At 71.0% G+C, this 93,840-nt stretch carries 92 protein-coding genes; 52 read left to right on the top strand and 40 right to left on the bottom strand.

The window, feature by feature from the left end; genetic code table 11:
• Positions 1-382 precede the first annotated feature (382 nt).
• From AW271_RS38935 to AW271_RS25310, 8 genes are all read left to right on the top strand, one after another.
• Positions 383-577, top strand: coding sequence for a helix-turn-helix transcriptional regulator (locus AW271_RS38935; RefSeq protein ID WP_083977186.1), 195 nt, complete (start codon positions 383-385; stop codon positions 575-577).
• A gap of 16 nt (positions 578-593) precedes the next feature.
• Positions 594-2,060, top strand: a complete 1,467-nt coding sequence (locus AW271_RS25280) for a tyrosine-type recombinase/integrase (protein WP_062340076.1) — start codon at positions 594-596, stop codon at positions 2,058-2,060.
• 71 nt (positions 2,061-2,131) lie between these two features.
• Positions 2,132-2,509 carry a DUF6703 family protein gene (locus tag AW271_RS25285; protein ID WP_062340077.1) on the top strand — a complete coding sequence of 126 codons (378 nt, stop codon included), beginning with the start codon at positions 2,132-2,134 and terminating at the stop codon, positions 2,507-2,509.
• Between the two features lie 204 nt (positions 2,510-2,713).
• On the top strand, positions 2,714-3,535 hold the full coding sequence (locus tag AW271_RS25290) for a metal ABC transporter substrate-binding protein (RefSeq protein WP_245653190.1): 822 nt from the start codon (positions 2,714-2,716) through the stop codon (positions 3,533-3,535).
• A gap of 14 nt (positions 3,536-3,549) precedes the next feature.
• Positions 3,550-4,332 carry a metal ABC transporter ATP-binding protein gene (locus AW271_RS25295; protein WP_062340079.1) on the top strand — a complete coding sequence of 261 codons (783 nt, stop codon included), beginning with the start codon at positions 3,550-3,552 and terminating at the stop codon, positions 4,330-4,332.
• The gene (locus AW271_RS25300) at positions 4,329-5,159 is read left to right on the top strand and encodes a metal ABC transporter permease (protein WP_061294557.1); all 831 of its coding nucleotides are present in this window, start codon (positions 4,329-4,331) and stop codon (positions 5,157-5,159) included. Before AW271_RS25295 ends, AW271_RS25300 begins: the two co-directional genes overlap by 4 nt.
• A complete protein-coding gene (locus tag AW271_RS25305) occupies positions 5,156-5,533 on the top strand; it encodes a Fur family transcriptional regulator (RefSeq protein ID WP_062340080.1) in 378 nt (125 codons plus the stop codon). The genes AW271_RS25300 and AW271_RS25305 overlap by 4 nt, the downstream gene beginning before the upstream one ends.
• A gap of 48 nt (positions 5,534-5,581) precedes the next feature.
• Positions 5,582-6,088 (top strand): CGNR zinc finger domain-containing protein, encoded by a 507-nt coding sequence (locus AW271_RS25310; protein WP_245653191.1) that lies wholly within the window; start codon positions 5,582-5,584, stop codon positions 6,086-6,088.
• Here the strand turns inward: AW271_RS25310 and AW271_RS25315 are convergent.
• The 3 genes from AW271_RS25315 to recO are packed head-to-tail and all read right to left on the bottom strand — an operon-like array spanning position 6,085 to position 9,235.
• Complete coding sequence (locus tag AW271_RS25315) at positions 6,085-6,855, bottom strand: isoprenyl transferase (RefSeq protein WP_062340082.1); 771 nt, start codon at positions 6,853-6,855, stop codon at positions 6,085-6,087. The genes AW271_RS25310 and AW271_RS25315 overlap by 4 nt on opposite strands.
• 42 nt (positions 6,856-6,897) lie before the next feature.
• Entirely contained in the window at positions 6,898-8,475 is a 1,578-nt protein-coding gene (locus AW271_RS25320) for a hypothetical protein (RefSeq protein ID WP_062340083.1), read from the bottom strand.
• A gap of 19 nt (positions 8,476-8,494) precedes the next feature.
• The gene (recO, locus tag AW271_RS25325; protein WP_062340084.1) at positions 8,495-9,235 is read right to left on the bottom strand and encodes a DNA repair protein RecO; all 741 of its coding nucleotides are present in this window, start codon (positions 9,233-9,235) and stop codon (positions 8,495-8,497) included.
• A 169-nt stretch (positions 9,236-9,404) separates the two neighbouring features.
• Here recO and AW271_RS42935 point away from each other — a divergent pair, with 169 nt between their 5' ends.
• The gene (locus tag AW271_RS42935) at positions 9,405-10,940 is read left to right on the top strand and encodes a CDP-alcohol phosphatidyltransferase family protein (protein ID WP_062340085.1); all 1,536 of its coding nucleotides are present in this window, start codon (positions 9,405-9,407) and stop codon (positions 10,938-10,940) included.
• Positions 10,937-11,653, top strand: a complete 717-nt coding sequence (locus AW271_RS42940; protein WP_062340086.1) for a DUF5941 domain-containing protein — start codon at positions 10,937-10,939, stop codon at positions 11,651-11,653. Before AW271_RS42935 ends, AW271_RS42940 begins: the two co-directional genes overlap by 4 nt.
• Here the strand turns inward: AW271_RS42940 and AW271_RS25340 are convergent.
• Positions 11,650-12,306, bottom strand: a complete 657-nt coding sequence (locus tag AW271_RS25340; RefSeq protein WP_062340087.1) for a hemerythrin domain-containing protein — start codon at positions 12,304-12,306, stop codon at positions 11,650-11,652. The genes AW271_RS42940 and AW271_RS25340 overlap by 4 nt on opposite strands.
• Before the next feature lie 38 nt (positions 12,307-12,344).
• Positions 12,345-13,004, bottom strand: a complete 660-nt coding sequence (locus AW271_RS25345) for a hemerythrin domain-containing protein (protein WP_062340088.1) — start codon at positions 13,002-13,004, stop codon at positions 12,345-12,347.
• A gap of 93 nt (positions 13,005-13,097) precedes the next feature.
• On the opposite strand from AW271_RS25345, the gene AW271_RS25350 reads away from it, so the two are divergent.
• The 4 genes from AW271_RS25350 (at position 13,098) to AW271_RS25365 (ending at position 19,973) form a co-directional block, all read left to right on the top strand.
• Positions 13,098-16,466 carry an ATP-binding protein gene (locus AW271_RS25350; protein WP_062340089.1) on the top strand — a complete coding sequence of 1,123 codons (3,369 nt, stop codon included), beginning with the start codon at positions 13,098-13,100 and terminating at the stop codon, positions 16,464-16,466.
• Positions 16,467-16,554: 88 nt separating this feature from the next.
• Positions 16,555-18,657: an MMPL family transporter gene (locus tag AW271_RS25355; protein ID WP_062340090.1), complete on the top strand. Its 2,103-nt coding sequence runs from the start codon at positions 16,555-16,557 to the stop codon at positions 18,655-18,657.
• A gap of 137 nt (positions 18,658-18,794) precedes the next feature.
• Positions 18,795-19,685, top strand: a complete 891-nt coding sequence (locus AW271_RS25360; protein ID WP_245653192.1) for a Sco1979 family transcriptional regulator — start codon at positions 18,795-18,797, stop codon at positions 19,683-19,685.
• Between the two features lie 60 nt (positions 19,686-19,745).
• Positions 19,746-19,973, top strand: coding sequence for a DUF397 domain-containing protein (locus AW271_RS25365; protein ID WP_062340091.1), 228 nt, complete (start codon positions 19,746-19,748; stop codon positions 19,971-19,973).
• Here the strand turns inward: AW271_RS25365 and AW271_RS25370 are convergent.
• Both AW271_RS25370 and AW271_RS25375 read right to left on the bottom strand, forming a co-directional pair.
• Entirely contained in the window at positions 19,970-20,689 is a 720-nt protein-coding gene (locus AW271_RS25370) for an ABC transporter permease (protein ID WP_062340092.1), read from the bottom strand. The two genes, AW271_RS25365 and AW271_RS25370, sit on opposite strands and share 4 nt — an antisense overlap.
• Before the next feature lie 136 nt (positions 20,690-20,825).
• A complete protein-coding gene (locus AW271_RS25375) occupies positions 20,826-21,554 on the bottom strand; it encodes an ABC transporter ATP-binding protein (RefSeq protein ID WP_083977191.1) in 729 nt (242 codons plus the stop codon).
• 55 nt (positions 21,555-21,609) lie between these two features.
• On the opposite strand from AW271_RS25375, the gene AW271_RS25380 reads away from it, so the two are divergent.
• The 4 genes from AW271_RS25380 (at position 21,610) to rocD (ending at position 25,117) form a co-directional block, all read left to right on the top strand.
• Positions 21,610-22,254 (top strand): TetR/AcrR family transcriptional regulator, encoded by a 645-nt coding sequence (locus tag AW271_RS25380; RefSeq protein WP_062340094.1) that lies wholly within the window; start codon positions 21,610-21,612, stop codon positions 22,252-22,254.
• Positions 22,255-22,497: 243 nt separating this feature from the next.
• Complete coding sequence (locus AW271_RS25385) at positions 22,498-22,929, top strand: Lrp/AsnC family transcriptional regulator (RefSeq protein WP_062340174.1); 432 nt, start codon at positions 22,498-22,500, stop codon at positions 22,927-22,929.
• A gap of 200 nt (positions 22,930-23,129) precedes the next feature.
• Entirely contained in the window at positions 23,130-23,903 is a 774-nt protein-coding gene (gene ddaH, locus AW271_RS25390; protein WP_062340095.1) for a dimethylargininase, read from the top strand.
• An 11-nt stretch (positions 23,904-23,914) separates the two neighbouring features.
• Positions 23,915-25,117, top strand: a complete 1,203-nt coding sequence (gene rocD / locus AW271_RS25395; protein WP_062340096.1) for an ornithine--oxo-acid transaminase — start codon at positions 23,915-23,917, stop codon at positions 25,115-25,117.
• 19 nt (positions 25,118-25,136) lie between these two features.
• Here rocD and AW271_RS25400 read toward each other — a convergent pair whose 3' ends face one another.
• The 3 genes from AW271_RS25400 to AW271_RS25410 are packed head-to-tail and all read right to left on the bottom strand — an operon-like array spanning position 25,137 to position 28,038.
• Complete coding sequence (locus AW271_RS25400; protein WP_062340097.1) at positions 25,137-26,705, bottom strand: alkaline phosphatase D family protein; 1,569 nt, start codon at positions 26,703-26,705, stop codon at positions 25,137-25,139.
• Between the two features lie 17 nt (positions 26,706-26,722).
• Positions 26,723-27,619, bottom strand: coding sequence for an NAD-dependent epimerase/dehydratase family protein (locus AW271_RS25405; RefSeq protein WP_062340098.1), 897 nt, complete (start codon positions 27,617-27,619; stop codon positions 26,723-26,725).
• Complete coding sequence (locus tag AW271_RS25410; protein WP_062340099.1) at positions 27,616-28,038, bottom strand: SRPBCC domain-containing protein; 423 nt, start codon at positions 28,036-28,038, stop codon at positions 27,616-27,618. Before AW271_RS25410 ends, AW271_RS25405 begins: the two co-directional genes overlap by 4 nt.
• Before the next feature lie 82 nt (positions 28,039-28,120).
• Between AW271_RS25410 and AW271_RS25415 the strand changes: the two genes are divergently transcribed.
• Complete coding sequence (locus AW271_RS25415; protein ID WP_062340100.1) at positions 28,121-28,792, top strand: TetR/AcrR family transcriptional regulator; 672 nt, start codon at positions 28,121-28,123, stop codon at positions 28,790-28,792.
• Between the two features lie 169 nt (positions 28,793-28,961).
• Entirely contained in the window at positions 28,962-29,933 is a 972-nt protein-coding gene (locus AW271_RS25420) for a Glu/Leu/Phe/Val family dehydrogenase (RefSeq protein WP_062340101.1), read from the top strand.
• 10 nt (positions 29,934-29,943) lie between these two features.
• Here the strand turns inward: AW271_RS25420 and AW271_RS25425 are convergent, their stop codons facing one another.
• Positions 29,944-30,837, bottom strand: coding sequence for a Gfo/Idh/MocA family protein (locus AW271_RS25425; protein WP_062340102.1), 894 nt, complete (start codon positions 30,835-30,837; stop codon positions 29,944-29,946).
• Between the two features lie 70 nt (positions 30,838-30,907).
• Here AW271_RS25425 and AW271_RS25430 point away from each other — a divergent pair, with 70 nt between their 5' ends.
• Complete coding sequence (locus AW271_RS25430) at positions 30,908-32,005, top strand: NAD(P)/FAD-dependent oxidoreductase (protein ID WP_062340103.1); 1,098 nt, start codon at positions 30,908-30,910, stop codon at positions 32,003-32,005.
• 186 nt (positions 32,006-32,191) lie between these two features.
• On the opposite strand, the gene leuA is transcribed toward AW271_RS25430, so the two are convergent.
• Positions 32,192-33,907 carry a 2-isopropylmalate synthase gene (gene leuA / locus AW271_RS25435; protein WP_062340104.1) on the bottom strand — a complete coding sequence of 572 codons (1,716 nt, stop codon included), beginning with the start codon at positions 33,905-33,907 and terminating at the stop codon, positions 32,192-32,194.
• Positions 33,908-34,098: 191 nt separating this feature from the next.
• Here leuA and AW271_RS25440 point away from each other — a divergent pair, with 191 nt between their 5' ends.
• From AW271_RS25440 to AW271_RS25450, 3 genes are read left to right on the top strand one after another with little or no spacing between them, the layout of a single operon-like run.
• Complete coding sequence (locus AW271_RS25440; protein WP_062340175.1) at positions 34,099-34,341, top strand: DUF2630 family protein; 243 nt, start codon at positions 34,099-34,101, stop codon at positions 34,339-34,341.
• Positions 34,342-34,383: 42 nt separating this feature from the next.
• On the top strand, positions 34,384-35,337 hold the full coding sequence (locus AW271_RS25445; RefSeq protein WP_062340105.1) for a GNAT family N-acetyltransferase: 954 nt from the start codon (positions 34,384-34,386) through the stop codon (positions 35,335-35,337).
• Positions 35,334-36,275, top strand: coding sequence for a GNAT family N-acetyltransferase (locus tag AW271_RS25450; RefSeq protein ID WP_062340106.1), 942 nt, complete (start codon positions 35,334-35,336; stop codon positions 36,273-36,275). The genes AW271_RS25445 and AW271_RS25450 overlap by 4 nt, the downstream gene beginning before the upstream one ends.
• Here the strand turns inward: AW271_RS25450 and AW271_RS25455 are convergent.
• The gene (locus tag AW271_RS25455) at positions 36,214-37,539 is read right to left on the bottom strand and encodes an aminotransferase-like domain-containing protein (protein ID WP_062340176.1); all 1,326 of its coding nucleotides are present in this window, start codon (positions 37,537-37,539) and stop codon (positions 36,214-36,216) included. The genes AW271_RS25450 and AW271_RS25455 overlap by 62 nt on opposite strands.
• A 27-nt stretch (positions 37,540-37,566) precedes the next feature.
• On the opposite strand from AW271_RS25455, the gene AW271_RS25460 reads away from it, so the two are divergent.
• Complete coding sequence (locus AW271_RS25460; protein ID WP_157554623.1) at positions 37,567-38,040, top strand: PaaI family thioesterase; 474 nt, start codon at positions 37,567-37,569, stop codon at positions 38,038-38,040.
• A gap of 134 nt (positions 38,041-38,174) precedes the next feature.
• On the opposite strand, the gene urtE is transcribed toward AW271_RS25460, so the two are convergent.
• From urtE to urtA, 5 genes are read right to left on the bottom strand one after another with little or no spacing between them, the layout of a single operon-like run.
• On the bottom strand, positions 38,175-38,864 hold the full coding sequence (gene urtE / locus AW271_RS25465; protein ID WP_062340107.1) for an urea ABC transporter ATP-binding subunit UrtE: 690 nt from the start codon (positions 38,862-38,864) through the stop codon (positions 38,175-38,177).
• Positions 38,851-39,612 carry an urea ABC transporter ATP-binding protein UrtD gene (gene urtD, locus AW271_RS25470; RefSeq protein ID WP_062340108.1) on the bottom strand — a complete coding sequence of 254 codons (762 nt, stop codon included), beginning with the start codon at positions 39,610-39,612 and terminating at the stop codon, positions 38,851-38,853. The genes urtE and urtD overlap by 14 nt, the downstream gene beginning before the upstream one ends.
• Positions 39,609-40,679: an urea ABC transporter permease subunit UrtC gene (gene urtC / locus AW271_RS25475; RefSeq protein ID WP_083977201.1), complete on the bottom strand. Its 1,071-nt coding sequence runs from the start codon at positions 40,677-40,679 to the stop codon at positions 39,609-39,611. The genes urtD and urtC overlap by 4 nt, the downstream gene beginning before the upstream one ends.
• Entirely contained in the window at positions 40,676-41,542 is an 867-nt protein-coding gene (gene urtB, locus AW271_RS25480) for an urea ABC transporter permease subunit UrtB (RefSeq protein ID WP_062340109.1), read from the bottom strand. The genes urtC and urtB overlap by 4 nt, the downstream gene beginning before the upstream one ends.
• Before the next feature lie 60 nt (positions 41,543-41,602).
• Positions 41,603-42,832, bottom strand: coding sequence for an urea ABC transporter substrate-binding protein (gene urtA, locus AW271_RS25485; RefSeq protein ID WP_157554625.1), 1,230 nt, complete (start codon positions 42,830-42,832; stop codon positions 41,603-41,605).
• 231 nt (positions 42,833-43,063) lie between these two features.
• Here urtA and AW271_RS25490 point away from each other — a divergent pair, with 231 nt between their 5' ends.
• The 7 genes from AW271_RS25490 to AW271_RS25520 all read left to right on the top strand — a co-directional run bounded on the left by AW271_RS25490 (position 43,064) and on the right by AW271_RS25520 (position 48,035).
• Positions 43,064-43,366 (top strand): urease subunit gamma, encoded by a 303-nt coding sequence (locus AW271_RS25490; RefSeq protein WP_062340111.1) that lies wholly within the window; start codon positions 43,064-43,066, stop codon positions 43,364-43,366.
• Positions 43,363-43,689, top strand: a complete 327-nt coding sequence (locus AW271_RS25495; RefSeq protein WP_062340112.1) for an urease subunit beta — start codon at positions 43,363-43,365, stop codon at positions 43,687-43,689. Before AW271_RS25490 ends, AW271_RS25495 begins: the two co-directional genes overlap by 4 nt.
• The gene (locus AW271_RS25500; protein WP_062340113.1) at positions 43,682-45,394 is read left to right on the top strand and encodes an urease subunit alpha; all 1,713 of its coding nucleotides are present in this window, start codon (positions 43,682-43,684) and stop codon (positions 45,392-45,394) included. The genes AW271_RS25495 and AW271_RS25500 overlap by 8 nt, the downstream gene beginning before the upstream one ends.
• 10 nt (positions 45,395-45,404) lie before the next feature.
• On the top strand, positions 45,405-46,133 hold the full coding sequence (locus AW271_RS25505) for an urease accessory protein UreF (protein ID WP_245653193.1): 729 nt from the start codon (positions 45,405-45,407) through the stop codon (positions 46,131-46,133).
• Entirely contained in the window at positions 46,123-46,800 is a 678-nt protein-coding gene (gene ureG, locus AW271_RS25510; protein ID WP_062340115.1) for an urease accessory protein UreG, read from the top strand. The genes AW271_RS25505 and ureG overlap by 11 nt, the downstream gene beginning before the upstream one ends.
• Positions 46,797-47,516: an urease accessory protein UreD gene (locus AW271_RS25515; RefSeq protein WP_062340116.1), complete on the top strand. Its 720-nt coding sequence runs from the start codon at positions 46,797-46,799 to the stop codon at positions 47,514-47,516. The genes ureG and AW271_RS25515 overlap by 4 nt, the downstream gene beginning before the upstream one ends.
• A gap of 87 nt (positions 47,517-47,603) precedes the next feature.
• Positions 47,604-48,035, top strand: a complete 432-nt coding sequence (locus AW271_RS25520; protein WP_062340117.1) for a hypothetical protein — start codon at positions 47,604-47,606, stop codon at positions 48,033-48,035.
• Here the strand turns inward: AW271_RS25520 and era are convergent.
• The 3 genes from era to AW271_RS25535 are packed head-to-tail and all read right to left on the bottom strand — an operon-like array spanning position 48,026 to position 49,915.
• Complete coding sequence (era, locus tag AW271_RS25525) at positions 48,026-48,940, bottom strand: GTPase Era (RefSeq protein WP_062340118.1); 915 nt, start codon at positions 48,938-48,940, stop codon at positions 48,026-48,028. The two genes, AW271_RS25520 and era, sit on opposite strands and share 10 nt — an antisense overlap.
• Complete coding sequence (locus AW271_RS25530; protein WP_062340119.1) at positions 48,933-49,262, bottom strand: cytidine deaminase-like protein; 330 nt, start codon at positions 49,260-49,262, stop codon at positions 48,933-48,935. Before AW271_RS25530 ends, era begins: the two co-directional genes overlap by 8 nt.
• Positions 49,259-49,915 (bottom strand): hypothetical protein, encoded by a 657-nt coding sequence (locus AW271_RS25535; RefSeq protein WP_062340120.1) that lies wholly within the window; start codon positions 49,913-49,915, stop codon positions 49,259-49,261. The genes AW271_RS25530 and AW271_RS25535 overlap by 4 nt, the downstream gene beginning before the upstream one ends.
• A 303-nt stretch (positions 49,916-50,218) precedes the next feature.
• Between AW271_RS25535 and AW271_RS25540 the strand changes: the two genes are divergently transcribed.
• The 4 genes from AW271_RS25540 (at position 50,219) to AW271_RS25555 (ending at position 53,133) form a co-directional block, all read left to right on the top strand.
• Positions 50,219-50,617, top strand: a complete 399-nt coding sequence (locus AW271_RS25540) for a pyridoxamine 5'-phosphate oxidase family protein (RefSeq protein WP_062340121.1) — start codon at positions 50,219-50,221, stop codon at positions 50,615-50,617.
• A gap of 75 nt (positions 50,618-50,692) precedes the next feature.
• Positions 50,693-51,355, top strand: a complete 663-nt coding sequence (cseB, locus tag AW271_RS25545; RefSeq protein WP_062340122.1) for a two-component system response regulator CseB — start codon at positions 50,693-50,695, stop codon at positions 51,353-51,355.
• A 1-nt stretch (position 51,356) separates the two neighbouring features.
• On the top strand, positions 51,357-52,517 hold the full coding sequence (locus AW271_RS42945; RefSeq protein ID WP_062340123.1) for a sensor histidine kinase: 1,161 nt from the start codon (positions 51,357-51,359) through the stop codon (positions 52,515-52,517).
• A 106-nt stretch (positions 52,518-52,623) separates the two neighbouring features.
• Positions 52,624-53,133, top strand: a complete 510-nt coding sequence (locus tag AW271_RS25555; protein WP_062340124.1) for a M15 family metallopeptidase — start codon at positions 52,624-52,626, stop codon at positions 53,131-53,133.
• A 1-nt stretch (position 53,134) separates the two neighbouring features.
• Here the strand turns inward: AW271_RS25555 and AW271_RS25560 are convergent, their stop codons facing one another.
• From AW271_RS25560 to AW271_RS25575, 4 genes are read right to left on the bottom strand one after another with little or no spacing between them, the layout of a single operon-like run.
• Positions 53,135-54,406, bottom strand: a complete 1,272-nt coding sequence (locus AW271_RS25560) for a hemolysin family protein (protein ID WP_062340125.1) — start codon at positions 54,404-54,406, stop codon at positions 53,135-53,137.
• Between the two features lie 5 nt (positions 54,407-54,411).
• Positions 54,412-54,876, bottom strand: coding sequence for an rRNA maturation RNase YbeY (gene ybeY / locus AW271_RS25565; protein WP_062340126.1), 465 nt, complete (start codon positions 54,874-54,876; stop codon positions 54,412-54,414).
• Positions 54,873-55,895, bottom strand: coding sequence for a PhoH family protein (locus AW271_RS25570; protein ID WP_062340127.1), 1,023 nt, complete (start codon positions 55,893-55,895; stop codon positions 54,873-54,875). Before AW271_RS25570 ends, ybeY begins: the two co-directional genes overlap by 4 nt.
• A 59-nt stretch (positions 55,896-55,954) precedes the next feature.
• A complete protein-coding gene (locus tag AW271_RS25575) occupies positions 55,955-56,296 on the bottom strand; it encodes a histidine triad nucleotide-binding protein (RefSeq protein WP_062340128.1) in 342 nt (113 codons plus the stop codon).
• A gap of 255 nt (positions 56,297-56,551) precedes the next feature.
• Here AW271_RS25575 and AW271_RS25580 point away from each other — a divergent pair, with 255 nt between their 5' ends.
• Positions 56,552-57,031, top strand: coding sequence for a SigE family RNA polymerase sigma factor (locus AW271_RS25580; protein ID WP_051759275.1), 480 nt, complete (start codon positions 56,552-56,554; stop codon positions 57,029-57,031).
• Positions 57,028-57,738, top strand: a complete 711-nt coding sequence (locus tag AW271_RS25585; RefSeq protein WP_062340129.1) for a hypothetical protein — start codon at positions 57,028-57,030, stop codon at positions 57,736-57,738. Before AW271_RS25580 ends, AW271_RS25585 begins: the two co-directional genes overlap by 4 nt.
• A gap of 61 nt (positions 57,739-57,799) precedes the next feature.
• On the opposite strand, the gene AW271_RS25590 is transcribed toward AW271_RS25585, so the two are convergent.
• The 3 genes from AW271_RS25590 to hrcA are packed head-to-tail and all read right to left on the bottom strand — an operon-like array spanning position 57,800 to position 60,666.
• Positions 57,800-58,525 (bottom strand): 16S rRNA (uracil(1498)-N(3))-methyltransferase, encoded by a 726-nt coding sequence (locus tag AW271_RS25590; protein WP_062340130.1) that lies wholly within the window; start codon positions 58,523-58,525, stop codon positions 57,800-57,802.
• Positions 58,522-59,652 carry a molecular chaperone DnaJ gene (gene dnaJ / locus AW271_RS25595; RefSeq protein ID WP_062340131.1) on the bottom strand — a complete coding sequence of 377 codons (1,131 nt, stop codon included), beginning with the start codon at positions 59,650-59,652 and terminating at the stop codon, positions 58,522-58,524. Before dnaJ ends, AW271_RS25590 begins: the two co-directional genes overlap by 4 nt.
• On the bottom strand, positions 59,653-60,666 hold the full coding sequence (hrcA, locus tag AW271_RS25600; RefSeq protein WP_062340132.1) for a heat-inducible transcriptional repressor HrcA: 1,014 nt from the start codon (positions 60,664-60,666) through the stop codon (positions 59,653-59,655).
• Positions 60,667-60,806: 140 nt separating this feature from the next.
• On the opposite strand from hrcA, the gene AW271_RS25605 reads away from it, so the two are divergent.
• Both AW271_RS25605 and AW271_RS25610 read left to right on the top strand, forming a co-directional pair.
• On the top strand, positions 60,807-61,469 hold the full coding sequence (locus tag AW271_RS25605) for a hypothetical protein (protein ID WP_062340133.1): 663 nt from the start codon (positions 60,807-60,809) through the stop codon (positions 61,467-61,469).
• 10 nt (positions 61,470-61,479) lie between these two features.
• Positions 61,480-62,286 (top strand): DUF3097 domain-containing protein, encoded by an 807-nt coding sequence (locus AW271_RS25610; RefSeq protein WP_083977203.1) that lies wholly within the window; start codon positions 61,480-61,482, stop codon positions 62,284-62,286.
• Here the strand turns inward: AW271_RS25610 and hemW are convergent.
• Positions 62,270-63,487, bottom strand: coding sequence for a radical SAM family heme chaperone HemW (gene hemW, locus AW271_RS25615; RefSeq protein ID WP_062340134.1), 1,218 nt, complete (start codon positions 63,485-63,487; stop codon positions 62,270-62,272). The two genes, AW271_RS25610 and hemW, sit on opposite strands and share 17 nt — an antisense overlap.
• A gap of 120 nt (positions 63,488-63,607) precedes the next feature.
• Between hemW and AW271_RS25620 the strand changes: the two genes are divergently transcribed.
• Positions 63,608-64,873 carry a glycoside hydrolase family 18 protein gene (locus AW271_RS25620; RefSeq protein ID WP_062340135.1) on the top strand — a complete coding sequence of 422 codons (1,266 nt, stop codon included), beginning with the start codon at positions 63,608-63,610 and terminating at the stop codon, positions 64,871-64,873.
• Positions 64,874-64,946: 73 nt separating this feature from the next.
• On the opposite strand, the gene AW271_RS25625 is transcribed toward AW271_RS25620, so the two are convergent.
• The 3 genes from AW271_RS25625 to lepA all read right to left on the bottom strand — a co-directional run bounded on the left by AW271_RS25625 (position 64,947) and on the right by lepA (position 67,487).
• Positions 64,947-65,366 carry a type II toxin-antitoxin system VapC family toxin gene (locus tag AW271_RS25625; protein WP_062340136.1) on the bottom strand — a complete coding sequence of 140 codons (420 nt, stop codon included), beginning with the start codon at positions 65,364-65,366 and terminating at the stop codon, positions 64,947-64,949.
• Positions 65,363-65,569, bottom strand: a complete 207-nt coding sequence (locus tag AW271_RS25630) for a hypothetical protein (protein WP_062340137.1) — start codon at positions 65,567-65,569, stop codon at positions 65,363-65,365. The genes AW271_RS25625 and AW271_RS25630 overlap by 4 nt, the downstream gene beginning before the upstream one ends.
• 88 nt (positions 65,570-65,657) lie before the next feature.
• Complete coding sequence (gene lepA / locus AW271_RS25635; RefSeq protein WP_062340138.1) at positions 65,658-67,487, bottom strand: translation elongation factor 4; 1,830 nt, start codon at positions 67,485-67,487, stop codon at positions 65,658-65,660.
• 74 nt (positions 67,488-67,561) lie between these two features.
• Between lepA and AW271_RS25640 the strand changes: the two genes are divergently transcribed.
• From AW271_RS25640 to AW271_RS25665, 6 genes are all read left to right on the top strand, one after another.
• Positions 67,562-68,566 carry a glycoside hydrolase family 18 protein gene (locus AW271_RS25640; RefSeq protein WP_062340139.1) on the top strand — a complete coding sequence of 335 codons (1,005 nt, stop codon included), beginning with the start codon at positions 67,562-67,564 and terminating at the stop codon, positions 68,564-68,566.
• A 78-nt stretch (positions 68,567-68,644) separates the two neighbouring features.
• The gene (rpsT, locus tag AW271_RS25645) at positions 68,645-68,914 is read left to right on the top strand and encodes a 30S ribosomal protein S20 (protein ID WP_062340140.1); all 270 of its coding nucleotides are present in this window, start codon (positions 68,645-68,647) and stop codon (positions 68,912-68,914) included.
• A 218-nt stretch (positions 68,915-69,132) separates the two neighbouring features.
• On the top strand, positions 69,133-72,357 hold the full coding sequence (locus tag AW271_RS25650) for an FtsX-like permease family protein (protein WP_062340141.1): 3,225 nt from the start codon (positions 69,133-69,135) through the stop codon (positions 72,355-72,357).
• The gene (locus tag AW271_RS25655) at positions 72,358-75,027 is read left to right on the top strand and encodes an ABC transporter permease family protein (protein WP_062340142.1); all 2,670 of its coding nucleotides are present in this window, start codon (positions 72,358-72,360) and stop codon (positions 75,025-75,027) included.
• The gene (locus AW271_RS25660) at positions 75,024-75,947 is read left to right on the top strand and encodes an ABC transporter ATP-binding protein (RefSeq protein ID WP_062340143.1); all 924 of its coding nucleotides are present in this window, start codon (positions 75,024-75,026) and stop codon (positions 75,945-75,947) included. Before AW271_RS25655 ends, AW271_RS25660 begins: the two co-directional genes overlap by 4 nt.
• Positions 75,944-76,630 carry an ABC transporter ATP-binding protein gene (locus AW271_RS25665; RefSeq protein WP_062340144.1) on the top strand — a complete coding sequence of 229 codons (687 nt, stop codon included), beginning with the start codon at positions 75,944-75,946 and terminating at the stop codon, positions 76,628-76,630. The genes AW271_RS25660 and AW271_RS25665 overlap by 4 nt, the downstream gene beginning before the upstream one ends.
• An 85-nt stretch (positions 76,631-76,715) precedes the next feature.
• On the opposite strand, the gene AW271_RS25670 is transcribed toward AW271_RS25665, so the two are convergent.
• The 4 genes from AW271_RS25670 to AW271_RS25685 all read right to left on the bottom strand — a co-directional run bounded on the left by AW271_RS25670 (position 76,716) and on the right by AW271_RS25685 (position 81,589).
• The gene (locus tag AW271_RS25670; protein ID WP_062340145.1) at positions 76,716-77,204 is read right to left on the bottom strand and encodes an HAD domain-containing protein; all 489 of its coding nucleotides are present in this window, start codon (positions 77,202-77,204) and stop codon (positions 76,716-76,718) included.
• Positions 77,205-77,302: 98 nt separating this feature from the next.
• Positions 77,303-78,268, bottom strand: coding sequence for a DNA polymerase III subunit delta (gene holA, locus AW271_RS25675; RefSeq protein WP_083977205.1), 966 nt, complete (start codon positions 78,266-78,268; stop codon positions 77,303-77,305).
• Positions 78,269-78,285: 17 nt separating this feature from the next.
• Positions 78,286-80,466 (bottom strand): DNA internalization-related competence protein ComEC/Rec2, encoded by a 2,181-nt coding sequence (locus AW271_RS25680; RefSeq protein WP_062340147.1) that lies wholly within the window; start codon positions 80,464-80,466, stop codon positions 78,286-78,288.
• 439 nt (positions 80,467-80,905) lie between these two features.
• Positions 80,906-81,589, bottom strand: coding sequence for a ComEA family DNA-binding protein (locus tag AW271_RS25685; protein WP_083977207.1), 684 nt, complete (start codon positions 81,587-81,589; stop codon positions 80,906-80,908).
• Between the two features lie 1,000 nt (positions 81,590-82,589).
• On the opposite strand from AW271_RS25685, the gene AW271_RS25690 reads away from it, so the two are divergent.
• A complete protein-coding gene (locus AW271_RS25690) occupies positions 82,590-83,156 on the top strand; it encodes a cysteine hydrolase family protein (RefSeq protein ID WP_062340148.1) in 567 nt (188 codons plus the stop codon).
• Positions 83,157-83,764: 608 nt separating this feature from the next.
• Here the strand turns inward: AW271_RS25690 and AW271_RS25695 are convergent.
• The 3 genes from AW271_RS25695 to hflX all read right to left on the bottom strand — a co-directional run bounded on the left by AW271_RS25695 (position 83,765) and on the right by hflX (position 87,624).
• Positions 83,765-84,592 (bottom strand): DegV family protein, encoded by an 828-nt coding sequence (locus AW271_RS25695; RefSeq protein WP_062340149.1) that lies wholly within the window; start codon positions 84,590-84,592, stop codon positions 83,765-83,767.
• Entirely contained in the window at positions 84,593-85,801 is a 1,209-nt protein-coding gene (gene hutI, locus AW271_RS25700) for an imidazolonepropionase (RefSeq protein ID WP_030450768.1), read from the bottom strand.
• A 416-nt stretch (positions 85,802-86,217) separates the two neighbouring features.
• On the bottom strand, positions 86,218-87,624 hold the full coding sequence (hflX, locus tag AW271_RS25705) for a GTPase HflX (RefSeq protein WP_062340150.1): 1,407 nt from the start codon (positions 87,622-87,624) through the stop codon (positions 86,218-86,220).
• A gap of 254 nt (positions 87,625-87,878) precedes the next feature.
• On the opposite strand from hflX, the gene AW271_RS25710 reads away from it, so the two are divergent.
• Positions 87,879-89,225 carry an FAD-binding oxidoreductase gene (locus AW271_RS25710; protein ID WP_062340151.1) on the top strand — a complete coding sequence of 449 codons (1,347 nt, stop codon included), beginning with the start codon at positions 87,879-87,881 and terminating at the stop codon, positions 89,223-89,225.
• Here AW271_RS25710 and AW271_RS25715 read toward each other — a convergent pair.
• Positions 89,222-89,908, bottom strand: a complete 687-nt coding sequence (locus AW271_RS25715) for a DUF4097 family beta strand repeat-containing protein (protein WP_245653194.1) — start codon at positions 89,906-89,908, stop codon at positions 89,222-89,224. The genes AW271_RS25710 and AW271_RS25715 overlap by 4 nt on opposite strands.
• A 138-nt stretch (positions 89,909-90,046) precedes the next feature.
• On the opposite strand from AW271_RS25715, the gene aceB reads away from it, so the two are divergent.
• From aceB to AW271_RS25730, 3 genes are all read left to right on the top strand, one after another.
• Positions 90,047-91,636: a malate synthase A gene (aceB, locus tag AW271_RS25720; RefSeq protein ID WP_218008176.1), complete on the top strand. Its 1,590-nt coding sequence runs from the start codon at positions 90,047-90,049 to the stop codon at positions 91,634-91,636.
• Positions 91,633-93,051 (top strand): FAD-linked oxidase C-terminal domain-containing protein, encoded by a 1,419-nt coding sequence (locus AW271_RS25725; protein ID WP_062340154.1) that lies wholly within the window; start codon positions 91,633-91,635, stop codon positions 93,049-93,051. Before aceB ends, AW271_RS25725 begins: the two co-directional genes overlap by 4 nt.
• A partial coding sequence (locus AW271_RS25730; RefSeq protein WP_062340155.1) for an FAD-binding oxidoreductase occupies positions 93,051-93,840 on the top strand: 790 nt, incomplete at its 3' end. The genes AW271_RS25725 and AW271_RS25730, both read left to right, overlap by 1 nt.

Raw genomic sequence — 93,840 nt, forward strand, 5'->3', positions numbered from 1 at the left:
GCGCGGGTGCGCTCGGATCGGTGCGCGGGCTCGACGGCGGCAGGGGCGGGTGGGCGGGCGCGGCGACGGCGAACAGGGTTCCGCCACTCTTGTTGATCTTGCTGGGGGACGTGCGGTCTCGTCGGCGGGGACGTGGCCGGCGACTGGCGTCGGCGAGAAGGACGCAGATGCCCGAAATGCATTACAGAAAGTATTCAGCCAAATCCCGTTCGTAATTCTCTACAAAAAGGCCATGGAATGGCCCAGGCTTCTTCAGAGGCTCGACACGTGGCCTGTCAGGGAAATGCGTGATGCGTGTTCGGTAAGCGGCTCTTCCTGTTTATGTTCGGTCGATTTCAGGCCGTCTCCCACGTCCCCCTCTCTACGTATAGAGGGGGTGTGAATGGCCAACGATCATGCCGGTGATGACTTTCTAACCGTAGCCGACTGCCGCCGCATCCTGCGGGTTCCTCGAAGCACCTTCTACCGGTGGCTAGCTGCTGGAAAGGGTCCGAAATCGTATCGCCTCCCCAATGGAGAAAGGCGTATAAATCGCCACGACTGGGTAAAATGGCTAGAGGGACAAAAACTCGACTAGGCGGAGGTGCCTGCAAATGGAAACGTCACTCGACATTCAGTTCTGGGCCATTCGTAAGCGTGAGGGACGCAAAAAGCCGTACGAACTACGCTGGCGGGTCGGCAAGCAAGAACACTCCCGGTCATTCCTCACGAAGGTTCTGGCGCAGACCCATCAGGCCAAGCTCATCGCTGCGGCCGGCGTCGTCGGTGAGGAGTGGGACGTCGGCACGGGCGAACCGGTCTCGTGGGGGCGTAAGCAAGCGACCTGGTTCGACCACGCGACGGCGCTGGCGGCTCGCGAGTGGGACGGCGCTGCGGGCAACACGCGCAGGAACATCGCCATCTCACTCGCCCCGATCACGCTCCTCATGACCGACCCTTCGGCCAAGGCGCGGCGGACCAGACCCTCAGACAAGGCGCTGCGCGTGGCCTTGCAGGATTGGGCCTTCCGGCCCGCTGAGCGGGACGCTGACAGACCCGCTGAGATCACTGAGGCTCTGACCTGGCTGGCCGCGAACAGTCGGCCTGTCGCCCTCCTGGCGGACAATGAGCACCTGCGGGCGCTGCTGGCCGCGCTGGCACGCAAGAACAACGGCGGAACCTTCGCCGCCGGAACCCTCCGCATGCGGCGGGGCATCCTGCACCGGGCCCTGGACTTCGCCGTGGAACGCAAGCTCATCAGCGTCAACCCGCTGCTCGGCATCCGGACCCGCCGGAGCTTCTCCGACGACAGCGTCTCGCCGGTCATGGTCCCCACGCTGGAACAGGCTCGGCGTCTGCTGCGTGCCGTGCATGACCTGCCCTCGACCACAGCGGGACAGCGGGGACGGCGCCTGTACGCCTTCTTCGCCGTGATGTTCTTCGCCGGGCTGCGTCCGGCTGAGGGGCTGAACCTCCGCGTGACCAACTGCGAGCTCCCCCAGACCGGATGGGGCCGGCTCACCCTGACGGGGTCGTCTCCTCAGGTGGGAACGCTCTGGACCGACGACGGGGCATTACACGAAGAACGGAGCCTCAAGCATCGGTCGGCGAAAGCCGTACGCATCGTTCCCATACCGCCGGAGCTCGTGACGATCCTCCGGGGGCACCTGGAGGAGTTCCCCCCTGCTCCTGACGGCAGGCTGTTCCATGACGGGCCTGGGCACGGGCGCGTCACGTTCTCCATGTACTCCAAGACCTGGATCCGTGCTCGCAAGGCCGCTCTGACGGCTCCTGAGTTCGCCTCCAAGCTCGCACAGCGCCCCTATGACCTGCGGCACGCCTACGCGAGTACGCTGCTCCAGGCGCACGTACCGGTGGCTGAGATCGCCCGGAGGCTCGGGCACTCCATCCGGGTGCTGCTGTCCACCTACGCTCACTGGGTCGACCACAGCGAAGATGCCGTGAATGCCCAGATCGAAGCGGCCCTGTCCGGGGAAACGATCACCAGCAAGGCTGTGATCAGCGAAAACGCGATCGACGGGCCAGCCACGGGCCAAGCGTCCGAACGACAGGCCGCGTAGCAGAATAACCGCAGGTCAGACCCCCTAACCAGGGCTACCGTCAATTCACCACCTGCGAGTAACCTCGACGGGTGGCCAACCGTCGACCCCGCCATCCGCTCGCCCAGCCGCAGAGGAAGAAGAAGGCCCCGCGGCCGCTGCCGCCCGGCGAGCAGTTCTTCACGCCCGGCGCGACCGGGCTGCGCAAGACCGTCGAGACCCGCAGCGCGCCGCTGCTGGTCTTCCTCTACCAGATGCCGAAGTGGCTGCTGCCCGTGGTGCTGGTGGCCTTCTTCATCGGCGGCTTCGCCCTGCCCGACTGGCGCGGCGGCCTGTGCATGTTGCCGGTGATCGCCTTCACGGGCTGGCTCGCCTACCTGTCGTGGCCCTCGCTACGGGTGGGCGCGCGGGTGCTGCGGCTGGCCCTGCTCGCGTTCCTGCTGGCAGTGGCCGCGACACAAACCTTCTAGGCGGATTCTGAGCGCGTGTCACGGTCGGCCTCCGGCCGCCCGCGACACGTTTCGGTGGCCTCTGAACCGTTTTGACAATCATTTTCATTTTCTGGCACACTCGGTCGGGTGATGCCCGGAAATGTTGTGCGTTTCATCGCCGGATCCACCCTTGTCCTCACCGCCGCCTGTGGAGGCACCACGGCGGCCGAAACGGGCAAACCGGTGGTCGACGCTGCTTTCTTCCCCCTCCAGTGGCTCGCCGAGAAGGTCGGCGGCGCCGACGTCACGGTCGAGGGCCTGACCAAGCCCGGGGTCGAACCCCATGACCTCGAACTGACCCCCCAGCAGGTGGCCGGGGTCGCGAAAGCCTCTCTGGTCGTGTACGTCAAGGGCGTGCAGCCCGCCGTCGACGAGGCGGTGGCCCAGCACGCCGCCGACCGCGGGTTCGACGCGGCGACCGCGGTCCCGAAGATCGACGCGCCCCACGACGAGCATGCCGGGGAAGAGGAGGAGCACGGCCACGAGGAGCTCGTCTACGACCCGCACATCTGGCTCGACCCCTCTCGGATGGCCACCCTCGCGACCGCGCTGGGAGGACGTCTCGCCGAGGTCGACCCGGCGCATGAGGCGGCGTACAAGGAACGGGCCAAGAAGACCGCCGCCGAACTGGGCGACCTCGACTTCAAGATGGCCACCGGCCTGATGCGCTGCGCGAACCGGACCATCGTCACCGCGCACACCGCATTCGGGTATCTCGCGAACCGGTACAAGCTCGACCAGGTCGGCATCGGCGGCATCGACCCCGACGCCGAACCGTCTCCTGCCCGTTTGGCCGAGGCCGCCCGGATCGCGAAGGAGGAGAAGGTGACTACCATTTTCACCGAGGAGCTCGTCAGCCCGAAGGTCGCCGAGGTCCTCGCGAGCGAGGTCGGGGCCAAGACGGCGGTTCTCAATCCGCTGGAGAGCCCTCCCCAGGGTGGTGACTACATCTCCGGCATGACCGCCAACCTCACCGCACTTCGCACCGCACTCGGCTGCCAGTGACCGGAAGGCGACCCATGAGCACGGCTTTCGACATGACCGCGGGTCAGGTGACGATCGACGGCAGGAAGATCCTGCGCGGCATCGACCTGACCGTCGACGACGGCGAGGTCGTGGCCGTGCTCGGCGCCAACGGTTCGGGCAAGTCGACGCTGGTCCGCTCCCTGCTCGGGGTCCAGCCGCTCTCCGGCGGCAGCACGCTCCTGTACGGCCGCCCGCCCGCCCGGTTTCGGGAATGGTGGCGCATCGGCTACGTGCCCCAGCGGTTGTCGGTCGGCGGCGGGGTGCCGGCGACGGTCCGCGAGGTGGTCGCCTCGGGCCGGATCGCCCGGCAGCGGCGCGGCCGGTTCACCAGCTCGGCCGACCGGCAGGCGGTCGTGGCGGCCCTGAACGAGGTCGGCCTGTCCGACCGGGCGGGCGACCCCGTGTCGTCGCTCTCGGGCGGCCAGCAGCAGCGGGTGCTGATCGCCCGCGCGCTGGCCGGGGAGCCCGACGCGTTCGTGCTCGACGAGCCGACGGCCGGGGTCGACGCCGGCAGCCAGAAGATGCTCGCCGAGACCCTGTCGGGCCTGGTCGGCCGGGGCAAGACGGTGGTCCTGGTGGCCCACGAGCTCGGCCCGCTTGAGCCGTTGATCAGCAGGGCGGTCGTGCTCAACCAGGGCTGCAAGGTCCACGACGGCGCCCCGCCAACGGCGGTCGGCGCCCACGCGCTCCCGGGCCACGACCACGTCCATCCCCACGAGCCCGAGCCGGCGGAGAGCGGCCTGCCCAGCTGGGTTCTCGCCCAGGAGAAGGCATGACCATCTTCGACCTCGACTTCATGCGCTACGCCCTCGTGGCCGCCGTCATGGTGGGGCTGACCGCCCCCGCCGTCGGCACGTTCATCGTGCAGCGGCGGCTGGCGCTGCTCGGCGACGGCATCGGCCACGTGGCGCTGACCGGCGTGGCCCTCGGCTTCCTCACCGGCACGGCCCCGGTCGCGACCGCCGTCGTGGTGGCCGCGCTGGGGGCGGTGGCGATCGAGATGGTCCGGGCCCGGGGCAAGACCAGCGGCGACGTCGCGCTGGCCCTGCTGTTCTACGGCGGCCTGGCCGGCGGCGTCATGATCATCTACCTGACGCCGGGCGAGAGCACCGCGTCGCTCAACTCCTACCTGTTCGGCGCGATCACCAGCGTCGACGCCACCGACCTGTGGGTCATCGCGGGCCTCGCGGTGGCCGTCCTGGCGTTGCTGGCGGTCTTCGGGCGGGAGTTGTTCGTGCTCTGCCAGGACGAGGAGGTGGCCCGGGCCAGCGGCCTGCCGGTCAGGTTCCTCGGCCTGCTCATCGCGGTGATCGCGTCGGTGACGGTGGTCGTCGCCATGCGGGCCGTCGGCCTGCTGCTCGTCAGCGCGCTTATGGTTGTGCCGGTGGCCACCTCACAGCAGCTCACCCGGAGCTTCCGGACCACCATGGCGCTGTCGATGGTCTTCGGTGTGCTCGCCACCGTGGGCGGTCTGACGTCGTCGTTCTACCTCGACGTCCCTTCGGGGGCGACGATCGTGCTGCTCGCCCTCGCCGGGTTCGCGGTCGCGCTCGGGATCGGTAGATTCGTGAGGCGGAGCCGTACAGGGGAGTCGACAGCATGAGCAGAAGCCGCGACGCGGTGCACGAGATCCTTCGCCAGAGCGCCGCGTTCCGCAGCGCGCAGGACATCTTCACCGAGATGCGCGCCGACGGCTCGAAGATCGGCCTGACCACCATCTACCGCGCCCTCCAGGCGCTCAACGACGACGGCCGGGTCGACGTCCTCCGCACCGACGACGGCGAGGCCGTCTACCGGGCCTGCGCCACCTCCGCCCACCACCACCACCTGGTCTGCCGCGGCTGCGGCCTGACGGTCGAGGTCGACGGCCCCGACGTCGAGGTGTGGGCCGAACGGGTCGGCGCCGAACACGGCTTCACCGCCATCACCCACACCGTCGAGGTGTTCGGCACCTGCGCGGCGTGCGCGAAGGGTTAGAGTTCCTGGACACGCGACACAGGAGCTGCGATGCCGTTCAGTCACGACATGGTGCACTCTCTGGCCACTGTGGTCGATCTGGTCAACTCCCCGCCCGGTGACCTCGAAGAACTGGAAGCGCTGGTGCTCCGGCGCCAGGTGAGCGGCGTCGAGTTCGTCAACGCCACCGACCTGGCCGAGGTCCAGGCGCTGTCGGCCGCCTTCCACGAGGTCTTCACCGCCCCCGACGAAGACGCGGCGGTCACCCGCCTGAACACCCTCCTCGGCCGCACCCGCATCACCCCGAGCCTGACGCGGCACGACGGCTTCGCCCTCCACGTCCACTACTTCGCGCCGGGCGCGTCGCTGGCCGAACACCTGGCCGCCGACTGCGGCGTGGCCCTCGCCCACGTGCTGGTCGAGGGCGAACAGGAACGCCTGCGCACCTGCTCGGCCCCCGACTGCGCGAACGTGTTCGTCGACGAGTCGCGCAACCGCTCACGGGTCTACTGCGACTCCCGCACCTGCGGCAACCGCATGCACGTGGCGGCCTACCGGGCCCGGCGGCGCGCCTAGACCGGGTTGGGAATCGCCCCGCCGTAACGGCGGTCGCGGCTGGCGAAGATCTCGCACGCCTGCCACAGGTCACGCCGGTCGAAGTCGGGCCACAGACGGTTCAGGAAGACCATCTCGGCGTACGCCGACTGCCAGAGCAGGAAGTTGCTGGTGCGCTGCTCCCCCGACGACCGGATGAACAGGTCGACGTCGGGGATCTCGGGCTGGTGGAGGTAACGGGCGAAGGTCTTCTCGTTGACCTTCCCCGGCTTGATCCGGCCGGCCTCGATGTCGGCCGCCAGCTTGAGCGCGGCGTCGACGATCTCGGCCCGCCCGCCGTAGTTGACGCAGAACTGCAGCGTCAGCGTGGAGTTCCCCCGCGTCATGACCTCGGCGTCGGACAGCTCCTGGATGACCGACTTCCACAACCGCCCCGGCCGCCCCGACCACCGCACCCGGACGCCCATGGCGTTGAGCTCGTCGCGACGCCGGCGGATGACGTCGCGGTTGAACCCCATCAGGAACCGGACCTCGTCGGGCGACCGCTTCCAGTTCTCGGTCGAGAAGGCGTAGGCGGACAGGTAGGGGACGCCCATCTCGATGGCGCCCTCGATGACGTCGAACAGCGACGCCTCCCCCATCTCGTGACCCTTGGTGCGCGGCAGCCCGCGCTGCTTGGCCCAGCGGCCGTTGCCGTCCATGACGATCGCGACGTGACGGGGGACCAGGTCCGCGGGCAGGGCGGGCGGGGTGGCCCCGGAAGGGTGGGGCGACGGGGGACGAACCATGGTCCCTGAGCGTATTCGGTCCCGGACGGTCCTCGTTCCGCCTCAGTTCCGGTTGAACAGCCGCATCAGGCCCGCGATCAGCGCGGTGCCGAGCCCCCAGCCGAACAGGACGAGCGCCCACGCGAACCAGCGGGTGCCGCCGACGGGCTGCCAGAAGGGCTCCTGCTTCAGGTCGGCGATGGGCAGGAGCAGGTCGAGGGTATAGATCACCGGCTCGAAGTGGCGGAGCGTCTTCGGGTCGACCGCGGTGGGCGGCCAGACGGAGAAGATCACCGCACCCGTCGCCAGCAGCGCGGCCAGCCAGATTCCCGCCAGCCAGGTCCGGTAGCCGAACCCGACGTTCACCTCGGAGAACCAGCTGACCGCCTTGCCGCCGACGGTCAGCGTCCTCCGGCGGCGGCGGTGGCGTTCGAGCGCGACCCTGCGGGCGGCGGCCTCGTCGCCCCGGGCCCGGTACATGGCGCTCAGCTGTTCGTAGGGCTGCGGGGAAAAGCCGCCCTCGTCGCGGTCGAGCCATTTCAGCCGGTCTGGCACACCGGCCTTGCCGTCGTCCTTGATCGCGCCGTAGACGCAGCCCTCCAGGCGCACGTGCCGGGGCCAGGTGTCGCGGTGGTCTTCGATGACGCCGAACGTCGCGCCTTCGAGATTCAGGGAATCGGGCGGTTCGGCGAATGCGAACCTGACGGTTCTCGCCTCGGCGAACGACACGTCGACGCGGGCGTCGGCCGCGAAGGCCGTCTTGTCAAGGTCGATGTTTCCGCCGACGTGCGATCCCCGCAGGTTGAAGTCGCCGTTCAGTCCGGCGCCGGGGAAATGTACGTTGCGCCCGATCACGGCGCGGGTGAGATTGACACATGTACCGGTCGTCCCGGCGATCCGGCTGTGCTGGGCCCCGATTCCTCCGGCGATTTCCGCGGCGCGCAGATAGACCCGGCCCGCCGCACGGAACCCCCGGTCGATGAACACGCTCTCGCCGACCTTCAGCCGTTCGGCCTGGATCGCCGACACCTCTTCCGGCCGGATATCCGATCCCTGCGCGGTGAACAATCCGCCGACGTGTGCACTGATCAAGCGGAGCTGGCCGCAAATGAGCGAATCGCGGACAAAAAGGCCGCCTTCGATCCGCGCCCGGCTGAGATGGACCGCCGTCTTCTCTCCTGGGTGCAAATGGACTTTGGACAATCGCAGGTCTCCGCCGATCCGGGCGCCCCGTAGGTCGATCGCGCCCATCACCACCGAGCCGTCGGTGAGCTCGAATTCTCCCTGGGTGCGCAGGTCAGAGGCGTGCAGGAAAGCGAGTCTGCAGTCGTGAAGGCGGATGGTGACGGCGGTGGCATCGGCCATGTTCACCCCGGATTCGAAATCGCATCCGGTCATCGAGACGGGGGCGGCGATCGTTCCGGCTTCGAGCATGAGTTCTTCGGCGACCCGGGCTCCGGTGAGGCGTAACGCGGGTCGCGCGCCGCGCGGAAGGTCGCACGCGCCGAAAAGCACCGCGGCGATGACCTCGGCGCGCACCCGGCGATCGGGAGACCGGGTGAGATCGACCGGCTTCCCGACGGGAAAGGCCGCGACGACCTTTTCCTCGGCGGAATTCAGATCGGCCGGAAGACGGTCCACCGCCCGAAATGTAGCGAACTCAGGACGGCGCGAGGCCCCGTTCGACGTGTTTGAGGGACCGGATCCCGTGTTCCAGGTGCCACTGCAGGTACGCCGCCACCAGGCCGCTGCACTCCACCCGGTTCCTCGCCTCCGACGCGTCGGCAGTCTCCCAGTCGCCCCGCAGCAGGGCGATCATCAACGCGATCGTCTCCGCCGCCGGGACGGCCGCGCCCGACGGCCGGCAGTTGCCGCACACCACTCCGCCGGCCACGATCGCGAAGGCCCGCACCGCCTCCGCGCCGCACCGGGCGCATTCGGAAAGCGCGGGGGCATACCCCGCCACGGCCAGGGAGCGCAGGAAGAAGGCGTCCAGGACCAGGCGGGGTTCGTGGGAGCCGTCGACCAGGGTGCGCAGGCCGCCGACCAGCAGGAGGAACTGGCGGAGGGCCGGCTCCTTCTCGCCCAGGGTCAGTCTGTCGGCGGTCTCCAGCATGGCCGTGCCGGCCGTGTAGCGGGGGTAGTCGGAGACCAGGGGCTCGCCGTAGGGGCGGATGGTCTCGCACTGGGTGACCATGTCGAGGGTGCGGCCGGTGTGGAACTGGACGTCGACGTGGGTGAAGGGTTCGAGGCGGGCGCCGAAGCGGGATTTGGTCTTGCGGACGCCCTTGGCGACCGCTCTGACCTTGCCGGTGCGTCTGGTCAGGATCGTGATGATGCGGTCGGCCTCGCCCAGTTTGTGGGTGCGCAGGACGACGCCCTCGTCACGGTAGAGACTCACGGCGTCAGCCTACTCGGGGTCACGTTTGGTGAAATTTCGGTAAGTAACCTCGTGGCGCTGTCTATACGTCCGGTAAACCTGAGGTGCGACGGGTTAACCGAAAGGTCACTAAGCTTTGGCCTCTGCGTGGGTTTCCTCCGCCCGCCGCATGAACCAGAGAAAGGGTGCCATGACCCGCGTGGTGCTGCTGGGCTCCGAAAACGGAGCGCCCCCGCTGCCGCTCGCCGGCCTGCCGGGCTCCCCCATGGCCTTCCAGCGGCTGATCGACCAGGCCCTGCCTTACGACCCCGAGCCGGTCGTGATCATCAGGCCAGGTCAAGCCGCATTTTACCCGGGCGCCCGGACGGTGGAAAGCGCCGACCGGGCCGGGGATCTGCGGGCGATCGCCGAAGTGGCCGCGGGGCTGGACGAGGACCTGCTGGTCCTCCCGGCCGATTCGCTGATCCACGACGAGCTGATCTACCAGCTCGTGAAGTCCAAGCGGGGCGCCGTCGCGCTGGTCGTCCGCGAAGAGCGCGACCCCGACGCCCCCGAGCCGCCGCCCATCGAGGAGGCGGTGCCCGAGATCGGGATGAACGTCCTGGAAGGGCGTCCCCAGCGGGCCCGCATCAGCAAGAGCCGGGTGATCTCGCAGGGCAGCGCCTACCACCAGGTGACCCGGCCCAACGCGGCGCTGCTCGGGCCGCTGCACCTCAAGGCGAGCCAGGTGGCCAACCTGGCCGAGGCGGCCGGCGACCTGGCCGAGTTCGCCTCGCTCACCGGGCCCGAGGACGGGGTGACCGAGCTGCTGGTGCTGGGGCTGGTCCGCCGCGGCGTCTCGGTCGGCATCCGGGGACGTCGTGACCTGTTCTTCCGGCAGGTGAACGCCGGGAACGCGCACGAGGCCGTGCAGGAGTTCCTGACCTACGACGAGGACCGGGCGCGGCTCGACAACGCCGTGAAGGGCGCCGACGGGTTCTTCACGACCTACTTCGTCAGCACCTACTCGCGCTTCATCGCGCGGTGGGCGGCGCGGCGGGGGCTGACCCCCAACCAGGTCACGCTGATCTCGATCGCGCTGGGGCTGCTGGCCGCGGGCGCGTTCGCGACCGGCGGGCGGCCCGGCTACGTCGCCGGCGGCGTGCTGATCTACTTCGCGTTCGTGTTCGACTGCGTCGACGGGCAGGTCGCCCGGTACGCCCGCAAGTTCGGGGTGCTCGGGGCCTGGCTCGACGCGACGTTCGACCGGTTCAAGGAGTACGCCGTCTTCGTCGGCCTCGCCGTGGGCGCCACGGTCTCGGGGCAGTTCGGCGACGGCGAGGAGATCTGGACGCTGGCCCTGGTCGCGCTGGCGCTCCAGTCGGTCAAGCACCTGCTCGACTTCTCCTTCGGCGCGGCCAACCGCCGCAAGCCGCCGAACCCGCTGCCCACGCTCGACCTGGCCGTGGCCGACGACCGGCCGCTGCGCGACGCCCTCGAGGTGCGCAAGGCGAGCAGCGGCGGCGCGGTGAAGAACCTGCTGCGGTTGTGGACGAAGGCCGGGAAGTTCCGGACCGTCCACTGGGCCCGCAAGATGATCGTCTTCCCGATCGGCGAGCGGTTCGCCGCGATCGCCATCGTCACCGCGTTCTTCGACCCCAGGGTCACGTTCCTGGTGCTGATCACCTGGGGCGGCATCGCGGCCACGTACACCCTGACCGGACGTCTCCTGAGGTCGATGGCATGATCACGCACCCCCAGCCCGAGCCCGAGGTCCTCGACCCCCACCTGGAGCGGCAGCGGGTGCAGACCGCGCGCCTGGTGGCCTACCGCGACGACGGCCCGCTGGTCACGCTGCTGAAGCCCCGGCTGGGCCGCGGGCTGCCGCCGGTGCCGATGGCGCTGGCGGCGCTGCTGGCGATCGTCGCGCTGGCGGTGACCGGGTCGCTGACCGAGGGCCCGATGTTGCTGGTTCCCGCGATCGTGCTGACCGTGCTGGTGCTGCCGACGGCCTCCCACGACCACCTGGGGCGGTTCGACTGGCTGACGCCGCCGCTGCTGCGGGCGGCCGAGTTCCTGACGATCATCCTGGTCGGGCTGGCCGCCGACACCCCCAAGTGGCTGCTGTTCGTGCTGCTCTACATCGTCGGCTACCACACCTATGACACCGTCTACCGGACCCGGCAGAGCATCTGGCCCCCGGCGTGGATCTTCCAGGCGGGCCTGGGCTGGGAGGTGCGGCTGCTGCTGCTCGGCGTGGGCGCGGCCACCGGCACGCTGACGTGGGTGGCGGGCGCGCTGACCCTCTACCTGGTGGTGCTGTTCTCGGTCGAGAGCGTCAACAGCTGGGTGCGGCTCGACAAGCAGTCGGCCCTCGCGGCGGCCGACGCCGAGCAGGACCTCGAGGCCAGCCCCGAAGACGCGGTCGAGGCCGCGACGGGCGAGGCGGAGCCCACCTAACCGCGCACCAGCGCCCTGCGCTTGGCGTAGAAGCGCCTCCCCGCCAGGTTCCAGACGATCTTGGCGGGGACGGGCAGGTTGCCCATGAAGTGGGCGCGTTCCTCGGGGGTGGCGTCCTCCAGGATCGCGCCCAGCACGATGAGCTGCTGCTTCAGCGAGCCGCCCGACGCCTCCTTGACGCCGCGCTCCCCCATCTCGTTCCACTCGGCCACCGTGATGTGCTCGGTCACCAGCGGCAGGATGTGGGTCTCCTCCTCGCGCAGGTGCTCGTCGAGGGCCTGGTGGTGGTCGGTGAGCAGGTCGGCCAGGCGGTCGCGGACGACCGGGTCGGCGGTGCGCTCGAACTCGGGCAGCAGGTCGCCGATGCGGCGGATGGTGTCGGCGATGTACTCGTGCTGGTGCTCCATCCGGTTGACCAGGTCGGCCTCCAGGGTGACCCGGGCGAGCAGCTTCGGCCAGAGGAGGTCGTCCTCGCCGGTGTGGTGGGTGTGCAGGCCGTCGGCGTAGCCGCGGTAGTGCTCGGCCATGAGGGCGGCGCGGGCGACGTCGCCGGGTCTGACCCGGCGGAACAGTTCGGGCATCATCTTCGACTCGCGCCGGAAGACCCGGTGGATCATGACCATCTCTTGGACGTAAGGGCGTTCGTTCGTCATGCGCTCCAGGGTGGGACGGGGTACTTGGAGATGATTGGTCAGCCTCTTGAAGGGCCGCGTACGGTCGCCACGCGCCGCGTGTAGCGGCGGCGGCCCACCAGGAACCAGGCCAGCCGCGCGGGCAGCGGCAGGTTGCCGAGCAGGTGGGCGCGTTCGGCCGGGGTGGCCTCCTCCAGCATCGCGCCGAGGAACAGCAGCAGCTTGTCCTTCGGGGTCTCGGTGGCGAACCGGGCCCCGGCGGCGGCGTACTCGGCGACCGTGAGGTGCTCCTCGATCAGGGTCAGGACGTGTTTCTCCTCGTCGTCGAGGTGGTCGAGGAGGGCGGCCCGGTGGTCGGCGTACAGGCCGGCGAGGTGGTCGCGCAGGGCGGGGTCGGCGGTGCGCTCCCAGTCGGGCAGCGCAGCGGCGATGCGGTCGAGGCCGGCCTGCACACGTTCGTGCTGGTGTTCCATGCGGATCACCAGGTCGGCCTCCAGGTCGACCCGGGCCAGCAGTTTGGGCCAGATGAGGTCGTCCTCGCCGGTGTGGTGGTGGTGCAGGCCCAGCGCGTAGTCGCGGTGGTGGGCGGCCAGGATCCCGGCGCGGGCGACGTCGCCCGCGGCGACGGTGGGCACGAGCTCCGCGAGCACCCGCGACTCGCGCCGGAACACCCGGTGGACCACGAGCATGTCGTGGGTGTCGGGCCGATCGGCAGACATGATCGTCTTACCTTTCTGTCGAGGTCAGGCATTGAATGTCCGCCATGTGGCTTGAAGGTCTCTTGGGATGTTCTGGGGGTATAACCTGGCCGCGTGACCGTTCGCGTACGGGTGCTTGGTCCCCTCCAAGCGGACGTCGACGGGCGTTCCGTGCTCCTCGGCGGGCCGAGGCAGCGCGCCGTGCTCGCCCTGCTGGTCGCCTCGCGCGGTGACGTCGTCTCGGTCGACCGCATGATCGAGGACCTGTGGCGCGGGGAGCCCCCGGCCAAGGCGATCGCGTCGCTCCAGTCGTACGTGGCCAACCTGCGCCGCCTCCTCGAACCCGGCCGCCCGCCGCGCGCCCCCGCATCAGTCCTGGTGAGCGCCGCCCCCGGGTACGCCGTCCGCCTCGACGCCGACGCCGTCGACGCCTGGCGTTTCGAACGTTCCGCCGCCGAGGCCCGCGACCTGAGCGCCCGCGACCCCGCCGCCGCGCGCACGCTGCTCAGCGACGCCCTGGGCATCTGGCAGGGCGCGGCGTTCGCCGAGTTCGCCGACGAGGAGTGGGCCGTCGCCGAGGCCGCCCGGCTGACCGAGGTGCGCCTGGTCGCCCAGGAGCTGCTGGTCGAGACCACCCTGCGGTCGGCGCCGCCGGCCGACGCCGTCCCGGCCGCCGAGATGCTGACGCGGCGCGAACCGCTGCGCGAGGAGGGCTGGCGGCTGCTGGCGCTGGCCCTGTGGGGCAGCGGGCGGCAGGCCGACGCCCTCGCGGCACTGCGCCGGGCCCGCACCACCCTCGCCGACGAACTGGGGCTCGACCCCGGCCCGGCGCTGGCCGACCTCGAGGAGGCCGTGCTGGCGCAGCGGCTCGACCTGCTGCACGCCGCCACCCGGGCCCCCGGACCGGCCGAGGGCACGCCGGTCACCATCGCCGCACCCCGCGCGGCCGAGATCTGGACCGATCCCGCCGGGCCGCTGTTCGTCGGCCGCGACCTCGAACTGGCCGAGATCGCCGGCGTCGCCGCCCGCGCCGCCGCCGGTGACGCGGGCGTGGTGCTGATCAGCGGCGAGCCGGGCGCCGGCAAGTCGACCCTGATGGCCCGCATCGCCGACGACCTCGACCCGGCGACCTGGCTGGTCGCGACCGGGCGCTGCCCCGAGACCGAGGGCGCGCCGCCCGCCTGGGCGTGGATCGAGGCACTGTCGCCGCTGACCCGGGTCGCCCCGCTGAACGAGCACGCCGGGGCGCTGGCCCCGCTGCTCGGCGACGCGCGCCCGCCCTCCGACGACGGCGCGGCCGGCCGGTTCCGCATGCACCGCGCCGCCTGCGCCTGGTTGCGCTCGCTCACCACGACGTCGGGCCGGGCGCTGGCGATCGTGCTCGACGACCTGCACCGGGCCGACGCCGAGACCCTCGGCCTGCTGGTCGCGGTGGCCGGGGAGCTGACAGCCGCGAAGGTGCTGCTGGTGGCCGCCTACCGGCCCTCCGACGTGACCGACGCCCAGGAGGACGCGCTGGCCGCGCTGGCCGGGCGCTCCCCCACCCGCCTCCACCTCGACGGACTGTCCGAGGGCGACGTCGAGCGGCTGGTGACCTCGGTCTGCGGGCGCGAGGTCGAGGCCGGCACCGTCGCCTGGATCGCCGAGCGCACCGGCGGCAACCCCTTCTACGTACGGGAGAGCGCCCGCCTGCTGGCCTCCGAGGGCAGCCTGGCGGGGGTGGCCCGCAGCGTGCCAGAAGGGGTGCGCGACGTGCTGCGCCGGCGGCTGGCCCGGCTGCCCGCGCCCGCCGTCACCGTGCTCCGGCTGGCCGCCGCCGTCGGCCGGGAGGCCGAGGTCGAGGTGCTGGTCGGAGCCGCCGACGCCGACGAGGACGGCGTGCTCGACGCCCTGGAGGCGGGCGTGCTGACCGGCCTGCTCACCGAGCCGTCGCCGGGCCGGGTGCGGTTCACCCACGCGCTGGTCCGCGACACCCTCTACCACGACCTCTCGCAGGTGCGGCTCACCCGCATGCACGCCCGCGTCGCCGACGCCCTGGCCGCGCTGCACCCCGACGACCACACCGCGCTGGCCCACCACTACGCCCGCGCGGGCACCTCGGCGACCGCCGAGCGGGCCGTCGCCCACTCGGTCAAGGCCGCCGAACTGGCCACCCGCCGCTACGCCTACGACACCGCCACCGAACTCTACGAACAGGCGCTCGACGCGTTCGAACGGCTGCCCGCCCAGGCCATGGCCGACCGCGAGGCGGCCAAGGTCGGGCTGCTGGCCGCGCTGGTCCGCGCCCAGGTGCAGGACGGCGCGGTGGCGTACGCCCGGCAGACCAGGCAGAAGGCGGTGGAGATCGCCCAGGCGGCGGGCCGCGACGACCTGCTGATCGCCGCGTTCTCGTGCTGGACCGAGGCCACGCCGTGGCTGATCCGCCCCTACTCCTACGTCGACGAGCGCACCGTCGGCCTGATCACCCGGCTGCTGCGGCGCGGCGACCTCGACCCGGTCGTCCGGTGCCGCCTGCTGGAGATGATCGTCTCCGAACTGGAGAACGAGGGCGACCCGCGCAGCGCCACGGCCGCCGCCGAGCTGGAGGAGCTGGCCGCCACGCTCGGCGACCCGGCGATGACGGCGCTGGCCCTCACGGTCCGGATCAAGGAGACCCCGTTCGAGCTGAACCCCCGGCAGGTGCTCGACCTGGCCCTGCGGCTGATCGACCTGGCCGAACGCCACGACCACCTGCTGGCCTACCGCTGGTACGGCATGTTCGTCGCCGCCCGCGCCTGCTGGATGCTCGGTGATCTGCCCGGCATGCACCGGCACCTGAAGGCGGCCAACGGGGTGTCGACGGCGTACCAGATGATCGAGGCGCGTGAGGTGGTCAACGTCGCCTACGCCACGCTTCGCCACGTGGCCGGCGACCTCGACGGCGCGCAGGCGGCCTACGCCGCCTCCTTCGGCCTGCTCCAGCGCAAGGGCTCGCTCAACGCCGCGGGGGCCCACGCGCTGGCGGTCTTCTCGATCCGGCTCACCCAGGACCGGCACGGCGAGTACGCCGACATCGCCTGGGCGCTGAAGGAGGAGCACGGCGCGATCGTCAACGACCTGCTGGCGGTGGCGCTCGGCCGCGAGGGCCGCCTGCGGGAGGCCGCCGAGATCCGCACCGAGTCGCCGCCGATCCGCAAGGACTTCTACTACTCCGTCTACCTGGCGCTGCGCGCCATGGCGGCGGCCCAGGTGGGGTCGCCGGAGGAGGCCAGGGAGATCCGCGAGCAGCTGCTGCCGCTGCGCGACGGCATCCCGGGCGCGGCCTCGTTGTCGATCGCGATGCGGCCGGTCGCCCACCTGCTGGGCGACCTCGCGGTCCGCCTGGGCGACCTCGACGAGGCGGCGGCGCACTACCGGCACGCGATCGAGGTGGCCCGGCGCCGGGGCGCTCCCCTGTGGGCCGCCGACGCCGAGAAGGCCCTGGCCGCGCTCGCGGAGGCGTGACCTTCCGGTCTCCAAGCGGGCCCCAAGAGGCGACCAAGCGGCCGGGCCGACCGTGGGGGTGTCACCCGACCACGAGAGGACACCCCCGATGTCACGCTTGCTCGGCCGCCTTGGTGGCGCGGCCGCCGCACATCCGTGGCGCACGCTCGCCGTCTGGCTGGTCGCGCTCGTCGCGGCGACCGGCCTGTCGATGGCCGCGGGCGGCACCACCCACGACGACTACGACGTGCCCGGCATCCCGTCCCAGGACGGGAAGGCGTTCCTGGCGGAGCACTTCCCGGCGATGGCCGGGGCCGGGTCGCGGGTCGTCGTCCACGGCGACGAACCGGTGCCGGCCGGCCTGCTGGCCACGCTGACCGACCGGCTCGCCGCGATGCCCGACGTCTCCCGCGTCGCCCCGCCGCGTCTGTCGCCCGACGGCGACACGGCCCTGGTCGAGATCGGCTACACGATCCCCGTGACCGACTTCCAGGGCTCCGAGGCGCTGGACGCCCTCACCGCCGCCACCGCCCCCGCCGCGGAGGCCGGGTTCACGGTCGCGTTCGGCGGCGAGGTGCCCGAGAACGTGTCGGCGCCGAGCGGCACCGCCGAGGTGGTCGGCGTCGTCGCCGCCCTGGTGATCCTGGTCGCCGGGCTCGGCTCGCTGGTCGCGGCCGGGCTGCCGATCCTCGTCGCGCTGATGGGCCTGGGCGTCGGCACCGCGCTGGTCACCCTGCTGGCCGCGCTGACCGAGATCTCCACCATCGCCCCGACGATCGCCACCATGGTCGGCCTCGGGGTCGGCATCGACTACGCGTTGTTCCTGGTCAGCCGGCACGTCGAGGCGCTGCGGGCCGGGCTGCCGCCCAAGGAGGCGGCGGCCCACGCGACCGCGACCGCCGGGACGTCGGTGCTGATGGCGGGCCTGACCGTGCTGGTGTCGCTGTTCGGGCTGAACCTGTCGACGCTGCCGGTCTACGCGTCGTTCGCGTACGCCACCTTCGCCACCGTCGGGGCCGTCATGGTCGCCTCGGTCACGCTGGTGCCGGCGATGCTCGGCCTGGCGGGCCGCCGGGTGCTGCCCAGGAAGGAGCGGCTCGGCCTGGTGACGCCCGTGGTCCGGGCCCCGCGCACGGCCCGGTGGGCCGCGTGGGTGGGCGAGCGCCCGGTCAGGTCGGCGCTCGTCGCGGTCGTGGTGCTGCTGGCGCTGGCCGCGCCGGTGCTGGGCATGCGCACCTGGCCGCAGGACGCCGGCACCCAGCCCGAGAGCAAGACCACCCGGGTCGCCTACGACCTCGTCGCCGCCGAGTTCGGCCCCGGCGCGAACGGCCCGATCGTGCTGGCCATGGACGCCTCGCTCGCCCCCGCCGTGACCGCCGAGCTGGCGGGACTCCAGAACGTCGAGGCGGTGGCGCCCCCGATCACGCAGGGCACGGCCGCCGTGATCACCGTCGAGCCCGCGACCGGGCCGCAGGACGAACGCACCACCGAACTGGTCCGGCAGCTGCGCGCGACCCTGCCCGACGGGGTCATGGTCACCGGCGTGGTGGCGGTGTTCGGCGACATCTCCGACCGGCTGGCCGAGCGGCTCTGGGTGGTGGTCGCGTTCGTGGTGGTGTTGTCGCTGCTGCTGCTGACCGTGTTGTTCCGGGCGCCGGTCGTGGCCCTGAAGGCGGCGGTGATGAACCTGCTGTCGGTCGCGGCGGCGTACGGGGTGATCACGGCGGTGTTCCAGACCGACGCCGGGGCCGCCCTGGTGGGGCTGCCGCACGGCGGCGCGGTGTCGAGCTGGGTGCCGATCCTGATGTTCACCGTGCTGTTCGGGTTGTCGATGGACTACGAGGTGTTCCTGCTGTCCCGGATCAGGGAGGACTACCTCGCCACCGGCGACGCCCGGGGGAGTGTGATCCGCGGGCTCGCCTCGACCGGCCGGGTGATCTCCAGCGCCGCCGCGATCATGGTGGCGGTGTTCGTCGGCTTCGCGCTCGACCCCGACGTGACCGTCAAGACGACCGGGGTGGGCATGGCGGCGGCCGTGCTGATCGACGCGACACTCGTGCGGCTGGTGCTGGTGCCGGCCACGATGGCGCTGCTCGGGCGGGCCAACTGGTGGTTGCCGCGCTGGCTCGACCGGCTGCTGCCGGAGGTGCGCCACCACGACGGGGCCCCCATTGTCAGCCGGTCTAACGAATCAGTACTAATCAACAAATAATCGCATATGCACGTGCAGGTGGCGGCTCTTGGCATTTTCCCATGAATGCTGCACTGTTTGCCAAGGGCCGCTGATGCGACAATGATGCACTGGTTAAGGAAATGCCCGACCTGTGACGTACCCGTGTGGAGACTGTCGTGACCGCTGAACCGGCCCACCCCGGCGTGCTCTCGTACTCCCGTGGTGGCCCCACGGTGCTGCGCATCCTCCTCGGCGCCCAGCTCCGGCGGCTCCGCCGGGCCAAGGGCATCTCCCCCGAGGACGCCGGTCACGTCATCCGGGCCTCCCACGCGAAGATCAGCCGTCTGGAGCTCGGCCGGGTCAGCTTCAAGGAACGCGACGTCGCCGACCTGCTCACCCTCTACGGCGTGACCAACGCCGCCGACCGCGACGCGATGATCACCCTGGCCCGGCAGGCCAACTCGCCCGGCTGGTGGCACAAGTACAGCGACCTGCTCCCCTCGTGGTTCGAGATGTACGTCGGCCTGGAGGAGGCCGCCTCGGTGATCCGGGCCTACGAGGTCCAGTTCGTCCACGGGCTCCTGCAGACCCCCGACTACGCCCGCGCCGTCATCCTGCTCGCCAACGCCGGCGCCCCCGAGCAGGAGATCGAGCGCCGCGTCGCCCTCCGGATGACCCGCCAGGCCCGCCTGGAGGGCCCCGACGCGGTCAAGCTCTGGACGGTCATCGACGAGGCCGCCCTGCGCCGCCCCCTCGGCGGCCGCGACGTGATGCGCGCCCAGATCGACCACCTGCTGGAGATGAGCGAGCACCCGAACATCACACTCCAGATCGTGCCGTTCGAGCGCGGCGGCCACGCGGCGGCCGGCGGCCCCTTCACGATCCTGCGCTTCGACGAGCGCGAACTGCCCGACGTGGTCTACCTCGAACAGCTCACCAGCGCCCTCTACCTGGAGAAACTGGACGAGGTGGACCGTTACATGCAGGTCATGAACAGCCTGTGCGTGGAGGCCCACCAGGCCCGGCAGACACACGATCTCCTGACGGAGATTCGCACCTCTCTGTAATCTCCGATGCACGTGCAGATGACCTACTAGGGTGGCCCTCTCAACCAATGAGAGGGCGCGATGGGATACGTTCCGAATTCCGGTCAGCTGCGGCACGTCGTCTGGAAGAAGAGCAGTCACAGCAACCCGAACGGCAGCTGCGTGGAGTTCGCCCGCCTCCCCGACGGCACCACGGCCCTGCGCAACTCGCGCGACCCCGAGGGCCCGGCGCTGGTCTTCGGCGCCGAGGCGCTGACCGCGATGCTCACCGAGATCAAGTCGGGCCGCTTCGACCACCTGCTCGGTTAGGCGTTCTCCCGGCCGAACACGTGCGTCGCCAGGGGGAGCGCGACGGCGAGGAACAACACCACCCCGATCACCGCAGGCCCGAGCCCGTCGGCCGACCCGGCGAACAGTGCCCGCAGGGCGTCGACGACGTGCCGGAACGGGGTGGCCTGGGAGGCGACGTCGAGCCAGGCGGGGGCGCCCTCCATGGGGAGCAGCGCCCCCGACAGCAGCAGGAGCGGCACCACGGCCGTGCCGGCGACCGGCGGGAACAACTCGTCGCCGAGCGTGAGGGCCGCCACGTACGACAACGCCGCGAGCCCCAGCGCCATGACGATCACCAGCGCCAGCCCGGCGACCATGCCCGGGACCGACGCGCGCAGCCCGAAGGCGACGGCGAGCACGAGCAGGGCCGTCGCCTGCACCAGCAGCAGCACGGCGTCCTTCATGACCCGCCCGACCAGCAGCGCGAACCTGCTCGCGGGGGTGACCCGCAGCCGTTCGAGCACCCCGAAGCGGTGGTCGAACACGATGTTGAACCCGGTGAGCCCGCACGTGAGCAGCGCGAGTTGCATCAGCAGGCCGGGCACCAGGACGTCCCAGGAGCCGACGCCCGATCCGGTGAAGACCGGCCCGAAGAAGACGAGATAGAGCCCGGGCTGGACCACGCCGAAAACGATCACGAAACGGTTACGGAACGTTTCGCGCAGATAATGCGCCGCCACAACAAACGCAGTCATCCGATGACCTCCTTCTTGTCACGCCGAATGCCGGGACGTTTCCCGACGAAGATCGTTTGGGTTGTGCGGAACCATCCGATGAAGGCATCCGGAAAAATCCGGAGACATACTTCCGCACAAACACGGGGCTCATTTCTCAGGCCGCCGCGCCCTCGAGCGGACGGCCCGTGACCGTCAGGAAGACCTCGTCGAGGGTGGCCGCCGCGTGGTCGCGTTTCAGGTCGGCCGGCGAGCCGGCGGCCACGATCCGGCCGTCGTCGATGATCAGCACGCGGTCGCACAGGGCGTCGGCCTCGTCGAGGTAGTGGGTGCTGAGGAAGATCGTCGTCTGCAGGCCCCGGATGTAGGTCCAGAGCTCGGCCCGCGCCCGGGGGTCGAGCCCGTTGGTGGGCTCGTCGAGGAACAGCACCCGGGGGGTGTGGATCAACCCGAGCGCCAGGTCGGCCCGGCGGGCCTGGCCGCCCGAGAGCGAGGCCGGGGTGCGCTGCTCGAAGCCGCCCAGGTCGAGCCGTTCGAGCACCTCCCCCGTCCGCCGCCGCGCCTCGCGGGCCGAGTGGCCGTGGAGCCGGGCCTGCAGCCGCAGTTCGTCGCCGATCCGGGAGACCGGCGTGAACATGCCGCCCTGGGCGACGTAGCCGATGGAGCGGCGCACCCCCGACGGGTCGGCGACGAGGTCGTGGCCCGCCACGGTCGCGGTCCCGGAGGTCGGCCTGAGGAGGGTGGTCAGCATGCGCAGCGTGGTGGTCTTGCCCGCCCCGTTCGGGCCGAGGAACCCGCAGATCTCTCCTTCGTGGACGTCGAGGTCGACGGCGCGCACGGCGGGCACGCCCTGGAAGGTCCTGGTCAGCGCTCTCGCGGTAATCACTTCGGTAGAGTAACCACAAAATTGGTGTCACTACAAGTTTGGTAGGATCCCAACCATGGAGACCCTGCGCGAGCGCAAGAAGCGGGAGACGCGGCTCAAGATCTCGGACATCGCGATGAGCCTGTTCCTGCACCACGGCTTCGACAACGTGACCGTCGCCGAGGTCGCCAGGGTCGCCGACGTCTCGGTGAACACGGTCTTCAACTACTTCCGGACCAAGGAGGACCTCTGCCTCGACCGCCTCGACGAGGCCGAGCAGCTCCTCGCCGTCGTGGTCCGCGACCGGCGGCCGGGCGAGTCGGCCGTCGACGCCCTCCGCCGCGACTTCCTCGACGCCGTCGACACCCGCGACTGGCGGTACGGCACGTCCGAGGGCAGCGAACTCGTGGCCAAGATGATCAACGACGCGCCGTCGCTGGTCGCCCGCACCCGGGAACTGCACGAGCGGCGGGAGCAGGTCCTCGCCGAGGCCCTCGCCGACGAGGCGGGCGCCGAACCCGGCGACATCACGCCCCAGATCATCGCCGCGGGCGTCTGCGCCGTGGTCCGCATCACGGCCTCGTCCTACTTCGCCCGCCGCTCCGCGGGCGAGACCCCGGAGACGATCCTCCCCGACCTCAGGCGAGAGGCGGTCAGAGCCTTCGACCTCCTCGAACGCGCCGCCCCGGGCTTCGCCCGAGCCCGCCCCGTGGAAGCCTGAGCCCGCCCCCCGACCGAAGGCTGAGGCTCGTCGGGATCCGCCTCGAACGAACCGCTGGGCGAAGTCGAAAGCGCCGGACGGCTCCTCGTGACGGCGCGGTCCGGGAGCGACCGGTCGCCGCCGGGCGGCCGGCCCGCCGGAGGCGGCGGGCGGGGCCGCGGTGGGCGGAGCCGTAACGGAGAGAAAGAGCATCCGCGCGTCCCGGCCACGGTGGACGTGGTTTCAGGCGGTATACAGATGGTCGTGAAGCTGGACGAGCTAGACCGGGCGATCATCGGGGCCCTCGTGGACGATGCCCGAGCGACATATGCGGAAATCGGCGGGCAGGTCGGGCTGTCGGCCCCGGCGGTCAAACGGCGGGTCGACCGGCTGGTCCAGCAGGGGGCCATCACCGGGTTCACCGCCCGGGTCGAGCCCGCCGCCCTCGGGTGGACCACCGAGGCCTACGTCGAGCTGTTCTGCCGGGGCAAGACCTCCCCCGCCGAGATCGGGCTGGCCGTCTCCCGGCACCCCGAAGTGGTCTCCGCCTGCACCGTCACCGGCGAGGCCGACGCGCTGCTGCACATCCGGGCCACCGACGTCCGGCACGTCGAGCAGGTCATCGAGCGCATCGCGGCCGAGCCGTTCGTCACCAGGACCAAAAGCGCGATCGTGCTCACCCGGCTGATCACCTGAGCAACAAATCACCGCAGACCGCCCCAAGAACGCAAGAGACCGCGTTAAGGACGCAATGTCGCCGCATTGGAGCCCAGGTCGGCTGTTCCTAGTCTGAGAGCAGTTGCCCCAGCTCACCGCCGGAGACGTGCGTGAACACACCCGCTTACGAGACGACGACCACCACCCGCGAGCGGGTGGCCACCACGCGTCATTTCCTTATGTGCCGACCGGAATTCTTCGCCGTCACATACGCGATCAACCCGTGGATGGACCCGGCCGCCGGGGCCAGCGCCGAGAAGGCGCTGGAGCAGTGGGACGCCCTGAAGGCCGCCTACGAGTCGCTGGGCCACCGGGTGAGCGTGATCGACCCGGTCGAGGGGCTGCCCGACATGGTGTTCGCCGCCAACGGCGCCCTCGTGGTCGACGCCCACGTCTACGGCGCGAGGTTCGCGCACCCCGAGCGGGCCGACGAGGGCCCCGCCTACGCCAAGTGGTTCGCCGAGCTGGGCCTGCCGGTCAAGGAGGCCAACTTCACCAACGAGGGCGAGGGCGACTTCCTCACCCTCGACGAGGTGATCCTGGCGGGCACCGGCTTCCGGACCGACGTCGCCGCCCACATGGAGGCGCAGGAGTTCCTCGGCCGCCCGGTCGTCACGCTGCGGCTGGTCGACCCGCGCTTCTACCACCTCGACACGGCGCTGTTCCCGCTCGACGGCCGCAACGTGGCCTACTACCCGGGCGCGTTCTCCGAGGGCAGCCTGCGGGTGCTGCGGCGGATGTTCCCCGACGCGATCATCGCCTCGGAGGAGGACGCGCTCGTGCTGGGGCTCAACGCCGTCTCCGACGGCAAGAATGTGATCGTCAACGCCGAGGCCGCCGGGCTCTCCGCCGAACTGGAGCGCCACGGCTACTCGGTCATCCCGGTCGACCTGTCGGAACTGCGCAAGGCCGGCGGCGGCCCCAAGTGCTGCACCCTGGAGATCCGCCTTTGAACACGCGAGACATGATCGAGCTGGCCGAGAGCCGGAGCGCGCACAACTACCACCCGCTGCCCGTGGTGATCGCCTCCGCGGAGGGCGCCTGGGTCACCGACGTCGAGGGGAAGCGTTACCTCGACTGCCTGGCCGGATACTCGTCGCTGAACTTCGGCCACGGCAACCCCGTGATCCTGGCGGCGGCCCACGCCCAGCTCGACCGGGTCACCCTGACCAGCCGCGCCTTCTTCAACGACCGGTTCGGCGCGTTCGCGTCGGGGCTGGCGGAGTTGTGCGGCAAGGACATGATCCTGCCGATGAACACCGGCGCCGAGGCCGTCGAGACGGCGATCAAGGTCGCCCGCAAGTGGGGCCACGATGTGAAGGGGATCACCGACCCCAACATCGTGGTGATGGAGGACAACTTCCACGGCCGCACCACCACGATCGTCAGCTTCTCCACCGACCCCGACGCGCACGACGGCTTCGGCCCGTACACGCCCGGGTTCCGGATCGTGAAGTACGGCTCCGCCGAGGCGATCGCCGACGCGATCGACGAGAACACCGTGGCCGTGCTCCTGGAGCCGATCCAGGGCGAGGCCGGGGTGCTGGTGCCGCCGGACGGCTACCTCCGCCAGGTCAGGGAGTTGTGCACCGAGCGCGGCGTGCTGATGATCGCCGACGAGATCCAGTCGGGCCTGGGCCGCACCGGCGACACCTTCGCCTGCGACCACGAGAACGTGGTCCCGGACATGTACGTCCTGGGCAAGGCCCTCGGCGGCGGCGTGGTCCCGGTGAGCGCGCTCGCGGCGGACGCCGACGTGCTGGGCGTGATCAAGCCCGGCCAGCACGGGTCGACGTTCGGCGGCAACCCGCTGGCCTGCGCCGTCGGCGAGACCGTGGTCAACCTGCTGAAGTCGGGCGAGTACCAGGCCCGCGCCCGCGAGCTCGAATCGGTGTTGTTCGAGGGCCTGCGGGCGCTGCCGGGCGTCACCGCCGTACGCGGCCGGGGCCTGTGGGCGGGGGTCGACGTCGACCCGTCGCTGGCCACCGGCCGGCAGGTGTGCGAGCGCCTGATGGCGCGCGGCGTGCTGGCCAAGGACACCCACGGGAGCACGATCAGGCTGGCCCCGCCCCTGGTGGTCGAGGCCCGCGAGATCGAGTGGGCGCTGGCCCAGTTGGGGGCGGTCCTTACCGGAAGCGAGCTGCGGGCGGCCGGAGGCCGGCCGTAGCTCGCGTTGTGAATCTGCCTCAATGGATAGGAGTGAGCTCCACCCGGGAGACCTCCTTGAGTTTCGGTGGGTCGTCGAGGACGGTCGGCGTCTCCCACCGGACCACGTGCGTGCCGTTCTCGTGAGTGAGGGTGGCCAGCGCGTTGGGAAACCAGGGGCCGTCGGTGATGCGCCACTTCACCGGCGGCTTCGGGAGTTTCGCCGTCTTGGCGATCAGGCCGCCGAGCACCGTGGCCACCCCGAACTGGGCGATCACGTTGGCCAGGCGCAGGGTGCGGCTGAGCGGGTTGCGGATCGGCGAGCAGACGAGCTGGTAGATCGGCAGCCCCTTGACCCGCGCGACGTAGGAGTAGTGCACGTCGCCCGACATCAGCATGACGGTGGTGCCCGAGGCGGCCAGCATCGTCAGCAGCCGGTCGAAGGAGCGCCGGAAGGCCGCCCAGTGTTCCAGGTCGACGGCCTGCCGGGCCTTCTCCATCCACCGGGCCACCGTCTTGCCCCAGGCCCCGTCGGCCAGCGCCTCGTTCCAGGCCTCGATGTAGTGGATGCCGGCCGGGAGCAGGATCGGCACGGACGAGCCGATCAGCACCCTCTCGGGCGGGTCTTCCAGCACCTTCTCGAGCCACGCCCATTCGGTCGCGTCGAGCATCGACCGCTCGCGGGGCTCCAGATGGCGGGCGCACCGCGAGTCGAGCATGATCAGCCGGGTGTCGCCGAAGTCGCGGGCGTAGCTCCACCGGCTGGTCGTCGGGTCGGCGTCGGCCTGCTGGGCGAAGGCGTCGAGCACCGCGGCGCCGTCGCCGTCACCCGCCTTGATCTTCGAGAAGACCTCGTCGGCGGCCCGTTCGGCCGGTGACAGGTTGCCCAGGTGCTGGTAGACCCAGTAGGCCCCCAGCCCCGCCACGACCCGGCGCGGCCACCACGACACCCGGGCCATCTTGGCCCGCCAGTCCTTGCTGGTGTTCCAGTCGTCGCGCAGGTCGTGGTCGTCGAAGATCATGGTCGTCGGCACGGTCGACAACAACCACCGGATCTCCGGGTCGTTCCACGCCTGCCGGTAGAGCTCGGCGTACTCCTCGAAGTCGGCGATCTCGCCGATCGGCTCCTGGTCGCCGCGGCGGGCCTTTATGTAGTCGAGCATCTCCCGGGACGGCTCGTCGGCGTACACCTGGTCGCCGAGCATGATGAGCAGGTCGGGGAGATCGTCGTGGACGGTCAGGGCGTGCCCGAAGGCGAAGAGGGTGTCCACGCCGTGGGTGATCGTGTGGGCCGTGTCATGGGGGACGCTGGTCCGGCACGAGCCGAAGACCACCTTGTTCAGCCGGTCGACGGGACGGATGACGCTGGGGTCCATCGTGTCCAGCGGCCACACCGCCTCGTCGCCGAGGTGGACCTGGTAGGGGACGGGTTCGGATACGGGGACGTCCACGATCGCGTAGTGGTGTCCGTGCACCGTGAAGGTGCGCTCTGTCGACTGTTCGGCGCCCGCAGTGACGGTGACCGTGCAGGGGTCGCTGGTCTCCACCCAGATGGACGCGGTCGTCGCGTCGACGTGGCGGAGGAGGGGGCCGATCACTAGTTGTGCCACTCTCCTAGTGATACCGCCTATCTCGGGATGGATGCCACCAGGGCCTCCTCGATCGGCGTCGGCGTGGCGCCGAAGGTCTTCTCGAAGTCGCCGGAGTCGAGCAGGAACGGCGCCTCGAACTGGTAGAGGGTCTCCCGCAGCTCCTTCATCCTGGGCGAGCCCCAGCCCAGGGCGTGGAAGGCCGCCCGCGGCACCCTGACGATGCGCGGCTTCCGGGCGCCGGTCAGCGCGGCCGAGCGTTCGGCGACCTGGCGGAAGGTCAGCGCCGGGGAGGTCGGCACGTGCCAGGGCCGTCCCCAGGCGCGTTCGTCGGTCCCGGCGATGACCAGGGCGCGGGCGACGTCGGGCAGGTAGGTCCAGGCGTGCGGGACGTCGGGGTCGCTCAGCACGACCACCGGCCGGCCTTCGGCGGCGGGGCGGATGACCTGCGTGGTCAGGTAGGCCTCGCCGGTCGAGCCGGGGCCGAAGTAGTCGGAACCGCGGATCTCGGTGGTCCGGATCCCGGCGGCCAGCGCCTGCTCCCACATCCGCGCCCGGACCCGCCCCTTGACGTGGGTGGCGGCCAGCGGGAGGTCTTCGGTCATCGGGCCGGAGACGGGGCCGTAGGCGTAGAGGTTGCCGAGCATGACCAGCACCGCGCCGGTCTCCTGGGCGGCCCGGAGCATGGCGGCGTGCATCGGCGGCCAGTCGATGGGCCAGCGGTGGTAGGGCGGGTTGACGCAGTTGTAGATCACGTCGGCCCCGTCGCAGGCCCGGAGCAGCGCGTCGGCGTCGGCCGCGCTGGCGGCGACCTTCACGGCCCCGGCCGCGCCCGACCCCGAGCGGGAGACCTGGACGACCTGGTGACCCTCGGCCAGCAGCAGTTCGGCGAGCTGGCCGCCGACCTGGCCGGCCCCGATGACGACGTGTCTCATTTCTCGGCCTCTTTCTTGATCGCGTGGAGGAAACGTTCATGACCGGCGCGGAGCCTGGGCGCCGGGTAGAGCAGCCCGGCCAGCGGCCCGGCGAGGGATTCGGCGATGGTCAGGCGGGTGCGCCCGCCGGGCAGCGGCTCGATCGTGTTGCGGTCGAGCGCCCGGTAGACGCCGAGCGCCACCCCACTCCAGGTGAGCTCGCTGCCTTCGGTCACGACGGCGAACCGGGAGGTGATGCGCACGCCGCCCAGCCGCCAGCGGAACCGCTCGCCCGGGGCGATCTCGCCCAGGTCGAGCACCCGGTGCTCGGGCCACCAGCGCTGCCAGCCCCGCAGGTCGGACAGCAGGGCCCAGACCTCGGCGGGCGAGGCGTCGATCTCGGTCGAAGAGGTGTTCCGCACGGTGTGCAGCTCGTTCATGAGAGCAATGCTCTCTCTTCGGAGCAGTGCTCGTCAAGAGCACTGCTCTCTTTTCTGTACGCCGCTCTGTTAAGCTCCGGAGATGAGCGCAGCGAAGACCGCGCGGGAGCGCGTGAGGGCCGAGATGGTCCGCGAGATCACCGACATCGCCCGCACCCACCTGGCCCGCGAGGGCGCGGCCGGGTTGTCGCTGCGGGCGGTCGCCCGGGAGATGGGCATGGCGTCCTCAGCCGTCCACCGCTACTTCCCGACCAAGGACGACCTGCTCACCGCCCTGATCATCGACGGCTACAACGCCCTGGGCGACGCCGCCGAGGCGTCCCAGCACGACCGGACGGACCCCGCCGACCGCTGGCTCGCCCTCGGCCACGCCGTCCGCGACTTCGCGCTCGACCGCCCCCACGAGTACGCCCTGCTCTACGGCTCCCCCGTGCCGGGCTACCAGGCCCCGCAGGACACCATCGCGCCCGCCATGCGCACGACCCTCGTCTACGGCCGGATCATCGCCGACGCCCGGCCGACCTCACCGGTCGCCGTCTCCCCGCCGGCCGTGATCGCGCCCGACGTCGACGCGTTGCGCAGCGTGATGCCCGGCGTCCCCGACGAGGTCGTCATCCCGGCGGTCACCGCCTGGACGGCCCTGTTCGGCGCCGTCAGCTTCGAGTTGTTCGGCCAGTTCGGCGACACGATCACGCACCGGCGCGAGATCTTCGACGAGGGCATGCGGTCGCTGGCGAGGTACCTCGGTTTGTAACACCCCGTTCACGACCCGTGACAAAACCGGTGCGATAGTGGACACCAGGCTCCGCGAAAAAACGGCGACATGCCCGTAAAACAGGACATCGCCGTGATCGAACTTCACCACAATGGTGGACATCACCCGTCAATGGCGACGGGTGATCGATCCGAGAGGCACCACCACTATGACCGTCACGGAAATCCCGACAGCGCCGTCGGCCCCGCTGGCCTCCGCCCAGCACCACCTCGCCGAGGCCGCCCGTTTCCTCGCCCTCGACGAGGGCCTCCACCAGTTGCTCGCCACGCCCCGCCGGTCACTGACCGTCTCGGTCCCGGTCCGCCGCGAAGACGGCCGGATCGACGTGATCGAGGGCTACCGGGTGCAGCACAACCTGTCGCGCGGCCCGGCGAAGGGCGGCGTCCGGTTCCATCCCGCCACCGACCTCGACGAGGTCACGGCCCTGGCCATGGGCCTGACCTGGAAGTGCGCCCTGACCGGCCTGCCCTACGGCGGCGCGAAGGGCGGCGTGGCCGTCGACCCGGCCGGGCTGACCGAGCGCGAGCTCGACCGGCTGACCCGCCGCTACACCCACGAGATCCAGCCGCTGGCGGGCCGCGACGTCCCGCTCGCCACCACGCGGCCCGACCTGGCCGAGGCCGTGGCGCTCGGCGTGCGGGTGCTGCTCGGCCCCGGCGAGGGCCGGACGCTCGCCGTGCACGGCTCCGGCGCGGTCGCGGCCGTGATGACCGCCCGGCTGGCCGAGGCCGGGTTCGTCCCCGTCGGCGGCGGGCTCGGCGCCGACGCCGACGTGCTGGTGCTGACCACGGGCACGGTCACCGCCCACGACGCGGCCGAGATGCGGGCCCGGCTGGTCGTCGAGGCCGCCAACGGCCCGGTCACCCCGGCGGCCGACCGGATCCTGGCCCAGCGGGGGTGCGTGGTCCTGCCCGACCTGCTCGCCAACGCGGGCGGCGCCATCGCCACCCACAGCGAGTGGACGGTCGGCGACCTCGACTCCCGGGTGCGCGCGCACCTGGAGCCCGCCTACCGGCAGGTCGCCGCGTTGTCACGGGAGGAGGGCCTGACGCTGCGCCAGGCCGCCCACGTGATCGCCGTCGGCAGGGTGGCGGCCGCCTGCCGGTCGAGAAGCAGCTGACCCGCGGGCCCTACCGGCCGACCTCGTCGAGGATGCGCTCGCACAGGCGGTGCGTCTCCAGCGCGTCGCCCGCGTCGAGCAGCCGGCCCTCGCCGACCGCTTCGAGAAAGGCCAGGCAGGCGCCGCGGAAGCCGCGCTGCGTCCCGACGGGCACCCAGTCGGGACGCCGCCGGCGCACCTCGCCGTCTTCGGTGAAGGCGACCTCCTCGCCGAGGTCGAGCACCTTGTGCTTCTCGCCCCGGCCGATGACCTCGCAGGTCTCCTCGGTCTGGCCGCTCACCCGCGACATGATGCCGAGAGCGGTGAACCCGTCGCCCGACAGTTCGAGCACGAGGTGTTCCAGCAGGTCGCCGGTCGTGCGGAACCGCACCGACGTCGTGGTCGCCGCACCGGGGGCCAGGAAGCGGAGGGTGTCGGCGACGTGGATGAAGTCGTCGTACACCATCGTGCGCGGGTCCTCCGGCCGGGTGTGCCGGTTCTTCTGCAGGATGACCAGGTCGCGCGGCAGGTCCCGCAGGGCGGCGAGGCCGGGGGCGTACCGGCGGTTGAAGCCGACCATGAGCGGCACCCCGCGCTCGCGCGCCAGCGCCACGAGCCGCTCCGAGTCCTCCAGCCGGTAGGCGAGCGGCTTGTCGACGAAGACCGGCACCCCCGCCTCCAGCAGCTCGGTCACGATCGCCGGATGGGCGCCGGTCGCGGCGTGCACGAACGCCGCGTCGGCTCCCCCGGCGACGACCTCGGCCACCGACGTGTGCCGCCGGGCCACCCGGTAGGCGTCGCCCAGCTCGCGCAGCGTCTCGGCGTTCCGGGTGCAGAACACCAGCTCGGCCCCGTCGACGCCGCTGAGCACCGGCAGGTACGCCTTGCGGGCGATGTCGCCCAGGCCGATCATCGCGATCTTCATGGCCCGAAGGTTACCCGCCGGAAACCGGCGGGCCACGTGGGGGCAATGTGGCAAGTGTTCACTTCCCGCCATGAGCTCCCACGCCGTGGTGATCATCGGGGGTGGGCTGGAAGGCCTGTCGATCGCCGCCGCGCTGACCGCCCGAGGCCAACGCGACGTGCTGGTCGTGGAGCGCCGGACCACCGGCTCCGGCGGCACCGCCAAGTCGAGCGGGCTGGTTCGCTGCCACTACGACTGCGCCACCCTGACCGCGATGGCCTGGGAGGGCACCCGCTTCTTCGAACGCCACCCCGGCCTCGGCTTCCGGCAGACCGGCCACGTGATCGGCGTCGGCGAGGAGTCGGCCGCCGGGTTGCGCGCCAACGTGGCCCGCCGCCAGGAGCTCGGCATCGACGTCGCCATGGTCACCCACGACGACGTCGCGGCCCTGTGGCCGGGCCTGGAGACCAAGGACTTCGCCGCCTTCGCCTTCGAACCCCGCGGCGGCCACGGCGACCCGGTCGCCACCTGCCGCCACTTCGCCGAAGCGGCCCAGCGCGGTGGCGCCCGCGTCCTCGAACACACCAGGGTCGCCGCCCTCCTGGGCGACTCCTCCTCCATCGCGGGTGTACGCCTGGCCGACGGCCGCGTGGTCGGCGCGCGCACCGTGATCGTCGCGGCCGGCGCCTGGACCGCCGAGCTGGTCGCCCCCCTGGGCGTGACCCTGCCCATCGGCGCGATGCGCGAGCCCATCGTGATCGCCGCCCCCGGCGCCCCGGTCGGCCCGGTCCCCGCCTTCACCGACCTGGTCGGCATGCAGTACGTCCGCCACGAGAACAACGGCCGCCTGCTCATCGGCAGCCACACCGGCGCCGAACTCACCACCCCCGACGGCTACCTCAACAAGGCCACCGACGTGGAACTCGAACGCGCCGCGGCCCGCTTCACGACACGCTTCCCGGCCTTCCCCGACGTCGTCTTCCCCCAGTCGTACGCCGCCTGCTACGACATCACCCCCGACCTGGCCCCGCTGCTCGGCCCGGTCGGCCCGGCGGGCCTCTTCGTGGCGGCCGGGTTCAGCGGCCACGGCTTCGCGATCTCCCCGGCGGTCGGCCGCATGTGCGCCGAGATGGTGCTCGGCCTGGAGAACCCCCCGGCCGACCTGGCACCCGGACGCTTCACCGGGTGACGCCCGGGGCGACGCCGAGAGGCCGCACCTGGCCGTGACGCCTGGGACCGTGACGGCGGGCCGCCGGCGCGGCCGGTTGGCGCCGGATGCGGCGCGGACCGGCGGCGGCGGGCGGGGCCGGGGTGGGCGGAGCCGTAACGGAAAAAGAAAGGCGCGGGACCACAGCGGCCCCGCGCCTGTCAGCGGTTAGCGGTTCGCCCGGTTCACCGCGGAGATGATCGCCTTGAGCGAGGCGGTCGTGGTGTTGGCGTCGATGCCCACGCCCCACAGGACGCGGCCGTCGATCTCGGTCTCGACGTAGGAGGCCGCCTTGGCGTCGGCGCCGCCGCTCATGGCGTGCTCGGTGTAGTCGAGCACCCGCACGTCGATGCCCAGCGAGCCCAGCGCGTCGCAGAACGCCGAGATGGGGCCGTTGCCGGTGCCGTGGATCTCGCGGATCTGGCCCTCGATCCGGACGTCGGCGCTGATGGCGTCCTTGTCGTCGACGGCCGAGGTGGTGCGGTGGGCCAGCAGGCCGATGCGGCCCCACGGGTTGCCGGGGTTCGGCAGGTATTCGTCGGTGAACGCCTCCCACATCTGGGCCGGGGTCACCTCGCCGCCCTCGGCGTCGGTGCGGGCCTGGACCGCGCGGGAGAACTCGATCTGCAGCCGCCGGGGCAGGTCGAGCTGGTGGTCGGCCTTCATGATGTAGGCCACGCCGCCCTTGCCCGACTGGCTGTTGACCCGGATGACGGCCTCGTAGGTGCGGCCGATGTCCTTCGGGTCGATCGGCAGGTAGGGCACCGCCCAGGTGAACTCGTCGACCGGCACGCCCGCCGCCGCGGCGTCGCGCTCCAGGTGCTCGAAGCCCTTCTTGATCGCGTCCTGGTGGGAGCCGGAGAACGCGGTGTAGACGAGCTCGCCGCCCCACGGGTGACGCGGGTGGACGGGCAGCTGGTTGCAGTATTCGACGACCCGGCGCACCTCGTCGATGTCGGAGATGTCGACCTCGGGGTCGATGCCCTGCGAGAACAGGTTCATCCCCAGCGTCACCAGGCAGACGTTGCCGGTGCGCTCGCCGTTGCCGAACAGGCAGCCCTCGATGCGGTCGGCCCCCGCCAGGTAGCCCAGCTCGGCGGCGGCCACGGCGGTGCCGCGGTCGTTGTGGGGGTGCAGCGACAGGATGATCGAGTCGCGGTAACGCAGGTTGCGGTGCATCCACTCGATCGAGTCGGCGTAGACGTTGGGCGTGGCCATCTCGACCGTCGCCGGCAGGTTGATGATCACCTTGCGGTCGGGGGTCGGCTGCCAGACGTCGTTGACGGCGTCGCAGACCTCGACGGCGTATTCGAGCTCGGTGCCCGTGTAGGACTCCGGCGAGTACTCGAAGTAGATCTCGGTCTCGCCCGCCATGTCGTCGGCCAGCTTCTTGCACAGCTTGGCGCCCTCGACCGCGATGGCGGTGATGCCCTCCTTGTCGAGCCCGAACACCACGCGGCGCTGCAGGGTGGAGGTGGAGTTGTAGAGGTGGACGATGGCCTGCTTGGCCCCGCGCAGCGACTCGTAGGTGCGCTCGATCAGCTCGGGCCGGGCCTGGGTCAGCACCTGGATGACGACGTCGTCGGGGATGCGCCCCTCTTCGATGATCTTGCGGACGAAGTCGTAGTCGGTCTGGGAGGCGGCCGGGAAGCCGACCTCGATCTCCTTGTAGCCCATCTGCACCAGCAGCTCGAACATCTTCAGCTTGCGGGTGGAGTCCATCGGGTCGATCAGGGCCTGGTTGCCGTCGCGCAGGTCGACCGCGCACCAGCGGGGGGCCTGCTCGATCACCTTCGACGGCCAGGTGCGGTCGGTCAGGGCGACGGGGGTGAAGGGCTGATAGCGCCGGAAGGGCATGGGGCTGGGCTGTTGCCGGGGGTACATTTCGAGGGCTCCTCGTAGGTGGTCACATCACAGGACGTGGCCGACGCGCATGACTCGCACCGCGACGAGGGAGCCGGCCTGTTACAGGCCCTCGACGCGGCGGCTAAGGAGGAGCAGCCCGCGCAGCATAGGTCCGAGGCTACCAGAGCCCCCGCGGTGGCCTTCCCGAGAGGACCAATAGAGTGGGGATCATGCAGGACAACGAGATTCTCGGCCGCATCGGCGGCCTCATCGACGAGGAGCACGCGCTCCGCGCCCGCATCTCCTCCGGCCAGGCCACCACCGAGGAGCGCGGCCGCATCAAGAACCTGGAAGAGTCGCTCGACCAGTGCTGGGATCTGCTGCGCCAGCGGCGGGCCCGGCGCGGCGTCGGCGAGAACCCCGACGGCGCGGTGGCCCGCCCGGTCTCCGAGGTCGAGGGCTACCAGCAGTAAATTCGGTGGCCCCCCAGAGGGCCCCGGGGGTGGACTGACCCCATGGACATCGTCCCCCTCGACTTCGCGGCCGAGCCCGGCAGGCTGGCCGAATACCACGCGCTCGCGGCCGGCTGGATGGCGCCCGGGCCCCGGATGCCCGCCCCCCTGTTCCGGCTGGTGGCCGAGCGCGGCTGGCGGGCCATGCCGGCCGAGACCTGGCTCGCCCTCGACGACGGCCGGGTGATCGGCGGGGTGACCGTCCATCTGCCCGACCGCGACAACACCCACCTGGCCCTGATCCGGTTCCTCCAGGTCGACCTCGCCCATCGCCGCCGCGGCGTGGGCGGCGCCCTGCTGGCCCACGTCGTCGGACGGGCCCGCGCCCACGGCCGGGCGCTGGTGCTCGTCGAGGTCGCCGAGGCCGGTCCCGGCGAGGCGTTCGTCAAGGCCAAGGGCGGGCGCGAGGTCGCCACCCAGGCCCGGCGCGTGCTCGACCTGACCGGTTTCGCCGCGCCGGAACGGGAGGTCCCCGGCTACCGGCTGGAGTTCCTGCGCGGCCGTACGCCCGAGCCGCTGGTCGCCGACATGATCACGCTGATGGAGATCATGAACGACGCCCCGCTCGACGACCTGGCGGTCGAGGAGGAGCACTGGACCCCCGACGGCCTCGCCGCCATGGAGGACGCCTGGGAGCTGACCCACCAGGACGTCTTCACCGTGGTCGCCCGCGCCGACGACGGCTCGCCCGCCGCCTTCACCCGCCTGTTCGCCGACGGCCGGGAGGCCGACGGGTGGGGCCGGCAGACCGACACCGGCGTGGTCCGCGCCCATCGGGGCCGCGGCCTCGGCCGGTGGGTCAAGGAGGCCAACACGGCCTGGCTGACACGGGCCCGCCCCGACCTCACCCGCGTGATCACCTGGAACGCCGTCTCGAACACCCACATGATCGCGATCAACGAGGGGCTGGGCTACCGGCTCCTCGACGTCTGGCACGAATGGGAACTGCGCGTATGAACATCGTCCGCCTCGACTTCGGCGCCTCCCCCGACCTGGCGGCCGGCTACCACCGGGTGGCCGGCGGGCTGCACGCGCCGGGACCGCCGATGTCGTTCCCGCTGTTCCGGTTGTGGGCGGAGCGCGGCTGGCGTTCGGTGCCCTCGGAGACCTATCTCGCCCTCGACGACGGCCGGGTGATCGGCGGCGTCACCCTCCACCTGTTCGACCGCGACCGCCGCGGCGACGTGCTGATCCGCGTGCTCGAAGTGGCCCCCGATTGGCGGGGCCGGGGCGTCGGCTCGGCGCTGCTCGGCGTCGCCCGTGAGCGCGCCCGCGCCCTCGGCCGGTCGAAGCTGGTCGTCGAGGCCAAGGACGACGGGTTCTACGCCAGCCACGGCTTCCGCGCCGTCTACACCGAGGCCAGGCGGGTGCTGCACCGCTCTCACCAGGCCGGTGAGTCACCCGGCCCGTCCGGCTACGCCTTCGAGACGAGCGTCGGCCCCACCCCGCCCGGCCGCCTCGACGAGATGGTGCCCCTGCTGGCCGCCATGAACGACGCCCCGACCGACGACCACGAGGTCGAGGCCGAGCGGTGGACCACCGATCTGGTCCGCGTCTACGAGGACACCTGGGAACCGGCCCGCCAGAGCGTCTACACCACGGTCGCCCGCGCCGCCGACGGCGAGGCGGCGGCGTTCACCCGGGTCTTCGTCGACGCCGGCGACCCGGCGGGCTGGGCGCGGCAGACCGACACGGCCGTGCTGAAGAGGCACCGCGGCCGGAATCTGGGATTCCACGTCAAGCTGCGGAACAACGCCCGGATGTTCGCGGCCGAACCCGGCGTCGATCGCGTGATCACCTGGAACGCCGTCTCGAACACCCACATGATCGCGATCAACGAACGCCTCGGTTACCGGCTTCTGGACGTGTGGCACGTCTGGGAACTGCGCGAATGACCCGGAGGACCCCGGCGAGCTCGTCGATCGGGGGGTCGGCGAGCGCCAGCCGCAGCCCGTTGGCGGTGAAGGGGGGCACCGCGAAGGCGTCCGACGCCGAGACCAGGATGCCGTTGGCGGCCAGGTCGGCGGCGGCCGCGTCGCTCCTGATCTCCTCCGGGAGCGGCAGCCAGCCGAAGGAGGAGCCGGGATGCGCCTGGTAGCCGAGGTCGCCCAGCTCGGCGAAGGCGATCTCCTGGCGGCGGCGGGCGTCGGCGCGGTGGTGGTCGTCCAGCTTGGCGACCGTGCCGTCGCGGATCCAGCGGGTGGCCAGCGCCGCCGTCAGGCCGGGGGTGCTCCAGGCCGAGGCGCGCAGGAGGCGGGTGACGGCCGGCAGATGGGCGTCGGGCACGACGAGGTAGCCGGCGCGCAGGCCGGTGGCCAGGTTCTTCGACAGGCTGCCCGCGTAGAGGGTGCGTTCGGGGGCCAGCGCCTGCAACGGGGGTGGCGCGTCGGGGACCAGATGGGCGTGGGTGCCGTCTTCGACCAGGAGGAGGTCGTGGCGGCGGGCGAGCGCGACCAGCCGGATGCGGTCGTCGAGGCCGAGCACGTGACCGAGCGGGTTGTGCAGCGTCGGCATCACGTAGAGGACCGAGACCCGGTCGAGGCGGCGGGTCGCGGCCAGGCGCAGGTGGCGGGCCTCGGCGATGAGCTTGACGCCCGGGTAGGTCAGGGGGTCGACGCCGACCAGCGCGCCGGGGGCGGCCACCGCGCCCAGCGCGACGTCGAGGGCGTGCTGGGCGCCGTTGGTCAGCAGCAGGTTCGCCGGCGGGACGTCGACGCCCCGCTCCAGCAGGTAGGTCGCCATCGCGGCCCGGTCGGCGAGGCGGCCTCCGGGCGGCTGCTGGGCGAGCAGGTCGTCGAGGGCGCCCTGACCGGCCAGGTCGCGCAGGGCGCGGCGGAGCAGGTCGGCCATGAACGGGGCCCGGGGCTGGTTGAAGGTCAGGTCGGCGACCCGTTCGGCCCGGCCGAGTCGGCGGGGTTCGAGGCCGGTGTGGCCGCTCTGGTCGAGGACGTAGGTGCCCCGGCCGGTCTCCCCGGTGACCAGGCCGGCGGCGGCGAGTTCGGCGTACACCCGGGAGGCGGTGGCGACGGCCACGCCGTGCTCGCGGGCCAGGGCGCGGTGGGTGGGCAGGCGGGTGCCGGCGGGCAGCGCGCCGCCCCTGATGGCCTCGGCGAGCCCGGCGGCGATGGTCGTGTACTTGGGACAATTCTTTGATCGCACCACTGCCACGTTCCTAGCATCGCAGCCATGACAGACCTGTCCGTCCTCGACTACCTGCGGCGGGAACTGGCCGGGACCCTCGAAGCCGGCGACCGGACCCACCTGCGCCATCCAACGGCGATCTCCCGGCTGCTCGGGTTCCGGGTGACCGCGATCGGCCCGGGGTTCGCGACCGTGGCCGCCGAGGCCGACCCGGAGCTGCACGCCAACCAGCAGGGCACCGTGCACGGCGGCTTCCTCGTGGAGCTGGCCGACGCGGCCATCGGCACCGCCCACTCGACGCTCATGGACCCGGGCGAGTCGTTCACCAGCGTCGACATCAGGGCCGCGTTCGTGCGGCCGGTCTGGTCGGGCCCCCTGGTCGCCACCGCCTCGCCCGCCCACCTGGGCCGGACGATCACACACTATTCGTGCGAGGTGAGCCGCGAAGACGGCAAGCCGGTCGCCCTGGTCACCAGCACGGTGATGACGCTGCGCGGGGAACGGGCCGAAGGCCGCTAGGCGAAAAAAGGGGACCCGCCGGGCCGGCCCGGACTGTGCCACCAAGTCCGGGAGAGGCCCGACGGGTCCTGACTTAGACGCTACCCTTCTTCTGGCCGTTGAGCTGCGCCGTTACTGATAACTGTCAAGAACGGTCAGACGGCGAGCAGTTTACGGGCCTCCTCTCCCTGGAGGTCGGCGGCCGTCCCGGCGTGGACGACATGGCCTCCGTCGAGGATCAGGTAGCGATCGGCCAGCCGCATGGCCAGGTCGAGATACTGCTCCACGAGGAGGACGGCGATTCCCGAGGCGTGCAGCGTCTCGATCGCCTCCTCGATCTCGATGATGATCGACGGCTGGATGCCCTCGGTCGGCTCGTCGAGAATGAGCAGCTTCGGCTTGGTCACCAGGGCCCGCGCGATGGCGAGCTGCTGCTGCTGGCCGCCCGACAGGAAGCCGGCCCGGCGCTTCAGCAGCGGTTTGAGGCGGGGGAACACGTCGAGCGCCTCGTCGAGCGCCGACTGGGGGTTCCCGGACGCCTCCAGCGTCACCAGCAGGTTGCCGAGGACGCTGAGCTGGGGGAAGGTCTCGTGGCCCTGGGGGACGTACCCCATGCCGAGTTTGACCCTCTCGTGGGGCTTCATCTTGGTGACGTCGTGGCCCTCGAAGGTCACCGTCCCGCCGGTCGCCGGGATGACGCCCATGATCGTGTTGAGCAGGGTCGTCTTGCCGACGCCGTTGCGGCCCATGACGCAGACCAGCTGCCCCGGTTCGACGGCCAGCCCGACGCCGAAGAGCACCCGGGCGCGGCCGTATCCGGCCTCCAAACTGTCAACTGACAACATCGTGTGCGGCCTCCTCGCGCGCGCGACCCAGATAGACCTCTTGTACCCGCGGATCGGCCCGCACTTCGTCCACCGAGCCCTCTATCAGGAGTTTTCCCTCGTGGAGGACGGTGACGGTGGACGCGTACCGCCGGAGGAAGTCCATGTCGTGCTCGATCACGATGACCGTGTGGTCCTTGGCGATCTCGGTGAGCAGGTCGCCGGTCCGGGCCCGCTCGTCGGCCGACATGCCCGCCACCGGCTCGTCGAGCAGCAGCAGGCGGGGGCCCTGGGCGATCAGCATGCCGATCTCCAGCCACTGGCGCTGACCGTGCGAGAGCACCCCGGCCTTCTTCTTCGCGAGCTCCCCGAGCCCGGTCGTCTCCAGCGCCTCGGCGACCTTCTCGGTCACGCCCTTGCGCCGGGCCAGCAGCGAGACCAGCGGCCGCCGGAACGAGGCCGCCAGGTCGAGGTTCTCCAGGACGGTCAGCTCCTCGAAGACCACCGAGGTCTGGAAGGTGCGCCCGATCCCGAGCCGCACCCGCTGGTGCTCCCGCTTGCCGTTGATGACCGACCCGTCGAAGCTGACCGTGCCGGTCGTCGGCCTGGTCAGGCCGGTGATGATGTCGATCAGGGTGGTCTTGCCGGCGCCGTTCGGGCCGATCAGGAAGCGGAGCTCGCCGTGGTCGACGGTGAAGTCGACCCCGTCGAGCGCCCGGAACCCGTCGAAGACGACCGAGACGTCGCGGACCTCCAGCAGGGCCGTCATGCCGTCACGTCCTTCCTGCGGAAGAACCCGATGATCCCCTTCGGCGCCAGGCCGATGACCAGGATGAACAGCGCGCCCTGGAGGTAGAGCCACGCGTCGGGCAGTTCCTCGCTGAAATAGGTCTTGGCGTAGCCCATGAGGACCGCCCCGAGCACCGCCCCGGCGAGCGCGAACCGCCCGCCGACGGCCACCGCGACCACCAGTTCCAGCGACGGTACGACGCCCAGCAGCGCCGGCGAGATGATGCCGACGACCGGCACGAACAGCGCGCCCGCGATGCCGGCCATGACCGCCGAGAGGGTGAAGGTGATCGTCTTCACGGTGGCCGGGTTGTAGCCGAGGAAGCGCACCCGGTCCTCGCCGTCGCGCACCGCGAGGAGGAGCCGCCCGAACCGCGACCGCTGGAGCTGCCAGGCTCCGAGGAACAGGACGCCGAGCACGATCGCGACGGTGAAGTAGAGCCCGCGCTGGGTCGAGTCGGCGGCGACGTCCTGGCCGAAGAACTCGAAGAAGTTGGTCAGGCCGTTGGTGCCGCCGGTGAGCCCCTGCTGGCCGACCAGCAGGATCACCATGGCCGCCGCGAGGGCCTGGGTGAGGATCGCGAAGTAGGCGCCCCGCACCCGTTGCCGGAACACGAGCGTGCCGAGCAGCCAGGCGACCGCCCCCGGCACGACCACCACCATGGCGATGGCGAAGACGGGGTTGCGGAACGGCTCCCACAGGGCGGGCAGCGTCTCGACGCCGCTCCAGACCATGAAGTCGGGCAGGCCGTCGCCGGCGTCGTTGAGCTTGAGGTGCATGCCCATGGCGTAGCCGCCGAGGCCGAAGAACACCCCCTGCCCGAGGGTCAGCATGCCGCCCTGGCCCCAGGCCAGGCCGATGCCGAGGGCGACGATCGCGTAGGTGAGGTACTTGGCCAGCAGCCCGAGCCGGAACGGCTCCAGCACCAGCGGCATGACCACGAGCCCGATGACCGCGACGAGCGCGAAGAGGGCGGGGCCGCGCCAGTCGCGCGGCTCCTTGACGGGGGCCTCGGTGACGGGGGGCTTCTCGAGTGTGGCTGTCATGTCAGCGCCCTTGAACGGAGGACGAACAGGCCCTGCGGCCGGAACTGGAGGAAGGCGATGATCACCGCGAACACGATCACCTTGGCCAGGCTCGCGTTGGTCCAGAACTCCGCGTACGAGTTCAGCAGCCCCAGCGCGAGCGCGGCGATGACCGCGCCGCGCAGCTGCCCGAGGCCGCCCGCGACGACCACGAGGAACGCGTCGACGATGTAGTAGGTGCCGAGCGTCGGCCCCACCGGGCCGATCAGGGTCAGCGCGACCCCGGCGATCCCGGCCAGCCCCGACCCGATGAAGAAGGTGCGCTGGTCGACCCGCCCGGTGTTGATCCCGCTGGTCGCGGCGAGCTGCCGGTTCTGCATCACGGCCTGCATCCGGCGTCCCTGCGCGCTCCGGTTCATGTAGACCCAGATCGCCACGACCGACCCCACGGCCAGCAGCAGGATGAACAGCCGGTTGTACGGCATCGGCCCGAGCGCCCCCTGCAGCCAGGCAGGCGAGAGCACCTGCACGTTCGGCGCGCCGAACAGGTCGCGCGCCACCTGCTGGAGGACGAGCGAGACGCCCCAGGTGAGCAGCAGCGTGTCGAGCGGCCGTCCGTAGAAGTGCCGGATCGCCGCGCGTTCGAGGATCAGCCCCATCAGCCCGGCCACCAGGAACGCCACCGGCAGCGCCACCAGCACCGCGTTCCGGCCGGCGAAGTCCTGCAGCAGGTAGGCCGTGTACGCGCCGGCCATGATGAACTCGCCGTGGGCCATGTTGATCACGCCCATCTGCCCGAACGTGAACGTCAGCCCGAGCGCGATGAGCAGCAGGACCGCCCCGATCGACAGTCCGATCGGCAGCTGGTTGAGGATTCCCTCCACCCTGCCCCCTTTCTGGAAGTACGGTCCCGGGGCGCGCGCGGGCGCCCCGGGAAGTCGGCGTCAGGAGGCGAGGCTCCCGGCCCACGGATACGACTTCAGGTAGGGGTCGGGCTTGATCGGCTCACCCGAGTTCCAGACCTCCTTGATCAGCCCGTCGGGCTGGATGATGCCGATCCGAGCCGTCTTGTACATGTGCTGCGTCTCGCCGTCGATGGTGACCAGGCCCTCGGGACGCTCCAGCGCGATCCCGCCGGACGCCTTCTTCACCGCCTCGACCTCGACGGTGCCGGCCTTCTTGACCGCCTCGGCCCACAGGTAGACCGCGTTGTAGCCGGCCTCCATCGGGTCGGAGGTGACCTTGGCGTCGCCGTACTTGGCCTTGAAGGCGGCCACGAACTTGCTGTTGGCCGCGTTCTCGGTGGTCTGGTAGTAGTTCCACGCCACCGGGTGGCCGACGATGTTGTCGACGCCGATTCCGGTGACCTCCTCCTCGGCCACCGAAACCGAGAGCACGGGCATCGACTCGGCGGTCACGCCGGCGCTCTTCAATTGTTTGAAGAAGGCCACGTTGCTGTCGCCGTTCAGCGTGTTGAAAACCGCGTCGGGCTTGGCCTGAACGACCTTGTTGGTCAATGTGGAGTATTCGGTGTGGCCGAGCGGCGTGTATTCCTCGCCGAGGACCGTCATTCCGTTCGCGGCCGCGTACGCCTTGATGATCTTGTTGGCGGTACGGGGGAAGACGTAGTCGCTGCCGACCAGGAAGATCTTGGTCTTGCCCTGTTCCTTCAGGTAGTCCAGACCCGGGATGATCTGCTGGTTGGTCGTCGCGCCGGTGTAGAAGATGTACGGGGAGGACTCCAGGCCCTCGTACTGGACCGGATACCAGAGCAGCGCCTTGTGGCGTTCGAAGACCGGGAGCATCGCCTTGCGCGAGGCCGACGTCCAGCCGCCGAAGACGGTGGCGACCTTGTCCTGGCTGATCAGCTTGTTGGCCTTCTCGGCGAAGGTCGGCCAGTCGGAGGCGCCGTCCTCGACCACCGGTTCGAGCTGCTTGCCGAGCACGCCGCCCGCGGCGTTGATCTCCTCGATCGCGAGCAGCTCGGCGTCGCGGACCGTGACCTCGCTGATGGCCATCGTGCCGCTCAGCGAGTGCAGCAGGCCGACCTTGATGGTGTTTCCGCCCGCCGCGGCTCCGCCACCGGCCGTGCTCTCGGTCGGCTCGCCGCCGCAGGCGGCCAGCGCCAGCACCAGCCCCGCGCCCACCGCGGTCCGTAAGAATGCGTTAAGCAATGAATTTCCTCCTTGCCGATACGGCCCCCGCACCGACCCATCTGCCGCAAAGGTGATCGAGCGCGATTTCCCGGGAAAATCGGGGAGGTTAATAGCCGATTACTGAAACTTCACCCAACGGACGAACGCTACGGACGGCGCTATCATTGACCGGCGGCGCCGGAAAACGCGGAAACGCGTCCGTCATCACCCCGAAACGCCATTGAAACCGATCTTTCTTAGGGTCCGGCCATGCGGCTCACCCCACACGAGCAGGAACGCCTGCTCATTCACGTCGCGGCCGGCGTCGCACGCGACCGGATGGACCGAGGCCTGCGCCTGAACCATCCGGAGGCCACCGCGATCATCGCCTCGTTCCTGCTCGAAGGGGCCCGCGACGGCCAGTCGGTCGCCGATCTCATGGACGCGGGCCGCAAGGTCCTGCGCCGTCAGGACGTCATGGAGGGCGTGCCGGAGATGCTGGACTCCGTCCAGATCGAGGCCACCTTCCCCGACGGCACCAAGCTCGTCACCGTCCACCACCCGATCACATGACGGTCCCCGGAGAGATCGTGCCGGGCGCCGAGCCCGTGCCGCTGAACCCGGGGCGCGAGCGGGTGACCCTGCGCGTGGTGAACACCGCCGACCGGCCCGTCCAGGTGGGCTCCCACTACCATTTCGCCGCCGCCAACCCGGGGCTGGAGTTCGACCGCGAGGCCGCCTGGGGCCACCGTCTCGACGTGCCGGCGGGCACCGCCGTCCGGTTCGAGCCGGGCGTCGAGCGCGACGTCACCCTGGTGCCCATGGCCGGGAAGCGGGTCGTGCCCGGCCTGCGCTCCGAATGGGCCGGCCCTCTCGACGGGAACCCCCATGCCTGAGATCTCCCGCGCCCGCTACGCGGCGCTCTACGGCCCGACCACGGGCGACCGGATCCGGCTGGCCGACACCGACCTGTTCGTCGAGGTCACCGACGACCTCGCGATGGGCCCCGCCGGGGCCGGCGACGAGGCGGTGTTCGGCGGCGGCAAGGTGATCCGCGAGTCGATGGGCCAGGCCCGCGCCACCCGCGCCGAAGGCGCCCCCGACCTGGTCATCACCGGCGCGGTGATCCTCGACCACTGGGGCGTCGTCAAGGCCGACATCGGGGTGCGCGACGGCCGCATCGTCGCCATCGGCAAGGCCGGCAACCCCGACACGATGGACGGGGTCCACCCCGACCTGGTGATCGGCCCGTCGACCGAGATCCTGGCCGGCAACGGCAAGATCGTCACGGCCGGGGCGGTCGACTCCCACGTCCACCTGATCTGCCCCCAGATCGTCGAAGAGGCCCTGGCCAGCGGCGTGACCACCCTGGTCGGCGGCGGCACCGGCCCCGCCGAGGGCACCAAGGCGACCACCGTCACCGGGGCCTGGTACGTCGGCCGGATCCTGGAGGCGATGGACGGCATGCCCGTCAACGTCGCCCTGCTCGGCAAGGGCAACACCGTCAGCAGCGAGGCGCTGCTGGAGCAGCTGCGGGCGGGCGCGTCGGGCTTCAAGCTGCACGAGGACTGGGGCACCACCCCCGCCGCGATCGACGCGTGCCTGGCGGTCTGCGACGTGACCGGGGTGCAGGTCGCCATCCACACCGACACCCTCAACGAGGCCGGGTTCGTCGAGTCGACCCTGGCGGCGATCAACGGCCGGAGCATCCACGCCTACCACACCGAGGGCGCCGGAGGCGGGCACGCCCCCGACATCATCAAGGTCGCCGGGGAGCGCAACATCCTGCCGTCGTCGACCAACCCGACCCGCCCCCACACGGTCAACACCCACCACGAGCACCTCGACATGCTCATGGTCTGCCACCACCTGAACCCGTCGATCCCCGAGGACCTGGCCTTCGCCGAGTCCCGCATCCGCCCCTCGACGATGGCGGCCGAGGACGTCCTGCACGACATCGGCGCGATCTCGATGATCGGCTCCGACTCCCAGGCGATGGGCCGCGTCGGCGAGACGATCATCCGCACCTGGCAGACCGCCCACGTCATGAAGAACCGCCGCGGCGCGCTCGCGGGCCCGGCCGACAACCTCAGAGCCCGCCGGTACGTCGCCAAATACACCATCAACCCGGCGATCGCCCACGGCCTCGACGCCGAGGTCGGCTCGGTCGAAGTGGGCAAGCTCGCCGACCTGGTGCTCTGGACCCCCGCGTTCTTCGGCGTCAAGCCCGACCTGGTCGTCAAGGGCGGCATGATCGCCTACGCCCAGATGGGCGACGCCAACGCGTCGATCCCGACCCCGCAGCCGGTCCTGCCCCGCCCGATGTTCGGCGCCTACGGCGCGGCCCCCTCCCAGACCTCGGTCCACTTCGTCGCGCCGCTGGCCCTCGAAGGCGACCTCGCCGACCGCCTGCGGGTCGAGCGGCGGCTGGTGCCGGTGGCCGACGTCCGGAGCCGCGGCAAGGAGTCGATGCCCCTCAACGACGCCCTGCCCGACATCGAGGTCAACCCCGACACCTTCGCCGTGAAGGTCGACGGCGAACTGATCGAACCGGCCCCGGCCGAGGTCCTGCCCATGGCCCAGCGCTACTTCCTCTTCTAGGCGAACGGCCATGGACGCAACGGCCTCCGGAGACCCCGCCATGAACGGCGCCCCCGGACAGCCGCCGACACCCGGCCTGGCCGGCCTGCTGCTGCTCGCCGACTCGCGGCTGCCCGCGGGCGGCCACGCCCATTCGGGCGGCGCGGAGGAGGCGTGCCGCGTCGGCGCGATCTCCGGCCCCGAGGACCTGGCGCGGTTCCTCCGGGGCCGGCTCGCGACGGCGGGCCGGGTGGCGGCGGCGCTGGCCTGGTCCGCCTGCGCGGGCGCGGGTGAGAGCACGGGCGCGGCCGAAAGCGCGTGGCGGCTGCTCGACGCCGAGGCCGACGCCCGGATCGCCTCGCCCGCCCAGCGGCTGGCCAGCCGCACCCAGGGCCGCCTGCTGGTCAGGACCGCCAAGAGGATCTGGCCGTCTCCGGCGCTCGCGACGCTGGCCCGGGAAGTGCCCGACGGCGCGCACCACCCGATCGCCCTCGGCGTCGCCGCGCAGGCCGCCGGGTGCACCCCCGAGCAGGCCGCCATGGCGGCCGCGTACACGTCCGTCACCGGTGCGGCCACCGCCGCGGTCAGGTTGCTGGGGCTCGACCCGGTGACCGTGCACCGCGTCCTGGCCGACCTCCCCTATGACTCGGTCATCGCCGAACAGCACGACTGGTCCGCGCTACCCGCGCACGCCGCCCCCGCTCTCGATCTGCTGGCCGAACAGCACCTACGTACGGAGGTAAGGCTCTTTGTCAGCTAACCACGATGACCACCACGACGCCCCCGACGGGCACGGCCGGGCGCTGCGCCTGGGCATCGGCGGCCCGGTCGGGAGCGGCAAGACCGCCCTGACCGCGGCGCTCTGCCGGAGCCTCGGGCCCTCGCTCCGCCTCGGCGTGGTCACCAACGACATCTACACGACCGAGGACGCCGACTTCCTGCGCAGGGCCGGCGTCATCGACCCCGAACGGATCATGGCCGTGCAGACGGGCTGCTGCCCGCACACCGCGATCCGCGACGACATCGCCGCCAACATCGACGCCGTCGAGACCCTGGAGGAGCGCTTCGGCCCCCTCGACCTGGTCATCGTCGAGTCGGGCGGCGACAACCTGACCGCGACGTTCAGCCGGGGCCTGGCCGACCGCCAGATCTTCGTCCTGGACGTCTCCGGCGGCGACAAGGTGCCCCGCAAGGGCGGCCCCGGCGTCACGTCGGCCGACCTGCTGGTGGTCAACAAGACCGACCTCGCCCCGATGGTCGGCGCCGACCTCACGGTCATGTCCCGCGACGCGGCGGCCGTCCGGGAAGGCAAGCCGGTGTTGTTCACCTCGATCCGTGAGGACAAGGGCGCCCACTCGGTCGCCGAATGGGTGTCCGGCGTCGTCGAGTCGTGGCGGCACCAGCACTCCCACAGCCACCTGTCATGACGAAGGCGCTGGTCCGGGCCCGTGCGATCCTCCGCACGGGCCTGGACGACCGGGGCCGCACCCGCATCGAGACGATGCGCTCCGACCCGCCGATCACGTTGCGCCAGACGGGCCCCGGAGAGGTCCACCTGGTCAGCACCGGCGCGGGCCCCCTGGGCGGCGACCGGTTGAGACTCGACGTGGAGGTCGCCGAGGGCACCTCCCTGACGGTCCGCTCCATCGCGAGCACGCTGGTGCTCCCCGGCACCGGCGCTTCCCTGATGGAGATCCACGTGTACGTCGCCTCCGGCGGCTCCCTGGTCTTCGCCCCCGAGCCGACGGTCCTGGCGGCGGGCTGCGACCACCGGATGACCACGGCCGTCACCCTGGCGCCCGACGCGTCCCTGTTCTGGCGCGAGGAGATCGTCTTCGGCCGCCACGGCGAACGGCCGGGCCGCTGCCACTCCCGCTTCGACGCGACGGCCGGCGGACGCCCCCTGCTCCGTCAGGAGTTGGTCGTCGGCGACCCGGACTCCGACGGCAGCCCGGCGGTGTTCGGCACGGCCCGCTGCGTCGGCAGCACCCTGATCACGACCGAGTGCAAGGAGGCGGAGGTGGCCGAAGGGGTCGCGGTGCTCCCCCTGGCCGGTCCCGGCACCCTGGTCTCGGCGCTCGCGGCCGACGCGGTCGAACTCCGGAACCGCCTCTCCTGGGGAGAAAGCCGCGTGTCTGTTTAGGCAGATTCGCCGGCGCGAGCCGCCTAGGGTGGAGAGGTGGCAACCGCACATCCCCCCACACCGGATCGAAGCGGGACAAGCACCTTATTGGGGCTGGCCGTCGTGATAGCGGGGCTCGGCCTGGCCATGACCGGAGTGCTGCCCTGGTTCGGCATCAGCGCCACGTTCGGGGTCGTCAACGCCGACCTGACCGCCGTCCACGGAACCGAGGACGCGGCCGGCTGGTGGGTCATGGGATCGGGCGTCGTCGCCGCCGCGCTGGGCGCGCTGGGCATCTCCCGCAGCCGCATCATCACCGGCCTGGCCATCCTGCCGGGCGCGGTCGCGGCGTTCTCACTGGCCATGTTCCTGACCAGGCCCCATGGGTTCGACCGCCTCTCGATGGCCATCCCTGGCCTGGTCTCGGTCGAACCCACGATCATGTACGGCTGGTTCGCCGGCCTCGGCGCCTCGGTCGTGGTCGCGGCGCTGGCCTGCCTGGCCCTGGCGAGCCGGCGTCAGCCGCCCGATCAGTCGTAGAAGCCGAGCCGGCGCAGCTGCTTCGGGTCGCGCTGCCACTCCTTGGCGACCTTGACCCGCAGGTCGAGGTAGACGCGGCTGCCGAGCAGCGCCTCGATCTGCTTGCGGGCCCTGCTGCCCACGTCCTTCAGCCGCGAGCCGCCCGGGCCGATGACGATGGCCTTCTGCGAGTCGCGCTCGACGAACATGAACGCGTAGACGTCGAGCAGGTCGTCGCGCCCCTCACGGGGGCCCATCTCCTCGACGACCACCGCGATCGAGTGGGGCAGCTCGTCGCGCACGCCTTCGAGCGCCGCCTCGCGGATCAGCTCGCCGACCAGCACCTGCTCGGGCTCGTCGGTCAGCTCGCCGCCCGCGTACAGCGGGGGCGACTCGGGCAGGCGCTCGATCAGCAGGTCGGCCAGCACGTCGAGCTGGTCGTCGCCCTTCGCCGACACCGGCACGATCTCGGCGAACTCCGCCAGCTGCGACACCGCGAGCAGTTGCTTGGCGACCTGCTCGCGGGAGGCCAGGTCGCACTTGGTGACCACCGCGACAACGGGCGTCTTCTTGACCGCGCCGAGCTTCTCGGCGATGAACCGGTCGCCCTTGCCGATGGGCTCGTTGGCCGGGACGCAGAACCCCAGCACGTCGACCTCGGTCAGCGTGGAGAGCACCAGGCTGTCGAGCCGCTCGCCCAGCAGGGTGCGGGGCCGGTGGAGGCCGGGGGTGTCGACGATGACGAGCTGCGCGTCGGGCCGGTGGACGATGCCGCGGATCACCCGCCGGGTGGTCTGGGGCTTGGAGGAGGTGATCGCGACCTTGGTGCCGACCAGGGCGTTCATCAAGGTCGACTTGCCCACGTTGGGCCGCCCCACGAACGCGGCGAACCCCGCACGGTGCGCAGACCCCGGCCGATCAGACATAACGACCTTTCAGCGAACCGTCGAGGCCCGCGTGGAACAGAATCGCGTTGCCCATGTCCTCCACCGCCGCCAGGTCTTCCTGGGCAGGCTCCTCGGCGTCGCTGACCAGCGCGGCGGCCTCCAGGCCCTGGGCCCCGCTCGACACGGCCGTCGCCACCGCGACCTGCACGGCGGTCAGCCGCAGCGAGGGCAGGTTCACGTCGGTCGCGGCATAGGTCCGGCCGGTCTCGTCACGGACGGCGGCGCCTTCGGCGGTGCCGTTCCTGGCCCTGGCCGACCGCGCCAGGGTGAGGATCTTTTCGTCTTCAGGGTCGAGCGTCACAGGTCAAGGGTAGCGACCTTGCGGGACACCAACCGGGCCAGTTCCTCGGTCGTGCGGGCGTCGGCGCCGCTCATGCCGCCGTTCACCAGGCCGATCACCGCCCCGCCCTGGCGGGCCACGATCAGGTGCATCTCGTAGGGGTAGCCGCCGACCCGGCCGACCAGGCGGCGCGCGACGCCCCCGCCTTCGAGGATGCTCTCCGGCACCGCGAGCGGGGCCACGGTCAGCCGGTTGACCTCGCCGGGGGCCTGGTCGCGGGCCGTGGTGCACTTCCGGGAGGCCTGGGCCAGTTCGTCCATCTGGTCGGCGGCCTCGCGGGAGCCGTACAGGGCGAGCGAGACGGCGGCCGTCTGGCCGACGCCCTCGCCCAGGTAGCTGGCGGTGGTGGCGGCGGTCAGGCCCTTGCGGGCGGGCCGGCCGGCCATCAGGTTGAACAGGCGGCGGCACTCCTGGACGACCGGTTCGAAGGGCTCCTCCCAGCCCGGCCGCGAGCGGGTCGCGAAGCCGCGCGGGATCTCGTCGAGGTCGGCGAACAGCGCCTTGATCTTGAGCGCCTGGGGGGTGGTGCGGGCGTCGCCCACGGGGCCGGATCCGCACCCGGCGACGGCGGCGGCGAGCAGACAGCAGGCGATGGTGAATTTCGCCACGCGCATTTCCAGGTCCCCCCGTCGACATCCCCCGGGCTCTATTCCCGGATGTCAACGGGCCTAAAAACATCATTAGGGGGCTCCCGCCGGACGAGAGCCCCCTAATCGATGATCCCCCTCAGATCAGCCGGTGCGCCGCGAACCCCTCCCGGCGCACCGATCGACCCCTTGTGCGGCGCCCCGAACCCCTCCCGGACGCCGTGGAACAAGAATGCCGGGGATGACTTGCAAGTCGCTTAAAGAACGCTTGCGGAGAAACTCCTCGCCGGATGCAAGACACACCCAAGCGGGTGTGAGCATCCTTGGCACGTGACAACCGCGCCCGCCCACCACCGACGCCTCCTGCAGGAGTACGTCGGGAACGCCCGGCTCATGTCCCTGTCCGCCGTCGACGGCGACGGGGCGCCGGTGCTCCTCCCCCTGCCCTTCCACGCGGCCTTCGGGCCCGACCGGCTGATGTTCATCGCCCACCGCGACCGCCCGCTGGTGGCCGGGCTGGCGGCCCGCCCGAAGGTGGCGGGTTCGATCATCGCGGACGCGGGGCGCGGCGTGACCTTCGCGGGCCTGGCGAGCGCCGCCGAGTCGCCCGACCCTGTCAGGCTGGCCCCGGGCGAGCGGCTCTACCGGATCGACGTGACCGAGTGGTTACTCTTCGACGAGCACGCCTACGAGTACCGCGTCCACCCCATCAGGTCGATTCACGGCTGATACACGCCCGCGGCGGGACGGCTGCGGAGTGCGCATATTCTGCGTCGGACCTGTTGCCGCGTGTGGGGAAGACGGATGTCGGTTTCGGTGCTCCTGGTCGAGGACGACGAGGTGATCCGCAAGAGCGTCGGCATGGCCCTGGAGCGCTACGGCTACCGGGTCGACCCGGCGGCCGACGGCCTGACCGGCCTGGAGCGGTTCCACTCCGGCGGCCACGACCTCCTGCTGCTCGACGTGATGCTGCCCGGCCTCGACGGCATCGGGTTGTGCCGCCGGGTGCGCGAGACGAGCCTCGTCCCGATCCTGATGATGTCGGCGCGCGGCGACGCCCTGGACGTGGTGTCCGGGCTGGAGGCGGGCGCCGACGACTACGTGGTGAAACCCGCCGACACCTCCGTGCTGGTGGCCAGGATCCGGGCGCTGCTGCGCCGGGCCGCCCCCGCCCCCGGCACCCCTCGGCTCGTCTTCGGCGACCTGACCGTCGACCCCGACGCGCTGGAGGTGTACGTCGCGGGCGAGCCGGTCTCCCTGGCCCCCACCGAGTTGCGGCTGCTGCTGGAGTTCGCCGCCAACCCCGGCATCGTGCTCGACCGGCAGACGCTGCTGCGCAACGTGTGGGACTACGGCTGGGACGGCGACAGCCGGGTCGTCGACCTGTGCGTCCAGCGGCTGCGCCGGAAGGTCGGGGCCGACCGGGTCGAGACGGTCCGCGGGTTCGGCTACAAGCTGCGGCGCTGAGATGGTCCGCTGGAGATCCCTGCGCTGGCAGATCGCCGCCCTGGTCGCGGTGGCGTCCGGCGTGGTGGCGCTGGCCGTGGGCCTGCTGGTCCACCGGAGCACCTGGGAGCGCTCGCTGAGCCTGGGGCAGGACCGGGCGCTGAGCGCCCTGCTCGCCGGCCCGGACGACGACCTGGGCCCGCTCCCTCCCGCGCTGGCCTCCCGGCTCGGCGGCCCGGACGCCTACGCCACCTGGTACGACGACCGCGTCCCCGACGTCCCGTGGATGTGGGCGGCCGACGGCACCGGGGCCGTCAAGATCGACATGGGCGGTGAGCTGCGCAACCTGCGCGCCCTCGACCGGCACATCGTGCTCGCCTCGGCGGGCGTCCTGGGCCTGGCGGTGCCGCTGGCGGCGCTGGCCGCCGAACTGCCCAACCGCCGCCTCAGGCGGGTCGCCCGCACCGCGCGCCGGGTCGCCGAGGGCGACCTGGAGGCCCGCACGTCGGCCGGGCGCGGCGGCGACGAGATCACCGCCATCGCCGCCGCGGTCGACACGATGGCCGCCGCCCTGCACGACCGCCTGCGCGCCGAGCAGCGTTTCACCGCCGACGTCGCCCACGAGCTGCGCACCCCGCTGATGGGCCTGGTCACCTCCGCCGAGCTGCTGCCCGACGGGGAGGTGACCGACCTGGTGCGCGACCGGGTCGGGGTGCTGCGTGTCCTGGTGGAGAACCTGCTGGAGATCTCCCGTCTGGACGCCGGCGCCGAGTCGGCCGACCGGGTCGAGGTGCCGCTGGGCCGGTTCGCCGCCGACTGCGTGCACCGGACCGGCCTGCCGGCCGAGGTGACCGTGCACGGCGACCCGGTCGCCGGGACCGATCCCCGCCGCCTCGACCGCATCCTCGCCAACCTGGTCGTGAACGCCCACCGCCACGGCAGGGCCCCGGTCGAGGTGCGGGTGGAGGGCACCACGATCACCGTCCGCGACCACGGTCCGGGCTTCCCCGCCTCGCTGCTGGCGGAGGGGCCGCAACGGTTCCGGACCGGCGCGGCCGAGCGCGGCCGGGGGCACGGCCTGGGGCTGACCATCGCCGCCGGGCAGGCCCGGGTCATCGGGGCCCGCCTCGCCTTCGAAAACGACCCCGGCGGCGGCGCGGTCGCCACCGTGCGGCTGAACTGATACACGGCCGAGCGCCCGCCCATACCCGGCGCCCACGGCACTGACACCTGCGCCGACCAGCCTGGACGCATCCACCCGATGCCGACCAGGAACGGACGTTCACCCCATGTACCGGTGGCTGGCGCCCCTGCTGCTCATCCTCACGACCGCCTGCGGGCCCCTCCAGGCCGACGCCGTCGGCGAGGCCGACGGGCTCGTGGCCGGGCACATCTCCCCGTTCGACACCAGCTCGCCCGCGATCACCAATCTGGACCCCGCCCTGCTGCGGGCCGTGCGGCAGGCCGCCCGCGACGCCGCCGCCGACGGCGTCGAGTTGTTCCTCACCACCGCCTGGCGCAGCGAGCGCTACCAGCGCAAGCTCTACGAGGAGGCGATCACGAAGTACGGCAGTGAGCGCGAGGCCCGCCGCTACGTCAGCACCCCCGACAGCTCCCGCCACGTCACCGGCGACGCCGTCGACGTCGGACCGACCGACGCCGACGACTGGCTCAACCGGCACGGCAGCGCCTACGGCCTCTGCCAGACGTACGCGAACGAGATGTGGCACTTCGAGCTGGCCACCACGCCGGGCGGCGAGTGCCCGCCGATGCGGGCCGACGCGAGCGCCCGGCGGTGAGTCAGTGGCGCGCCGCCGCGTCGTCGTCGACCCGCCGGACCACCACGGTGCTGATGCGGTTGCGGCGGCCGGCCAGCTCGTCGGCGGTCAGCCGCAACCCGGCCACCGTCGCCTCGGAGCCCGCGATCGGCACCCGGCCCAGGGCGTGGGCCAGCAGGCCGCCCACCGTGTCGACGTCCTCCGACTCGATCTCGGTGTCGAACAGCTCCTCCAGCTCCCACACGGCCAGCCGGGCGGTGACCCGGACCGCGCCGTCGTCGAGGTGCTCGACCCGGGGGGCCTCCTGGTCGTACTCGTCGGCGATCTCGCCGACGATCTCCTCGATGACGTCCTCGATCGTGACGAGGCCGGCGGTGCCGCCGTATTCGTCGATCACGATCGCCAGGTGGATCTGCCGGGCCTGCATGTCGCGCAGCAGGTCGTCGATGGGCTTGCTCTCGGGCACGTAGGTCGCCGGGCGCATCAGCTCCTCGACCGCGCCCTCGTCGTCGCCGGTCTCCTGGATGCGGCGGACGATGTCCTTCAGGTAGGCGATGCCGATGACGTCGTCCTCGTTCTCGCCGGTCACCGGGACCCGGGAGAAGCCGCTGCGCAGCGCCAGCGACAACGCCTGTTCGAGGGTCTTGTGGCGCTCGATGAAGACCATGTCGGTGCGGGGCACCATGACCTCGCGCACCAGCGTGTCGCCCAGCTCGAACACCGAGTGGATCATCTCGCGCTCGTCGGGCTCGATCACCCGCCGTTCCTCGGCCAGGTCGACCAGGTCGCGCAGCTCGGCCTCGGAGGTGAACGGCCCCTCGCGGAACCCCTTGCCGGGGGTGACCGCGTTGCCGAGCAGGATCAGCAGCGTCGGCAGCGGCCCGAAGATGCGGGTCAGGCCATAGACGACCGGCGCGCTGAACAGCGCGATCGGCTCGGCGTGCTGCCGCCCGAGCGTGCGCGGGGAGACGCCGACGATGACGTAGGCGATGACGATCATGGCCCCGGCCGCCGCCGCGTAGGCCTGGCCCGTGTCGCCCAGCCAGTCGATGAACAGCAGCGTCGCGATCACGGTCGCGCCGAGCTCGCAGCTCATCCGCAGCAGGAGCAGCAGGTTCAGGTAACGAGGGGGGTCGGCCACGATGGCCTGGAGGGGGTTGGCGCCGCGGCGTCCGTCCTTGACGAACTCCTCGGCGCGCACGCGGGAGATCCGGGTGAGCGCGGTCTCCGCGCTCGCGAGCAGGCCGCCGCCGACGACGAGGGCGACGGCCGAGAACAACCAGCCGTTACTCATGGTTCCTAAGGGGCTGTCTTACGCCACGACTCCAGCAGCTCGCCCTGGAGGCCGAACATCTCGGCGTGCTCTTCAGGCTCGGCGTGGTCGTAGCCCAGCAGATGGAGGATGCCGTGGGTGCACAGCAGATCGAGTTCGTCCTGCGTCGGATGGCCCGCCTCGGCGGCCTGCCGGGCCGCCACCGTCGGGCAGAGGACGACGTCGCCCAGGAGCGCGGGGTCGGGCGAGGCGTCGTCGTTGCGGCCCTGGCCGGGCCGGAGTTCGTCCATGGGGAAGGCCAGCACGTCGGTGGGGCCGGGCTCGCCCATCCACTGCTCGTGGAGGGCGGTCATCGCGGCCTCGTCGACGACCAGGATCGACAACTCCGCCAGGGAGTTGATGCCCATCTGGCCGAGGACGTGCCCGGCGAGGGCGACGAGACGGTTCTCGTCGACCTCGGTGCCGGACTCGTTGTTGACCTCGATCGTCATCGCCGCCCCCTGGGCCGGTTGGTGCCGTTGGCGCGCGGGTCGGACGCCAGCGCGGCGTCGTAGCGGCCGTAGGCGTCGACGATCTGCCCCACCAGCTTGTGGCGGACCACGTCGGCGCTGGTCAGACGGCTGAAGTGGATGTCGTTGATGCCGTCGAGGATGTCCTGGACCACCTTGAGGCCGCTCTGGGTGCCGCCCGGCAGGTCGACCTGCGTGACGTCACCGGTGACGACGATCTTGGAGTTGAACCCCAGACGGGTCAGGAACATCTTCATCTGCTCGGGCGAGGTGTTCTGGGCCTCGTCGAGGATGATGAAGGCGTCGTTGAGCGTCCGGCCGCGCATGTAGGCGAGCGGGGCGACCTCGATCGTGCCCGCGGCCATCAGGCGCGGGATCGAGTCGGGGTCGATCATGTCGTGGAGGGCGTCGTAGAGCGGCCGCAGATAAGGGTCGATCTTCTCGTAGAGCGTGCCGGGCAGGAAGCCCAGCCGCTCGCCGGCCTCCACGGCCGGACGGGTCAGGATGATGCGGTTGACCCGCTTCTCCTGCAGGGCCTTCACGGCCTTGGCCATCGCCAGATAGGTCTTGCCGGTTCCCGCGGGGCCGATGCCGAAGACGATCGTGTGCTTGTCGATCATGTCGACGTAGTTCTTCTGGTTGACCGTCTTCGGGCGGATCGTGCGCCCGCGCGAGGAGATGATGTCGAGCGAGAGCACCTCGGCCGGCCGGCCGTTGCTCTGGCGCAGCATCGAGATGCTGCGCTCGACCGCGTCGGGGGTCAGCTGCGCCCCCGAACGGGCGAGTTCGACCAGCTCCTCGAACAGCCGGACGACCACACCGCTCTCGTCGGGGGACCCGGTGATGGTGATCTCGTTGCCCCGCACGTGGATGTCGGCCCGGAAGCTCTTCTCGATGACCCGGAGGAGCTCGTCACGCGAGCCCAGGATGCTGATCATCGCGTGCTCGTCGGGGATCACGACCTTGGCGTGGGTCTTCTGTGTTTCGCGCGTCTCGGACATGGGCGGCCTCGTCGGGCCTGCTCGCCTCCCTATTAACCGCTGTCAATGGTAGCCGTCCGCTACCCCATCTGGAGCGTCAGCGGCGCCCCGCCCAGCAGGTGGAGATGGGCGTGGAAGACGCTCTGCCCCGAGTCGGGCCCGGTGTTCAGGACCAGCCGGTAACCGGACTCGGCGATGCCCTCGGCGACCGCGACGGCCTTCGCCGTTTTGATCACGTCGTCGGCGAGCCCAGCCTCCGCCAGTTCCCCCGCGTCGCGCACGTGGTTTTTCGGTACGACCAGAACATGCGTGGGGGCATGGGGATTGATGTCACGGAAGGCAAGTGTGGTGTCGGTCTCGTACACGACCGTCGCGGGTATCTCACGCGCCACGATTCCGCAGAACAGGCACTCATTCTTCACGGGGGAAGCCTAGCGTTGCCAATCGGTAATCCCCGGATCGTCCCGTGCAAAGATCTGCCCGGATAGGGTTTATGTGCGAGACTGCACCGTCAACCAATCCCCTGTGTCGGGCGAGGACACAACTGGGTCATGCCCCCTAATGATTCGGAAGAGCGTAAACCCTCCGGCAAGGACGAGCGTCCTACTGATGTGACCACCGAGACCCTCGTGGCCGACAGGTCGCTGGGCACGGTGCCGGTCGGGTGGGATGCCGACATGGCCGTTACGGCGCTTTACAGCGCCCACTATCGGTCACTTGTGCGTCTCGCGGTGCTGCTGGTCCGCGATGTGGCCAGCGCCGAAGAAGTCGTGCAGGACGCGTTCGTCGCCATCCATGGCGCCTGGCGCAGGCTGCGCGATCCCGACAAGGCACTTGCGTACCTGCGACAGTCGGTCGTCAACCGTTCGCGCTCCGTGCTGCGTCATCGAGCCGTCGTGGAGAAGTACGCCCCCAAGGGCCTCCCCGACGCGCCGAGTGCCGAGAACGGCGCCATCGGCGAGCTCGAGCGCACCGCGGTGATCGAGGCGCTGCGCGCCCTGCCCCAGCGGCAGCGCGAGGCGCTGGTCCTGCGCTACTACGGCGACCTTTCCGAGGCCGAGATCGCCCACGCCATGGGCATCTCCAAAGGCGCGGTGAAGAGTCACACCGCCAGAGGCATGGCCTCATTACGTCAAGTGCTGGAGAAGTTCTCATGACCATCCCCCCCGACGAGCACGGCGACCTCCTCCGCCGTGTGATGCGCGCGGAGGCGGACTCGGTCGTGCCGTCTCCCGACGGACTGGAGATAATCCGCCACCGCATCGACAACCGCGGCCTCCGCGGTCTGCTGTGGTGGCGCATAGGTGCGTCCGTGGCCGCCGCCGCCCTGGTGGCCGGAATCGTGGTCGTCACCGTTCCCGAGATACGCGAGAACGTGGGCGTCGACTTCGTGGGCAACGAACCCGAGACCGAGCAGACCCCGGCCGGTGAGCTGCCGAGCGCCGGCTCGACCGCCCAGCCGCCGCCGACCCAGGACCAGCCCGGGATCTCGATCACCACCCAGAACCCCACCCGGGCGCCCGAGTCGACCGCGCCGGCGACCTCGGCGGCCCCGTCGCAGCCCGCGGCCGCGCCGCCGCCCGAGCCGTCGTCCGACCCGTGCGTCACCCCGGAGCCGACCCCGGCCCCCGACCCGGCGGTCGCGGCGAAGTGCCCGACGCAGGAGGCCAACCCGACCTCCGGCCCGACGACCAAGCCGAACCCGAGCGGGACCAAGTCCCCGACGAAGCCGTCGCCCACGCCGACGGCCGACTCCCCCACCCCCACTCCGCCGGGGTGCGGCGACGACTGCCCGGCGCCGACGCCCGAGCCGTCTCCTCTGGTGACGCCGTCGACGGTGGAGGTCTCGACCCCGGCGTCGTAGCCCTTTCGAAGCGGGCCTTCTCGGAACGTGCCAAGCGCACTCCGGAAGGGCCCGCTTCTGGTTACCAGCGGCCGGTGCGGGCCAGCAGGACCGCGGCCGCCGCGACCCCGGCCGTGGAGGTGCGCAGCACCGTCGGGCCCAGGAGCGCCGGGAGCGCGCCCGCCTCCCGGAAGCGGGTGAGCTCGTCGTCGGACACGCCGCCCTCGGGGCCCACCACCACGACGATGTCGCCCTTCTCGGGCAGGTCGACCCGGGACAGCGGCTCGGCCGCCTCCTCGTGGAGCACCACGGCCAGCGCGGCCGATTCGAGCAGCGCCGCCACCTGGTTGGTGGAGGCCGGTTCGAGGACCTCCGGCAGGTGGAACCGGCGGGCCTGCTTGCCCGCCTCACGCGCCGTCGAGCGCCAGCGGGCCAGCGACTTGGCGGCGCGGTCGCCCTTCCACTGGGTGATCGACCGGGAGGCCGACCAGGGCACGATGGCGTCGACGCCGGCCTCGGTCATCATCTCGACGGCCAGCTCGCCCCGGTCGCCCTTCGGCAGGCCCTGCACGACCACCAGGCGGGGCGTCGGCGACGGGATGTCGTACACACGGAGGACCGTGAGGTCGAGGTGGTCCTTGCCGGCGTGGTCGACCATGCACTCGGCCACCCGGCCCGCGCCGTCGGTGACGTCGACGCGCTCGCCCGCCGTGATGCGGCGGACGGCGGCCGCGTGGCGGCCCTCGGGCCCGGCCAGGGTCAGGCGCGGGCCCGGGGTGACCTCACCCAGGAAGACGGGGACGGTCATCGGCCGTTGAACGCGTCCTTCAGGCGGGAGAAGAAGCCCTGCTGGCCCGGCGCGAACTTGCCGGGCGGGCGCTCCTCGCCGCGCAGCTGCGACAACTTGCGGAGCAGTTCCTCCTGCTCGGGGTCGAGCTTCAGCGGGGTCTCGACGTTGACGTGGATCAGCAGGTCGCCCCGGCCGCTCTCGTTGAGGCGCTGCACGCCCCGCGCGTAGAGGGGGATGACCTGGCCCGACTGGGTGCCGGGGCGGACGTCGATCTGCTCGGCGCCGTCGAGGGTCTCCATGGTCAGGGAGGTGCCCAGGGCGGCGGCGGTCATGGGGATCGAGACGGTGCAGTGGAGGTCGTCGCCGCGGCGTTCGAACGTCGGGTGGGGGCGCTCGACGATCTCGAGGAACAGGTCGCCGGGCGGGCCGCCGCCGGGGCCGACCTCGCCCTCGCCCGCGAGCTGGATGTGGGTGCCGTCTTCGACGCCCGCCGGGATGCGGACCTTGATGGTCCGGCGGGTGCGGACGCGGCCGTCGCCGGAGCACTCCTGGCAGGGGTGGCGGATGACGCTGCCGAAGCCGCCGCACTGGGGGCACGGGCGCGAGGTCATGACCTGGCCCAGGAACGAGCGGGTCACCTGGGAGACCTCGCCCCGGCCGTGGCACATGTCGCAGGTGTCGGGGTGGGTGCCGGCCGCGGCGCCGGAGCCCTGGCAGACCTCGCAGAGGATCGCGGTGTCGACCACGAGCTCCCGGGTGGTGCCGAAGCCCGACTCGGCCAGGTCGAGCTCGACCCGGATCGTCGCGTTGCGGCCCCGGCGGGCCCGCGAGCGGGGGCCGCGGGAGGCCGAGGCGGTGCCGAAGAAGGCGTCCATGATGTCGCTGAACGGGAAGCCCGCGCCGAAGCCGGCCCCCGCGCCGCCCGCGCCGCCGAACGGGTCGCCGCCCATGTCGTGCATCTGGCGCTTCTGGGGGTCGGAGAGCACCTCGTAGGCCGCGGTGATCTCCTTGAAGCGCTCCTGCGTCGCCGGGTCGGGGTTGACGTCGGGATGCAGTTCGCGGGCCAGCCGGCGGTAGGCCTTCTTGATCTCTTCCTGGCTCGCGTCGCGGCGTACGCCGAGGGTGGCGTAATAGTCCTTGGCCACTTATGACCCCGCCAGGATCTGGCCGACATAGCGCGCGACCGCGCGCACCGCACCCATCGTCACCGGATAATCCATTCGCGTCGGGCCCAGCACTCCGAGCCGGGCCAGTTCCTTGTCTCCCGAGCCGTATCCGGCGGCCACGATCGAGGTGCCGCGCAGACCGGTGTAGGGGTTCTCCGAGCCGATCCGGACGGTCAGCTCGGACAGGTCGTCGGTCTCGCCGAGGAGGCGCATCAGGACGACCTGCTCCTCCAGGGCCTCCAGCACGTCGCGCAGGCCGATGGTGAAATCGGCGGCGGCGAGGTTGGCGGCCCCGGCGAACACGATCTTCTCTTCGTGCCGTTCGACCAGCGTCTCCAGGATCACCGAGAGGATCGTGGCGGCCACCGGCCGGTCTTCGGGGGACAGCCGTTCGGGCAGCGCGGCCACGGTCTCGGGGACCTGGGCCAGCCCGCAGCCGTCGAGCGCCGTGTTGAGCACGGCGCGCAGGTGGGACACCCGGTCGTCGGCGATCACATCGGGCAGATCGACCACCCGCTGCTCGACGCGGCCGGTGTTGGTGATCAGGACCAGCATGACCCGCGTGTCGGCCAGCGGCACGATCTCGACGTGGCGGACCGTCGAGCGGGTCAGCGAGGGATACTGCACGACCGCGACGTGGCGGGTCAGCTGCGCGAGCAGCCGGACGGTCCGCATGACGATCTCGTCGAGGTCGATCGCGCCGGCCAGGAACGTCTCGATGGCCCGCCGTTCGGCGCCCGAGAGGGGCTTGACCTGGGACAGCCGGTCGACGAACAGCCGGTAGCCCTTGTCGGTCGGGACCCGCCCCGCGCTCGTGTGGGGCTGGTGGATGTAGCCGCCGTCTTCGAGGGCCGCCATGTCGTTGCGGATGGTGGCCGGCGAGACTCCGAGGTTGTGCCGGTCGGCCAGCGCCTTGGAGCCCACGGGCTCGTTGGTGGAGACGTAGTCTTCGACGATCGCCCGCAGCACCGCCAGCTTCCGGTCGTCAAGCACGTTCTCACCTCCCTGGCACTCTGTGTTCCCGAGTGCCAAGTGTACGGCCACCGTCCCCGGGGTGCGATAACACAGTCGGGCACGCGGGGAACAAGCCGACTGCAAATGCGCCGCAAGTCGCTAATCACACAATGTCTCCCATGACCGCTCAATATGGCCAGAACTATGGCCAGCAGCCCCACCCCTATTACGGCGCCCCCCAGTCCCCCTACGGCGGCCCGCCCCCGCAGGGACCCGTCCGGCCCCGGATCCTGTGGATCGTTCTGTCCTGGGTCTTCTTCGTGGTCACCCTCATCGTCGGCGGCGTGATCTTCGCCGCGGGCGTTGGGTCGACCATCGCCAACATCGGCGAGATCGCCCCGTCGTCGTCCTTCCAGGGCGGCGAGACCGTCAAGGTGAGCATCGACCCGGCCGACAGCCCCGCCATCTGGGCCGCCGCCGGGCAGCCGACCGACGTCCAGTGCCAGGTCACCGGCGCCGACCCGAGCCAGCAGATCACCCTCGACAAGGCGGTGGGCTCGCAGACCCTCTCCTACAACGGCACCGACTGGGAGATGCTCTTCACGATCGGCGTCCCGGCCGCCGGCGAATACCAGGTCGCCTGCGACGGCGAGGGCGTCACGTTCGGCGTCGGCAAGCAGCTGCTGTCGGCCGCCACCGCCGACGCGGCGGGCGGGCTGGTGGGCGGCCTGGCCGCGCTGGTCATCCTGCCCGCCTTCGGCTTCCTCCTCGCGCTGATCGTCACGATCGTCGTGCTGGTCCGGCGCGGCCGGGCCCGCCGCCGGATGATGGGGATGTACTAACGTTCGCGGCATGTACGAGCGGGACGTGCTCTCCGGAGACTGGCGGCGCCCCAAGAAGGGGACGATCCCGCAGATCCCAGCCGAGCTCGACCTCGTGGTCGAGTGGGCCGACGACGGGTTCTGCGGGGCGGTGGTGGCCTGCGACAAGGAGGCCGTCACCCTGGAGGACCGGTTCGGGCGGCGACGGCTGTTCCCCCTGGAACCCGCCGCCTTCCTCCTGGAGGGCAGGCCCGTCACTCTGGTCCGCCCCCCAGCGGGGCCGCGGGGCCCGAGGCGCAGCGCCTCGGGTTCCATCGCGGTCGAGGGCCTGAAGGCCCAGGTGGCCAAGGAGAGCAGGATCTACGTCGAGGGCGTGCACGACGCCGCGCTCGTGGAGAAGATCTGGGGTCACGACCTGCGGGTCGAGGGCGTGGTCGTCGAATACCTCGAAGGCGTCGACCACCTGCCCGAGATCGTCGCCGAGTTCGGCCCCGAACCCGGCCGGCGGCTCGGCGTGCTGGTCGACCATCTCGTCGCCGGCTCCAAGGAGAGCCGGATCGCCGCCCAGGTGGCCGGCCCCCACGTGCTGGTGACGGGCCATCCGTTCGTGGACGTCTGGCAGGCGGTCAAGCCCGCCGTGCTGGGCATCGGGGCGTGGCCGGAAGTACCGCGCGGGATCCCGTGGAAAGAGGGCGTGATCGCCGCCCTGGGCTGGCGGATGGAGCCGCCCGACGCGTGGCGGCACATCCTCGGCCGGGTGAACAGCTACGCCGACCTGGAGCCCGAGCTGCTGGGCCGGGTCGAGGAGCTCATCGACTTCGTCACGTCAGATCCCTGACCACGGCGTCGGCCAGCAGGCGGCCCTGGAGGGTGAGCACCGCGCGGCCCTTCTTGAACGCCTCGACGTCGAGCAGCCCCCCGGCGAGCGCCTTGGCCGCCGCCGGCCTGACCTCTTTGGCCAGGTCGTCGAGCGGGTAGCCGTCGACCAGCCGGAGTTCGAGCATGACGCGCTCCAGGGTGCGCTCCTCGGCGGAGGTCTGCTCCCGCGCGTGGGCGGGCGAGTGGCCCTGGGCCAGGCGGGCGGCGTAGGCCGACGGGTGTTTGACGTTCCACCAGCGCACCCCGCCGACGTGGCTGTGGGCGCCCGGACCGGCGCCCCACCAGTCGGCGCCCGACCAGTAGAGCAGGTTGTGGCGGCAGCGGGCCTTCTCGCTGGTGGCCCAGTTGGAGACCTCGTACCAGGAGAAACCGGCCTTGGTCAGGAGCTCGTCGGCGATCAGGTAGCGGTCGGCGGCGACGTCGTCGTCGGGCATGGGCAGGTCGCCGCGGCGGATGCGGGCGGCCAGGCGGGTGCCGGTCTCGACGATCAGGGAGTAGGCCGACACGTGGTCGGGCCCGGCCGCGATGGCGGCCTCCAGCGAGGCCCGCCAGTCGTCGTCGGTCTCGCCCGGCGTTCCGTAGATCAGGTCGAGGTTGACGTGGGCGAACCCCGCCTCCTTCGCGTCGTGGACGGCCTGGGCCGCCCGCCCCGGCGTGTGCCGCCGGTCGAGCACCTGGAGCACGCGGTCGCGGGCGCTCTGCATGCCGAAGGAGATCCGGTTGATGCCGCCCTCGCGCAGGGCCGCCAGCTCGCGCGGGCCGACCGACTCGGGGTTGGCCTCGGTGGTGACCTCGGCGTCGTGGTCGATGCCGAACTCCTCGTGGACGGCCTTGAGGATGCGCACCAGATCGCCCGGGGGCAGCAGTGTCGGGGTGCCGCCGCCGAAGAAGACCGTCGAGACCGACAGGTCGGCGTCGCCGAGCACCCGCCGGGCCAGCCGGATCTCCTCGATCGCGGTGTCGGCGTAAGAGCTTTGTGAGGCTCCGGACCCTAGCTCCGACGCCGTGTAGGTGTTGAAGTCGCAGTAGCCGCACCGGCTCGCGCAGAAGGGGACGTGCACATAGAAACCGAACGGACGCCCGCCCAGCGCGGCGAGCGCCGCGGGCGGCAGTTCACCGGACGTGGGGACGGGTTCGCCGTCGGGGAGCACGGAGGGCATCCGCCCAGTCTGCCCGATGCCAAGAGGTCGATTGACGCAGTCGCTCGCCCGCATTTATGATCCCGGCAAACTTACAGGAAACTTTCCTATAAGAAATGCCTCCTAGCAGCGGAGACAACAGTGCCGAGACTTCGCACCCCCCTTCTGTTAGCCCTGGTGGCCGGCCTGGTCGCCACCGCCGCGCCCGCTCCCGCCCAGGCCTCGACCGGCGACTCGGGATACAAGCGGGTGGCCTACTTCATCCAGTGGGGCATCTACGGCCGCAACTACCACGTCAAGGACATGGTGACGACCGGCGCCGCCGCCAAGCTCACCCACATCAACTACGCCTTCGGCTTCGTCAACCAGGGCGGCGAGTGCTACTCGGCCGACCCGTGGGCCGACTGGCAGCGCCCCGTCCCGGCCGAGCAGAGCGTCGACGGCGTGGCCGACGACGGCACCGGCGCCATCGCCGGCAACCTGAACCAGCTCAAGAAGCTCAAGGCCAAGTTCCCGAGCCTCAAGGTCCTCATCTCGCTGGGCGGCTGGACCGGCTCCAAGTGGTTCTCCGACGCCGTCCTCACCCCCGAGGCCCGCACCAAGCTGGCCTCCTCCTGCATCGACCTGTGGCTGAAGGGCAACCTGCCCGGCGCCGCCCCGGGCGCGGGCGCGGGCGTCTTCGACGGCATCGACCTCGACTGGGAGTGGCCCGGTTCGTCCGGCGAGGTCGGCAACGTGATCCGTCCCGAAGACAAGCAGAACTTCACGCTGTTCCTGGCCGAGCTGCGCCGCCAGATGAACGCGTACAACAAGAAGCACGAGCTCACCGCCTTCCTGCCCGCCGCCGCCGCGAAGATCGACGCCGGCTTCGAGGTCAAGAAGGTCTTCTCCTACCTCGACTTCGCCACCGTCCAGGGCTACGACCTGCACGGCTCGTGGGAGCAGGTCACCGGCCACAACGGCAACCTCTTCACCGACCGCAAGGACCCGAACGCGGTCAAGTTCAGCGTCGACCAGACGGTGAAGGACTACCTGAGCCGCGGCGCCCCCAAGAAGAAGATCGTCGTCGGCGTCCCGTTCTACGGTCAGGGCTGGACCGGCGTCACCGCCGGCGGCAACGGCCTCTGGAAGCCCGCCACCGGCCCCGCCCCCGGCAAGTGGGCCAACGGCACCGAAGACTACAAGGACATCGTCGGCAAGCCCGGCAAGCGCCACCGCGACCTGCTGACCGGCTCGGTCTGGCTGTACGACGGCAACGAGTTCTGGTCCTACGACGACCCGATCTCGCTGGTCGAGAAGGCGGCCTACATCCGCCTGAAGGGCCTCGGCGGCGCGATGATGTGGTCGATCGACCAGGACGACAGCCGGGCGTCCCTGACGACCGCGCTCTACAAGGTCCTGCGCTGACCTGAACGACGAGGGCCGGAGCGCAACTGGGTCGCGCTCCGGCCCTTTCTCATTCGGCCGGTGGACGAGCCGTTCAGAGCTCAGCGGGAAGGAGATCGAACGCGTCGACGTGGCAGGGCCGCACCACGGTGAAATGGCGCCGGTCCAGGGTCGCGACGGCATGGATGTTCAGCCGCTCGGCGACCGCGATCACCGATGCGTCTACGGAACCAAGCGGCAGATTCGCGTAATGATCCACCAATGCACTCATCCGTCCGAGATCGTCGCCATTGAGGTCGACGAGAGTGAGGCCACTTTTCGCGAAGTCCTGGAGAAACCTGGCTTCGACCTTGCTCCCCGCCCGCCTCTCGAGGACCTGGGCCGTCTCAACGAGGACCGACACCGGAACAAGCATCGGGCCCGGGTAACGCTCCAGAACGGAAGTACAGACTTCGTGGTATCGGTCTAAGCGGTTGGAAACCGCGACCAACGGTCCAGTGTCAACGACAATCACGAATGGTGATTGTCTCCTGACTTTAGGAAGTCTTCCGACCGTTCGGCGAAATCGGGCTCCGCCTCCATGATCCCGATGAACGGCAGATTCCGAACCTTGGGCATGTCTCCCAGGTGATCGCGGACAAGTTGCAGCAACGGAGCGACCTGCTCCTCAGGGAGCCGGTCGACAAGATCGCGAAATTCGTCCCGCATGACGCTCATAACAGTCAGTGTAAGTGCGCGCACTTACCTGTCTCAATCTGTCTTGCTCCTGTCACAACCTGTCATGAGCGCCGCCGACCGACGGCCCCTACTTCTTGGCCTTTTCCGCGCCGCTCGAGTCGGTGCTCAGGGCTGCCACGAAAGCCTCCTGGGGGACTTCCACGCGGCCGACCATCTTCATGCGCTTCTTGCCCTCCTTCTGCTTCTCGAGGAGCTTGCGCTTACGCGAGATGTCGCCGCCGTAGCACTTCGCCAGGACGTCCTTGCGGATCGCGCGGATGTTCTCGCGGGCGATGACGCGGGCGCCGATCGCCGCCTGGATCGGGACCTCGAACTGCTGCCTGGGAATCAGGTCCTTCAGCTTCTTGGCCATGTCGACGCCGTAGGCGTAGGCCTTCTCGCGGTGGACGATGGCCGAGAACGCGTCGACGGCCTCGCCCTGGAGGAGGATGTCGACCTTGACGAGGTCGGAGTCCTGCTCGCCGGAGGGCTCGTAGTCGAGGGAGGCGTAGCCCCGGGTCTTCGACTTCAGCTGGTCGAAGAAGTCGAAGATGATCTCGCCCAGGGGCAGGGTGTAGCGGATCTCGACGCGGTCTTCGCTCAGGTAGTCCATGCCCTGGAGGGCGCCGCGGCGGCCCTGGCAGAGCTCCATGATGGCGCCGATGAACTCGGCCGGGGCCAGCACGGTCGCCTTCACGGTCGGCTCGTAGATCTCGGCGATCTTGCCCTCGGGGAACTCCGAGGGGTTGGTCACCGTGTGCTCGGTGCCGTCTTCCATGATGACGCGGTAGATGACGTTGGGGGCGGTCGAGATCAGGGCCAGGTTGAACTCGCGCTCCAGGCGCTCGCGCACGATCTCCATGTGGAGCAGGCCGAGGAAGCCGCAGCGGAAGCCGAAACCGAGGGCCGCCGACGACTCGGGCTCGTAGACCAGGGCGGCGTCGTTGAGGCGCAGCTTGTCGAGGGCCTCGCGGAGCTCGGGGAAGTCGTCGCCGTCGATCGGGTAGAGGCCCGAGTAGACCATCGGGCGCGGGTGCTCGTAGCCGCCGAGGGCGTCGTCGGCCGGCTTCGTGGCCGAGGTGACGGTGTCGCCGACGCGGGACTGGCGGACGTCCTTCACGCCGGTGATCAGGTAGCCCACCTCGCCGACGCCCAGGCCCAGGGCCGAGGGCAGCGGCTCGGGGCTGATGACGCCGATCTCCAGGGTCTCGTGCTGGGCCTTGGTCGACATCATGAGGATGCGCTCGCGCTTGCCCAGGTGGCCGTCCATGACGCGGACGTAGGTGACGACGCCCCGGTAGGTGTCGTAGACCGAGTCGAAGATGAGGGCCCGCGCGGGGGCGTCGGCGTCGCCGACCGGGGCGGGGATGGTGTCGACCACGTGGTCGAGCAGTTCCTTGACGCCCACGCCGGTCTTGCCCGAGACGCGCAGCACGTCGGAGGGCTCGCAGCCGATCAGGCCGGCCAGCTCCTCGGCGTACTTCTCCGGCTGGGCGGCCGGGAGGTCGATCTTGTTGAGCACCGGGATGATGTTGAGGTCGGCGTTCATGGCCAGGTAGAGGTTGGCCAGCGTCTGGGCCTCGATGCCCTGGGCGGCGTCGACCAGCAGGACCGCGCCCTCGCACGCCTGGAGCGACCGCGACACCTCATAGGTGAAGTCGACGTGGCCGGGCGTGTCGATCATGTTGAGCACGTGGCCGTTCCACGGCAGGCGGACGGCCTGCGACTTGATGGTGATGCCGCGCTCGCGCTCGATGTCCATCCGGTCGAGGTATTGGGCGCGCATGGACCGGTCGTCGACCACACCGGTGATCTGGAGCATCCGGTCGGCAAGCGTTGACTTGCCATGGTCGATGTGCGCGATGATGCAGAAATTGCGGATCAACGCGGGGTCGGTCTGGCCGGTCTGAGTGCGCACCGAAGTCCGTTTCAACTGGGATTGAGGCGATCGACGGCTGGCGGAGCAGCCACCCTCCATGGTCGCATGTCCCCATGCTTGCCTCGACCACGCGCCGCCGTGTGCTCCTCGGCCTGTCGATTCTCGTGGCGTTGCCCCTGGTGCTGGCGGTGACGGGAATGGCCGTGTTACGGCTCGACTACCTGGGCACTCCCTCGGCCACGGCGCGTTCCGCGGGCACCGACGCGTTGTGGATGGGGCACATGTGGGTCGACGGGCGGCGTACCGAGAAGGATCTCGAAGCCCTGAAGCCGCGTCTCACGCACATGCGGGACGTGTTCGTGCATTCCGGGCCCTATGGGGCCGACGGGCGGCTCGATCCGGGCCTCCATCCGAAGTCGCGCGACTTCCTCGCGTGGGCGCGGACCCACCTGCCGGGGGTGCGGGTGCTGCCGTGGCTGGGGCAGACGGTCAACGAGGACGACGCGGGCTTCCTCGACCTCGACGACCCGGCCACCCGGGCGAACGTCATCGCGGGGGCGCGCGAGATCGTCGCGCTCGGCTACGACGGCGTCCACTACAACTTCGAGCCGGTCATGGACGGCGACGCCGCCTACCTGAGCCTGCTGGAGGAGACGCGGGCGGCCATCCCGAACGCCCGGATCTCCATCGCGAGCCACCAGATCGAGCCGTTCCCCGGCGCGGTGACCGGGTGGAACACGGTGGTCGGGCACGGCAAGTACTGGTCGGAGGGCTACTTCCGGAAGGTGGCCGAGCGGGTCGACCAGGTCGCGATCATGACCTACGACTCGTGGACGCCCCTCCAGACCGTGTACGGCGGCTGGGTCGCCCGCCAGGCCCGCAAGGCGTTCGCGCTGGCCCCCGCGTCGACGGGCGTGCTGATCGGCGCCCCGGCCTACCACGACCACAAGCTGGGCCTGACCGACTACGCCGAGAGTGTGGAGATGGCCGCCGAGGGGCTCCGGCTGGTGATCAGCGAGACCCCGCGCGAGGACACCGGCCTGGCCCTCTACGTGGATTTCGCGGCCACGGAGGAGGATTGGAAGGAGTACCGCGAGTCATGGGTGCTGGTATCCTAGACAACTGCGTATGGCACGCCCTCTCACCGAGCCAGCGCGACCCATACCGAAACCCAGACTTCTTTTTGAGGCTTCTTCGTGGCGAACATCAAGTCCCAGATCAAGCGCAACCGGCAGAACGAGAAGGCCCGGCAGCGCAACAAGGCCGTCAAGTCGTCGCTCAAGACGGCTGTCCGCAAGTTCCGCGAGGCCGCCGAGTCCGGCGACGCCGCCGCGGCGTCCGCGGCGATGCAGGCGGCCAGCCGCCAGCTCGACAAGGCCGTGAGCAAGGGCGTCATCCACAAGAACCAGGCCGCCAACCGCAAGTCGGCGATCGCCAAGCGCGCCGCCGCCCTCGCGGCCAGCTAGGTCTGCGTTCAGCGACGTTCCGGAAGCCGTGTCCCGATTCCCTCGGGGCGCGGCTTTCGCCGTTGTCGGGATTCAACCCGTAATATGTCACGTTTTCGATATCACATTGGCATCGCCGCAGCGTACCGGCTAGGTCACCGTCTCTTCTGACCGGTCGTCAAGACCGCCCGCTCCCCTATCGTGTGCCGCACAACGGCAAAAACGATGGGAGTCGGTACATGCGGGGGCGTATTCCGCTGGTCCTGCGGCGCGCGCTCAGCCAGCCGCTCCTCCTCGTCGCCGCGTTCGGTTCGATCCTGCTGGCCACCACCGCGCTGGTGGCGCTGATCATGTACGCCGTCACCGTCGCCGAGGTCGGCGTCCGCCGGACCATGGAGACCGCCCCGATCCGGACCACCTCGGCCAAGGTCACCACGCCGGTCGACGCGACGACCTTCCCCCAGCGCGACGCCCTCGTCCGGGCGCAGCTCGCCAAGACGTACGGCGACGTGCCCGCCGAGGTGACGGTCGGCATCCGGTCCGACTCCTACGCGATGCCCGGCCAGGAGAAGCTGGAGCAGCCCGAGCTGACCCGGTTCGCCACCTACCAGCACCTCGACCGGCACGCGCAGCTCGTCGAGGGCGCCTGGCCGGCCGCCTCGCCGTCGGGGGTCGTCGAGGTCGCGCTGTCGCAGCCGGCCGCCCAGGAGATGGACCTGACCAGCGGGGCCACCTTCACGATCGTGGGGCGGCTCGACGACAAGCCCGTCGACGTGAAGGTCAGCGGGATCTTCCGGCTGACCGACCCCTACAGCGACCGGTGGAACGACGACGAACTGCTGCGGCGGGGCGCGGAGATCCGCAACTACACGACGTACGGGCCGCTGATGGTGGCGGAGGAGACGTTCGTCCAGCGGTTCGCGACGAACGTGACGGCGACCTGGTTCGCGGTGCCCGATTTGCGGGACCTGCCGCGTGAGGAGCTGCGGCCGTTCGCCGACGCGGTGGCCGCGCTCAACGACGACGTCAAGCGCGAGTGCACCGGCTGCGCGACGACCAGCAACCTGCCCGAGATGCTCGCCCAGCTCGACCAGGCCGCGCTGGTGGCCCGCTCGACGATGCTGGTGCCGGTGCTGCAGCTGCTGGTGCTGGCGGCGTACGCGCTGATGCTGACGGCGCGGCTGCTGGCCGACCACCGGCGGATGGAGGTCGCGCTGCTGCGCTCGCGCGGCGCCGGGTCGTTGCGCCTCGGGCTGCTGGCGGGGGCCGAGTCGCTGCTGGTGGCGCTGCCGTGCGCGATCGTGGCGCCGTTCCTGGCCCCTCCCGTGCTGACGCTGGTCGGGTCGCTGCCGTGGTTGCGGGCCACCGGGGTGCGGCTGACGCCCACGCCCAACCTGTCGACGTTCCTGATCTCCGCCGGAGTGGCGGTCGCGTGCGCCGTGCTGCTGGCGCTGCCGGCCTGGCGGGGGGCGCGGCGGACGTACATAGAAGAACAGTCGGCCCGCGGGCGCGGCGAGAAGCAGGGGCTCATCCAGCGCGCCGGCGGCGACCTGGTCCTGCTCGTCGTCGCGGCGCTCGCGGTCTGGCAGCTCCAGCGGTACGGCTCTCCGGTCACGTCCACGACGAGCGGCGGTCTGGGCATCGACCCGCTGATCGTGACGGGACCGGCACTGGCCCTTCTGTGCGGGGGCATGCTGGGCCTGCGGCTCGTCCCGATCGTCTCGGGCATCGCCGAACGGTGGACGAGCCGCAGGTCCAGTCTCGCGCCGGCGCTGGGCGCCTGGCAGGTCAGCCGCCGCCCGCTGCGTTACTCGGGCCCGGTGCTGCTGCTCACGATGGCCATCGCGATCGGCGTGGTGTCGGTCGCGACGGCGGCGACCTGGCGGGGGTCCCAGGAGGACCAGGCGCGCCACATCGCCGCCGCCGACCTGCGGGTCGCCGGGCCGGTCGCGGGCGCCGAACTGGGCGCGCTCGGCCGGGCGGGCACCTACGCGGCGCTGCCCGGCGTCACCGGGATCAGCCCGGTCTACCGGGGCGCGGTCGAGCTCGGCGGCGACGACGCGGTGTTCCTGGCCGCCGACGCCGGACGCCTCGACGGGCTGCTGCACCTGCGTTCCGACCTCACCTCGATGACCGTGCCGGAACTGGCGGGCGAGCTCTCCTCGGCCCGCCCCGACCCGGCCTCGATCGCGATCCCGGGCGAACCCGCCACGCTGACGCTCGACCTCCGGTTCACCCTCGCCGACCCGGCCCGCGCCGACGGCTACCAGGGCATGCCCCTACGGCTGGTCGTCCGCGACCGCCTCGGCACCCGGACCGAGGTCCGCACCCCCGCGCTCCGCACCGACGGCCGCGACCACAAGGTGACCGCCGACCTGAAGGCGCTGGGCGGGCGCTCCGGCACGATCGCCTACCCGCTGACGATCGAGGGCCTGCTGCTCGACGTGCCGATCCCGCCCGAGGGCAGCGCGCTCACGCTGGCCGTCGGCGCGGTCACCACCGACGCCGGGGCCCCGCTGGCCGCGCCGTCGTGGACGGTCGCGCAGCGCGGCAAGGCCAACCTCGACAAGCCGGCGGTCACGCCCGGCGGGTTCCTGACGCTGACGACCGGCCGCCCGGCCTCCCACCCGGCCGACGTGCCGGTCGAGTCGGAGCACATCGCGATGCTGCCCGGCCCGGCGTCGCCGGCGACGCTGCCGGTCGCGGTCACCGCCGACCTGGCCGCCAGTTCGAAGCTGGTGATCGGCAAGACGGCGACCATGGCGATCGACGGCACGCCGACCCCGGTGACGCCCATCGCCATCCTGGACGCGATGCCCGGCACCGAGGGCGTGCAGCCGGCCGTGCTGGCCGACCTGGAGACCCTCCAGGCCCGCGACCTCACGGGGGCGTACGCGCCGCATCCCGCCACGGAGTGGTGGCTGGCCACCGGCGACCAGCGGGCCGAGGCCGAGATGACCCGGCACATCGACTGGGACCAGACGATCGTGTCGCGGACCACGCTGACCCGCCAGCTCCAGGACGACCCGCTGGCCAGCGGCCTGCAGGGCGCGCTGATCCTCGGCTTCGCGGCGGCGCTGGTCTTCGCGGTGCTCGGCTTCCTCGTCAACGCCGCCGTCGCGGCCCGCGAGCGCGCCACCGAGTTCGCGCTGCTGCGCGCGCTCGGGGTGAGCTTCAACCAGGTCTTCGGGCTGCTCGCCGTCGAGCAGACCTTCATCATCGGGTTGTCCCTGCTGGGCGGTACGGCTCTCGCCGTCGCCGTGGCCACCCTCGTCGTGCCGCACATCGTGCTCACCGGGCAGGCGACGGCGGTGACCCCCGGGGTGCTGCTCGACATCCCGTGGGGCGCGACGGCCGCCCTGCTCGCGGTGGTGGCGCTGTTGCTGTTCGCGGTGGTCGCGGGCCTGGCCCGCACGCTCCGCCGCCAGGGTCTCGGCCGCGCGCTGCGCATCGGGGAGGACTGAGTGAACGTCTGGCAGCTCGTCAAGGTGCACCGGGGCGCCGCCCTGGTGCTGGCGCTGCTGAGCCTCTCCGCGTCGCTGCTGCTGGCGGCGCTGCCCCGGGGCTACGAGCGAGCCTACGACGACGCCGTCCACGGCATGCTCGGCGACGTCTCCGTGCAGGTGACCGACCTCGGCGTGACCGGGCGGCCGATCGCGCCGCAGGCGCTGCTCACCCGGCCGGCCGACTTCGAGAACCGGTACGAGGAGATCGCCAAGGGCCTCCCGGCGCAGCTGCGCCGGGTGGTCGTCCCGCTCGGGCAGGGCACCTCCCACTTCGCCGCCAAGACCACCGGCACCCCGCTCAGCGACCGCGTCGACGGTCCCCGGCGGAACAACCAGTACGTCGACTTCTCGTGGTTGCCCGGCGCGGCGTCCCGGGTGAAGTGGGTCAAGGGCCGGCCGCCCGGCGCGTCGTCGGCGCTGCCCCGGCTGCCCGGCCGGCCCGACCTCAAGGACCTGACGGTCATCGAGATCGGCCTGGTGGCCGAGGTCGTCGACGAGATGGGCCTCGACGTCGGCGCCACCCTGCTGCTCGGCAACAGCTATCCGGTCGTGGCCGAGGTCACCGGCCTCTATGAGCTGACCGACGCGGCCGACCCGTACTGGGAGCACAACGGCGAGGTCACCAGGGTCGTCGAACGCCCCATCCCCCACTCGACCGACAACGAGTGGTTGACCTCCGGCCTGATCAGCGACGACGGCCTGGCCAAGCTCGACCAGCGCCGCGAGGTGAGCTACTGGTGGATCTTCGGCGTCGACCGCGCCCGGGTCGCGGCGGCCACCGCCCCGGCGATGATCGCCGAGGTGAACGACTACCAGCGGTTCCTGGGCGAACTGTCGGGCGGCGCGCTCGGCAGCCCGCTCGACCTCCACTACGAGCTGCTGACCGGCCTCAACCGGGTGCTCGGCGACTTCCTGGTCGTGCTGCGCACCGCCGAGACGCTGCTCTACCTGCTGCTGGGCGGGCTCGCGGTGGTGTCGCTCGGCGTGCTGGCGCTGGCCGTGCAGCTGCTCACCGAGCGGATGCGCTCGGGCCTGTCGCTGGTACGGGCCCGCGGCGCCTCCCTCGCCCAGGTGGTGCGGGCCGGGGTCGGGGTGGTCGCGCTGGCGGTGCTGCCCGCCGCGCTGGCCGGCTACGGCCTGTCGTACCTGGTGCCCGGCCCGTCGACGCCGCTCGCGCACGTCGTGCCGGTCGTGCTGACCGTGGCGACGCTGCTGTTCGCGACCGGGCGGCTCGCCGTGGCGCACCGGCGTCCGCTGAAGGACAGCCGTTCCGACCTCGTGTCGGCCCGTCCCTCGCCGCGCCGCATCGCCCTGGAGTCGCTCGTCGTGCTGCTCGGTGTGGGCGGCGCGTACCTGATGCGTACGCGCGGGGTGGCGAGCGAGGCGCAGGAACTCGGCGTCGACCCGTTCCTGGTGCTGGCGCCCGCCGGGCTGGCGCTGGCCGCCGGGATCCTCACGCTGCGGCTCTACCCGCTGCCGCTGAAGTTGTTCACGCGGCTGGCCGGACGGCGTCCCGGGGCCGTGCCGTTCCTGGGGCTGACGCTGGCCGCGCGGTCGCGCGGCGGGGCGGCGCTGCCGGTGCTGATTTTGTTGCCCGCCCTCGCCGTGTCGGTGTTCGGGGCGCTGGTGTCGGGCGCGATCGGCGACACCCAGAGCCGGGCCGCGTGGCGCGACGTCGGCGCGCAGGCCCGGATCGAACGGGCCGCCGAGATCCCCGAGGACGTGGTCGCCAGGGTCGAGGCGCTGCCCGGAGTCACCTCGGTGCTGCGGGCCGGGAAGGGCAACGTGCAGGTCGGGATCGGCGGCATGCGGGCCACCGTGTTGTCCATCGACCTGAAGGACTACCGCGAGCTCGTCGACGGCTCGCCCCTGACGGTGCCCGACCCGCCGCGCGGGCTCGGCGTCCCGGCGCTGGTGTCGACGACGCTGGTGCCGTACAAGGAGATCGAGGTCGGGTGGCACACCCGGATGACGATCCGCAACATGGGCCGGCTCGACGAGCTGCCCGGACTGTCGTTCCCGGGCGAGAACCTGATCGTGATGCCGTTCGACGGGCCGAAGCGGGCGGGGCTCCGGACGTACACGAACATCCTGCTGGTCGACGGGGACGTCGACCGGGCGACGCTGGAACGCACGGTCGGCCTGGCCGACGCCGAGATCGAGACCTACGCGAGCGCGCTGGCCGACGTCCAGGACACCCCGCTGACCGGCGCCGTCACGGTCGCCTTCACCGTCGCCACCCTGGCGATGGGCGTCTACGCGCTGATCGCCGTGATCGTGGCCCTGGTCATCGGCGCCGCCGACCGCGCCAAGGCGCTGTCGTTCCTGCGTACGCTGGGCCTGTCCCAGCAGCAGGCCCGCACGCTGACCGTGCTGGAGGTGGCCCCCCTGATCGTGCTGACCGCCGTGGCCGGCCTCGCGCTCGGCCTGGTGCTGCCGTTGGTGATCGGCCCCGGCCTCGACCTGTCGTCGTTCGCGGGCCTGGCCGTCACCGACTTCCCGCTGACCTTCACCACACCCGCCCTGCTGGCGGCCGCCCTGACCGCCGTCTCGATCCTCGGCGCCTTCGCCCACGCGACCGCCGGCCGCCGTGTCACCACCGCACTCCGAGTGGGGGAATCCTCATGACCACCCTGTCCGACCTGGAGGCCCAGGCCACCCGCCGGGCGCCCGCGTTCGGCGAGCACGCCCACATCCTGTGCGACAACCTGGTCCGCATCTACAAGACCGAGGGCGTCGAGGTGGTCGCCCTGCAGGGCCTCGACCTGCTGATCGAGAAGGGCGAGCTGATCGCCGTCGTCGGCGCGTCGGGCTCGGGCAAGTCGACCCTGCTGAACGTGCTCTCGGGCCTGGACGTGCCGACCGCGGGCCTCGCCCGGGTGGCCGGCATGGACCTGCTGTCGATGACGGCCAAGGACCGCCTGCGCTACCGCCGTTCGGTCGTCGGCTTCATCTGGCAGCAGACCGCCCGCAACCTGCTCCCCTACCTGACGGCCCGCGAGAACGTGCTGCTCCCGATGAAGCTGGCCGGCAAGAAGGTCACCCCCGGCAGGGCCGACGGCCTGCTCGACCTCCTCGGCGTCGCCGACTGCGCCCCCCGCCGCCCCGGCCAGATGTCAGGCGGCGAGCAGCAGCGCGTGGCCATCGCCGTGGCCCTGGCCAACTCCCCCGAGGTGATCCTGGCCGACGAGCCGACGGGCGAACTCGACAGCGACACCTCCGAGGAGGTGTTCGGCGCGCTGCGCCGCGCCAACCGCGAACTCGGCGTGACGGCCGTCATCGTCACCCACGACCCCCTGGTCTCGGAACAGGTCGACCGGACGGTCGGCATCCGCGACGGCCGCACCTCCAGTGAGACCCTGCGCCGCACCTCGGAAGACGGCGACGTGATCGCCGAGGAGTACGCGGTCCTCGACCGGGTGGGCCGCCTGCAGCTCCCCCGTGACTTCATGAACGCGCTGGAGATGGAACGGCGCGTCAGACTCGAACTCGAACGCGACCACATCGGAGTGTGGCCGGCCGGCGCTGGCGAGGAGAACGGCGAATGAGCGCACCGCTTGTCGTGGTGGAAGGTCTGCGCAAGGTCTACCCGCGCGGCGTCGAGGCGCTGCGCGGCGTGTCCTTCACCGCTTCACCCGGGGAACTGATCGCCGTCCGCGGCCGGTCGGGTTCGGGGAAGACGACCCTGCTGAACCTGCTCGGCGGCCTCGACGCGCCGACCGAGGGACGGGTGTTCGTCGACGGGAAGGAGGTCACGGCCCTGCCGGAAGCCGGGCTCCTGGAGCTGCGGCGGGACGTGATCGGGTTCGTATTCCAGTCGTTCGGGCTGATCCCCGTGTTGTCGGCGGCGGAGAACGTGGGGGTGCCGATGCGCCTCAGCCGGACGGCGCCTGCCGAACGCGACGAGCGGGTCAAGGCCTTGCTCGCCCTTGTGGGGCTGGAGCAGCATGCCAACCAGCGGCCCTACGAGCTGTCCGGAGGGCAGCAGCAGCGGGTGGCGATCGCGCGGTCACTGGCCAACCGGCCGAAGCTGCTGATCGCCGACGAGCCGACGGGGCAGCTCGACTCGCAGACGGCGCGGCAGATCATGCAACTGCTGCGGGCGCTGGTGCGGAGCGAGGGGGTCACCGCGGTGGTGGCGACTCACGATCCGAGTTTGATCACGCTGGCGGATCGGGTGCTGGAACTGCGGGACGGGGTGTTCCAGGAGGCGGAGACGTCGGCGGCCTGAGCGGCCCCATACGAGATATCTGCGATGCCTGGCTGACATCGGTCGCCATCTCGGAACGGTGGTCACGTGGGTCCTTGACCCGGCCTCATCCCGTTCGGCGCGGATGGGTGAGCCATGCGCCGATGAGCTCGATGTCCCCGTCTGTCATGCCGTCTTGGGGACGCACCCGGTGAAGCAGGGCCGGTGCGGGGTGATGCCGAGCCACCCAGCGGCGGTCGATGTCCGTCATTTCGTCATCCGCCCAGACGAAGGGGCGGCCCGCGGCCCACTCCACCAGGTGGCGGGTCTTCCAGTGGAGTTCGCCCTGCTCGTCGGCGTCGGGCCAGTCGACGTAGGGCAGGTCGGGCAGGCCGAGGATCGGCGCGATGACGTCGTTGGCGTGGCATGCCCAGGTGGTCGCCCAGACGAGTTCGCAGGGCAACGCCGCGAGCTTGGGACCGAGCTCCGGGTCGACTCGGCCGAGCAACGGGTTCTCCCGTGACGACGCGTGGGAGTTACGGGTGGGGTGGTGACCGCCGAAGGGGATGACCGGGCCGTCGACGTCCAGGAATAGAATCGGGAAATCGCCGGGCATTCGCGGAGCATACGGCCATCCGGCCGCTTTCGATCAGAGCAGGGTGGGTCGGGGTGTCGGCGCCGGTCCGCCTGCTGCGCCACGCCGTGTGATCCCGGTCAGCGGCCGTTTCGGCTGCGGACGATGGTCTGGACGGTGTTCTCCAGGGCGTAGGCCGCGTCGGTTCCGCCGCCCTTGACCTGTTCGTCGGCCGTCGCGACCGCCTGGATCGCGCGGGACAGGCCCTCCGGCCCCCAGCCGTTCAGCTGGCGGCGGGCGTTGCGGATCTTCCAGGGGGGCATGCCGAGCCGTCCGGCGAGCTGGTTCTCATTGGCGTTCCTCGGGGCGCCCGACACCTTCGCCAGGCTGCGCAGGCCGCCTGCCAGGGCGCTGACGATCAGCACCGGGGCCACGCCGGTCGACAGGGCCCAGCGGAGTTGCTCCAGGGCCTCGGCGAGCTTGCCCTCGACCGCCATGTCGGCCACGTTGAAGCCGCTCACCTCGGCCCGGCCACGGTGGTAGCGGGCCACGGCGGCCTCGCCGACCGTCTTCTCCTGGGTGTCGAACGCCAGCTGGCTGCAGGCCGCCGCCAGCTCGCGCAGGTCGCTGCCGACCGCGTCGAGCAGGGCGTGGGCGGCGGCGGGCGCGATCGTACGGCCGAGACCCCGGAACTCGTTGCGGATGAAGTCGATGCGTTCGCCCGCTTTGGTGAGCTTGGCGACCGTGACCACCTGCGCGCCGGCCTTCTTCACCCCGTCGACCAGCGCCTTGCCCTTCACCCCGCCCGGATGGACGAGCACGAGGGTGACGTCGTCGGACGGATGGGCGGCGTACTTGACCGTCTCGGTGATGACGTCTTTCGTCAGGTCCTGCGCGTTGCGCACCACCACGACCGACCGGTCGCCGAACAACGAGGGCGACATCAGCCGGGTCAGCTCGCCGGGCTCGACCTTCCCCCCGGTGAGATCGTGCACCTCGGCGGTGGGCTCCTGGGCGCGTACGGACGAGACCACCGACGCGACCGCCCGGTCGGCGAGCAGTTCCTCGTCACCCGACACGAGCGTCACCGGCGCGGCGTTCCCCATCCCGGCAGCATGCCACATCACGGCCCCCGCGCGACCACGGCCAGCGAGCCCTCCCTGGTCACGACCGCGATGTCGCCCTGGACGTCGGTGCGGTGGATCCGGGTGCCCAGCATGGTCAGCGTGGCGAGGGTCGAGTCGGCGGGATGGCCGTAGTCGTTCCCGGCGCCGACGCTGATCAGGGCCAGCCGGGAACGGGCGGCGGCCAGGAAGGCGGGGTCCTGTCGCGCGCTCCCGTGGTGGGGCACCTTCAGGATGTCGGCCTGCGGGAGGGTGCGTACAAGAGCGGACTCGGCCTCGGTCTCCAGGTCGCCCGCGAGCAGCGCGGAGGTGCCCGGCCACTTGGCGTGCAGCACCACACTGGCGTTGTTCAGCACCGACCCCTCGCCGGCGCCTTTGGAGGGCGCGTCCGGCGCGGGCGCGATGACGGTGAGCACGAGATCGCCGAACCGCCAGGTGGTGCCGGGCGTGACGACCCATTCGGGGATGCGCCGCGCCGCCAGTTCCGTGTTCACAACCCGCTTCGGGCTGACCACGACCGCGCCCACCCGCCGGTCGCGCAACACCCCGGTGAGCCCGCCGGTGTGATCGGCGTGCGGATGGGTCAGCACCAGCAGCGGCACCGCGTCGACGCCGAGACGGTCGAGGCAACCGTCCACGAGATCGGGCTCGGGCCCGGTGTCGACGACGACCCCCTTCCCATCGCCGGCGCGCAGGACGATCGCATCACCCTGCCCGACGTCGCACATCACCATGAGCCACCCACCGGGCGGCCAACCGGACACCACCGGCCCCGCCACGAGCGTCGCGACCAGCACCCCGCCCGCGACGGCCAGGCTCACCCGCCTGGCCCCCCGATGCCAGAGGGCGATCCCCATCGGTACGAGCAGCGCCACCCCCAGCAGACCACCGGGCCACCCGATGGTCGCGGCCGGTACCTCGGCCGCCCGGTCGGCGACCAGGATGATCCACCCGACGGCCACCCCGGCGGGCCGGGTGACCAGCTGGGCGAGGTCCATGCTGATCGGAGCCATGATGGCGGCGACGAACCCGACGATCGTGGCCGGCGCGACGGCCGGCCCGGCGAGCAGGTTGGCCGGGATGGCGACGAGCCCGATCTCCCCCGACATGAGCACCAAAATGGGCGTGACCGCCACCTGCGCCGCCGCCGGCACCGCGATCGCCTCGGCACACCAGAGGGGCATCCTGGTGGCCATACGGTCCCGCCAGTAGGGGGCCAGGAGGATGATCCCGGCGGTGGCCGCGACCGAGAGCGCGAAGCCGTACTCCCTGGCGAGCCCGGGGTTGAACAGCAGCAACAGCAGCACGGCGACCGAGAGGGCGGACACACCGTCCTTCTGCCGCCCGGAGCCGAGGGCGAGCGCGGCGACCGTGCCCATGACGAGGGCGCGCAGCACACTCGGCGAGAACCGGGCGACGAACGCGAACGCGACCATGGCGACCACGACGAGCACGGCCCGCCAGACGAGCGTGAACCCCGCGGCTCGCGCGATCAGCAGGACGGCGCCGCCGATGATGGCGAGGTTGGCGCCGCTGACCGCGGTCAGGTGTGCGAGACCTGCGGTCTTGAAGTCGGCTTTGACGTCGTCGCTGAGGTCGGTGGTGTCGCCGACGACGAGACCGGGGAGGAGTCCGCGTTCGGCCGGGGCCAGGACGGAGCTGGCCTCTCTCAACCCTGCCCGGATGGCGCCTGCCAGGCCATGGGACGTCGACGGGGAGGTGAGGACGACCGGGTCGCCACGCGCCATGAAGACGGCTGCCAGCAGTTCCCCGGGTTCTGCCACGCCGAGACGGCCGGAGACTTCGACGGTCTGGCTGGGGAGCAGAGTGCGCCAGGTGTCGCCCCTGGCGAAGACGAGGACGGGGGCGTCGAGTTTCAGCCGGTCGACGGCGACCAGGCGGGCTTCCACGAAGACGAGGTCGCCTTTGGTTCTGGGGTCGGCGGCGATGACGAGTTCGGCCGAGACGGTGACGTTCTTCCGGGCCATTTCGGCGACCGGGCCCGAGGTGACGGCGTGGACTTTGAGGGCGACCACTATCGAGACGGCGCACCCGGCGATGGCCACCGCTACGAGGATGCGCTTTCTGGAGAGGGCGATCAGGCCGAAGGTTCCGGCGGAGACGAGGGAGGCCCAGGCGGGGAGGCCGATGAGGAGCAGGGCCGCGAGCCAGGCCGCCACGACCGGGACGACGAGCTCGACGGAGTGGCCTTGCCAGACGTTGGCGGGTGGGGTGAGGGGCTCTTCGTCGGTTCTTGGGCGTTTGGGGCGGTAACGGTCGGCTCGTTGCCGGATTCGTGCTTGGAGGTTGTCTCGCAGGCTTCCGCGTTGGAGCGATCGGCTACTCATCTATAGCCGACCTCCCGCCGAAGGGGAGGCGCTCGATCGCAGCCTGCCAACGCCGTTGAACCGGCTGCTCACTTGGGACTCCCTTCTTCAGGACTTGGCCCTTATGGCTCAGGAATGGCTCGATCCGCAGCCTGGGGCGGCTGTCGAGTTCGCCTGAATCGATCTCGGCTTGCCGGATCGAAGCAGGTGGCAGTCGCCCTGGCGGCCGAGCCGGAAGCAGGTGGATGACCTTCTCCGCATGAATGCGCGTTGCCAGAGGAGAAAGCGTTCGTCACAGCGTGACCTGGTCTTTCAGATCGGCGAACTTGGCCTCACCGATTCCCTCGACCTCACGTAGTTGCTCGATGCTCTGGAACCCCCCATTGGTGTCGCGGTATTCGACGATGCGCTGCGCCAGCACCTCTCCCACACCGGGCAGCTCGTCGAGTTGGTCGACCGTGGCCGAGTTGAGGCTGACCACCCCGGAATCGGCGACGCCGGGCGGCGGAGCGGCCATGCCGGGTTCTCCCACCGCGATCTGCTCTCCGTCGATGACCCGGCGGGCGAGGTTGAGCCCTCCCGGCTCGGCCCCCTGCTTGAGCCCACCAGCCGCCATGATCGCGTCGACCACCCGCGACCCGAGCGGCAGCGCGATCACCCCTGGACGTCTCACCTTGCCCGTCACATAGACCGTCACCTCGGCGACCGCGGCGGACTGGGCAGGACTGGGCGCGACCGACGACCCGGCCACGGGGGTGGGCGGTGCGAGCGGTTCCTCACGTGGACGCGTCCAGATCGCGATGGCCACGGCGACCAGCGCCGCCACGATCCCGACCACGATCAGCCCCTTGATGCCCCGCCGCCCCGGATCGAGCGGACCGTCGAGTTCGTCGGCCAGCTCGTCTTCATCGAGAAGCGGCCACCTCGGCAGGGGCGGCGCCTTTCCGAACGAGGGCGGCACACCACCGGGTGACATGGGAGCACCGTGCTGCGAATCAGACTCGGCCAGGAAGGGGTCCCGCCCTCGGGGACGCGCCGGCCGCGCCGGGTGAGGATCCGAATGCACCGGATACCTCGGCTGCGGCCGATCGCCCCTCAACGGAGGGGGATCACCAGCCCGGTTGGGCGGAGCGCCGGGCAGGAGAGGCGCCCGGTCCAGCGGCTCTGGGGACGGTTCGACGTCGTAGGGGTTAGCCGTTCTCGCAGGCAGGGAACCCGACTGGACCGGATACTTCGGCTGCGGTTGACCGTCCGCCGACGAGTGCGGCTCTTCGAACCGGTCGAGCGACGCATCATCGTGAACATCCGGTGTGGGCTGGGCCTTGTAGGGGTCACGCCCTCTCGGGCCTACCGAGCTCGCCGGCCGGGAACCTGACTGCACCGGATATCTCGATTGAGGATGACCGGCACCGAATGAAGGCGGCGGCCGATCGACGATCTGATTGAGCCGCGCCTGCGCCACGGCCTGGCGACTTTCCCGCTCCCTGCTACGCACCTGGAGAAGGTAAAGCCTGGCCCGATGATCCCGCCGACCCAGAACGCCATTCTGTGGATAACCCACAGATAACAAAAGGCGCGAATTACGAGCAAACGAGACTTAGCGCCAGAGTTTTCCCCACCTGTGATTCCACGCAAGAACCACTTAATGCCTCGGCCGCCACGCGCGAACTCAACTCGGCGCAGGCGCATCAACGCGGCGGTCACTCGCGCTGCCACGACCCGGTGACGGATGCTTCACGCGACGCCCAACGCTCTTGCCGGCCAGCCCGAGCGCAGGCCCACGTTCTGATCGAACTCAGGATCGATGGCGGGGTGACTGCCAACAGGTTCGCCGCGCAACGCGACAGCGAGTTTTGTCGGTACCCCGTCCTAGTGTGGACGCGCACGAAGCCGACGCCGTAAGCCCCTGGCCAGACGCCGTCGGCCCACCCCTACCGTGTGCGCGACACCGTTGATACGGAGCACCAGGAGGTCTCATGACGACCCTGCCCAACCGTCCGAACACCGCACTGCTCGTCATCGACGTCCAGAACGGAGTAGTCGAGGGCGCACTCCGCCGCGACGAGGTGGTCGCCAACATCAGCACCCTGATCGACAAGGCCCGCACGGAGAAGGTCCCGGTCGTCTGGGTCCAGCACTCCGACGACGGTCTCAAATACGGCAGCGAGAACTGGCAGTACGTGCCCGAACTGACCCGGGAAGACCCCGAGCCTCTCGTCCACAAGCTCTACGGCGACTCGTTCGAGGACACCGACCTCGACACCCTGCTGGCCGACCGCGGCGTTGGCCGCGTGATCGTCACCGGCGCCCAAACCGACGCGTGCATCCGCTCGACCCTGCACGGCGCTTTCACCCGCGGCTACGACGTCACCCTCGTCGGCGACGCCCACACGACCGAAGACCTCACCGCCTACGGCGCCCCACCGGTCGACCAGGTCATCGCCCACACGAACCTGTACTGGAAGTTCCAGACCGCCCCCGGCCGCGAAGCAACCGTCGTGGACACCAGTGACGTGACCTTCGCCGGGCCCGAGGAGAGCTGACCGGCCCGACGACCACGACTCCGAGCCCCGGTAGAGCTCCGCGGCCACTCCCAATTGCTCTCAGGTGCTCCGCGGATGCTCTGCCACATCAAGGCGGGTGCTCCCGGATTGGTTGAGTGTTCCCCGCAGGTCAGGGCGGATGCTCCGAATTTGGGTTGGGCACTCTGCGGATCGACGCGGGTGCACCCAGATTCAGGTTGGGCGCCCCTCGGATCAAGGCGGGTGCACCCAGATCTGGCTTAGGTGCCCCTCGAATCAAGGTCGGTGCTCCCCCATCTGGGGTGGGGGACCCCCGCGGATCAGGGCTGATGCTCTCCCAGATCAGAAAAGGCAGAGTGCCGACGTGCCGTCAGGCAGGGTAATGAAGTTAGCGGTCACCACCCTCCGGCTCCGGGCCGGCAGGCGAAGGCGGCAACCGGCCTCGCCGCCGCCCACCGAGATGGGTGCCGGTGAGCAGCACACCAACGGCCAAGACCTTGTCCCGCAAACGGCGAGAGCATGGTGATCGGAGCTATTACGGACCGCAGGCGGTGACCGGCGCGCTGCGCCTGACGCATGACGTCAAGAAGATCGAAACAGGCCCTGACACCGCACCACCGGCGACCACGTCAGGCAGGCGAAACCGTGACCCCCACCACCCCAGGCCCCGTATGAACCCCGATCGCCGCCCCGATCTCCCCCACCCAGACCGCCCCCACCTTGGGCACCCGCCCCCGCAACCTCTCAACCAGCCCCGCAGCCCGCTCCCCGGCCCCCAAATGCTGCACCCCCACATTCACCAACTCGTCCCCCGCAGCCACCACAGCCAGATCCTCCAACCGGGAAAGCGCCCGAGAAGCCGTCCGCACCTTCTCCAACAAGGCCACACTCCCCCCGCTGACGTGCAGAAGCGGTTTGACAGAAAGCGCACTCCCCAAAAGCCCGGCGGCAACCCCGATACGCCCACTCCGCCGCAGATACTCCAACGTATCCACGTAAAAGAACGAGAACGTCCCCCCAGCACACCGCCGAGCAGCCAGGGCGACAGCGGAAATAGGCTCAGAAAGGGAAGCGGAAACCGAGGCGGCCAGAACGGCGAACCCCAACCCCATCCCCACCGACCGACTGTCCACGACCTCGACGGGCAGTGAAGCCGACGAAGCCGCGAGCCGGGCCGCGTCCACCGTTCCCGACATCTCCCCCGACAGGTGCACCGACACCACCCCGGTGGCCCCGCCGGCCGCCGCAGCCTCGTACGCCTCCAGGAACCGCTCAGGAGAGGGCCGGGAAGTCGTGACCGTAGAGGCGGCGGAAACGGCCTCAGCGGGGATCTGGGGACCGTCGAGGAACTCGCGGCCGCCGACGACCACGGTCACGGGTACGACGGTGATGCCGTACCGCGTGATCTCCTCCGGTGGGAGGTAGGCGGTCGAGTCGGTGACGACGGCGACCGGCATCTACTGCACGGGCGTGCCGCCGCGCCAGACGCGGCGGGGCTTCAGGCCGAAGGCCCAGGCGAAGGCGCCTTCGTGGTCGGCGTCCCACTGCACGATGTCGGCCAGGCGGCCGGGGGCGAGGATGCCCCGGTCGGGGGCGCCGAGGACCTGGGCGCCGCCCAGCGTGGCGGCGCGGAGGGCGTCGCCGACGCTCATGCCGAAGGCGGCCACGGCCAGGCTGATGACCAGGGACATCGAGGTGATGCCGCAGTGGCCGGGGTTGTGGTCGCTGCCGAGGGCGACCGGCACGTGCTGGGAGAGCAGGCGGCGGACCGGCGGGAGCGAGCCCTGCTGGAGAGCGGTGCCGGGGCAGACGACCGCGGGCACGCCGTAGCGGGCCATCAGGGCGATGTCCTCATCGGTCACGTGGTGGAGCAGGTCGGCCGACGCGCAGCCCATCTCGGCGGCGAGCTGGACCGCGCCGCGCTTGGCGTAGGCGCCGGCGTGGACGCGGGGCAGCAGGCCCACGTTGCGTCCCGACGCGAGGACCCAGCGGGCCTCCTCGGTCGAGAAGTGGCCGTCGTCGCAGTAGACGTCGACCGAGTCGGCGCCGGCGGCCGCGGCGTCGGCGCACCAGGCGGCGACGGCCTCGACGTAGTCGCGCTGGCGGCCGAAGTACTCCGGCGGGACCACGTGGGCGGCCATGAAGGTCACGTGGACGCGCGGCATCATCGGCTCCTTCTCCAGTTCGCGGAGAAGGCGCACGTCGGCGAGTTCGCCGTCGCGCGTGAGGTGGTAGCCGGTCTTGGCCTCGACGGTCGTGGTGCCGCTGAGCAGCCACTCGCGGAGGCGTTCGCGGACGCCGTTGCACAACGTCCAGGGGTCGGTGCCGCGGGTCACCGTGACGGTGGAGCCGATGCCGCCGCCCGCGGCGGTGATGGCCGAGGCGGTCGAGCCGCCCGAGCGCATCGCCAGTTCCGCGTAGCGGTTGCCGGCGTACACGGGATGGGTGTGGGCGTCGATGAGGCCGGGGGTCACCAGGGCGCCGCCCAGGTTCTCCACGTGGTCGACGTCGGTGATGTCGTCGACGACGCCGGGGACCGACTGCGGCAGGTCGGCCGCGCGGCCGACCCAGGCGATGCGGTCGTTGTGGACGAGAATCGAGGCGTTGCTGCAGACATCGTGACCGGTCCAGAGGCGGCCGATGTTCGTGAGCAGCCTAACGGTCATCCGACCACCACCAATGAGGACGCCAATGTCGTCACCACCGGTGGACCCGCCGGGTCCGCTCCGTGTCCGGACGTCATTGGGGGGTCTCCTGCTCTCATCGCGCACCGGGTTGTGCGATGGACCGATCGCCGGGGATCGCCTCGGCGATTTCAGTCCAGTTACGTTATTTCACAGGTCGCCTCGCTGTACAGGGTTATTGAGAAGAACGCCGGTTCGCCTCCTGGGCATCCGGTTGGCCCGTCCTGCTCTCCTGTCACGCCCGAGCCCATTCCCCCAGGTAGGGCCCGGTTATGCGCGCGTCCCCCACGCGTAACAGCCCTCACGGCGAAATTCGCCGTGAGGTTCGCCATATCGTACCAACGGCGATGCATGCTAGCTACCGCCGCTTTCCTGCCGCTTTACGGAAAAGGTCGGAATTAGACGGTTTCCACCGGCTTGGCCACCCTGTCCAGCTCGTGGTGCAGGGTCGACGGGACGCGGGCGTGCAGGACCGTGCCGTCGCCGGTGTGGTCGACCGACAGCACCTCGCCCTCCTTGTGGGCCCGCGCGACCAGGTCGCCCCGGTCGTAGGGGATCAACACGTGGACCTCGTGGTCGAGGTGGGGCAGCTCCTGCTCGATCAGGTCCATCAGCTCGGTGATGCCCTGGCCGGTGCGGGCGCTGACCACGATGCTGTGGCGCTCGCGCATCGTCAGCCGGTCGATGACCTCGCGGCTGGCGGCGTCGGCCTTGTTGATCACGACGATCTCGGGGATGTCGCGGGCGCCCTCGATCTCGCCGAAGACCTCGCGGACGGCGGCCAGCTGCGACTCGGGGTCGGGGTGGGAGCCGTCGACCACGTGGAGGATCAGGTCGGCGTCGCCGACCTCCTCCAGCGTCGAGCGGAACGCCTCGACCAGCTGGTGGGGCAGGTGGCGCACGAAACCGACCGTGTCGGCCAGCGTGAACAGGCGGCCTTCGGGGGTGCGCGCGCGGCGGACGGTCGGGTCGAGGGTGGCGAACAGCGCGTCCTCGACCAGCACGCCCGCGCCGGTGAGGCGGTTCAGCAGCGACGACTTGCCGGCGTTGGTGTAACCGGCGATCGCCACGGCCGGCACCTCGCGGCGGCGGCGCGAGTGGCGCTTGGTGTCGCGGGCGGTGGACATCTCCTTGATCTGGCGGCGCAGCTTGGCCATGCGCTCGCGGATGCGGCGGCGGTCGAGCTCGATCTTCGTCTCACCGGGGCCGCGGCCGCCGATGCCGACGCCGCCGGCCGCCCGTCCGCCGACCTGGCGGGACAGGTTGCCACCCCAGCCTCGCAGGCGCGGCAGCAGGTAGGAGAGCTGGGCCAGTTCGACCTGGGCCTTGCCCTCGCGGCTCTTGGCGTGCTGGGCGAAGATGTCGAGGATCAGCGCGGTGCGGTCGATGACCTTGACCTTCACCACTTCTTCAAGCTGGCGCAGCTGACCGGGGGTCAGTTCACCGTCGCAAATGACGGTGTCGGCGCCGGTCGAGGCGACGATGTCGCGCAGCTCGATCGCCTTGCCCGAACCGATGTAGGTGGCCGGGTCGGGCCGGTCGCGCCGCTGGATCAGCCCTTCGAGGACCTCGGAGCCGGCCGTCTCGGCCAGCAGCTTGAGTTCCTGGAGGGAGTTCTCGGCGTCGAAAGAGGTGCCGCTGGTCCACACCCCGATCAGGACGACCCTTTCGAGGCGGAGCTGGCGGTATTCGACTTCGGTGACATCTTCGAGCTCCGTCGAAAGACCCGCGACCCGCCGTAGCGCCTGACGCTCTTCGAGTTCGTAATCGCCGATGTCTTCTGGCTCGTTAGGCATATACGTCATTTCTCCTGACAACAATGCGACACCACCGTGTCTTCCCATCGATGGTGGCACGACACGGGAATCCCGCGCATCACGTTAAGCCCCCAGCTCAGTGAGGATCCGGCGGCTCTCCGCCGCGCAAGAGGCCAGGCCGAGGCGTTCGCGCAGGGTGAGGGCGGCCTCGGCGCGCCGGCTTAGAGCTGCCCTCCAACTCCATCACAACCCAACCCCAAACGGCCCGATCGATCCTCGACCCAGACGAACGAGGAGGAATCATGATCAACGACTTGCGGCAGGTGATCCGGGGCCGCGTGCTGACCGAGGGCGACGAGGGGTTCGACCGGGCCCGGGAGCCGTGGGACGGCGCGGTCGACCAGCGGGTGCTGGCCGTGGTGGAGGCCGAGGACGCCGCCGACGTGGCGGCCGTGGTCCGGCACGCGAGCCTGTACGGCCTGTCGATCGCCACCCAGCCCAACGGGCACGCGCCGTCGTCGGGGTTCGCGGGGGCGATCCTGCTGCGCACGTCCCGGATGCGGGCGGTGCACGTGCGCCCGGAGGAGCGGGTGGCCCGGGTGGAGGCCGGGGCGTCGTGGCAGGAGGTGCTGACCGCCGCCGCCAAGCACGGCCTGACCGGCCTGGCCGGCAGCACCGGCGCGGTCAGCGTGACCGGGTTCGTGCTCGGGGGCGGGCTGAGCTGGTTCGGCCGCAAACACGGCTTCGCCGCCAACGCCGTGGTGGCCGTCGAGCTGGTCGACGCCCAGGGCGAGCACCGCCGGGTGACCGCCGACACCGACCCCGACCTGTTCTGGGCGCTGCGCGGGGGCGGCGGCGACTACGCGATCGTCACCGCCGTCGAGATCGGCCTGTTCCCCGCCCCCGAGTTGTTCGGCGGCCGGATCATGTGGCCCGCCGCCCGCGCCGCCGAGGTGCTGGCCGCCTTCCGCGAGGTCACCCGTACCGCCCCCGACGAGCTGACCGTCTGGTTCAGCCTGCTGCAGCTGCCCCCGTTCCCCGAGTTGCCCGAGCCGCTGCGCGGCCTGTCGGCCGTCTGCCTGGACGCGACCTACCTGGGCGGCGAGGAGGAGGCGCGGGAGCTGCTGGCCCGCTTCGACACGATCCCCGGCGCGATCGTGGACACCCGGGGGACGATGCCGGTCGACCGGCTCGGCGAGATCTGCATGGAGCCGACCGACCCCACCCCGGCGCTGGTCACCTCGCACCTGCTGACCGACCTCGACGACCGGGCGGCCGCCACGCTGCTCGCCGCGACCGGCCCCGGCACGGTCGCCCCGCTCACCTTCGTGATGATCCGCCACCTCGGCGGCGCGCTCGCGGTGGCGCGTTCCGACGCGGGCGCCTGCGGCCACCTGACGGAGCGGTTCCAGGTCCACGCGGCGGGCATGTTGCCCTGGCCCGAGCTGGCCGGGCCGATCAGGGACCGGCAGGCCGCGATCGCGCGGGCCCTTTCGCCCTGGACGTCGGACCGCAAGGCGTTCACCTTCCTCGGCCACGACGAGCCGGCCGAGGCGGCCTTCCCCGCCGAGACGTACGCCCGCCTGCGCCGGATCAAGGCCCGGCGCGACCCCCTGGGGACGTTCCGCTCGAACCACCCCGTGGTCTAGAGCTTGAGGACCTTGCTGTCACCCGAACCGCTCTGGATGACGATCTTCTTGGGGGCGGCCGGGTCGTTGGCGACCTCGAGGGTCTGCTCGCCCGAGCCGGTGTGCAGGGTGGCGTGGTAGGTGCCGCCGGGCACCCACGCGATGCCGTCGCCCGATCCGGTCTCGATGGTGACCGAGTCGGGGGCGGCGCCGAACTTCGCCTCGACGCTGCCCGAACCCGCCTCGGCGACGAACGTCTTGGCCAGCAGGCCGCTCGCGTCGATCTCGCCCGAGCCGGTCGAGACGTCGACCGGGCCGCTGAGGGCGCGCAGCGTGATCTCGCCGGAGCCGGTGTCGACCTTGACGTTCAACCCCTTGGGCACCTGGACGTCGTAGTCGATCGAGCAGTCCTCGCACCGGTAGGAGAGGGTCAGGGTGCCGTTGCCGACCTCGTGGCCGTCGGCCGGCTTGTCGCCCCGGTAGTGAAGGGTCTCAACCACGGCGATGCCGCTCCGGTCGGACTCGGTGACGACGACGTCGCCCGACCCGCTCTCGATGCGCAGGGCGGTGACCGCGTCGGTGACGTCGTACTTCTCGACCGCCTCGCTGCGGGGGCCGAAGTCGAGGTCGAGATCGCCGCAGGCGGTCAGGACCAGTGCGGATCCGGCCAGCAGACCCGCGGCCGCGATGCTCTTCATTCTCATGCCATCAGTGTGTGAGCCCGGGGCCCGCCGTCCCATCGGGGATGGCCCCCAGGGCTCCCTGAGCGGACCCTCAGGAACGCCCTCTGATAATCTTCCATTGGACAGAAGATGATTTCCACATCATGGAAAAGAGGGGCGATGACCAACGGGGTTGAGATCCACGGCCCGATGTCCGACCGGTTCGACGAGATCCTCACCCCCGAGGCGCTCGCCTTCGTGGCCGATCTCCACCGGGCCTTCGACGACCGCCGCCGCGATCTCCTGGCCGCCCGTCAGACCCGCCAGGCCGAACTGTCGGCGGGGGGCATGCTCGGGTTCCTTCCCGAAACCGAGGAGATCAGGCGCGGCGACTGGCGGGTGGCGCCCCCGGCGTTCGGCCTCGAAGACCGCCGGGTCGAGATCACCGGCCCCGTCGACCGCAAGATGACCATCAACGCGCTCAACTCCGGCGCCAAGGTGTGGCTCGCCGACTTCGAAGACGCCAACTCCCCCACCTGGGAGAACAACGTCACCGGGCAGCTCAACCTGCGGTCGGCCCTCGACCGCGAGATCGACTTCGAGAGCGGCGGCAAGACCTACGCGCTGCGGCCCGACGAGGAGCTCGCCACGATCGTGGTCCGCCCGCGCGGCTGGCACCTCGACGAGAAGCACCTGACCGTCGACGGCCGGCCGGTCTCGGCCTCGTTGTTCGACTTCGCGCTCTACTTCTTCCACAACGCCCGCCGCCTGCTGGCCAAGGGCAAGGGCCCCTACTTCTACCTCCCGAAGATCGAGTCCCACCTGGAGGCCCGCCTCTGGAACGACGTCTTCGTCGCCGCCCAGAACACGCTCGGCCTCCCCCTGGGCACCGTCCGGGCCACGGTCCTCATCGAGACCTACCCGGCGGCCTTCGAGATGGAGGAGATCCTGTACGAACTGCGCGACCACTCCGCCGGTCTCAACGCCGGCCGGTGGGACTACCTGTTCAGCGTGATCAAGAAGTTCCGCACGCGCGGGCGCGAGTTCCTGCTCCCCGAACGCAACACGGTGACGATGACGGCGCCCTTCATGCGGGCGTACACGGAACTGCTGGTGCGGACCTGCCACAAGCGCGGCGCCCACGCCATCGGCGGCATGGCCGCCTTCATCCCCTCCAGAAGAGACCCCGAAGTGAACGCGGTCGCCCTGGAGAAGGTGCGGGCCGACAAGACCCGCGAGTCGGGCGACGGCTTCGACGGCTCGTGGGTGGCCCACCCCGACCTGGTGCCGATCTGCGCGGAGGTCTTCGACGGCGTGCTCGGATCGAAGCCGAACCAGCTCGACCGGCTGCGCGAGGACGTCTCGGTCACCGCCGAAGACCTGCTCGCGGTCTCCAAGACCCCGGGCGAGATCACCGAGACCGGCCTGCGCAACAACGTCGACGTCGCGCTGCGCTACCTGGCCGCCTGGATGGGCGGCAGCGGCGCGGTGGCCATCCACAACCTGATGGAGGACGCCGCCACGGCCGAGATCTCCCGGTCGCAGATCTGGCAGTGGATCCACAACGACATCGAGCTCGCCGACACCCACGAGGTAGTCACCAAGGAACTGGTCGAGCGCATCATCGACGAGGAACTCGCCAAGATCAGAACCGAGCCGATCTGGGACGAGGCCCTGTTCACCCAGGCCACCGCGCTGTTCAAAGAGGTCGCTCTTGACGACGACTTCGCCGAGTTTTTGACCCTTCCGGCGTATTCTCAGATGCCGTGACGGTGTTCGACCGGCTCGAAGCGGTCTTTCCGCCTGACCGGGTCATCACCGACCCGGTCCGGCTGCGCACCTACGAGTGCGACGGCCTCACCTACCATCGGGCGACCCCGATGGTCGTGGTCCTGCCGGAGACCGCGGAAGAGGTCGCCGCGGCGGTGCGGGCGTGCGCCGAGTTCGGCGTGCCGTTCGTGGCGCGCGGCTCGGGCACCGGCCTGTCGGGCGGGGCGCTGCCGCGCTCCGACGGGGTGCTCATCGTGACCTCGCGGATGCGGCGCATCCTGTCGGTCGACCTCGACCGGCGGCAGGCCGTCGTCGAGCCCGGGGTCACCAACCTGGCGATCACCGAGGCGGTCCGCGACCAGGGTTACTACTACGCGCCCGACCCGTCGAGCCAGCAGATCTGCTCGATCGGCGGCAACGTGGCCGAGAACTCGGGCGGGGCCCACTGCCTCAAATACGGGTTCACCGTGAACCACGTCCAGGCCCTGGAGATCGTCACCCCCGACGGCGAGATCGTGGAGATCTCCGAGGACGACTTCGGCTACGACCTGCTCGGCGCGTTCGTCGGGTCGGAGGGCACGCTCGGCATCGCCACCAAGATCACCGTCAGGCTGATGCGGGCGCCCGAGGCGGTGACCACCCTGCTGGCCGCCTTCGAGGGCATCGAGGCGGGCGGCCAGGCGGTGTCGTCGATCGTCGGCGCGGGCATCGTGCCGGCCGCGATCGAGATGATGGACGCCCTCGCCATCGAGGCCGCCGAAGCGGCCGTGAACTGCGACTATCCGCCCAACGCCGGCGCGGTGCTGATCGTCGAGCTCGACGGGCCCACGCCCGAGGTCGAGTCGCAGCTGGCCGAGGTGATCGCCATCTGCGTGGCGACGGGCTCCTTCGAGCAGCGGGTGGCCGCCTCCGCCGACGAACGGGCCAAGATCTGGCGGGGCCGCAAGTCGGCCTTCGCCGCGGTCGGCCGGATCAGCCCCGCCTACATCGTCCAGGACGGGGTGGTCCCGCGCACCTGCCTCGGCGAGGTGCTGGCCGGGATCGACGCGCTGCAGGTGGAGTTCGGCATCCGGGTCGCCAACGTCTTCCACGCCGGCGACGGCAACCTCCACCCGCTGGTGCTGTTCGACGACACCGCGCCCGGCGAGGGCGAGCGCGCCGAGGTGGTCAGCGGCCGGATCCTCGACCTGTGCATCCTGCACGGCGGCTCGATCACCGGCGAACACGGCGTGGGCGTCGACAAGGCCCGCTACATGCCCAGGATGTTCACCGACGCCGACCTCGACACCATGCAACGGGTGCGCTGCGCCTTCGACCCCGGCGGCCGGTCGAACCCGGGCAAGGTGTTCCCGACGCCGCGGCTCTGCGGCGAGGTGCCCCGCGTCCGCAAAGGCTCACCCGGGGAGATCTTCTGATGCTCGGCCACACGGGGGTGACGATCCGCGACGGCGGTCCCGCCGACGCGGTGGGCGGGGTGGTCCCGCGCTGGGTCGCGCTGCCCGAGAGCGTCGAGGAGATCTCGGTCGTGCTCGGGGCCTGCGCCGACGGCGGCCTGGCCGTGACCCCGGCCGGGGCGCGCACCAAACTCTGCTGGGCGGCCCCGCCCGAGCGGCTCGACGTGCTGCTCGACCTGTCTGCCATGCACGACGTGCTCGAACACGTGGCGGGCGACCTGGTGGTCCGCGTCCAGGCGGGCATCCCGGTGGCCCGGCTGGCCGAGGTGCTGGCCAAGGCCGGGCAGGAGCTGGCGCTCGACGTGCCGTTCCCCGGGGCGACCGTCGGCGGCACCCTGGCCGCCCCGTCGCCGGGCCCGCGCGCCTTCCGCTACGGCAACGCCCGCGACCTGCTGATCGGCGTGACGGTCGTGCTGGCCGACGGCACGATCGCGCGGGCCGGCGGCAAGGTCGTGAAGAACGTGGCCGGCTACGACCTGGGCAAGCTGTTCACCGGCTCCTTCGGCACCCTGGGCGTGATCGCCGAGGCGACGTTCCGGCTCCACCCGCTGCCCGCCGACCGCCGCTGGCTCACCTTCGAGTGCGAGGGCTGGGAGGACGCCGGGGCGCTGCTGCGGTCGCAGCTCGAACCGAGCGCCGTCGAGATCGACCACCCGGCCGAGGGCCTGTCGACGGTCGCCGCCCTGTTCGAGGGCCCGGCGGCCGGCGACCGCGCCGAGGCCGCCCGCGACCTGCTGGGCGGCGGCGAGC

The sequence above is a fragment of the Herbidospora sakaeratensis genome (assembly GCF_001570525.1).
GTDB lineage: Bacteria > Actinomycetota > Actinomycetes > Streptosporangiales > Streptosporangiaceae > Herbidospora > Herbidospora sakaeratensis.

What these genes read in the sequence shown, in the direction of transcription:
- AW271_RS25630 (WP_062340137.1), bottom strand. Translation starts at nt 65,569, where the DNA reads ATGAGCGTCATGCGGGACGAATTTCGCGATCTTGTCGACCGGCTCCCT.
- AW271_RS42940 (WP_062340086.1), top strand. Translation starts at nt 10,937, where the DNA reads ATGATCACGCACCCCCAGCCCGAGCCCGAGGTCCTCGACCCCCACCTG.
- AW271_RS25410 (WP_062340099.1), bottom strand. Translation starts at nt 28,038, where the DNA reads ATGAACGAGCTGCACACCGTGCGGAACACCTCTTCGACCGAGATCGAC.
- AW271_RS25495 (WP_062340112.1), top strand. Translation starts at nt 43,363, where the DNA reads ATGACGGTCCCCGGAGAGATCGTGCCGGGCGCCGAGCCCGTGCCGCTG.
- AW271_RS25340 (WP_062340087.1), bottom strand. Translation starts at nt 12,306, where the DNA reads ATGACGAACGAACGCCCTTACGTCCAAGAGATGGTCATGATCCACCGG.
- rocD (WP_062340096.1), top strand. Translation starts at nt 23,915, where the DNA reads ATGATCGAGCTGGCCGAGAGCCGGAGCGCGCACAACTACCACCCGCTG.
- urtD (WP_062340108.1), bottom strand. Translation starts at nt 39,612, where the DNA reads ATGACGGCCCTGCTGGAGGTCCGCGACGTCTCGGTCGTCTTCGACGGG.
- AW271_RS25405 (WP_062340098.1), bottom strand. Translation starts at nt 27,619, where the DNA reads ATGAGACACGTCGTCATCGGGGCCGGCCAGGTCGGCGGCCAGCTCGCC.
- AW271_RS25460 (WP_157554623.1), top strand. Translation starts at nt 37,567, where the DNA reads ATGACAGACCTGTCCGTCCTCGACTACCTGCGGCGGGAACTGGCCGGG.
- AW271_RS25665 (WP_062340144.1), top strand. Translation starts at nt 75,944, where the DNA reads ATGAGCGCACCGCTTGTCGTGGTGGAAGGTCTGCGCAAGGTCTACCCG.
- ddaH (WP_062340095.1), top strand. Translation starts at nt 23,130, where the DNA reads ATGTGCCGACCGGAATTCTTCGCCGTCACATACGCGATCAACCCGTGG.
- AW271_RS25660 (WP_062340143.1), top strand. Translation starts at nt 75,024, where the DNA reads ATGACCACCCTGTCCGACCTGGAGGCCCAGGCCACCCGCCGGGCGCCC.
- AW271_RS42945 (WP_062340123.1), top strand. Translation starts at nt 51,357, where the DNA reads ATGGTCCGCTGGAGATCCCTGCGCTGGCAGATCGCCGCCCTGGTCGCG.
- AW271_RS25585 (WP_062340129.1), top strand. Translation starts at nt 57,028, where the DNA reads ATGACCATCCCCCCCGACGAGCACGGCGACCTCCTCCGCCGTGTGATG.
- AW271_RS25515 (WP_062340116.1), top strand. Translation starts at nt 46,797, where the DNA reads ATGACGAAGGCGCTGGTCCGGGCCCGTGCGATCCTCCGCACGGGCCTG.
- AW271_RS25425 (WP_062340102.1), bottom strand. Translation starts at nt 30,837, where the DNA reads ATGAAGATCGCGATGATCGGCCTGGGCGACATCGCCCGCAAGGCGTAC.
- AW271_RS25560 (WP_062340125.1), bottom strand. Translation starts at nt 54,406, where the DNA reads ATGAGTAACGGCTGGTTGTTCTCGGCCGTCGCCCTCGTCGTCGGCGGC.
- AW271_RS25490 (WP_062340111.1), top strand. Translation starts at nt 43,064, where the DNA reads ATGCGGCTCACCCCACACGAGCAGGAACGCCTGCTCATTCACGTCGCG.
- AW271_RS25365 (WP_062340091.1), top strand. Translation starts at nt 19,746, where the DNA reads ATGGGATACGTTCCGAATTCCGGTCAGCTGCGGCACGTCGTCTGGAAG.
- AW271_RS25610 (WP_083977203.1), top strand. Translation starts at nt 61,480, where the DNA reads ATGTACGAGCGGGACGTGCTCTCCGGAGACTGGCGGCGCCCCAAGAAG.
- AW271_RS25605 (WP_062340133.1), top strand. Translation starts at nt 60,807, where the DNA reads ATGACCGCTCAATATGGCCAGAACTATGGCCAGCAGCCCCACCCCTAT.
- AW271_RS25500 (WP_062340113.1), top strand. Translation starts at nt 43,682, where the DNA reads ATGCCTGAGATCTCCCGCGCCCGCTACGCGGCGCTCTACGGCCCGACC.
- AW271_RS25300 (WP_061294557.1), top strand. Translation starts at nt 4,329, where the DNA reads ATGACCATCTTCGACCTCGACTTCATGCGCTACGCCCTCGTGGCCGCC.
- AW271_RS25355 (WP_062340090.1), top strand. Translation starts at nt 16,555, where the DNA reads ATGTCACGCTTGCTCGGCCGCCTTGGTGGCGCGGCCGCCGCACATCCG.
- AW271_RS38935 (WP_083977186.1), top strand. Translation starts at nt 383, where the DNA reads ATGGCCAACGATCATGCCGGTGATGACTTTCTAACCGTAGCCGACTGC.
- AW271_RS25445 (WP_062340105.1), top strand. Translation starts at nt 34,384, where the DNA reads ATGGACATCGTCCCCCTCGACTTCGCGGCCGAGCCCGGCAGGCTGGCC.
- AW271_RS25420 (WP_062340101.1), top strand. Translation starts at nt 28,962, where the DNA reads ATGACCGTCACGGAAATCCCGACAGCGCCGTCGGCCCCGCTGGCCTCC.
- AW271_RS25295 (WP_062340079.1), top strand. Translation starts at nt 3,550, where the DNA reads ATGAGCACGGCTTTCGACATGACCGCGGGTCAGGTGACGATCGACGGC.
- AW271_RS25535 (WP_062340120.1), bottom strand. Translation starts at nt 49,915, where the DNA reads ATGCGCGTGGCGAAATTCACCATCGCCTGCTGTCTGCTCGCCGCCGCC.
- AW271_RS25570 (WP_062340127.1), bottom strand. Translation starts at nt 55,895, where the DNA reads ATGTCCGAGACGCGCGAAACACAGAAGACCCACGCCAAGGTCGTGATC.
- era (WP_062340118.1), bottom strand. Translation starts at nt 48,940, where the DNA reads ATGTCTGATCGGCCGGGGTCTGCGCACCGTGCGGGGTTCGCCGCGTTC.
- AW271_RS25710 (WP_062340151.1), top strand. Translation starts at nt 87,879, where the DNA reads ATGATCAACGACTTGCGGCAGGTGATCCGGGGCCGCGTGCTGACCGAG.
- AW271_RS25430 (WP_062340103.1), top strand. Translation starts at nt 30,908, where the DNA reads ATGAGCTCCCACGCCGTGGTGATCATCGGGGGTGGGCTGGAAGGCCTG.
- AW271_RS25415 (WP_062340100.1), top strand. Translation starts at nt 28,121, where the DNA reads ATGAGCGCAGCGAAGACCGCGCGGGAGCGCGTGAGGGCCGAGATGGTC.
- hutI (WP_030450768.1), bottom strand. Translation starts at nt 85,801, where the DNA reads ATGACCGTTAGGCTGCTCACGAACATCGGCCGCCTCTGGACCGGTCAC.
- AW271_RS25440 (WP_062340175.1), top strand. Translation starts at nt 34,099, where the DNA reads ATGCAGGACAACGAGATTCTCGGCCGCATCGGCGGCCTCATCGACGAG.
- hflX (WP_062340150.1), bottom strand. Translation starts at nt 87,624, where the DNA reads ATGACGTATATGCCTAACGAGCCAGAAGACATCGGCGATTACGAACTC.
- cseB (WP_062340122.1), top strand. Translation starts at nt 50,693, where the DNA reads ATGTCGGTTTCGGTGCTCCTGGTCGAGGACGACGAGGTGATCCGCAAG.
- urtE (WP_062340107.1), bottom strand. Translation starts at nt 38,864, where the DNA reads ATGTTGTCAGTTGACAGTTTGGAGGCCGGATACGGCCGCGCCCGGGTG.
- AW271_RS25685 (WP_083977207.1), bottom strand. Translation starts at nt 81,589, where the DNA reads ATGTCACCCGGTGGTGTGCCGCCCTCGTTCGGAAAGGCGCCGCCCCTG.
- AW271_RS25380 (WP_062340094.1), top strand. Translation starts at nt 21,610, where the DNA reads ATGGAGACCCTGCGCGAGCGCAAGAAGCGGGAGACGCGGCTCAAGATC.
- hemW (WP_062340134.1), bottom strand. Translation starts at nt 63,487, where the DNA reads ATGCCCTCCGTGCTCCCCGACGGCGAACCCGTCCCCACGTCCGGTGAA.
- aceB (WP_218008176.1), top strand. Translation starts at nt 90,047, where the DNA reads ATGACCAACGGGGTTGAGATCCACGGCCCGATGTCCGACCGGTTCGAC.
- AW271_RS25580 (WP_051759275.1), top strand. Translation starts at nt 56,552, where the DNA reads ATGGCCGTTACGGCGCTTTACAGCGCCCACTATCGGTCACTTGTGCGT.
- AW271_RS25305 (WP_062340080.1), top strand. Translation starts at nt 5,156, where the DNA reads ATGAGCAGAAGCCGCGACGCGGTGCACGAGATCCTTCGCCAGAGCGCC.
- AW271_RS25450 (WP_062340106.1), top strand. Translation starts at nt 35,334, where the DNA reads ATGAACATCGTCCGCCTCGACTTCGGCGCCTCCCCCGACCTGGCGGCC.
- AW271_RS25670 (WP_062340145.1), bottom strand. Translation starts at nt 77,204, where the DNA reads ATGCCCGGCGATTTCCCGATTCTATTCCTGGACGTCGACGGCCCGGTC.
- AW271_RS25690 (WP_062340148.1), top strand. Translation starts at nt 82,590, where the DNA reads ATGACGACCCTGCCCAACCGTCCGAACACCGCACTGCTCGTCATCGAC.
- AW271_RS42935 (WP_062340085.1), top strand. Translation starts at nt 9,405, where the DNA reads ATGACCCGCGTGGTGCTGCTGGGCTCCGAAAACGGAGCGCCCCCGCTG.
- AW271_RS25650 (WP_062340141.1), top strand. Translation starts at nt 69,133, where the DNA reads ATGCGGGGGCGTATTCCGCTGGTCCTGCGGCGCGCGCTCAGCCAGCCG.
- AW271_RS25640 (WP_062340139.1), top strand. Translation starts at nt 67,562, where the DNA reads ATGCTTGCCTCGACCACGCGCCGCCGTGTGCTCCTCGGCCTGTCGATT.
- AW271_RS25315 (WP_062340082.1), bottom strand. Translation starts at nt 6,855, where the DNA reads ATGGTTCGTCCCCCGTCGCCCCACCCTTCCGGGGCCACCCCGCCCGCC.
- AW271_RS25310 (WP_245653191.1), top strand. Translation starts at nt 5,582, where the DNA reads ATGGTGCACTCTCTGGCCACTGTGGTCGATCTGGTCAACTCCCCGCCC.
- leuA (WP_062340104.1), bottom strand. Translation starts at nt 33,907, where the DNA reads ATGTACCCCCGGCAACAGCCCAGCCCCATGCCCTTCCGGCGCTATCAG.
- AW271_RS25505 (WP_245653193.1), top strand. Translation starts at nt 45,405, where the DNA reads ATGGACGCAACGGCCTCCGGAGACCCCGCCATGAACGGCGCCCCCGGA.
- AW271_RS25695 (WP_062340149.1), bottom strand. Translation starts at nt 84,592, where the DNA reads ATGCCGGTCGCCGTCGTCACCGACTCGACCGCCTACCTCCCACCGGAG.
- urtC (WP_083977201.1), bottom strand. Translation starts at nt 40,679, where the DNA reads ATGACAGCCACACTCGAGAAGCCCCCCGTCACCGAGGCCCCCGTCAAG.
- AW271_RS25280 (WP_062340076.1), top strand. Translation starts at nt 594, where the DNA reads ATGGAAACGTCACTCGACATTCAGTTCTGGGCCATTCGTAAGCGTGAG.
- holA (WP_083977205.1), bottom strand. Translation starts at nt 78,268, where the DNA reads ATGGGGAACGCCGCGCCGGTGACGCTCGTGTCGGGTGACGAGGAACTG.
- AW271_RS25370 (WP_062340092.1), bottom strand. Translation starts at nt 20,689, where the DNA reads ATGACTGCGTTTGTTGTGGCGGCGCATTATCTGCGCGAAACGTTCCGT.
- AW271_RS25715 (WP_245653194.1), bottom strand. Translation starts at nt 89,908, where the DNA reads ATGAGAATGAAGAGCATCGCGGCCGCGGGTCTGCTGGCCGGATCCGCA.
- AW271_RS25555 (WP_062340124.1), top strand. Translation starts at nt 52,624, where the DNA reads ATGTACCGGTGGCTGGCGCCCCTGCTGCTCATCCTCACGACCGCCTGC.
- AW271_RS25590 (WP_062340130.1), bottom strand. Translation starts at nt 58,525, where the DNA reads ATGACCGTCCCCGTCTTCCTGGGTGAGGTCACCCCGGGCCCGCGCCTG.
- AW271_RS25345 (WP_062340088.1), bottom strand. Translation starts at nt 13,004, where the DNA reads ATGTCTGCCGATCGGCCCGACACCCACGACATGCTCGTGGTCCACCGG.
- ybeY (WP_062340126.1), bottom strand. Translation starts at nt 54,876, where the DNA reads ATGACGATCGAGGTCAACAACGAGTCCGGCACCGAGGTCGACGAGAAC.